At 69.1% G+C, this 114,121-nt stretch carries 104 protein-coding genes and 1 tRNA gene (1 of these 105 cut by a window edge); 52 read left to right on the top strand and 53 right to left on the bottom strand.

The window, feature by feature from the left end; translation table 11 throughout:
• From pks13 to glf, 14 genes are all read right to left on the bottom strand, one after another.
• Window positions 1-1,921, bottom strand: the start of a protein-coding gene (pks13, locus tag AB0I43_RS06060; protein WP_356971717.1) for a polyketide synthase Pks13. 3,269 nt of this gene lie to the left of the window's left edge; the window shows 1,921 of its 5,190 coding nt (coding positions 1-1,921); its start codon is at window positions 1,919-1,921; its stop codon lies beyond the left edge, outside the window.
• 217 nt (window positions 1,922-2,138) lie between these two features.
• A complete protein-coding gene (fadD32, locus tag AB0I43_RS06065; protein WP_356971718.1) occupies window positions 2,139-4,055 on the bottom strand; it encodes a long-chain-fatty-acid--AMP ligase FadD32 in 1,917 nt (638 codons plus the stop codon).
• Window positions 4,056-4,269: 214 nt separating this feature from the next.
• Entirely contained in the window at window positions 4,270-5,289 is a 1,020-nt protein-coding gene (locus AB0I43_RS06070; RefSeq protein WP_356971720.1) for an LLM class F420-dependent oxidoreductase, read from the bottom strand.
• Window positions 5,290-5,430: 141 nt separating this feature from the next.
• A complete protein-coding gene (locus AB0I43_RS06075) occupies window positions 5,431-6,411 on the bottom strand; it encodes a cutinase family protein (RefSeq protein WP_357431480.1) in 981 nt (326 codons plus the stop codon).
• Window positions 6,408-6,929 carry a DUF732 domain-containing protein gene (locus AB0I43_RS06080; protein WP_356971724.1) on the bottom strand — a complete coding sequence of 174 codons (522 nt, stop codon included), beginning with the start codon at window positions 6,927-6,929 and terminating at the stop codon, window positions 6,408-6,410. Before AB0I43_RS06080 ends, AB0I43_RS06075 begins: the two co-directional genes overlap by 4 nt.
• Window positions 6,930-7,039: 110 nt before the next feature.
• Complete coding sequence (locus AB0I43_RS06085) at window positions 7,040-8,791, bottom strand: alpha/beta hydrolase-fold protein (protein ID WP_356971726.1); 1,752 nt, start codon at window positions 8,789-8,791, stop codon at window positions 7,040-7,042.
• Between the two features lie 1,001 nt (window positions 8,792-9,792).
• The gene (locus AB0I43_RS06090; RefSeq protein WP_356971728.1) at window positions 9,793-10,827 is read right to left on the bottom strand and encodes an alpha/beta hydrolase family protein; all 1,035 of its coding nucleotides are present in this window, start codon (window positions 10,825-10,827) and stop codon (window positions 9,793-9,795) included.
• A 357-nt stretch (window positions 10,828-11,184) separates the two neighbouring features.
• The gene (locus tag AB0I43_RS06095) at window positions 11,185-12,252 is read right to left on the bottom strand and encodes an alpha/beta hydrolase family protein (protein WP_356971730.1); all 1,068 of its coding nucleotides are present in this window, start codon (window positions 12,250-12,252) and stop codon (window positions 11,185-11,187) included.
• 211 nt (window positions 12,253-12,463) lie between these two features.
• A complete protein-coding gene (locus AB0I43_RS06100) occupies window positions 12,464-13,516 on the bottom strand; it encodes an alpha/beta hydrolase family protein (RefSeq protein ID WP_356971732.1) in 1,053 nt (350 codons plus the stop codon).
• A gap of 280 nt (window positions 13,517-13,796) precedes the next feature.
• On the bottom strand, window positions 13,797-15,695 hold the full coding sequence (gene zomB, locus AB0I43_RS06105; protein ID WP_356972237.1) for a flagellar motor control protein ZomB: 1,899 nt from the start codon (window positions 15,693-15,695) through the stop codon (window positions 13,797-13,799).
• A 4-nt stretch (window positions 15,696-15,699) separates the two neighbouring features.
• Window positions 15,700-16,632, bottom strand: a complete 933-nt coding sequence (locus AB0I43_RS06110; protein ID WP_356971734.1) for a decaprenyl-phosphate phosphoribosyltransferase — start codon at window positions 16,630-16,632, stop codon at window positions 15,700-15,702.
• Between the two features lie 73 nt (window positions 16,633-16,705).
• On the bottom strand, window positions 16,706-17,269 hold the full coding sequence (locus AB0I43_RS06115) for a phosphatase PAP2 family protein (RefSeq protein WP_356972239.1): 564 nt from the start codon (window positions 17,267-17,269) through the stop codon (window positions 16,706-16,708).
• A gap of 50 nt (window positions 17,270-17,319) precedes the next feature.
• Window positions 17,320-19,251 carry a glycosyltransferase gene (locus AB0I43_RS06120; protein ID WP_356971736.1) on the bottom strand — a complete coding sequence of 644 codons (1,932 nt, stop codon included), beginning with the start codon at window positions 19,249-19,251 and terminating at the stop codon, window positions 17,320-17,322.
• Window positions 19,248-20,471, bottom strand: coding sequence for a UDP-galactopyranose mutase (gene glf, locus AB0I43_RS06125; RefSeq protein ID WP_356971738.1), 1,224 nt, complete (start codon window positions 20,469-20,471; stop codon window positions 19,248-19,250). The genes AB0I43_RS06120 and glf overlap by 4 nt, the downstream gene beginning before the upstream one ends.
• Window positions 20,472-20,678: 207 nt before the next feature.
• Between glf and AB0I43_RS06130 the strand changes: the two genes are divergently transcribed.
• Complete coding sequence (locus tag AB0I43_RS06130; RefSeq protein WP_356971740.1) at window positions 20,679-21,893, top strand: hypothetical protein; 1,215 nt, start codon at window positions 20,679-20,681, stop codon at window positions 21,891-21,893.
• On the opposite strand, the gene AB0I43_RS06135 is transcribed toward AB0I43_RS06130, so the two are convergent.
• Complete coding sequence (locus tag AB0I43_RS06135) at window positions 21,890-22,612, bottom strand: SDR family oxidoreductase (protein ID WP_356971742.1); 723 nt, start codon at window positions 22,610-22,612, stop codon at window positions 21,890-21,892. The genes AB0I43_RS06130 and AB0I43_RS06135 overlap by 4 nt on opposite strands.
• Before the next feature lie 105 nt (window positions 22,613-22,717).
• Between AB0I43_RS06135 and AB0I43_RS06140 the strand changes: the two genes are divergently transcribed.
• The gene (locus AB0I43_RS06140) at window positions 22,718-23,344 is read left to right on the top strand and encodes a helix-turn-helix domain-containing protein (RefSeq protein ID WP_356971744.1); all 627 of its coding nucleotides are present in this window, start codon (window positions 22,718-22,720) and stop codon (window positions 23,342-23,344) included.
• Between the two features lie 107 nt (window positions 23,345-23,451).
• Here AB0I43_RS06140 and AB0I43_RS06145 read toward each other — a convergent pair whose 3' ends face one another.
• From AB0I43_RS06145 to AB0I43_RS06160, 4 genes are all read right to left on the bottom strand, one after another.
• Window positions 23,452-24,183, bottom strand: coding sequence for a hypothetical protein (locus AB0I43_RS06145; protein ID WP_356971746.1), 732 nt, complete (start codon window positions 24,181-24,183; stop codon window positions 23,452-23,454).
• A gap of 34 nt (window positions 24,184-24,217) precedes the next feature.
• The gene (locus AB0I43_RS06150) at window positions 24,218-24,748 is read right to left on the bottom strand and encodes a hypothetical protein (RefSeq protein WP_356971747.1); all 531 of its coding nucleotides are present in this window, start codon (window positions 24,746-24,748) and stop codon (window positions 24,218-24,220) included.
• Between the two features lie 126 nt (window positions 24,749-24,874).
• A complete protein-coding gene (locus AB0I43_RS06155) occupies window positions 24,875-25,648 on the bottom strand; it encodes a TipAS antibiotic-recognition domain-containing protein (RefSeq protein WP_356971749.1) in 774 nt (257 codons plus the stop codon).
• Window positions 25,649-25,717: 69 nt separating this feature from the next.
• A complete protein-coding gene (locus AB0I43_RS06160; RefSeq protein WP_356971750.1) occupies window positions 25,718-26,659 on the bottom strand; it encodes an EamA family transporter in 942 nt (313 codons plus the stop codon).
• Window positions 26,660-26,767: 108 nt separating this feature from the next.
• Between AB0I43_RS06160 and AB0I43_RS06165 the strand changes: the two genes are divergently transcribed.
• Window positions 26,768-27,268 carry a MarR family transcriptional regulator gene (locus AB0I43_RS06165; RefSeq protein WP_356971752.1) on the top strand — a complete coding sequence of 167 codons (501 nt, stop codon included), beginning with the start codon at window positions 26,768-26,770 and terminating at the stop codon, window positions 27,266-27,268.
• A 1-nt stretch (window position 27,269) separates the two neighbouring features.
• Here AB0I43_RS06165 and AB0I43_RS06170 read toward each other — a convergent pair whose 3' ends face one another.
• Window positions 27,270-28,439, bottom strand: coding sequence for a SpoIID/LytB domain-containing protein (locus AB0I43_RS06170; RefSeq protein ID WP_356971754.1), 1,170 nt, complete (start codon window positions 28,437-28,439; stop codon window positions 27,270-27,272).
• A 307-nt stretch (window positions 28,440-28,746) separates the two neighbouring features.
• Between AB0I43_RS06170 and AB0I43_RS06175 the strand changes: the two genes are divergently transcribed.
• Window positions 28,747-31,569 carry an N-acetylmuramoyl-L-alanine amidase gene (locus AB0I43_RS06175; protein WP_357431482.1) on the top strand — a complete coding sequence of 941 codons (2,823 nt, stop codon included), beginning with the start codon at window positions 28,747-28,749 and terminating at the stop codon, window positions 31,567-31,569.
• A gap of 30 nt (window positions 31,570-31,599) precedes the next feature.
• On the opposite strand, the gene AB0I43_RS06180 is transcribed toward AB0I43_RS06175, so the two are convergent.
• Both AB0I43_RS06180 and AB0I43_RS06185 read right to left on the bottom strand, forming a co-directional pair.
• A complete protein-coding gene (locus AB0I43_RS06180) occupies window positions 31,600-32,421 on the bottom strand; it encodes an HAD family hydrolase (RefSeq protein WP_356972243.1) in 822 nt (273 codons plus the stop codon).
• A 50-nt stretch (window positions 32,422-32,471) separates the two neighbouring features.
• Window positions 32,472-33,335: a hypothetical protein gene (locus tag AB0I43_RS06185; protein ID WP_356971755.1), complete on the bottom strand. Its 864-nt coding sequence runs from the start codon at window positions 33,333-33,335 to the stop codon at window positions 32,472-32,474.
• Between the two features lie 202 nt (window positions 33,336-33,537).
• Here AB0I43_RS06185 and AB0I43_RS06190 point away from each other — a divergent pair, with 202 nt between their 5' ends.
• Genes AB0I43_RS06190 through AB0I43_RS06215 form a run of 6 tightly spaced genes read left to right on the top strand, consistent with a single transcriptional unit; the run spans window position 33,538 to window position 41,355 of the window.
• Entirely contained in the window at window positions 33,538-34,515 is a 978-nt protein-coding gene (locus AB0I43_RS06190) for an ABC transporter permease (RefSeq protein ID WP_356971756.1), read from the top strand.
• Window positions 34,512-35,435 (top strand): ABC transporter permease, encoded by a 924-nt coding sequence (locus AB0I43_RS06195; protein WP_357431484.1) that lies wholly within the window; start codon window positions 34,512-34,514, stop codon window positions 35,433-35,435. The genes AB0I43_RS06190 and AB0I43_RS06195 overlap by 4 nt, the downstream gene beginning before the upstream one ends.
• A complete protein-coding gene (locus tag AB0I43_RS06200) occupies window positions 35,432-37,291 on the top strand; it encodes an ABC transporter ATP-binding protein (RefSeq protein WP_356971759.1) in 1,860 nt (619 codons plus the stop codon). Before AB0I43_RS06195 ends, AB0I43_RS06200 begins: the two co-directional genes overlap by 4 nt.
• Window positions 37,292-37,316: 25 nt before the next feature.
• Window positions 37,317-38,993, top strand: a complete 1,677-nt coding sequence (locus tag AB0I43_RS06205; RefSeq protein ID WP_356971761.1) for an ABC transporter family substrate-binding protein — start codon at window positions 37,317-37,319, stop codon at window positions 38,991-38,993.
• Window positions 38,990-40,666 (top strand): ABC transporter family substrate-binding protein, encoded by a 1,677-nt coding sequence (locus AB0I43_RS06210; RefSeq protein WP_357431486.1) that lies wholly within the window; start codon window positions 38,990-38,992, stop codon window positions 40,664-40,666. The genes AB0I43_RS06205 and AB0I43_RS06210 overlap by 4 nt, the downstream gene beginning before the upstream one ends.
• Window positions 40,663-41,355, top strand: coding sequence for a hypothetical protein (locus AB0I43_RS06215; protein WP_356971764.1), 693 nt, complete (start codon window positions 40,663-40,665; stop codon window positions 41,353-41,355). Before AB0I43_RS06210 ends, AB0I43_RS06215 begins: the two co-directional genes overlap by 4 nt.
• On the opposite strand, the gene AB0I43_RS06220 is transcribed toward AB0I43_RS06215, so the two are convergent.
• A complete protein-coding gene (locus AB0I43_RS06220) occupies window positions 41,352-41,786 on the bottom strand; it encodes an NUDIX hydrolase (RefSeq protein WP_356971766.1) in 435 nt (144 codons plus the stop codon). The two genes, AB0I43_RS06215 and AB0I43_RS06220, sit on opposite strands and share 4 nt — an antisense overlap.
• 113 nt (window positions 41,787-41,899) lie before the next feature.
• Between AB0I43_RS06220 and AB0I43_RS06225 the strand changes: the two genes are divergently transcribed.
• From AB0I43_RS06225 to AB0I43_RS06245, 5 genes are all read left to right on the top strand, one after another.
• Complete coding sequence (locus AB0I43_RS06225; RefSeq protein WP_356971768.1) at window positions 41,900-42,613, top strand: GntR family transcriptional regulator; 714 nt, start codon at window positions 41,900-41,902, stop codon at window positions 42,611-42,613.
• A 23-nt stretch (window positions 42,614-42,636) separates the two neighbouring features.
• Window positions 42,637-43,335 (top strand): sterol desaturase family protein, encoded by a 699-nt coding sequence (locus AB0I43_RS06230; protein ID WP_356971769.1) that lies wholly within the window; start codon window positions 42,637-42,639, stop codon window positions 43,333-43,335.
• A gap of 144 nt (window positions 43,336-43,479) precedes the next feature.
• Window positions 43,480-43,698 (top strand): heavy metal-associated domain-containing protein, encoded by a 219-nt coding sequence (locus AB0I43_RS06235; protein WP_356971771.1) that lies wholly within the window; start codon window positions 43,480-43,482, stop codon window positions 43,696-43,698.
• A gap of 58 nt (window positions 43,699-43,756) precedes the next feature.
• Complete coding sequence (locus AB0I43_RS06240) at window positions 43,757-44,674, top strand: hypothetical protein (protein WP_356971773.1); 918 nt, start codon at window positions 43,757-43,759, stop codon at window positions 44,672-44,674.
• A gap of 36 nt (window positions 44,675-44,710) precedes the next feature.
• On the top strand, window positions 44,711-46,957 hold the full coding sequence (locus AB0I43_RS06245) for a heavy metal translocating P-type ATPase (RefSeq protein ID WP_356971775.1): 2,247 nt from the start codon (window positions 44,711-44,713) through the stop codon (window positions 46,955-46,957).
• Window positions 46,958-47,012: 55 nt separating this feature from the next.
• Here the strand turns inward: AB0I43_RS06245 and AB0I43_RS06250 are convergent, their stop codons facing one another.
• The 4 genes from AB0I43_RS06250 to AB0I43_RS06265 all read right to left on the bottom strand — a co-directional run bounded on the left by AB0I43_RS06250 (window position 47,013) and on the right by AB0I43_RS06265 (window position 49,749).
• The gene (locus AB0I43_RS06250) at window positions 47,013-47,969 is read right to left on the bottom strand and encodes a purine nucleoside permease (protein ID WP_356971776.1); all 957 of its coding nucleotides are present in this window, start codon (window positions 47,967-47,969) and stop codon (window positions 47,013-47,015) included.
• An 86-nt stretch (window positions 47,970-48,055) separates the two neighbouring features.
• Window positions 48,056-48,128, bottom strand: a tRNA-Gly gene (locus tag AB0I43_RS06255).
• A 91-nt stretch (window positions 48,129-48,219) separates the two neighbouring features.
• Window positions 48,220-48,867, bottom strand: a complete 648-nt coding sequence (locus AB0I43_RS06260) for an HAD family hydrolase (protein WP_356971778.1) — start codon at window positions 48,865-48,867, stop codon at window positions 48,220-48,222.
• 27 nt (window positions 48,868-48,894) lie between these two features.
• Window positions 48,895-49,749, bottom strand: coding sequence for an SDR family oxidoreductase (locus tag AB0I43_RS06265; protein WP_357431488.1), 855 nt, complete (start codon window positions 49,747-49,749; stop codon window positions 48,895-48,897).
• Between the two features lie 169 nt (window positions 49,750-49,918).
• On the opposite strand from AB0I43_RS06265, the gene AB0I43_RS06270 reads away from it, so the two are divergent.
• Complete coding sequence (locus AB0I43_RS06270) at window positions 49,919-50,746, top strand: helix-turn-helix domain-containing protein (RefSeq protein ID WP_356971781.1); 828 nt, start codon at window positions 49,919-49,921, stop codon at window positions 50,744-50,746.
• A gap of 6 nt (window positions 50,747-50,752) precedes the next feature.
• On the opposite strand, the gene AB0I43_RS06275 is transcribed toward AB0I43_RS06270, so the two are convergent.
• Entirely contained in the window at window positions 50,753-51,379 is a 627-nt protein-coding gene (locus AB0I43_RS06275; RefSeq protein ID WP_356971783.1) for a TetR/AcrR family transcriptional regulator, read from the bottom strand.
• Between the two features lie 96 nt (window positions 51,380-51,475).
• On the opposite strand from AB0I43_RS06275, the gene AB0I43_RS06280 reads away from it, so the two are divergent.
• The 3 genes from AB0I43_RS06280 to AB0I43_RS06290 all read left to right on the top strand — a co-directional run bounded on the left by AB0I43_RS06280 (window position 51,476) and on the right by AB0I43_RS06290 (window position 53,681).
• Complete coding sequence (locus AB0I43_RS06280) at window positions 51,476-51,826, top strand: DoxX family protein (protein ID WP_356971785.1); 351 nt, start codon at window positions 51,476-51,478, stop codon at window positions 51,824-51,826.
• A gap of 14 nt (window positions 51,827-51,840) precedes the next feature.
• The gene (locus tag AB0I43_RS06285) at window positions 51,841-53,016 is read left to right on the top strand and encodes an erythromycin esterase family protein (protein WP_356971787.1); all 1,176 of its coding nucleotides are present in this window, start codon (window positions 51,841-51,843) and stop codon (window positions 53,014-53,016) included.
• 242 nt (window positions 53,017-53,258) lie between these two features.
• A complete protein-coding gene (locus AB0I43_RS06290) occupies window positions 53,259-53,681 on the top strand; it encodes a PPOX class F420-dependent oxidoreductase (RefSeq protein ID WP_356971789.1) in 423 nt (140 codons plus the stop codon).
• On the opposite strand, the gene AB0I43_RS06295 is transcribed toward AB0I43_RS06290, so the two are convergent.
• Window positions 53,682-54,425: a lysophospholipid acyltransferase family protein gene (locus AB0I43_RS06295; RefSeq protein ID WP_356971791.1), complete on the bottom strand. Its 744-nt coding sequence runs from the start codon at window positions 54,423-54,425 to the stop codon at window positions 53,682-53,684. It lies immediately after the preceding gene.
• A gap of 133 nt (window positions 54,426-54,558) precedes the next feature.
• Here AB0I43_RS06295 and AB0I43_RS06300 point away from each other — a divergent pair, with 133 nt between their 5' ends.
• Together AB0I43_RS06300 and AB0I43_RS06305 are read left to right on the top strand one after the other, a co-directional pair.
• A complete protein-coding gene (locus tag AB0I43_RS06300) occupies window positions 54,559-55,437 on the top strand; it encodes a hypothetical protein (protein WP_356971793.1) in 879 nt (292 codons plus the stop codon).
• 81 nt (window positions 55,438-55,518) lie between these two features.
• Window positions 55,519-57,081, top strand: coding sequence for a Rieske 2Fe-2S domain-containing protein (locus tag AB0I43_RS06305; protein ID WP_356971794.1), 1,563 nt, complete (start codon window positions 55,519-55,521; stop codon window positions 57,079-57,081).
• A gap of 46 nt (window positions 57,082-57,127) precedes the next feature.
• Here AB0I43_RS06305 and AB0I43_RS06310 read toward each other — a convergent pair whose 3' ends face one another.
• The 5 genes from AB0I43_RS06310 to AB0I43_RS06330 all read right to left on the bottom strand — a co-directional run bounded on the left by AB0I43_RS06310 (window position 57,128) and on the right by AB0I43_RS06330 (window position 63,396).
• Complete coding sequence (locus tag AB0I43_RS06310) at window positions 57,128-57,466, bottom strand: calmodulin (protein ID WP_356971796.1); 339 nt, start codon at window positions 57,464-57,466, stop codon at window positions 57,128-57,130.
• A gap of 195 nt (window positions 57,467-57,661) precedes the next feature.
• Window positions 57,662-58,645, bottom strand: coding sequence for a MauE/DoxX family redox-associated membrane protein (locus AB0I43_RS06315; RefSeq protein WP_356971798.1), 984 nt, complete (start codon window positions 58,643-58,645; stop codon window positions 57,662-57,664).
• Window positions 58,646-58,711: 66 nt separating this feature from the next.
• Window positions 58,712-59,698, bottom strand: a complete 987-nt coding sequence (locus AB0I43_RS06320) for a DMT family transporter (RefSeq protein WP_356971800.1) — start codon at window positions 59,696-59,698, stop codon at window positions 58,712-58,714.
• A 713-nt stretch (window positions 59,699-60,411) separates the two neighbouring features.
• Entirely contained in the window at window positions 60,412-61,665 is a 1,254-nt protein-coding gene (locus tag AB0I43_RS06325; protein ID WP_356971802.1) for an oxygenase MpaB family protein, read from the bottom strand.
• Between the two features lie 108 nt (window positions 61,666-61,773).
• Window positions 61,774-63,396 (bottom strand): MFS transporter, encoded by a 1,623-nt coding sequence (locus AB0I43_RS06330; RefSeq protein WP_356971804.1) that lies wholly within the window; start codon window positions 63,394-63,396, stop codon window positions 61,774-61,776.
• Between the two features lie 164 nt (window positions 63,397-63,560).
• Here AB0I43_RS06330 and AB0I43_RS06335 point away from each other — a divergent pair, with 164 nt between their 5' ends.
• Window positions 63,561-63,863, top strand: a complete 303-nt coding sequence (locus AB0I43_RS06335; protein ID WP_356971805.1) for a hypothetical protein — start codon at window positions 63,561-63,563, stop codon at window positions 63,861-63,863.
• A 60-nt stretch (window positions 63,864-63,923) separates the two neighbouring features.
• Entirely contained in the window at window positions 63,924-64,334 is a 411-nt protein-coding gene (locus tag AB0I43_RS06340; RefSeq protein WP_356971806.1) for a hypothetical protein, read from the top strand.
• A gap of 26 nt (window positions 64,335-64,360) precedes the next feature.
• Here AB0I43_RS06340 and AB0I43_RS06345 read toward each other — a convergent pair whose 3' ends face one another.
• Window positions 64,361-66,121, bottom strand: a complete 1,761-nt coding sequence (locus tag AB0I43_RS06345; RefSeq protein ID WP_356971808.1) for an EAL domain-containing protein — start codon at window positions 66,119-66,121, stop codon at window positions 64,361-64,363.
• A gap of 150 nt (window positions 66,122-66,271) precedes the next feature.
• Window positions 66,272-67,546 (bottom strand): serine--tRNA ligase, encoded by a 1,275-nt coding sequence (gene serS / locus AB0I43_RS06350; protein ID WP_356971810.1) that lies wholly within the window; start codon window positions 67,544-67,546, stop codon window positions 66,272-66,274.
• A gap of 92 nt (window positions 67,547-67,638) precedes the next feature.
• Between serS and AB0I43_RS06355 the strand changes: the two genes are divergently transcribed.
• From AB0I43_RS06355 to AB0I43_RS06380, 6 genes are all read left to right on the top strand, one after another.
• Window positions 67,639-69,342 (top strand): aldehyde dehydrogenase family protein, encoded by a 1,704-nt coding sequence (locus AB0I43_RS06355; protein ID WP_356972244.1) that lies wholly within the window; start codon window positions 67,639-67,641, stop codon window positions 69,340-69,342.
• A 72-nt stretch (window positions 69,343-69,414) separates the two neighbouring features.
• Entirely contained in the window at window positions 69,415-70,554 is a 1,140-nt protein-coding gene (locus AB0I43_RS06360; protein WP_356971811.1) for a septum formation family protein, read from the top strand.
• 10 nt (window positions 70,555-70,564) lie between these two features.
• Complete coding sequence (locus AB0I43_RS06365; protein ID WP_356971812.1) at window positions 70,565-70,918, top strand: metallopeptidase family protein; 354 nt, start codon at window positions 70,565-70,567, stop codon at window positions 70,916-70,918.
• Between the two features lie 156 nt (window positions 70,919-71,074).
• A complete protein-coding gene (locus AB0I43_RS06370) occupies window positions 71,075-71,395 on the top strand; it encodes a PE family protein (RefSeq protein ID WP_356971814.1) in 321 nt (106 codons plus the stop codon).
• Between the two features lie 49 nt (window positions 71,396-71,444).
• On the top strand, window positions 71,445-72,530 hold the full coding sequence (locus AB0I43_RS06375) for a PPE family protein (RefSeq protein ID WP_356971816.1): 1,086 nt from the start codon (window positions 71,445-71,447) through the stop codon (window positions 72,528-72,530).
• 44 nt (window positions 72,531-72,574) lie between these two features.
• Window positions 72,575-73,357, top strand: a complete 783-nt coding sequence (locus tag AB0I43_RS06380; RefSeq protein ID WP_356971817.1) for an ESX secretion-associated protein EspG — start codon at window positions 72,575-72,577, stop codon at window positions 73,355-73,357.
• Window positions 73,358-73,414: 57 nt separating this feature from the next.
• Here the strand turns inward: AB0I43_RS06380 and AB0I43_RS06385 are convergent, their stop codons facing one another.
• From AB0I43_RS06385 to AB0I43_RS06395, 3 genes are read right to left on the bottom strand one after another with little or no spacing between them, the layout of a single operon-like run.
• Window positions 73,415-74,077: a histidine phosphatase family protein gene (locus AB0I43_RS06385; protein WP_356971819.1), complete on the bottom strand. Its 663-nt coding sequence runs from the start codon at window positions 74,075-74,077 to the stop codon at window positions 73,415-73,417.
• Window positions 74,074-74,988, bottom strand: a complete 915-nt coding sequence (gene pheA, locus AB0I43_RS06390; protein ID WP_356971821.1) for a prephenate dehydratase — start codon at window positions 74,986-74,988, stop codon at window positions 74,074-74,076. Before pheA ends, AB0I43_RS06385 begins: the two co-directional genes overlap by 4 nt.
• A 47-nt stretch (window positions 74,989-75,035) precedes the next feature.
• A complete protein-coding gene (locus AB0I43_RS06395) occupies window positions 75,036-75,440 on the bottom strand; it encodes a hypothetical protein (protein ID WP_356971823.1) in 405 nt (134 codons plus the stop codon).
• Between the two features lie 750 nt (window positions 75,441-76,190).
• Here AB0I43_RS06395 and AB0I43_RS06400 point away from each other — a divergent pair.
• The 5 genes from AB0I43_RS06400 (at window position 76,191) to AB0I43_RS06420 (ending at window position 80,384) form a co-directional block, all read left to right on the top strand.
• Window positions 76,191-76,952, top strand: coding sequence for a DUF2470 domain-containing protein (locus AB0I43_RS06400; protein ID WP_356971825.1), 762 nt, complete (start codon window positions 76,191-76,193; stop codon window positions 76,950-76,952).
• Between the two features lie 33 nt (window positions 76,953-76,985).
• Window positions 76,986-77,780 (top strand): CPBP family intramembrane glutamic endopeptidase, encoded by a 795-nt coding sequence (locus tag AB0I43_RS06405; RefSeq protein ID WP_356971826.1) that lies wholly within the window; start codon window positions 76,986-76,988, stop codon window positions 77,778-77,780.
• Window positions 77,781-77,937: 157 nt separating this feature from the next.
• Window positions 77,938-79,200, top strand: coding sequence for an LCP family protein (locus tag AB0I43_RS06410; RefSeq protein WP_356971828.1), 1,263 nt, complete (start codon window positions 77,938-77,940; stop codon window positions 79,198-79,200).
• Window positions 79,201-79,209: 9 nt separating this feature from the next.
• On the top strand, window positions 79,210-79,749 hold the full coding sequence (locus tag AB0I43_RS06415) for a ferritin-like domain-containing protein (protein WP_356971829.1): 540 nt from the start codon (window positions 79,210-79,212) through the stop codon (window positions 79,747-79,749).
• A gap of 86 nt (window positions 79,750-79,835) precedes the next feature.
• Window positions 79,836-80,384, top strand: a complete 549-nt coding sequence (locus AB0I43_RS06420) for a ferritin (RefSeq protein ID WP_356972246.1) — start codon at window positions 79,836-79,838, stop codon at window positions 80,382-80,384.
• A gap of 81 nt (window positions 80,385-80,465) precedes the next feature.
• Here the strand turns inward: AB0I43_RS06420 and AB0I43_RS06425 are convergent, their stop codons facing one another.
• The 4 genes from AB0I43_RS06425 to AB0I43_RS06440 form a co-directional block, all read right to left on the bottom strand.
• The gene (locus AB0I43_RS06425) at window positions 80,466-81,386 is read right to left on the bottom strand and encodes a DUF5926 family protein (RefSeq protein ID WP_356971831.1); all 921 of its coding nucleotides are present in this window, start codon (window positions 81,384-81,386) and stop codon (window positions 80,466-80,468) included.
• Between the two features lie 55 nt (window positions 81,387-81,441).
• Complete coding sequence (locus tag AB0I43_RS06430; RefSeq protein WP_356971833.1) at window positions 81,442-82,209, bottom strand: glycerophosphodiester phosphodiesterase; 768 nt, start codon at window positions 82,207-82,209, stop codon at window positions 81,442-81,444.
• Complete coding sequence (locus AB0I43_RS06435; RefSeq protein WP_356971835.1) at window positions 82,206-83,198, bottom strand: DUF4328 domain-containing protein; 993 nt, start codon at window positions 83,196-83,198, stop codon at window positions 82,206-82,208. The genes AB0I43_RS06430 and AB0I43_RS06435 overlap by 4 nt, the downstream gene beginning before the upstream one ends.
• A gap of 64 nt (window positions 83,199-83,262) precedes the next feature.
• Window positions 83,263-83,586 (bottom strand): rhodanese-like domain-containing protein, encoded by a 324-nt coding sequence (locus tag AB0I43_RS06440; RefSeq protein WP_356972248.1) that lies wholly within the window; start codon window positions 83,584-83,586, stop codon window positions 83,263-83,265.
• A 526-nt stretch (window positions 83,587-84,112) separates the two neighbouring features.
• Here AB0I43_RS06440 and AB0I43_RS06445 point away from each other — a divergent pair.
• The 4 genes from AB0I43_RS06445 to AB0I43_RS06460 all read left to right on the top strand — a co-directional run bounded on the left by AB0I43_RS06445 (window position 84,113) and on the right by AB0I43_RS06460 (window position 87,320).
• Entirely contained in the window at window positions 84,113-84,724 is a 612-nt protein-coding gene (locus tag AB0I43_RS06445; RefSeq protein ID WP_356971836.1) for a hypothetical protein, read from the top strand.
• A gap of 241 nt (window positions 84,725-84,965) precedes the next feature.
• The gene (locus AB0I43_RS06450; RefSeq protein ID WP_356971838.1) at window positions 84,966-85,589 is read left to right on the top strand and encodes a superoxide dismutase; all 624 of its coding nucleotides are present in this window, start codon (window positions 84,966-84,968) and stop codon (window positions 85,587-85,589) included.
• Between the two features lie 135 nt (window positions 85,590-85,724).
• Complete coding sequence (locus tag AB0I43_RS06455) at window positions 85,725-86,396, top strand: DUF1361 domain-containing protein (protein WP_356971839.1); 672 nt, start codon at window positions 85,725-85,727, stop codon at window positions 86,394-86,396.
• A gap of 105 nt (window positions 86,397-86,501) precedes the next feature.
• On the top strand, window positions 86,502-87,320 hold the full coding sequence (locus AB0I43_RS06460) for a methyltransferase domain-containing protein (RefSeq protein WP_356971841.1): 819 nt from the start codon (window positions 86,502-86,504) through the stop codon (window positions 87,318-87,320).
• Window positions 87,321-87,380: 60 nt separating this feature from the next.
• Here AB0I43_RS06460 and AB0I43_RS06465 read toward each other — a convergent pair whose 3' ends face one another.
• Both AB0I43_RS06465 and AB0I43_RS06470 read right to left on the bottom strand, forming a co-directional pair.
• Window positions 87,381-88,148: an SDR family NAD(P)-dependent oxidoreductase gene (locus AB0I43_RS06465; protein WP_356971843.1), complete on the bottom strand. Its 768-nt coding sequence runs from the start codon at window positions 88,146-88,148 to the stop codon at window positions 87,381-87,383.
• A 120-nt stretch (window positions 88,149-88,268) separates the two neighbouring features.
• The gene (locus AB0I43_RS06470; RefSeq protein WP_356971844.1) at window positions 88,269-88,967 is read right to left on the bottom strand and encodes a DUF4352 domain-containing protein; all 699 of its coding nucleotides are present in this window, start codon (window positions 88,965-88,967) and stop codon (window positions 88,269-88,271) included.
• A 154-nt stretch (window positions 88,968-89,121) separates the two neighbouring features.
• On the opposite strand from AB0I43_RS06470, the gene AB0I43_RS06475 reads away from it, so the two are divergent.
• The 3 genes from AB0I43_RS06475 (at window position 89,122) to AB0I43_RS06485 (ending at window position 91,058) form a co-directional block, all read left to right on the top strand.
• Entirely contained in the window at window positions 89,122-90,012 is an 891-nt protein-coding gene (locus AB0I43_RS06475) for an SDR family NAD(P)-dependent oxidoreductase (RefSeq protein ID WP_356971846.1), read from the top strand.
• A gap of 101 nt (window positions 90,013-90,113) precedes the next feature.
• A complete protein-coding gene (locus AB0I43_RS06480) occupies window positions 90,114-90,782 on the top strand; it encodes a TetR/AcrR family transcriptional regulator (RefSeq protein WP_356971848.1) in 669 nt (222 codons plus the stop codon).
• A 66-nt stretch (window positions 90,783-90,848) separates the two neighbouring features.
• Window positions 90,849-91,058 (top strand): hypothetical protein, encoded by a 210-nt coding sequence (locus AB0I43_RS06485; RefSeq protein ID WP_356971850.1) that lies wholly within the window; start codon window positions 90,849-90,851, stop codon window positions 91,056-91,058.
• A 3-nt stretch (window positions 91,059-91,061) separates the two neighbouring features.
• On the opposite strand, the gene AB0I43_RS06490 is transcribed toward AB0I43_RS06485, so the two are convergent.
• From AB0I43_RS06490 to AB0I43_RS06505, 4 genes are all read right to left on the bottom strand, one after another.
• Window positions 91,062-91,754 (bottom strand): TMEM165/GDT1 family protein, encoded by a 693-nt coding sequence (locus AB0I43_RS06490; RefSeq protein WP_356971852.1) that lies wholly within the window; start codon window positions 91,752-91,754, stop codon window positions 91,062-91,064.
• A gap of 319 nt (window positions 91,755-92,073) precedes the next feature.
• Complete coding sequence (locus tag AB0I43_RS06495; RefSeq protein ID WP_356971854.1) at window positions 92,074-92,601, bottom strand: peptidase; 528 nt, start codon at window positions 92,599-92,601, stop codon at window positions 92,074-92,076.
• 212 nt (window positions 92,602-92,813) lie between these two features.
• A complete protein-coding gene (gene htpG, locus AB0I43_RS06500) occupies window positions 92,814-94,772 on the bottom strand; it encodes a molecular chaperone HtpG (RefSeq protein ID WP_356971856.1) in 1,959 nt (652 codons plus the stop codon).
• A 24-nt stretch (window positions 94,773-94,796) separates the two neighbouring features.
• Window positions 94,797-96,557 carry a TM0106 family RecB-like putative nuclease gene (locus AB0I43_RS06505; RefSeq protein WP_356971857.1) on the bottom strand — a complete coding sequence of 587 codons (1,761 nt, stop codon included), beginning with the start codon at window positions 96,555-96,557 and terminating at the stop codon, window positions 94,797-94,799.
• Between the two features lie 138 nt (window positions 96,558-96,695).
• Between AB0I43_RS06505 and AB0I43_RS06510 the strand changes: the two genes are divergently transcribed.
• The 7 genes from AB0I43_RS06510 (at window position 96,696) to rraA (ending at window position 101,208) form a co-directional block, all read left to right on the top strand.
• A complete protein-coding gene (locus AB0I43_RS06510; protein WP_356971859.1) occupies window positions 96,696-97,316 on the top strand; it encodes a DUF6474 family protein in 621 nt (206 codons plus the stop codon).
• Window positions 97,317-97,323: 7 nt separating this feature from the next.
• Complete coding sequence (locus AB0I43_RS06515) at window positions 97,324-97,929, top strand: hypothetical protein (protein ID WP_356971860.1); 606 nt, start codon at window positions 97,324-97,326, stop codon at window positions 97,927-97,929.
• Between the two features lie 60 nt (window positions 97,930-97,989).
• A complete protein-coding gene (locus tag AB0I43_RS06520) occupies window positions 97,990-98,646 on the top strand; it encodes a YcnI family protein (RefSeq protein ID WP_356971861.1) in 657 nt (218 codons plus the stop codon).
• Complete coding sequence (locus AB0I43_RS06525) at window positions 98,643-99,200, top strand: copper resistance CopC family protein (protein ID WP_357431490.1); 558 nt, start codon at window positions 98,643-98,645, stop codon at window positions 99,198-99,200. Before AB0I43_RS06520 ends, AB0I43_RS06525 begins: the two co-directional genes overlap by 4 nt.
• Window positions 99,197-100,126, top strand: a complete 930-nt coding sequence (locus tag AB0I43_RS06530) for a CopD family protein (RefSeq protein WP_356971863.1) — start codon at window positions 99,197-99,199, stop codon at window positions 100,124-100,126. Before AB0I43_RS06525 ends, AB0I43_RS06530 begins: the two co-directional genes overlap by 4 nt.
• Before the next feature lie 37 nt (window positions 100,127-100,163).
• Window positions 100,164-100,625 carry an SRPBCC family protein gene (locus AB0I43_RS06535; RefSeq protein WP_356971864.1) on the top strand — a complete coding sequence of 154 codons (462 nt, stop codon included), beginning with the start codon at window positions 100,164-100,166 and terminating at the stop codon, window positions 100,623-100,625.
• 97 nt (window positions 100,626-100,722) lie between these two features.
• A complete protein-coding gene (rraA, locus tag AB0I43_RS06540; RefSeq protein ID WP_356971865.1) occupies window positions 100,723-101,208 on the top strand; it encodes a ribonuclease E activity regulator RraA in 486 nt (161 codons plus the stop codon).
• Here the strand turns inward: rraA and AB0I43_RS06545 are convergent.
• Window positions 101,205-101,423 (bottom strand): RNA-binding S4 domain-containing protein, encoded by a 219-nt coding sequence (locus AB0I43_RS06545; protein WP_356971866.1) that lies wholly within the window; start codon window positions 101,421-101,423, stop codon window positions 101,205-101,207. The two genes, rraA and AB0I43_RS06545, sit on opposite strands and share 4 nt — an antisense overlap.
• Window positions 101,424-101,611: 188 nt before the next feature.
• Here AB0I43_RS06545 and lysX point away from each other — a divergent pair, with 188 nt between their 5' ends.
• From lysX to AB0I43_RS06565, 4 genes are all read left to right on the top strand, one after another.
• Window positions 101,612-104,905 (top strand): bifunctional lysylphosphatidylglycerol synthetase/lysine--tRNA ligase LysX, encoded by a 3,294-nt coding sequence (gene lysX, locus AB0I43_RS06550; RefSeq protein ID WP_356972249.1) that lies wholly within the window; start codon window positions 101,612-101,614, stop codon window positions 104,903-104,905.
• A gap of 122 nt (window positions 104,906-105,027) precedes the next feature.
• Window positions 105,028-105,267, top strand: a complete 240-nt coding sequence (locus AB0I43_RS06555) for a hypothetical protein (protein WP_356971867.1) — start codon at window positions 105,028-105,030, stop codon at window positions 105,265-105,267.
• An 85-nt stretch (window positions 105,268-105,352) separates the two neighbouring features.
• Window positions 105,353-105,961: a histidine phosphatase family protein gene (locus AB0I43_RS06560; RefSeq protein WP_356971868.1), complete on the top strand. Its 609-nt coding sequence runs from the start codon at window positions 105,353-105,355 to the stop codon at window positions 105,959-105,961.
• 111 nt (window positions 105,962-106,072) lie between these two features.
• Complete coding sequence (locus tag AB0I43_RS06565; RefSeq protein ID WP_356971869.1) at window positions 106,073-106,459, top strand: hypothetical protein; 387 nt, start codon at window positions 106,073-106,075, stop codon at window positions 106,457-106,459.
• A gap of 62 nt (window positions 106,460-106,521) precedes the next feature.
• Here AB0I43_RS06565 and AB0I43_RS06570 read toward each other — a convergent pair whose 3' ends face one another.
• The 3 genes from AB0I43_RS06570 to gltB all read right to left on the bottom strand — a co-directional run bounded on the left by AB0I43_RS06570 (window position 106,522) and on the right by gltB (window position 113,859).
• Window positions 106,522-107,421 (bottom strand): cutinase family protein, encoded by a 900-nt coding sequence (locus tag AB0I43_RS06570; RefSeq protein ID WP_356971870.1) that lies wholly within the window; start codon window positions 107,419-107,421, stop codon window positions 106,522-106,524.
• Between the two features lie 323 nt (window positions 107,422-107,744).
• Window positions 107,745-109,214, bottom strand: a complete 1,470-nt coding sequence (locus tag AB0I43_RS06575) for a glutamate synthase subunit beta (protein ID WP_356971871.1) — start codon at window positions 109,212-109,214, stop codon at window positions 107,745-107,747.
• Window positions 109,207-113,859, bottom strand: coding sequence for a glutamate synthase large subunit (gltB, locus tag AB0I43_RS06580; RefSeq protein WP_357431492.1), 4,653 nt, complete (start codon window positions 113,857-113,859; stop codon window positions 109,207-109,209). Before gltB ends, AB0I43_RS06575 begins: the two co-directional genes overlap by 8 nt.
• Between the last annotated feature and the right edge of the window lie 262 nt (window positions 113,860-114,121).

Here is a 114,121-nt window from a genome sequence, read left to right on the forward strand (position 1 = left end):
GCCAATCGGCGAGTTCCCCGGCGGCGCGGCGGCGGCGCGAGGGCAGATAGCCCGACACCGCCAGGATGACCGGCAGCGGCTCCGCGCGCTCGGACCACTCCGGCTCCGGCACCGCGTCGGCGGCGATCGCGGTGGCCTCGGCCACCACGTCGGTGCCGGCGACCTCGGTCTCGATATCTTCGTCTCGCGCGGCGGGCTCGGCGGCCGGGGCCGGCTTGTACTCCTGCAGCACCAGATGCGCGTTGGTGCCGCCGAATCCGAAGCCGGAGATGCCGACCGTGGCGGTGCCGCTGTAGCGCGGGTACTCCGTCGGCTGGTCGACGACCTTCAGGTGCGCCTGCTCGAACGGGATGAACGGGCTGGGGCCCGCGTAGCCCAGGTTCGGCGGAATGACGTTGTGCTGGAACGACATCACGACCTTGGCCAGGCTGGCCGCGCCGGCGCCGGATTCCAGGTGGCCGAAGTTCGTCTTGGCCGAACCCAGCAGCGCGGGCTTGTCGGCGTCGCGGCCGCGGCCGATCACCCGGCCCAGCGCCTCGGCCTCGATCGGATCGCCGATCGGGGTGCCGGTGCCGTGCGCCTCGATGTAATCCACGGTGGATGGCTTGATGCCCGCGTCCCGGTAGGCACGGCGCAGCACGTCGGCCTGCGCCTCCGGGTTCGGCGCGAACAGGCCGTTGGAGCGGCCGTCGCTGTTGACCGCCGAACCCTTGATCACGGCGAGGATGTCGTCGCCGTCGCGCTCGGCGTCGGCCAGGCGCTTGAGCACCACCAGGCCCGCGCCCTCCGAGCGCACCATGCCGTCGGCGTCGGAGGAGAACGCCTTGATGTGCCCGTCCTTGGCGACCGCGCCGTTCTTCTCGAAGCCGAGCGTCGCGACCGGGGCCAGGATCATGTTCACGCCGCCGGCCAGGGCCAGGTCGGCGTCGCCGTCGCGCAGCGCGCGCACGGCCTGGTGCACCGCGACGATGGTCGAGGAGCAGGCGGTGTCGACGGTGACCGACGGGCCGCGGAAGTCGAAGAAGTAGGAGACCCGGTTGGCGATGATGCCGGTGGAGGCGCCCAGCAGGGCGTAGGCCTCGGCCGAGATCGGCATGTTCGGGTCGATGTCGCCGAGCCCGAGGGCGGCGATCAACTGGAAGTCGCTGGTGGACGAGCCGACGAAGACGCCGACGGATTCGCCGCGCAGATCGCTGGCCGGAATCCGGGCGTGCTCCAGGGCCTCCCAGGTCAGCTCCATCATCAGGCGCTGCTGCGGATCGACCCGCTCGACCTCGACCGGCGACATCGCGAAGAACTCCGCGTCGAAGCCCTTGACGACGTCCTGGTCGAGGTAGCCGCCGAGGGTGTTGGACTCCTCGACGATCTGCTTGACCGACGGATCCGCGGTGAACTCTTCCCAGCGGCCCTCCGGCAGTTCCCGGATCCCGTCGCCGCGGTTGATGAGGAACTCCCAGGTCGACTCCGGGGTGTCGCCCGCGCCGGGCAGCCGGGTGGACAGGCCGACGATGGCGATGTCGTGCGCCTCGCCGGGGGTGTAGCCCGCGTAGAACGCGTCGTCGGCCGACTCCTCGGGCAGCTCGGGCACGCCGTTGACGATCACCTCGGCCAGCGAGCCGATGGTCGGATGCTGGTAGACGACGGTCGCGTTGAGCACGACGCCGGTCAGCTCCTCGATGTCGCCGCCGAGGGCGAGCGCGTCGCGCGAGGCCAGCCCGAACTCCTCCATCGGCCGGTCCACCGTGATGTTCTCCAACGGTTGACCGGTCGCGTCGGATACCCAGCGCCGCAACCACTCTCGCAGTTCCGCCACCGAGATGTCGGGATTGGCCGCATCCTTGACGGGTGCGGGCGACTCGGGCGTCGCCGAGCTGTCGGCGGCCTCGGTCGTCTGGGTGGGTGTGCCCTCGTTGTCAGCCATCAATTCCTCAAGCTACCTGTCTGCGTACCGGGCGCGCCGCGAATTGACGCTCGGTGGTTGATACCCCGCGCGCAGTCGCCCGGGCGTGGTTACGAGCGACTTGCAAAAGCACATTACTTACCCACCCCGCCGACTGCCGACCCCCGGAGCACCCGCGGGTGCGGCCGGCGCCGAACGGCGCCGGAACCGCACCACCGCGGGCGGTTGCGTCGGTTTCCTACTCGGCATCCGGAGCATCGGGGAACGCCTGCTGGGTGTACCCGCCCCGCAGCGTGCCGCCGACGTATTCGGCCTTGCAGGCCCGCCGGGCGATCTTGCCGCTGGAGGTGCGCGGGATCGAACCCGCCGGCACCAGCAGCACGTCGCGCACGGTGACACCGTGGCGCAGCGACACCGCCGCCCGGACCGCGTCGGCGATCGGCAGCGGATCGGCCTTGCCCGCGCCCGGCCCGCGCTCGGCCACGATCACCAGCTGCTCGGAGGCGTCGTCGGCGTCGAACTTCAGGCCCGAGTGGCTGCCCTGCGCGAAGACCTCGGCGGGTAACTGGTTGGCGGGCACGGAGAATGCGGCCACGAAGCCCGGCCGCAGCGCGGTGGAGGCCTCCTGCGCCGAGAACTCGAGATCCTGCGGGTAGTGGTTGCGGCCGTCGACGATCACCAGGTCCTTCACGCGGCCGGTGATGTAGAGCTCGCCTTCGAAGTACACGCCGTAGTCGCCGGTGCGCATCCAGTTGGCGTCGTCCGCGGTGCCCTCGGCGTGGCTGTCCTCGGGGTTTCTCTTGCTGATCTTGTTCTGGAAGGTGGCGGCGGTCTCTTCCTTGCGCGCCCAGTACCCGATGCCCATGTTGTTGCCGTGCAACCAGATCTCGCCGACCTGGCCGTCGGGCAGCTCGTGGCCGCCGTCGCCGTCCACCGTGGCCGGATCGACGATCGCGGCCCACTGGGATAGCGCCACATAGCCGCAGGAAACCTGCGCGATCGCGTTCTCGGTGCCCTGCTCGACCTTCACCATGCGGCCGGCGTTGAGCTCGTTGCGATCGACGTAGACGACCTTGGCCTCGTCCTCGGCCTTGGTGGCCGACACGAACAGCGTCGCCTCGGCCATGCCGTAGCAGGGCTTGATCGCGGTCTTGGGTAGCCCGTAGGGGGCGAACGCCTCGTTGAACTTCTTCATCGACGAGGTGGTCACCGGCTCGGAGCCGTTGATCAGGCCGAGCACGTTGGATAGATCCAGCGATTCGCCCGGCTTGGGCAGGCCGCGCGCCGCGGCGTGCTCGAAGGCGAAGTTCGGTGCGGCGGCGAAGGTTCCGGCACCGTCGGAGACGGCGGCCAGTTCCTTGATCCAGCGGTAGGGGCGGCGCACGAACGCGCTCGGCGACATGATGGTGATGTACTTGCCGCCCACGGCGGGCAGGATCACCGTCAGCAGGCCCATGTCGTGGAACAGCGGCAGCCAGGTGACGCCGCGCGAGCTCCAGTCCAGGTTCAGCGCCTTGACCATCTGCAGCAGGTTGGTGCCCACGGCCCGGTGCGTGATCTCCACACCGGCCGGCACCCGGGTGGAACCCGAGGTGTACTGCAGGTAGGCGATGTCGTCGACCTTGCTGTCCGGGCGCACCCAGCTCTCGCCGACGCTGTCCGGGATCGCGTCCACGGCGATGATGCGCGGGCGCTGCGCGGCGGGCAGCGCGCGGAAGAACTGGCGCACCCCGGCCGCGGAGGAGCTGGCGGTCAGGATGGCCGACGGGGTGCAGTCACCGAGGACGGCGTGCAGGCGATCGGTGTGACCCGGCTCGTCCGGATCGAACAGCGGCACCGAGATGCAGCCCGCGTAGATCGCGGCGAAGAAGGAGATCACGTAATCCAGGCCCTGCGGCGCCAGGATGGCGACCCGGTCCCCGGGCTTGGTGACCTGCTGCAGACGAGCGGCCACCGCGCGCAGCCGTACACCGAACTCCTGCCACGTCAGCTCTTGCACCTCGCCGTCGCGTTCCCGCGAGTAGTCGATGTAGCGGTACGCAAGCGTGTTCGCGTCGTTGCGGGTGTGCTTCTCGACGTGTTCGACCAGGGTGCGACCCTCGGGAATATGGATGTTCCCGGTTTCGTCCAGGTAGTCGTCGAAAGTCTCTTCCATTCCTTCTTCTCCTCCGAGGCACACGCAGCAAAACGGCTGAACTTCGCCGCTGCTTACCTGTGAGGCCCCGACTCGCTATCGCCCCGCGGGTCGCTCAGCACGCTACGCGTGCGGCTCGTGCATGAGCCAGCCTGCAGATTCTGGTGCGGTCGCGCGGTGACCGCATATCGGCTAGATGTACTCAAACCGCTGTTATGTTACAGAGGAGAGCTGTTCACTCGTCCCTCAGCAGGGGGATCACCGGTGCGAAGGCGTCCATCTGGGTGGGAAATACCCCGACGTACGACATCGACGTGAGTTGCCGCACACGTTTGATCTGCTCGGCGATTTCCTCGAACGTTCCGATCGCCACATAGGGCGAGTTCAAGATCTCTTCTACCGAGAGTTTCACGTCCACCTCGAGATCCGGGTGCAGGCCCCGCTCGATGGCGGTCAGCGCCATCTCCGCGGTCTTCTCCCGGTCGTCGGTGATGACGATGGCGGTGATCGCCCAGTTCAATTCGATCTCGTTGAACCGGTCTCCGGCAGCCTCCTTGATCAGCTCGACCTTCTCGATGGTCTTGGCCATCGTGATGCCCGAGAGCAGGCCCTTGCCCTGCTTGGTCGTGACCGGCACGACCGAGACGATGTCGGCGTGCTTGGCGGCCAGGCGCAGCATCTTCGGTCCGCCGCCGCCGGTGCAGATCGGCGGACGCGGGCCCTGGCGCGGACGCGGGGTGCCCTTGATGCCGTCCACCTGGTAGTACTTGCCGTCGAAGCTGCACTCCTGGCCGCGCAGCAGCACGTCCAGGATGGTCAGCGCCTCATCCAGTTTCGCCAGGCGGACACCCGGGGTGTCGTACGGCAGCCCGGCGGCCAGGAATTCGTCCTGCTTCCAGCCCGCGCCCAAGCCCACCTCGAGGCGGCCCTTGGACAGCACGTCGATGGTCGCCAGATCCTTGGCCAGCACCACCGGATGGCGGAACCCGTTGGCCAGCACCGAGGTTCCCAGCCGGATCCGGCTGGTGGCCTGGCTCAGCGCGCCCAGCGCGGCGATCGGGCCGATCTGGTCACCCAGGTGGTCCGGGACGACGAAGGTGTCGTACCCGTACTCCTCGGCCTGCTGTGCCGTCTGGATGAACTTGCGTGCCCCGCCCTCCTGCTTGTTCCCCTCGCCCGCAGCCGCGAAGCGGAAGGGACGCAGCGGCGTACCCAGCGCGGTCAGCTCACCGGCGGGTGCGGCAGCTTGTGTCATGAACTCATGCTCCTGGCGGATAGACGGCGTGAACTTCAGCGCACTTTACAACGTGCCGACCGATCGCATTGCCAATGTCACAGCGGCACAGAGCCGGACACGACCGTCCACCGGCCTGGACTGTGGAAATTCACGATTGCCTCAGGAATGCGGCGGGTGCGGAGCGTTGTTCACCAAGCCCGCGGCCCAGCCGACCGTCCACTGCGTCGCGGTGGCTCCGGTGGCCGGATCGACCACGTAGCCGTTGTACAGGCTGTGCACCGGATTGCCCGCCGCGCGGACCAGGGTCAGCACGCTGGGGATGAAGTTCGCCGGGTTCAGCGCCTGTTTGGGCGAATCGCAGATCATGTCGCCGGGTGCGCAGATGGTGAAGGTGCGGTCGGCGAGCTTGCCGAAGCCGGGACGCGCGCCGGTCATGGTGATACCGGGGACCTTCAGGCCGCGCAGCGCGACCTCCGCGCCGACGCCCGGCGGGGCGGTACCGATCAAGGTCGCTTGACCGTCACCGGGTTCGCGGCGGCCGTCGGCCAGCAACGTGACACCGAGCACACGATCGGCAGAGACCGGGCCGTCGCCCGCGCCGATCCTGGCCGCGACGTCACCGGCGATCACCGCACCCTGCGAGAACCCCGCGAGCACGTAGTTGGTCAGCGGGCATTCCTTCTGCCGCCCGATCATGAAATCGAGGGTGCGCTGTTCGCCCTCGGCGCGGCTGAGGTTGTAGGAGGTCTGCCCGTCCGGCGGGATGGCCACCGGATTGGAGAACTGCGCCACGTACGGGACGGTGTAGACGTCGAGCCGGCTGCCCGGGAACTGCTCCTGCAGCGGCTTGGAGATGTTGAGCATCAACGAGACCGGGTTCGCCGTCGGGTTGTACGGGTCGTCGTCGGCGTTGGACTCCCAGGTGCCGGGAATCGAGATGAACTGCACATCCGGGCAGCTCTCCGGTTGGGTTTTCGGCGTCTCCTCCGGCGGCTTGGTGGGCCCCGGTGGTTTCCACCAGCCGGCGGCGATCGACCAGATCAGCAGGACGATCGCCACCAGCAGTGCGACGACTGCGAGGAAGATCAGGCACCCCACCGGTCGGGACCGGCGGGGGCTGGAGCCTCGGCGCGCGTTCACTGGCAGTACGTCGACTTAGCCGTGCTGATGTACTTCTTGCCCGCGTCCTCGACCGACATCTTGCTCGCGTCGAACGACGGATCCGAGCCGGCCATCGCGTTGACGAAGGTGGTCAGGTCGGCCTCGCTCGCGCCGGCGGTGACGCCCTGGCAGACGTAGGTGCCGATGCTCAGCGCGATATCCGGGCTGGACGGCGCGATGCCCTCGGCCTTGAGCGCGTCCAGGAACTTCTTGTCCTTGTCGGTCAGCTTCGAGGTGTCGGCGGGGGCGGACTCGGTGGGCACCGGCTGCGGGCGCTCCAGCTCGGAGCTGGGGGCCGCGGGCGCCGAGCTGCTGGTCTCGGTGCTGGAGGGCGACTCCGCCGGCGCGGCCGAGGACGGCGCCGCGGCGGCCGTCGTGGTGTGGCTCAGCGTCGGCGTGCTCGATGCGGTCGAGTCGTTGCCGCCACAGGCGGCGAGCAGGCCGGAGGCGGCGATGGCCACGGCGACGCCGAGAACCTTTCCACGGGTCCGATGCATGAATTCGTATCCTCGATCTGTCACGGGGGCTGCGGGTCGCCAACCAGGCTAGCGGGCGATCCCAGGGACCGCCGGAGTCCTCCGGCGGTCCCTGCACGTTTTACCCCACCTCACAGACCTTGAATCTCAACCTTGCCGTTCTTGATCACGATTCGCCCGAGCTGGAAGTTCTGCTGCACACCGCCCGGAATCTCGGTCTCGTCGCCGGTCGGGTAACCGAGGCGGCCGTTCTCGAAGCCGGCTGTGCGCCACGCCTCGAAAATCGGCCCGGAGCGCACCGCCCACGCACCCGACAGCGGACTCCAGTAGATGGCCCCGCCCTCGAACCGGCTGTAGCGGCCGAAGTCCTTGAGCGGCTGCTCCTCGCTTGCCGGGAAGCCCAGCCAGCCGTTCTCGTAACCCATCTGCTTGTACTTGTCGAGAATCTGGCCCTGCACCCGGAACACGCCGGTCTTGGGGCTGTAGTAGATCGGGCCGCCCTCGAACGCCTGCACCGCGCCGTCCCGGGTCGGCGTCTTCTCCTCCGGCGCCAGCGGATAACCGGCCGGTCCGTGCTCGTAACCCTGCTTGGCCCACTCCTGCAGGATCGCGCCGCGCACCATCTGCGCGCCGGTCTGCGGCGTCCAGTACAGCGAGCCGCGCTCGAAATCCTGGACCCGGCCGCGGCCGTCGGGCAGCCCGCGCTCACCGCTGATCGGCAGGCCCAGCGGACCCGCCGGACCGTTCGCCGCCTGGTAGCCACCGCCGATCATGCCGCCCACCGCGTGCGTGCCCGCCGCCGAATTGAACACCCGGCCGCCCAGGAAATCCTGGGCGGTGCCGCCGGGCACCTGGTACTCGGCGGTGGTGCAGTTGCCCAGCCACGCCGCCTGCTGGACCAGACCCTCCATCGAACCGGCCGGCTTGCAGTCGATCGCGTTCGCGTCCACGCCGAGCGCGGACGCGGCCTGCGTCCAGGACTGGCGCAGCTCGAAATCCCAGTACGGCCACGAATGTGTGCCGGAGGGACGGTAATTCACCTGCGCCGGGATCTGCAGCTTGCCCAGCTTGGTGACGAAGTTCTGCGAGGTGAGCCGGGACAGGATCTCCAGGCCCATGCCCGCGTAATTGGTGCTCACGCCCGGGATCCCGCCCGCCTGGTCGAACGGGCCGGTGCTGCCCGAACCGCTGGAGATGTAGAGGCTGACGCCCTTGAGCTTGTCGGCCAGGTTGTAGGGATCGTGGTTGTCCCACTCGTCGCTGGTCGGCGGACCCCACATGGCGTTGGCGTCGAAACCGCCCGCGTCGCGCAGCGCGTACATGATCGCCTGCGGCATACCGAGGGTGGTCGTGGTGAGGAAGCCCGAGTAGGAGGCCGCGTACTTGGCGAAGCCGGGGTTGCGGCCGGCCAGGAACATCGCGGCGGTGCCGCCCATGGACAGACCGGCCAGGCCGCGCGCGTCCGTCGCCCGCCAGTGCTGCTCGAGCAGCGGCGGCAACTCCTTGGTCAGGAACGTCTCCCACTTGTAGTTCTTGCCGTTGTTCGGGGCGACCCAGTCCGAGTAGAAGCTGGACTGGCCGCCGATCGGCAGCACCACGGTGACGTTCTTGTCGGCGAAGAAATCCTCGGCGCCCGCGTCCTTGGTCCAGCCGCTCTCGTCGTCGGTGGCGCGCAGGCCGTCGAGCAGATACAGCGTCGGGAACTTGGCGTCCTTGCGCGTGTTCCAGTCGCGCGGCAACAACAGCTGCACCTGGATCGGCGTCGCCATGGCCGCGGACTCCACCCACACCGCGACCCGACGATCGTTGAGCCACACCACCTTCTGCACCCGCGGATCGCCCGCGACCGGGGCCGCGGCGGGCGTCGGCTCCGGCGCGTGCACGGCGGGCGCCGCCGCCTCCGGCGCAGGTCCTTGCTCCGGCGCACGGGCCGCATTCGGTTCAGGCGCCGGTTCGGAAGCGCGGGGCGCGTTCGGCTCCGCAGGCGCCGTGGCCGATTCGGGTGCGCGGGCCGCGTTCGGCTCCGGAGCCGCGGCCGATTCGGGGGCACGGGCCGTGTTCGGCTCGGCAGGCGCCGTGGCCGATTCGGGTGCGCGGGCCGCGTTCGGCTCCGGAGCCGGAGCCGGTTCCGGCGCACGAGCCACCGTCGGCTCGGCCGCGGGCGCAGGCGCGGGTTCCGGGGCGCGGACCGGGGTCGGCTCGAGCGCGGTCCGAGGTTCAAGGGCCGGGGCTGCGTTCGATTCGGGAGCAGTTTCCGGCGCACGCGCCGCGTTCGGTTCGGGAGCAGTTTCCGGCGCACGCGCCGCGTTCGATTCGGGAGCGGCAGCGGCTTCCGGCACACGGGCTGCGTTGGATTCGGACGCCGGGGTCGATTCCGGTGCCCGTTCGGCGGGCTGCTCGGGGGCGGCGGGTACGACAGGCCCGTAGACGGGGGCTTGAACCGGAGTGAGTTCCGGGGCCGGAGCGGCGGGCTCGGACGGCGCGGGAACGGGTTGCGCGGCGGGGGGAACGGGGTCCGCCGCGGGGGCCGGTGCCGGATTCGGCGGGGCGGGATCGGCGGAGAGTGCGGGCGCCGGTCTGGGCGCGGGCTCGAAGACCACGGGATCGGCCACCGCGGCCGGGGCGATCCCGGCGGCCAGCGGCAGGACCAGCGCGGCCGCGATCAATATCCGGCGGCGCGCCCGATCAGCGCGTCGAACGTATCTCCCCCGTCTGCCGCTCTCAGCCCCTGTCATAGGTGTTTTTGTACCCCGGCCCAGGTCGAGAACCCGGGAGGACGCGCTGATAGCGAACAGGTATATCCAGTTGATAGCTGCCGCAAAGACAACGACGCCGCCGCTTCGGAAGAAGCGGCGGCGTCGCTCAGCTCAGGGCTGCGCCGGGATCACCAGGCGCCGGTGGCGTCCAGGATTCCCTTGCGGGAGTTGAACAGCTGGCCTTCCCAGTACTTCCAGGAGTGCGTGCCGCTGGCCGGGAAGTCGAAGAACGCCGGGATGTCCAGCGTCTTCAACCGGGCCTGGAACGCACGGGTGTTCACCAGCGAGAGCGCTTCCAGCGCCATCGCGTTACCGGTGTTGAACAGGCCGACCGGGGAGTTCGGCTTGTCGAACTGACCCGGCAGACCGCTCGCCGCCGAGATGTACATCGGCAGACCCTTCAGCTGCGGCGCGAACACGAACGGGTCCATGCGCAGCCAGGCCGGGCTCCACGGCGCGGCCATCGAGTCGACGTTGTACTTGCCGGCGTCCAGCATCGCGATGCGGATCGCCTCACGCATGCCGGGCGCGGAGATGTTCAGGTAGCCGGAGTAGGACGCGGCGTACTTGAACTGATCGCGGTGGTAGGCGGCCAGCGCCAGGGCGGCCGAGCCACCCATGGACAGACCCGCGACCGCGTTGTTGGTCTTGGAGACGCCGTAGTTCGCCAGGAAGTTCGGCAGTTCCCGGGATAGGAACGTCTCCCACTTGTAGGTGGTCTTCTGGCCGTTGGTGTTCGACGGCGAGACCCAGTCCGTGTAGAAGCTGGACTGACCGCCGACCGGCATCACCAGGGTGATGTTGTCGTTCTTGAACTGCTCGATCGCGTTGGTCTCGAAAGACCAGGCGTTGCGGTCGTCGCGTGCGCGCAGACCGTCGAGCAGGTACAGCGCGGCGCTACCGCCCCGCGATGCCCACTGGACCTGGACCTTGATCGGGCCCATGGCCGAGGGCACCATCAGCTCCTCGTAACCGCCCGCGGGCGCGCGCAACACCGGAGCGGTGATGGGCGCGGCAACAGCGGTCGGAGCGGCCACACCAGCGGCAATCGGCAGCGCCAGGGTGGCGGCGCCGACAGCCAGAATTCGATTACGCCAACCGCGAGGTTCGCTTCGCCGGCCCGGCTGAGTACTCTTCGGCGCGGCGGCCCTGCCGAAACGCATGAATTCTGCTCTCTTTCTGCTGTTGTGGCATCACTCGAGACGCACGCCACATTCGATGCCGGGCCCGACCTCCCGGCTCAACGGCGGCGCTACAACGATCTGGTCACACACTTGCGCTCGCAGGAGGATATTCGACCCCGGATTCCTTAGCAAGAGCGAGTCGCTCAGCGCGAGTCATCGGAGTCCGAAATCCCCTGGAGCACAATCTGTGATCGTGCGGTGACACTACCGCGTCGGCCGCGTGATGTCGTCCCCAAGGCCGGATTTTGTTAAAGCGAGCCGGATTTCACAAAGAAAGCGAACCGCCCGGCGAGTGGCGCCGGGCGGTGCTATCCGATCTTGCTATGAACCGGGGAATCAGCCGATATTCGCCGACAGGTCCGGCGCCATCCGGGCAGCCTCCTCGATCCAGTTGTGCCAGTTGTGGATCCCACCCGGCGGGAACGAATACACGGCGTTCCCGCCGCCTAGGGTGTCCATTCGCACCTGGAAAGCCCTGGTATTGGCCAGGGCCAGCGCCTCCAGCGGCATGCCCTGGATGACGTCCATCGGCCCGCGGATGTCGCCGTCCAGCGGCGCGCCGCTGCCCGCCGCGATCCACAGCCGGGTGCCGTTCTGAACCAGATTGGGCGCGAACACGAACGGATCCATCCGCAGCCAGCTCGGGCCCCACGGCGGGGCCATGGAATCCACGTTGTAGCCGCCCGCGTCGACCATCCCGATCCGCAGCGCCTCGCGCATACCGGGCGCGGAGATATTCAGGAAGCCCGACATCGAACCGGCGAAGCTGAATTGATCCGGGTGATAGGCGGCCAGCGTCAGGGCCGCGCTGCCGCCCATGGACAGGCCGAACACGCCATTGCGATAGGGGTTGAATCCGAGCCGGTCGCTGAGCGCGTTGCGCAGGTCCCTGGTGAGGAAGGTTTCCCACTCGTAGCGATAGCTCTTGCCCGGGCCCGTGGAAATCACGTTCAGCCCACCGGATCCGGAGTTACTCGAGCCCGCGTCGGGGGCCAGGCCGAAGAACGAGCTCGGCGCGTTCCAGTCGGCATAGAAGCTGGACATGCCGCCGACCGGCATCACCACGTTGATATTCCAATCCGCCAGCATGGCGGGGACGCCGGTTTCGATTTCCCAGCCGCTCAGAGTTTCCGGCGCTCTCATCCCGTCGAGGGCGTAGACCACTCTGCTGGTGTTGCCGTCCCGGGCGCGCAGCACCCGGGTTTTGATCGGACCCATGACCGGTGAGTCCACCCAGAAGTCGAATGCGGCGGGATCGAATCCCGCGTGCGCCGGCGTCGGACCGCCGAACGCGATTCCCAGTGGCGCCAGTACCGCGATGGCTAAGCCGGCCGCCCAGGGGCGGAGTCGGAATCCCGAGGTTGCTGAGCTCCCTGGTCTTCCATTCCAGCGGGCAATTCGCATTCGACTCGACCTCTCATTTCGGACGATCAGCCAGCAAATCTGAGTAGCTCACCCAAAGAATGACTACATGTTGCTGGAAGTTGACCCACGCCACAAGCACCGTGCGTATATGGCCCTTGCGATTCGTTGCGGGGCGAGTCGTGGATGTGCCCGGAAACAGCAAACCGCCCGGTGCGCGAACGCACCGGGCGGCGGTGAAAGCGGCGGCGGGTCAGCCGATGTGCGCCGACAGGTCGGGGATCATGCGGTTGGCCTCGGCCTCCCAGTTCGCCCAGTTGTGGATGCCGGCGGCCGGGAAGCTGTAGGTCACGTTCTGGTAGCCCAGCGTGGCCATGCGGACCTGGAAGGCGCGCGTGTTGACCAGCGCCAGCGCCTCCAGCGGCATGCCCTGGATGACGTCCATCGGGTTGTTGATGTCACCGGCCTGCGGCAGCGCGCTGCCCGCGGCCACCCAGAGGCGGGTGTTGTCGGCCTTGAGCTTCGGCGCGAACACGAACGGATCCATCCGCAGCCACTGCGGGCCCCACGGCGGCGCCATCGCGTCGATGTTGTAGCCGCCGGCCGAGACCATGGCCACGCGCAGCGCCTCGCGCATGCCCGGCGCGGAGATGTTCAGGTAGCCGGAGTAGGAGCCGGCGTAGTTGAACTGGTCCGGGTGGTAGGCGGCCAGCGTCAGCGCGGCCGAGCCGCCCATGGACAGACCGAACACGCCGTTGCGCACCGGGCTGAAGCCCAGGCGATCCCGCAGCGCGTTCTTCAGGTTCTGGGTGAGGAAGGTTTCCCACTTGTAGGTGTTCGCCTTGCCGAGCGTCTCCTGCCAGCCCGAGGAGCCCGTCATCGAGGAGCCCGAGGAGGAGCCGGAGGGGCCGGAGCCGGTGGCGATGCCGAGGAAGGTGCTCGGGCCGTTCCAGTCGGCGTAGAAGCTGGACGGGCCGCCGACCGGCATGACCACGTTGATGTTGGCGTTGGCCAGGGCGGCGGGAACGTTGGTCTCGATTTCCCAGCCGCTCATGTCGCCGCGGGCGCGCATGCCGTCGAGCACGTAGACGACGCGGTTGGTGTTGCCGTCGGCGGCGCGGATGACGCGGGACTTGATCGGCCCCATGCTGGAATCGACCCAGAAGTCGAAGGCCGCCGGGTTGAACGCGGCCTGCGCGGGGACGGCCGCGCCGACCGAGGCCCCGAGTGGCAGCACCACGGCCAAGGAGACCAGCACCGACTTCTTCAGCCAATTACCGGCTCTCCGGACTCTGAGAGGTCGCATATCTATTCGGGGCCTTTCCCTCATCGCGACCGAGCCGGCCGCCTTCGACGATCAGCCCCGCCGGAATCTGCCCACGCAGAGTGGACGCCCCCGACGGGCGCACTTTCACCGAGCGTATCGCGCCATCGATGCCTCGGCGTTATCAAACCGAAATGATTGAGGCGCACGCCACGTTTGTCTCTAAATGTGATCTCGCCCGGAAACGGGCGAATACCTCGAACAACGCGAAGGGCCCACGATGCGCGCGCATCGTGAGCCCGTGCCGATCAGCAGCCTACGGCTATCGCGGCGGATCCGGGTAGGGGTTCACCAGCCCGCAGCGCTCGATCTCGTACTTGGGCACCCGATCGATCCGGTACTTGGCGAAGGTCAGCGAGTGCAGCAGGTTGTGCTTGAACCGTTCGAAGGTGAACGGATCCCGGTAGGAGATCATCAGCGCCTCGGTCGCCGGGCAGGACATCGCCGTGCGCGCCTGCGCGACCCACTTCTCGTCCAGGTACCAGGGCATCCACGGCTTCACGTCGACCATGCCCGCCTCCACGATGACCCAGTCCGGGTACAGGCTCTTGTCGTGCCCGATGCGCCCGTCGACCAGCCGGTCGGTGTGCGCGGCCAGCGGATAGGCCAGGCCCATCGGATCGATGACGCGCACGTCCAGCGGGACGTTCATGCTCGTCATGCCGAGGTTCAGGAAGAACACCGCGTGCCCGGCGCCGCCCTCGGGGATCGGCAGCGGCGGCGGCGCGACGTACCAGAACATGAACGACGGCGAATTCAGCAGCACGCCGCCGTTGGGGCTGGCCGTGATGTCGTCGACCATGGCCCGGATGCGCGGGTAGTCGAGGTAGTCCTCGGCGCGGATCGGATGGTCGTGGCCGGTGTTGAGCACGTAGTAGATGCGCTCGTCGACGATGCCGGAGGAGCGAATCGTGGTGCCGGACTTGATCGCGGTGGTGCTCGCCGCAAACAGCGACCAGCCCACGGTGCCGATCCAGGCGAGCACGAGCACGGCCAGCGCCCAGTTCGCCGGGCGGCCACGCTCCGGCAGCCGGAACGGGACGACGGCGACCGGCAGCAGCAGCAGGAACAACTGCGGCAGCAGCATGCGCCCGTGCATGAAGTCACCGCCGACGCGCAACGCGTACACGGTGAGCAGCAGCCCGGCGCCCAGCACCAGGGTGACCACCGCGCCCGGCGAGCGCAGCCACTCGCGGAACCGCCGCACCGTCCAGCGCTGCCGCTCCCCGCCCGTGCGGCGCGCCCAGCCGGCGACCACGCCGACGACCAGCAGCACCAGCAGCGGGATGTAGAGGTGGTAGGGCCCGACGAAATCCCACAGGTAGGTGAAGCCCTGGCTCCACTTCGCGCCGCCCGCGTCCTTGGCGACGGCGGTGTTCGGATAGGGCAGGCCGTAGTAGCCCATCCGCCAGATCTGGTAGCCCAGCGGCACCAGGCCGGCGATCGCGATGATGCAGCCGCGCACCAGGAATGGGCGCAGCCGCGACTCCGGCATCGGCGCGAGGAAGATCATCAGCAGCGCCAGCGCGCCGACCAGCGTCATCTCCGGGCGGATCAGCGGCGCCAGGCCGGCCACGAACACCAGGCCGAACAGTCCGGGCAGGCGCACCCGCCCGGCCTGCGCCCAGCGCATCAGCAGCCACCACAGCAGGCCGATCCAGCAGATGACCAAGCCGCTCTCCAGACCGGAGGTGGCGTAGTCACGCGCGGGCGGCAGCGCGATGTAGACCAGCACGCCCGCCGGCAGCAGCAGGGCCGAGGCGGTGCCGCCCCACAGCCGCGCCGAGCCGAGCATGGCGAACACGATCGCCAGGACCGACATGGTCAGCGCGATGCCGAGCACCACGTACTCCAGCCGCGCCTGGGTCAGCCAGCTGAAGAACCAGACCAGGTAGGTCCACGCGGTGCTGGTGTTGGCCTCGACGCGTTCGCCCGCGTTGAACACCGGTCCGTTGCCCGCGAGCAGGTTGCGGATGGTGCGCAGCACGATCAGGCCGTCGTCGGCGATCCAGCGCCGGTTCCAGCCGCCGATCGCGAAAAGCACAGCGGTGAGCGCGATCCCACCGACGAAGGTGGCACGGGATAGCACAGCGAACCGCGAGGCGGAGCGCTCTGCACGCTCCGCCTCGTCTCCGATCCGATCTACTTCCTCGACCAGCATCTCGTCAGGTGAGATAGACAGCGACACCTACCGCTCCGATCAAAGCGATTGCGAGAAGCTGGAGGACACGGTCCCCCAGCGCGATCTCTTCGGGTTCACCGGCCGCGCCGCCGTCGACGTCGACCGCATAACGCAGGACTGCGATCGTGAACGGCACCATCGAAATCGCGTACCAGATGGTGTCGTTCTTCTCGCCCTGCTGGAATGCCCACAGACCATAGAAGATCACCAGGGCGGTCGCCGCGAGGGTCCAGACGAAGCGCAGGTAGGTGGGGGTGTAGTACTCCAGCGACTTGCGGATCTTGGCGCCGGTGCCGAGCGCGATCTGCAACTCGGCGTAGCGCTTGCCGGCCGCCATGAACAGCGAGCCGAACGCCATGACCAGCAGGAACCACTGCGACAGGTCGATGCCCGCCGCCGCGCCGCCGGCCACCGCGCGCAGCAGGAAGCCCGAGGACACGATGCAGATGTCCAGCACCGCCTGGTGCTTGAGCCCGAAGCAGTACGCCAGCTGGATGCCGATGTAGACGCTCATCACGACGGCCAGATGCCAGGACGCCGCGAACGAGACCAGGATCGAGCCGATCAGCAGCACCAGCGCCAGCGCGTAGGCCAGGTTCACCGGCACCACGCCGGCGGCGATCGGGCGGTACCGCTTGGTCGGGTGCGCCCGGTCGGCCTCGACGTCCATCGAGTCGTTGACCAGATAGATGCCCGAGGCCGCCATGCAGAACACCACGAAGGCGATCGCGACGCTGCCGAGGACGCCGGCGTCGCCGACCACGTCCGGGCCCGCGGCCAGCGGTGCGGCCAGCACCAGGACGTTCTTCACCCACTGGCGCGGGCGCACGGCCTTGAACAGGCCGCCCGCCAAGGTCTTCGGGGGACCCTTGACGACCGCTTCGGCTAGATCGGTGCCGGTCGGCTCTTCACTCATGACTTCACCTCGCTGGCGCTCTGCTCCGTCATGTGCGAAGCACGCTGTTTCATGGCTCGTTCGCTTCGCTCTCTCACGGTGAGTCTTTTCCTGTGCGGTGGTCACGACTATCGAGTCTCTTTTCGGCGGCGAGCACTACGGCGGCGGACGCTGCGCCGAGCGCGGATCCGGCGAGCACGTCGGAGGGATAGTGCACTCCGAGCACCACTCGGGAGAGCAACATCGGCGGAACGATCACCGCTGGCAAGGGTAGCCCGGTCAGTCTGCCGAGCAACACCGCAGCCGCGGTCGTCGAGGTCGCGTGCGAGGACGGGAAGCTCAACTTGCTCGGCGTACCCACATTGACCTGCACCGACGGGTCGTTCGGGCGCGGGCGGCGGACCACCCGCTTGATCACGATCGAGGCCGCGTGCGCCCCGACCGCGCCGACCGCGACCCCGGCCCACTGCCGGCGGCGCGGCTTGTCGACCAGCCAGCCGGCCGCCGCGATGCCGATCCAGCCGAGCGCGTGCTCACCGAAGTGCGACATGCCCCGGGCCGCGGCGACCACGGACGGGTTGGCGCCGATGGTGGATTGCACCGCGTTCAGGATCGCGACCTCGGGCGGGCGTTTGGTCTCGGCCGCACGGTCTTCCAGCCGGAACTCCTCGGGCAGGTCCTGCGCCGAGAAGCTCTGGTTCACCGCGTTCACTGCTGATCGCTCCCCTTCTCGATACCGAATGCCTTTTCCCAGGCCGCCGTGCTCGTGAGTTCCGGATGCGCGGCACGATAGCGCTTCTGCATTTCCGGGAACCGGGCGGCCAGTTCTTTCCGCAGTCGCAGCGCCTCTTTGAACAGGCCGAGCGCCTGGCGCGGATCGCGCTTGCGGTACACGACGCCGCGGCCGTCTGCCGTGGTGACGGTGACGCCGTCGACCTGCGACAGCAGGAACCAGCGCGCGTCCAGCGTGGGCACGTTCAACTGCGGCACCTGGTGATGCTCGGTGTGCGCGGGCTTGACGTTGTGCACCACGCCCTTGGCCAGGCGGATCACCTTGGCGATCGGGTTCGCCGGCTCGCCGACCGCGCCGACGCCGAGGTGGCTGGCCAGCGGCAGCTCGGTGGAGGACGGCAGGATCACCGCGTCCGGGTACTGCTTGCGCAGCGCGTGCACCGCGCCCAGCGCGCTCGGCAGCAGCTGGAACAGCCGCTCCGGGCCCGCGAGGAAGTCCTTGATCGCCAGGTTCTGGATCGCGACCGTCGAGTACTCCAGGCAGAGCAGGTGTTTCAGCGTCGCCTTGACGGTGTTGACCACCATGCCGCGGCCGTTGCCCGGCAGTTGCAGCGAGGCCACCACCAGGCGGTTGCGCAGATGGAAGTAGGCCTGCCAGTCGATGGCGTCGTCCTTGTCGCTCCACGCCATGTGCCACACCGCCGCGCCGGGCAGGGTGACCGTCGGGTAGCCGTGATCGCGCGCGCGCAGACCGTATTCGACGTCGTCCCACTTCAGGAACAGCGGCAGTGGCTGTCCGATCTCCTCGGCCACCTGGCGCGGGATCACGCAGGTCCACCAGCCGTTGAAGTCGACGTCGATGCGCCGGTGCAGCAGCTTGGAGTTGTCGCGGTCCTTGAGCGGGTACTTCGAGAAGTCGTGGTCGTATTCGACATTGGGCGCCGAGGACCACATGAAGACGCCGCGGTCGACGACCTCGCCCATGGAGTGCAGGTGCGAGCGCTCCTGCAGGTTCAGCATCTGCCCGCCCACCAGCAGCGGGGACTTGGCGAAGCGGGAGAAGGCCAGCGCGCGCAGGATCGAGTCGGGTTCGATCTCGATGTCGTCGTCCATGTAGACGATGAATTCGGCGTCGGAGTGCCGCAGCGCCTCGTACATGACGCGGCTGTAGCCGCCGGAGCCGCCGAGATTGGGCTGGTCGCGGATGACCAGCCGGTCGCCCAGGGTCGCCGCGGCCTCGGTGAAGCCGGGCTCGTCGACCACCTTGCGGTTGCCCTGATCGGCGACGATGACCGCGCTGACATGCTCGAGCACCAGCGGGTCCGAGCCGAGCGCGGCCAGGGTCTTCACCAGATCGGTGGGGCGGTTGAAGGTCGGCATGCCGCAGGCGATGGTGCCCGCGCCCGGGGCCTGGACCGGCGCGTACCAGCCGCCGGAGAGCAGCGTGACCGCCGTGTCGGTGGTGATGTCGAACCAGAGCCAGCCGCCGTCCTCGAACGGGCCCAGGTCCGCCTCGAACTCCACCGTGGTGGAGTCGGCGCCGGGCGCGACCGCGAATTCGTCACCCTGCACGTGGATTCGCGAGCCGTCGGCCTTGGAGCGGTACAGGTCGACGCGGCCGTGGCCGGCCAGCTCCAGGCGCAGCACCACCGACTTCAGGACGCTCCAGCGCCGCCAGTAGCTGGCGGGCAGCGCGTTGAAGTAGGTGCAGAACGAGACCTCGGATTCCGCGCCGATGGACAGCTCGGTACGGGTGGAGGCGTGCGCGCGGCGCGCGTTGGTGTCCGACTCCTCCAGGTAGAGGGTGCGCACGTCCAGCGGCTCGCCCGGCCGCGGCAGGATGATGCGCTGCAGCAGCGAAATCGCGCGGGTCTCGGTCACTTCGTCCACCATTGCCGGGGAACTCACACGCTCTCCTGATCCACCAGCGCCGCACCGGATTCCAGGTGCGGGCGCAGGACGTTGTCGAACATGTTGAGCGCGCTGCCGATCGCCATGTGCATGTCCAGGTACTGGTAGGTGCCCAGGCGGCCGCCGAAAAGCACCTTCTGCGAGGCGGTTTCGGCCTTGGCGCGCTCGCGGTAGGCGAGCAGCTTGGCGCGGTCCTCCGGGGTGTTGATCGGGTAGTACGGCTCGTCGCCGGTCTGGGCGAAGCGCGAGTACTCGCGCATGATCACCGTCTTGTCCTGCGGGTAGTCGCGTTCCGGGTGGAAGTGCCGCGGCTCGATGATGCGGGTGTAGGGCACGTCCGCGTCGTTGTAGTTCATCACCGAGGTGCCCTGGTAATCACCGGTTTCCAGCACTTCGGTCTCGAAATCGATGGTGCGCCAGCCCAGTTCGCCTTCGGCGTAGTCGAAGTAGCGGTCCAGCGGGCCGGTGTAGACGACGGGCGCGTCCGGGTTCTGGGCGCGCAGTTCGTCGCGCACGTCGAACCAGTCGGTGTTCACCCGCACCTCGATGAGGTCCGAGGTCGCCATGTTCTCCAGCCACTTGGTGTAGCCGTGCTTGGGCAGACCCTCGTAGGTGTCGTTGAAGTAGCGGTTGTCGAAGGTGTAGCGCACCGGCAGGCGGGTGATGTTGCCCGCGGGCAGTTCCTTCGGATCGGTCTGCCACTGCTTGGCGGTGTAGTCGCGGATGAATGCCTCGTAGAGCGGGCGGCCGATCAGGGAGACGGCTTTTTCCTCGAGGTTCTGCGCGTCCTTGGTCTCGATCTCCGCGGACTGCTCGGCGATCAGCTTCTTGGCTTCCTCGGGGGTGAAGTAGCGGCCGAAGAACTGGGAGATCAGGCCCAGGCCCATCGGGAACTGGTAGGCCTGCCCCTTGTGCATCGCGAACACGCGGTGGTTGTAGTTGGTGAACTCGGTGAACTGGGTGACGTAATCCCAGACCCGCTTGTTCGAGGTGTGGAACAGGTGCGCGCCGTAGACGTGAACCTCGATCCCGGTCTGCGGTTCCGGCTCCGAATAGGCATTGCCACCCAGGTGGTGGCGGCGGTCGAGGACCAGTACGCGCTTGCCCAATTGGCTCGCGGCGCGTTCGGCGACGGTCAGGCCGAAGAAGCCCGAACCGACGACGATCAGGTCGAAAGAGGAGTTTGCGGAGTTACCGGGGGACGATGCGACGGTCACGGGAGCCCAGAGTATCGGAAGTGCGCAAGCCGTCCGGGTGCAGTATTGGCGGGCGCTGGTCTGCGGCCGATTTCGCGCCGCGGCAATCGGAATTTCAATCGGAGTTAGCCGAAACGCCGATGTGGCGGAAACACGGCCGCTATTACATGGGCACCGAACTGAACGACCGTCCAGTTCTCGTGTAGCCAGATCATCGGAGCTCGCCCCATGCGGATACCCCGCCTCCTCACCCCGCTGCTCGGGGCCCTCGCGCTGACCGGGGTACTCGGCACCGCGATCCTCGTCCCCACCGCCCCGGCGCACGCCGACGCCACCGGCACCCTCGCCGCGACCCCGATCAGCGACGGCTGCGCGGCAGGCGCGCCCTCCTTCGACGACGTGGTCACCGCGGCCGCCACCGCCCTGCGAACCCAGGTGCCCGCCGCCCAGCTCGCCGGCTTCGACCAGCAGGTCGACGATTTCCGGCGCGGCATCGCCGCGGTGCGCGTGCATCGCGACGGACTGCCGGTCGCCCCCGCATTCGTCGGCGCGCGACCCGATTACCTCGACGACCCGATCGTCACCTACCTGGTCAACGGCTTGGACGCGGTGCGCACGGGCCGCGTGCACCAGACCCTGTCGGTGTCCCGGCTGACCGTGAACGACGCCATCGAGGTCTTCATCCTGGCCACCCGGATCGTCAAGATCCCGGCCCAGCTCACCGCCAGCCTGGTGCCCTCGGTCGGCATCCTGCTGAAGCCGATCGTCGGAGCGATCTTCAACGGCGTGAAAGCGCTGAGCCGAAAGCTGCAGGAGCACATCGCCGCCCAGTGCGCGGCGCCCAGCGCCTACGCCCCGCTCGACCTCGGCGATCCGGTCGTGGAACGCGTGGATCTGCCCGCGCCCCTGGTGGATCTGGCGAACTCACTGGTGAACGCGAACGAATCCTGCACGCCGGTGGCCGAACTCACCACCCGCGAGCTCATCGAACGCACCCGCGGCTACCTGAACACCGCCGACCTGCCGCTGGACCGCGCCGTCATGAACGCCGGAGCCGACAGCCTGCAGGCGTTCCTGGCCGGAAACCGGGTCACCGAACTCCTGCTGCTGCGCCGCACCGAGGAGCTCGGGCCGCTGGTCGCCGCCGCCGACTACGGCCCGATCACCCTGCTCGCCAACCTGGGCTTCAGCGTCTACGAGGGCAAGGCCCTGAATACGGTGCCGCTCGCGGAGATTCAGGTGGAGAACGCGTTCGACCTGGCGATGCTGTCGCTGGACGTGACCAGTCTGCTGCTGTCCCTGGGCAATCTGGCGCTGGGCTTCACCGGCGTGGCGTCCACGGTGACCACACCGCTGTCGGTGGTGCAGACGCTGGCGTTCGCGCCGACCACCTACGGTGCGCCGATCGTGCGCGGCGTCATGCAGTCGATGTGCGCCGCCTAGGCCGGGAAGCCGACGTCCAGCTCCACGGTGTCGCGCTCGGTGACCATGCGCCAATAGTGCTCGCCCAGTTCGTCGTTGCCCATGCGGGCGATCTCGAGGCCCGGCGGGATCAGGTCCGGGTCGGCGTCGATCAGGCGTTCGGCCTCGCTGTTGCCGATCAGCGCGCCGATATTGAGCAGGCCGGCGTAGACGCCGGTGCCCGCCAGCTCCAGCGCCAGCTGCTGCACGTAGCCGCGCTGGGCGGCCAGCGCGACGCCGAAGTTGGCCAGGTAGGGCAGCGGGAGGCGGGCCGAGGAGCCGGAGGAGTAGAGCAGGGCGCCGTCGCCGCGCTCGAGCATCGCGGGCGCGAGGGCGCGGGTCATCCAGACCGGTGAATAGAGCTTGAGCGTCAACGCGGTGCGCAGCGCGGCGGTATCCGTCCCGAGGGTGGCGGGCGCGCGATCGGACATGTTCGCCGCCGCGTTGTGCAGGGCGACGTCGATGCGGCCGAAACGGGCCGTGACCTCCCCCGTCACTCGGTCGACCTCCGATTCCACGCTGACGTCGGCCGGGAAGGCGGTGGCCTCGATGCCGGCCGCGGCCAGTTCCGCGACATGGCCGTCGGCCTTGTCCGGGTTGCGGCCGATCACCGCCACCCGGTAGCCCTCGCGGCCGAAGCGCCGGGCGGTGCCCAGGCCGAGGCCCGGCCCGAAGCCGAAGATCGCCAGTGTCTTGGACATTCGCTACCTCATTAAGTTGAGTCACGGTTCAAGTTCGATTCGACGGTAGCTTAAGTTGAACCTATGCTCAAGATATTGCCGGACCCGGATTTGTAGGATCGGCGGATGCCCGAGGACAAGCCGCTCCGCAGCGATGCCCAACGCAACCGGAACGCGCTGGTCACCGCGGCCCGGGCCGTCTTCCTCGAACGCGGTCTCGACGCACCGCTCAAGGAGGTCGCCGCCCGCGCGGGCGTGGCCATCGGGACGCTCTACAACAGATTCCCCACCCGCGACGACCTGATCGCCGCGGCGGTCGAAGACCGGATCGAAGCGGGCGGCCGGATCGCCGAACAGGCGCTGGCCATGACCGACCCCTGGGAATCGTTCGTCTACCTGGTCGAAAACGTCTGTGAATTACAGGCCGGCGACCGCCTGCTCAGCGATCTGGCCCTGCGCGCCGCCCCCAGCCCCGCCGTCGCCCGCGCCCAGGAACACGGCCACCGCCTGATGCGCCAGATCATCACCCGCGCCCAGGACGCCGGCGCTCTGCGCGCCGACTGGGTACTCGAGGACATCGCCTTCATCACCTGGTCGCACACCCGCATCGTCGAGGCCCTCGCCCACCTCGCCCCCCAAGCCTGGCGCCGCCACCTCGCCCTGGTCCTGGACGGCCTGCGCGCCACCGCCGCCCACCCCCTCCCCGTCCCCCCGATCACCGAAGACCAGCTGATGCAGGCCCTCCGCAAGTAGTTGTCAGCCCGACCCGATCCAACGCGCGAGCGGCGGCGGCACACCGGAGACCACAGCCGATAGGCGGCCGCCACTCTCCCCCGCTGTCAGCACTGCTGGGGACTTAATCAGTAGCGTGGCGGATACTGCTGCTGGCCATAGGGATTGGGTGGGGGCGGGACGGGTTGACCGTAGGGCGGCTGACCGTAGGGCGCGGGGCCGTAGGCGGGTTGGCCGTACGGGGGCCGGGCGTTGGCGGGCATACCGAAGCGCGGGGCGGTGATCAGCCATTCGCTGGTCGACTTGAGCAGGCACAGGATGGCGATGACGGCGGCGATCAGGAGGGACAGGCCGTTGAGGGCGACCAGGTCACCGACATCGGCGCCCCGGTACTTGTTGGAGATCTCCGCGGCTTGCACCAGACCGTAGATGCTGAATCCGGCGGCGACGAGGGACAGGATCAGGACGATCACGCGGCCCGCGGGCTTGCGGCCGAACAGCAGCAGCGCGCCGATGCCCCAGGCGACCATGAGACCGAAATTGACGGTGGCGAGGAATTCCCATTGGCCGGTATCGATTTTGGGCACCTTGATGCCGCTGCCGTTGAGCGACTGCAAGGACTTGCTCGCGTCTTTCATCTTGTCGATCGCCGACAGCAGCCGGGCGCCGGAGATCGCGTGCAGGACGGCGATCACCAAGCCCATCGCCGCCGCGGTCTTGGCGGTGCCGCCGGTGGGATACCCGGGCACGCGCCCCGGCATCGGTGGATACCCCGGCGGGCGGTATCCACCCTGCGGCGCATACGGATTCGGCTGATATCCCCCGCCCGGCACCCCTTGCGGCCCATACGGATAGCTCATCAGGTCCTCCCCCTCAGAAGTGTTTCCGGGAACCCTACCGGCCCGAGCCGGCCGACCGCACAACGAAATCCGGGCCGGCGGCGATCCACCGCCCCGTCGAATTCCAGCAGCCGAGCAGCAGAACAACCAGCCACGGCGTGGTTGCCAGCGCGGTGAACGCGACGAGATCGCCGGCGGGAACCGCACCGAACAGCGTCATGAAGGTCACCAGCGGAAAGGTCGCGAGCAGCGCGCTGCCGAGCGCGCCGGTGACGACCATGGCCCGGCCGATCCGGGAGCGCGCGGCCAGCAGCAGTCCGCCGAGCAGCAACAGCCCGGTGCTCAGCGCCTCGGCGCCGAGGAAGACGAGAATGGTGGTGTCGGCCCAGGGCGGTGTCGCCCCGTCCCGGATCAGCGCGAGTGCCAGGTTGTCCCGGGTCAGCAGTTCGTACAGTCCCAACACGTTCCAGCCGCCGCCCAGCAGCGCCAGTACCGCGGCGAGACAGGCGGTTACGCCGCTCGGGCGCTGATAGCCCGCAGGCGAGCGCAGTGGCTGTCCGGGATAGGCGGGCAGGAATGTCGTCATGTGGATCGTCCCCTCTCACGGTGTGCGCGAAACGTAACGAGGCCCGCCTACGGGTACGCATAACGAATCCTTGGCACAGCGAAGGCGCCCGCACCGGCCGTGCGGGCGCCTCGGGGATTACGTCGATCAGTCCGTGTGCTGTTCGGCGTAGGCCTTCATGGCGTCACGGACGAACTCCGCGGTGCCGTCGCCGTGGACGTCGTAGTTGACGCGGAACCGGTCGTCGGAGACATACATCTCGCCGATGCAGGCGAAGGTCTCCAGCGGGACCTGCTTTCCGCCCCAGCCGTCGCCCATCCAGGCGCGGTGGCGCGCGGAGATGGCCAGCACCTCGGGGCTGTCCGGCGCCTGCCCGGCCGCGTGCGCCGCGCCGTAGGCGGCGGAGATGTCGCCCGCCTCCTGCATGAACGCCTGCTTGCCGGCGTCGTCGAGCGAGCGCCACCATTTGTCGCTGTCGGCGTAGGCCTGCTTGCCCCACCGCTGTTCGACCTCGTCCTTGTACTGGGTGTGATCGAACCCGTCGAATACTTCTGCGGCCACGAGCTTTTCACCTCTTTCCGTCTTGTCCAGCGTGACCAATACCGACTCGATCCGGCGCCGGATCCGATCCTGTTCCTGCCGAAGCAAATCCAGGTGCGTGCGCAATGCGGCGGCGGTATCCTGCTCTCCGGCAAGGACTTCGGCGATGGCCGGGAGGCCGAGGCCGAGCTGCCGGAGCAGCAGGATGCGCTGCAGCCGCACGAGGGAGTGCTGGTCGTAGTAGCGGTATCCGTTGGCGCCGACTCGGCTGGGCGGCAACAGCCCCAGCTCGCCGTAGTGGCGCAGCGTGCGGCTGGTGGTACCGGCCGCCTTCGCCAGATCCTGGATGGACCATTCGCCGGTGCGGACAGTCGCGGTCATGACCAGTTCTCCTTCCCGTTTCTCGTCGGTGAAATCAGTCTGCAAGTTGACGTAACGTCAAGGTCAAGCCTATTTGGCCGCTCCCACCAGAATGCCCTGCACCGGCGCCGGGGCCACCGGCTGAACGACGCGGGCCCGCGTGGCGGTCTGCCCGAGCACGGTGCCGCCGAGCGCCACGGCCATGCCCAGGACCTGCAGCGGAGTGAGCACCTGCCCGAGCGCGACCCAGCCGATCACCGCCGCCGAGACCGGCGAGAGCAGGCCGAGGAAGGCGACCGAGGTGGCGGGCACCCGGGAGATGCCGCGCACCCAGATCCAGTAGGCGACGGCGGTGCCGATGATGCCGAGGTAGAGGTAGCCGCCGATCGCGCGACCGTCCAGCGCGGGCGGCGCGCCCTCGACGAGCAGGGCGAGCGGGGCGATGATCAGGCCGCCGGCGGTGAGCTGCCAGCCGGTCATCGCGAGCGGGCCGACGCCCTCGGGGCGGCCCCAGCGCTTGGTCAGAATGGTGCCGAGCGCCATGGACGCGGCGCCCGCGAGTCCGGCCAGCACGCCGACGGCGTCGAGCTGCGCGGTGGCCTTCAGCACCACCAGCGCTACGCCGCCGACGCCGACGAGTGCCGCGATCAGCTTGCGTGGGGTGAGCTTCTCACCCAGGATCGCGGCGGCGAAACCGAGCGCGAACATCGGCGCCACCGCGCCGAGCACGCCGGCCACACCACCCGGCAGCCGATAGGCGGCCAGGAACAGCAGCGGGAAGAACGCGCCGATATTGAGCAGTCCGAGCACGGCCGCGCGTCCGAGCCAGGCGGCGCCGTGCGGCAGCGTGCGAGTGAGGGCGAGCAGGATCAGCCCGGCCGGCAGCGCCCGCATGAGCGCGGTGAACAGCGGCCGGTCCGGCGGCAGGAACTCGGTGGTGACGGCGTAGGTGGATCCCCAGACGACGGGGGTGAGAGCGGTGAGCGCGAGGGTGGCGGCGGGTGAGCCGATACGCGCCGGGGTGCTGATCATGTCGTTCGCTCCTCATTGATAATCTCAACGTTGAAATATTTACTCCCCCGGGTGTCTCATCGTCAAGTAGATGAACGTTGAGATATTTCAGATCGAGAGGAATCCGCGATGAGCGACGCGATCGACCTCATCACCGAGCACTGGAACCGCGAGCGCCCCGACGTGGACGTCGCGCCGATGGCGGTGATCGGCCGCATCTCCCGGCTGGCGCAGATCCTGGAGGGTGAGCTCAAGAAGTTCTTCAACGGCCACGGCCTGGAGTTCTGGGAGTTCGACGTGCTGGCCACGCTGCGCCGCTCCGGCGGCGAAAAGGGCCTCACCGCAGGAGCTTTGAACGCCGCGGCCATGCGAACCTCGGGCGCGATCACCAATCGCGTCGACCGCCTGACCACGAAGGGGCTGGTGCGCCGCGCCGCCGATCCCAGCGACCGGCGCTGCATCCGGGTCCAGCTCACCCCGGCGGGCCGCGCCCTCGTCGACGAGCTGCTCCCGCTGCACATGGCCAACGAGGCACGGCTGCTCGCCGAACTCGGCGCCGACGATCGTGACCAGCTGGTGCGCCTGCTGCGCGGGCTCGCCGAGACCCTGGGCGACACCAGCCTCGGCTGAGCTACCCGGTGGGCCCGTCCTCCCGGGCGATCGCGCCGGGCGCCAGGTCCGCGAGCGCGGCGAAGTCCACCACCCGCGCGCCCAGCTCCGGGGTCGCGATGATGACGCCGTTGCTGAACACCCGGTAGGTGCCGATGCTGCGCGGCAGCCGCAGCTCCGGGCCCAGCGGTGCGCCGAGCGAGCCGTAATCACCGCCGAGCCTGCGGTATTCGGCGTCGATCGGCGAGAGCTCGGCCGCGGAGTCGATCATCGGTTCCGGGACGTCACCGCCGCCGAGCTCGGCGGGCGTCGGGCCGACCTCGAAGGTGAAGATGTCGGCCGGGCTGCCGCCGTCGGGGGCGGAGGAGTACTCCGAACGCAGAATCCGGCCGTCGCGCAGCAGCACGGTGCCCGCGGTGGCGGCGACGGCCTCGGCCGCGCGCGGATCCTCGATGACCGTGCCCGCGTATACCTGACAGTCGGTGGTGTCGCAGGTCTGGGCATACGGGTAGCGCGATTCGGCGAGCGCGTAGGAACGCGCCGCGATGGCCTGGGCGCGCAGCGCTTCCCGCGCACCCTGATCGACCCAGTTCGCCTGCATCTCCGCGGGGACCACACCGAGCAGGTAGTCCTCGACGTCCACCCGGTTCACGGTGCGCGCCACGCCGTCCTCCAGGGCCAGGCCCAGCGCGCCGCGATATCCGGTGCCGTTGCACAGCATCAGGTGCTCCGCGCCGGGGCGACCCGGGCCCGGATCGACCGGGTACACCCACGGATCCTGAGTGTCGCTCTGCCACAGCACTTCTCCGTCGCATCCGACCGTCACGACGACGTGCGCGCCGCCGTCGGGCAATGCGGTCAGATGCGCCACTTCGCCGGGCGCCAGCACCTGTCCGGCAACTATCGCGCCGGCGGCGGCGTAGGTGTCCAGGGTCGAGTCGTCCTGCGCACTGAGCCGGACCGCGACGGTGGTCGGCGGCACCGTGCCCAAACTCGCGCCGGGATAGTAGTGCTCGAGAATGCGCTCGGCGACCCAGCCCTGCACCGCATTGTCGAAAGCGCCGTGCTGACTCATGCCGCGGCCGTGCCCGGGACCGGCCAGCTGCCGATATGCCGTGGGCAGATAAGCGCAGGTGAGAACGATTCCGATGAATGCGGCCGCACATCCGGTGACCAGCAGGGGCCGCCACATTCCGGTAAATGTCGATGGTTTGATCCGACGTCTATTCCGGTTTATTCCGAATCCGCCGGATCGGCGGATTCCAGCCCGCTGGGGGCGCTGTCTGGCTCGCATTCGTCTACTCCCGCCGGTTATTCGCCGACCGCATCGGTTCGATCGCCGTCGGCATGTCGCTGGGTCCGAGGAGATTTCGGAAGCTACATTCGAGCAATCCTCAACTAAAGATTTAGGGCTTGTGACATTTGTTGCTTAGTGTGATCTGTGATGCATCGAGAAGCAAGCACATGTGATCGCTGATTCGACCTGAATGGAGATGCTCGTGCCGTACCGCAGACCGAAACGCTCCTACCTGCTCCCGGTGGTCGCCACGCTCGCGGTTTCGGCCCCGTTCGCGACACTGCACCTGGCCGAGGACTTCCGCGTGGCGAACGACAGCGAATTCGCGGCGGTACCCACGCAACTGGCCGAGGTCGTGCTGAACTCGGTCCCCGACATCACCCTGCCGCTGCGCGAGCTCACCGGCCTGGAGCTACCCGACCTGCACCTCTCCGACCTGCGCAGATTGCCGCTGCCCGCCTCGATCGAGGTGCCCGAGGGCCTGCCGCTGCCGCCCGGGATCGAGCTACCGAGACAGATCCCGCTCCCCAGATTGGGCTCCGGCACCGACGACCCGGGCCAGTACTCCCAGCCCGGACAGACCACCACCGCGACACCCACCTCCGCGCAGAATCCCCCGCGCACCGGTCAGACGCCCGGCCCCACGGCCTCGGCTCCCGGTCAGACGCCTCCCGCGGGCGCCGTGAATCCCGGCCCCGCCCAGACTCCCGGCCCGGCGGCCGTGCCCACTCCCGGCCCCGCACCCGCAGCACCGGCCCAGGCACAAAATCCGGCTACCCCCGGCTCAGCACAAAATCCCGCCGCCCCCGGCCCGGCACAAAATCCCGCCGCCCCCGGCCCGGCACAAAACCCCGCTGCCCCCGGCGCGGCACAGACTCCCGCCGCGCCGGACCCGGCACAGACTCCCGCCGCACCGGCCCCGGCGCCGAACCCAGTGCCGGTCGCGCCCATCTCCGCGTCCCAGATTTCCCTGGCGAACGGCAGTCCCATTGCCGCACCCAATGCGCAGGGCGCGAGCATCGGTCACTCTCTCGGTGTTTCCGATCCACGAGCGCCCGGCGGCATCCGACTGGTCGCTGATCCGGTGGACGTCGAAACACCTACCGCCGTCGATGATCTCGCAGCACCCGGTCCGGTCCCCCCGGCCGATCCGGCGCAGCCGATCCCTGAAAACCTCTCCGGCCCAGCGCAGCACACCGCCGACCCCATCCCGGCGAAAGCGGACGGACCGCTCTTCGGCCCCGAAACTCGCCCGGACACACCGGCTCTCGAACCCGGTGCCGTCCCGGACGACCTGATCCAGCAGGTCGGCGCTCAGGTCAAGGAGCTGTCCCGCGAGACACCGTTCAGCGTGGTCGCGCTGACCGCCAAGGATCTCGGCGGCACCAAGGCGATGATCCGCGCCAAGCAGGCCGACGGCAGCTGGGGCCCCTGGTACGAGACCGAACCCGTCGACACCCATCGCAACGATCGGGGCGCGCCCAGCCGCACCTCGGGCACCGAGCCGATCTACGTCGGCAGCACCAACGCCGTGCAGATCCTGGTGACCCGCAAGGACGCCGCCCAGGGCAAGCCCGCCGTGGCGCCCGAGCTGTCCCCGCCGCCCGCGGACGCGGCCGAGCCGATCGCCACCGCGCACCCCGAGGGTGAGCTCCAATTCCCCAGCAACGAAGAGGTTTTCGGTAAGCAGGTGCTCTCGCAGCTGACCGCGGTGCTGATCGATCCGGGCCGCGGCGCCGTCGACGCCGCGGTGTCCCCGGTGGCCGCCGCACTGCCGGGCGGCGGTCCGAGCGTGATCAGCCGCGCCGGCTGGGGCGCGGACGAGTCGATCCGCTGCGAGGACCCCACCTACGACGATTTCCTCGGCGGCGTCACCGTGCACCACACCGCGGGCCGCAACGACTACGACAAATCCGAGTCCGCGGGCATCGTCCGCGCCATCTACGCCTATCACGCGAAAACGCTGGGCTGGTGCGACATCGGCTACAACGCCCTGGTCGACAAGTACGGCCAGATCTTCGAGGGCCGCGCCGGCGGCCTGGACCGCCCGGTGCAGGGCGCGCACGCCGGCGGGTTCAACGAGAACACCTCGGGTGTGGCGCTGATGGGCAACTACGTGTCCGAGTCGCCGAGCGAGGAGTCGATCGAGGCGATCGGGAGCTTCGTCGGCTGGCGGGCCAAGCTGGCCGGGCTGGACCCCCAGGGCGACACGGTGATGGAGTCCGAAGGCACGGAGTTCACGTCGATCCCGCAGGGCCAAACCATCGACCTGCCCATCGTTTTCGCGCATCGCGATGTCGGCAACACGACCTGCCCGGGTGACGCCGCCTACGCGCTGATGGATCGCATCCGCGAGATCGCCGCCGACGTGCCCGCGCCCAAGGTGCGGGTCTCCCAGCAGCAGCGCAAGGCGAACGCGACACCGAACCCGGTGGGCCCGCCGAAGCCGGCCACGCCCGGCCCGCGCGTCGAATCGGAACCCGCCGACGACGTGGAGCAGCTGGCCGCGCTGACGAAACGGCTGCTCGGCATGCTCGACCACAATGCCATCGCCAAGTACTGGGCGGCCAAGGGCGGCGCCGAGGGCGCGCTGGGCGCTCCCCGCACGGAGCCGATGCCCGCCGCGGGCGGCGGGCAGTACGCGAAGTTCGTCAACGGCTACGTCTACAACCCGCCGTCCGGCCAGGTGTTCGAGGTGGCCGGCCACGTGCTGGACCGGTTCCTCGAGCTCGGCGGCGACACCGGCCTGCTCGGCGTCCCGGTCAGCAACGCCTACCCCGTGCTGAACGGGCTGCGCTCGGACTTCCAGAACGGGTCTCTGATCGTCAACGAGGTGACCGGGATCGTGACCACCGCCTGGAAAGAGATCAACGCCGATCCGCGCACCGCGCCGGACGGCCCTGCCCCGGTGGAGGTTTCGGCTCCGGCCGACGGCCTCGCACCGGCTCCGGCCGACATCCCTCCGCCAGGGGATGTCGTGCCGCCCGCCGCGGACAGCGTCCCGCCCGGCGACGGGCAGGGGTGACCCGAACTCCCCGGCACGCGAGCAGCGGGATCAGGACCACCAGCGTTCGAGCACCTGGGCGACGCCGTCGGTGGCATTGGTGCCGGTGACCTCGTCGGCCGCGGCGATGGCCTCGGGGTGCGCGTTGGCCATCGCGACGCCGTGCCCGGCCATCGACAGCATGGGCACGTCGTTGGGCATGTCGCCGAAGGCGATGATGGTCGAGTGCTCGACGCCGAGGCGCTGGGCGACCAGCGCCAGGCCGGAGGCCTTGGTGACGCCCGGGGCGGACAGTTCGATCAGCCCGTGATCGGTGGAGTAGGTGATGTCGGCGCGGTCGCCGATCAGCGGCGCCAGCTTGGCCCGCATCGCGCCGCTGGACATACCGCGCAGCCGGATCAGCATCTTGATCGCGGGCGAATCGATCACCTCGTGCCGGGCGACCATCGTGTCGTCGGGGTTCAGCCAGGCGTGCTCGTACTGCGGTGAGCTGACGAACTGCGGGGTGACGGCGTCGTGGGCGCTGGCGCCGACGCGCTCGGCCGCCAGGCCGCAGCCGGGCAGCGCGGTCTCGGCGAGATCGGCGATCCAGGACAGGGTGTCCACGTCGAGGGTGCGGCTGGCGAGCACGCTGTCGGTGGCGCTGTCGTAGATCACCGCGCCGTTGCCGCAGACGCAGAGCGGGGCATAGCCCAGGCCGTCGACCACCGGATCGATCCAGCGCGGCGGCCGGCCGGTGGCCAGGACGAAGGGCACGCCGTCGGTGATGAGAGCGTCGACGGCCGCCTTGGTGCGGGCGGTCACGCGCTCGTCGTGATCGATCAGCGTGCCGTCCACATCGGAGGCCACCATCTTGGGCTTGGGTAGGTGCAGGCGGGTCACCTATTCCATCCTGCCGGAAAACCGTCTCGGCGCGGTCGCAGTCAGGAGTTCGGGCGCTGCCACTGGTCGTCGGCGGGCTTGCCGAAGGGGCCGGGCTGGGCGCCCGGCACCACCTGGGTCGCGGCGTCGGCGGCCTGGGTCGGGGCGATCTGGGTCGGGACGTGCGCGAAGGGGTCGGCTCGAGGCGGCGCGGGAGCGAAAGGGTCGGCTTGGGCCGGCGCGGGCGCGAAGGGGTTGACCGGCGGCAGACCGGATTGCGGAGCGCCGGGGTAACCCGGCTGCGGCGCGAAGCCCGCGCCCGGGTAGCCCGGCTGCGCCGGGTAGCCACCGGAAGGGTTGTAGCCGTAGGGGTTCGGCTGCTGGTATCCCATCGGCTGACCCGCCGCGGCAGGCTGGTACGCCGCCCAGCGCGCCGTCGACGGCAGCAGGGCCAGCACCATCGTGATGACCGGGAAGATCAGGCTGATCAGGGCGGACACCCCGGCGATCGCCATGATCGAGCCGTCGTCATCGATGTCGGCGAACATCGTCGCGAGCAGCACGTTGCTCAGGATCTGCATCACGATCACCAACCCGCATCCGGCCGCGATCAGGATCCGCCCGACCGGGCGACGCGTGAACAGCATGACCGCCCCGACGCCCAGCAGCAGCGCCGACAAGATCGCGACCGCCCCCGTGATCATGGTCAACGTCGTGAACCCGGACTCGAGATCGCCGCCCGTATCGAGACTGCTGATCTGCGAGCTCGTGAAGAAGTTGGCGAACCCGCCGATGAGCTGGAACACCGCGCCGATACAGGCCAGCACTCCGGCCGTGATCGCGGTGCCGCCGCTCGGGGCCGCCGCGGGCATGGCGTACCCGCCCGCATACGGCTCGTACTGCCCCGGATACTGCGGATACGCCATGAGATTCCCCCATCCGGAATCCCATCCCGGATCCCTCGAACACGCTGAACACCTCACAGTAATGCGCGATCACGGCTCCCGCCGAACCCGCGCACGCCGCCGCGAGCCGACATGCCTGGCATCGGCTCGCCTGCGCGAACCACGATTCCGTCCTTATGATCAGTGCCTACCGACCACCCCAGGTGAAAGACCGTGAGGACTGATGACCGGCTTCTTGCTGCGGCGCGCTCTCAATTACGTCGTGCTGTTGCTGCTGGCGTCGTTTCTCACCTTCGCCTTGACATCGTTGACATTTCGGCCACTGGACAGCCTGGAGCAGCGCAGTCCCCGCCCGCCGCAGTACGTGATCGATCAGAAGGCGAAGGAGCTGCGGCTCGACGAGCCGATTCCGGTGCGCTACGTGAGCTGGCTGAAGGGCATCCCGGAGGGCGACTTCGGCAAGACCCTGGCCGGGCAGCCGGTCAGCCAGGAGTTGGGCCGCCGGATCGGGGTCAGCCTGCGGTTGCTGATCATCGGGTCGATCGTGGGTACGGTGCTGGGCGTGCTGATCGGCGCCGCCAGTGCCATTCGGCAATACAAATTCTTCGACTATTTCGCCACGGTGTTGTCGCTGCTGTTGTTGAGCACACCGATCTTCCTGCTCGCGACTCTGCTCAAATACGGTGCGCTGGAGGTCAACGCGCTGACCGGCGAGCAGATCTTCCTCTATACCGGCGAGACGTCGGCGACCCAGATCAACGGATTCTGGCCGCAGATGCTGGACCGGCTCCAGCATCTGGTGCTCCCGACGGCCGCGCTCGCCTTGGGCGCGATGGCCGGATACAGCCGCTACCAGCGCAACGCGATGCTGGACGTGCTGCAGAGTGATTTCATCCGGACCGCGCGGGCGAAGGGGCTGTCCCGCAGTAAGGCCCTGTACAAGCACGGACTGCGCACGGCGCTCATTCCGATGGCCACGCTGTTCGCCTACAGCCTGGGCGGCCTGATCACCGGAGCGACGTTCGTGGAGAAGATCTTCGGCTGGCACGGGGTCGGCGAATGGCTGGTCGACTCCATCAACGCCCAGGATGTGTACGTGGTGGTCACGCTCACCGCGTTCGCCGGATTGGTGGTGCTGGTGTCGGGCCTGCTGTCGGATGTGGTGCTGGCCCTGCTGGACCCGCGGGTGCGTGTGTCATGACCGAAACGGCCATCCTCGTCGAGGGCGCGCCCGAAGTCGCGGCCGCCGGACGGCGCAAACTGGTGTGGCGGCGCTTCCTGCGCAACCGGCCCGCCGTCGCGGGCGCGGTGATCCTGCTGCTGATGCTGGTGCTCGCCTTCGCGCTGCCGCCCTTCCTGCAGTGGGACTACCAGCAGATGGACCCGACGGCGTTCCGCAAGCCGCCGAGCGCACGACATCCGTTCGGCACCACGCAGATCGGGCAGGACGTCCTCGCGCAGACTCTGCGCGGGCTGCAGAAATCGCTGATCATCGGTGTCTGCGTCGCCCTGATCTCGACACTGATCGCCGCGACGGCCGGCGCGGTGGCGGGCCTGCTCGGCGGCTGGACCGACAAGGCCATCATGTGGCTGGTCGACCTGCTGCTGGTGATCCCCAGCTTCATCATCATTGCGATCTTCGCACCGCGCACCAAGGGCAGCGGATCGATTCTGGTGCTCATCGTCCTGCTGTCCCTGTTCAGCTGGATGATCAGCGCGCGGATCGTCCGGGGGCTGAGTCTGAGTCTGCGCGATCGCGAATTCGTCCGCGCGGCCCGCTATATGGGCGCACCGACGCGCACCGTGATCGTCAGCCACATCCTGCCGAACATCGCCTCGATCCTGATCATCGACACCACGCTGTCCGTCGGCGCGGCGATCATGGCCGAAACCGGTTTGAGTTTCCTCGGATTCGGCGTGCAGCCGCCGGACGTCTCGCTCGGCTCGCTGATCGCGGCGGGCACCCAGAGCGCGCTGGTCTTCCCGTGGCTCTACATGTTCGCCGGTGGCTTCCTGATCCTGACCGTGCTGTGCGCGAACCTGGTCGGCGACGGCCTGCGCGACGCCTTCGATCCGAGCGCGCACCGCGCCCGCGCACGCAAGAAGCGGGTGAAGTCGTGACGAACCTGGAGAAGGGGGATCCGGCCGCGCCGCTGCTGGAGGTGTCCGAGCTGCGGGTGTCCTTCCCGAGCGAGGAGGGCCGCGTAGACGCTGTCCGGGGCGTCGATTTCAGCGTCGCCGACGGCGAAGTGCTTGCCATCGTCGGCGAATCCGGTTCGGGCAAGTCGGTGTCGTCGATGGCCGTCATGGGTTTGCTGCCCGATCAGGCCCGCGTGCGCGGTTCGGTGCGTTTGCGCGGGCGGGAGCTGATCGGCCTGGGCGACCGGGACATGTCCCGGCTGCGCGGCAGTGCCATCAGCATGGTGTTCCAGGACCCGCTCTCGGCACTGACCCCGGTGTACCGGGTCGGGGATCAGATCGCCGAAGCGCTGCTGGCCCACGGCACGCTGAGCAAGAAGCAGGCCGCGGCGCGCGCGGTCGAACTGCTCGATCTGGTCGGCATCGCCGACGCTCCCGTACGCGCCAGGGCATTTCCGCACGAGTTCTCCGGCGGCATGCGCCAGCGGGTGGTGATCGCGATGGCCATCGCCAACGACCCCCAGCTGATCATCTGTGACGAACCGACCACGGCGCTCGACGTCACGGTGCAGAAGCAGATCCTCGGACTGCTGCGCAAGGCGCGCGACATCACCGGCGCGGGCGTCGTCATGATCACCCACGACATGGGTATCGCGGCCACCGTCGCCGACCGCGTCGCGGTCATGTACGCCGGCAAGATCGTCGAAACCGCGCCCGCCGCCGATCTTTTCGCCGAGCCGCGGATGCCGTACACGGTCGGGCTGCTCGGCTCGATCCCGCGGATGGACGGCCCGGCGCGGACCCCGCTGATCCCCATCGTTGGGGCGCCGCCCGCCATGCACGCGCTGGCACCGGGCTGCACGTTCGCACCGCGCTGCCCGATCGTCGCCGAGGAGTGCCGCAACGCCGAACCGCCGCTGGCCGAGGTCGCAGCGGCGCACACCGCCGCGTGCTTCCGCACCGGCGAATTCGATTCCACCGCACTGTTCGACGCCTACCGAGCCGACATCGCCGAACCCGAGACCGTGACGCCGACCGCGCCCGAGGTGGTGCTGCGGGTCACCGACCTGGTGAAAACCTTTCCACTCACCCGGGGCGTGGTGTTCCGCCGCCGGACCGGAGAGGTGCGGGCGGTCGACGGCATCAGCTTCGAGGTGCACGCCGGTCGCACCCTGGCCCTGGTGGGCGAATCCGGCTCGGGCAAATCCACCACACTGAGCCAGATCCTGGATCTGGTGCGGCCCGAGTCGGGCACCATCGAGATCCTCGGCCGCGACGTCGGCAGCCTGTCCAAGCCGGAGAAACGCGCGATCCGCAGGCAGATGCAGATCGTCTTCCAGGACCCGACGGCCTCGTTGGATCCGCGCCTGCCGATCTTCGACGTGGTGGCCGAGCCGTTGCGCGTAGACGGCCGTTCCCGCACCGAGATCGCCACGCGGGTACCGCAATTGCTGGAGCAGGTCGGCCTGCAACCGGAGCACGCCGATCGCTATCCCGCCGATTTCTCCGGCGGGCAGAAGCAGCGGATCAGCATCGCCCGCGCCTTGGCGCTGGAACCCTCCATGCTGGTGCTCGACGAGCCGGTGTCGTCGCTGGACGTCTCGATCCAGGCGGGTGTGCTGAACCTGCTGCGAGACCTGCAGGCCGAACGCGGATTGTCGTACCTGTTCGTCTCCCACGACCTTTCGGTGGTTCGCAATCTCGCGCACGAGATCGCCGTCATGCATCGCGGCAAGATCGTCGAGTACGGACCCGCCGAGCAGATCTTCGCCGATCCCCGGGACCCGTACACCCGGGCGCTGATCGACGCCGTGCCGCTACCGGTCGCCGGCCGGTAAGTCCCTCAAAAGTCAGGAGTTCGCGATGCGAGTCGGAGCCAGGCGGCGGCGGTGGGCGGTGTCGCTGGTCGCGATCGGACTGATCGCCGCGGGGTGCGGCAACGCGGATGACGCGGGCCAGGGCCTGACCGATGCCCTCGGCACCAGCAACGACATCAATCCGAAGGCGCGGGACGAAGTGCGAGACGGCGGCAATCTGCGCCTGGCCACCTCCGCGCTTCCGGACAACTGGAACACCCTGTCCAACGACGGCAACAACGGCGAGATCGCCGATCTGCAGCGGCCGATGATGCCGCGCGCGTTCACCGTCGACGCCGCGGGCAACCTGGCGGTCAACCGCGACTACTTCACCGACGTGGCATTGACCGGCACCACTCCGCAGCAGGTCACCTACACCATCAATCCCGCGGCCGTCTGGTCCGACGGAAAGCCGATCACCTGGGAGGACATCGCGGCGCAAGCCAACGCCCTGAGCACCCGGGACAAACGTTTCCTGATCGCGATCTCCAGCGGATTCGAGTTCGTGTCGAAGGTGGAGCGCGGCGTCGACGACCGCCAAGCGGTGCTGACCTTCTCCCAGCCGTACGGCGAGTGGCGCGGCCAGTTCGCCGGGAACTCGGCGCTGTACCCGAAATCGGTGACCGAGACGCCGGAGGCGTTCAACACCGGCCTGGTCGACGCGATGGGACCGACGGCGGGCCCGTTCCAGGTCCGTTCGGTGGACAAGACGCAGAAACGCATAGTGCTGGAGCGCAATCCGAAGTGGTGGGGCGAGCAGCCCAAGCTCGACACCATGACCTATGTGGTGCTCGATCAGTCGGCCTGGTCCGGCGCGCTGCAGAACAACGAGATCGACATCACGCGGCTGAGCTCGATCGAGGACGTCACGACCATCCGCAACACCCAGGGCCTGCAGATCCGCCGCACGCCGGGTAACCGCTGGCGGCACATCACCTTCAACGGCGCGCCCGGCTCGATCCTGGCCGATCAGGGTGTGCGGGTGGCGATTTCGAAGGCGATCGACCGTCAGGGCATCGCCGCGGTGAGCCAGATGGGTCTGGTCGAGAATCCCCAGCCGTTGAACAACCACATCTTCCTGCAGGGTCAGGAGGGATACCGCGACAACAGCCTGGGTTACGACCCCGACGCCGCGGCCCGGGAACTCGACGCGCTCGGCTGGAAACTGGCCGGCGAGGTCCGCGAGAAAGACGGACGGCAACTGATCGTTCGCGACGTCATGTACAACGACCCGCTGTGGGTGCAGATCGCGCAGATCATCCAGCAGAATCTCGCGCGCATCGGCGTGAAACTGGTGATCGACACGAAACCGGCCGCCGGCTTCTTCCCCGACGTCATCCAGACCGGTGATTTCGACGCGGCGCAGTTCGTGTTCCAGGGAGACGCGTTCCCGTTCAGCAGTATTCCGCAGATCTACTACTACGACCCCGACAATCTGCAGGGCAACTACGGGCGCATCGGCTCACCCGAAATGAACGCGCTGATCGATCGGACCATCGCGGAACTCGACCAGAAGCGAGCGATCGAATTGGCCAACGAGGTGGACCGGAAGGTATTCGAGGAGGGCCACTCCCTGCCGCTCACCCAGGATCCGGGCAACTTCGGGGCGCGGGCGGAAGTGGCGAATATGGGTTCGCCGGGGTTGGCGTCGTACGACTACACGAAGATCGGATTTGTGAAGTGACAATTCAGTATTCACGCAGGCTGCGTGGTATCGCAGCGCCGGTGCTCGCGATCTCGCTGCTCGTGGCCGGGTGCGGGGGCGGCGACGACGACGTGCGATCCGGGTCCAGCGACGTCGGTCAGCCCAGCGAGATCAACCCCCGCGATCCCGCCGATCTGCGGGAAGGCGGGAATCTGCGCCTCGCACTCACCAGTTTCCCGGCGACATTCAACCCGTTGCACGTCGATTCCGACGGTGATGTCTCCACCGTCGTGGGCTGGACTTTGCCCAGCACGGTGACCGCCGACGAGGCAGGTGTCGTCAGCACCGACCCGGATTTCTATTCCGATATCCGGCTCGTCAACACCAATCCCCAGCAGATCGAATACACCATCAATCCGAAAGCCGTGTGGTCCGACGGCAGCCCGATTACCTGGGAAGACCTGCGGTCGCAGGCCAATGCGCTGAGCGGGCGCGACACCGGGTTCCTGGTTTCGCACACCCAGGGCTACAGCCGGATCGAGAAGGTCGAGCGGGGTGCCGACGACCGCCAGGCGATCGTCACGTTCGGACAGCATTACGCGGAATGGCGCGGACTGTTCAGTCCACTGATGCCCAAGGAGTCGACCGCGACGCCGCAGGCGCTGAACGATGTCGATCGCTCCCGGCCCGCGAAATCGGCGGGGCCGTTCATGGTCACCGCGATCGATCAGGGGCAGAAGCGAATCACGCTGCAGCGCAATCCGAAATGGTGGGGCAATGCCCCCAAGCTCGACACCGTGACCTTCAGCGTTCTCGACTCCTCCGCCCGGCTGACCGCGCTCCAGAACAACGAGATCGACGCGGTCGACATCTACGGCGCCGAGGAGGCGAAATCCGCCGGAAGTTCCCCCGGCATCGTGGTGCGCCGCGCGCCCGACGCCACGAATTCGCATTTCACGTTCAACGGCGCTCCCGGCTCCATCCTCGAGGATCCGCGCCTGCGGGTGGCCATTTCGAAGGCGATCGATCGGAAGACCATTACGACCGCGCTGCAGAACGGGGTCGTGATCGATCCGAAGCCGGTCAACAATCACATCTACCTGGAGGGGCAGAAGGGATACCAGGACAATTCCGCCGTGGTGTCCTACGATCCGGCGGCGGCAGCGCGCATGCTGGACGACCTGGGCTGGCGGCTCAACGGTGAAGTGCGCGAGAAGGATGGGCGGCAGCTGGTTATCCGGGACGTGATGGTCCAGCAGGATCGCCAGGTCCAGATGGCGCAGATCGCCCAGCAGAACCTGGCCCAGATCGGGGTCAAGCTGGTGATCGAAACGCACTCGGGCACCGACTTGTTCACCAAGGTCATCGATCCCGGCAATTTCGATATCGCACAGTTCTCCTGGGGCCGGAGTCTTTTCCCGCTGGGCGCCCTGGAGCAGATCTACGCCTACAATCCCGCCAACAATCTGAGCAACAAGGGCCGGGTCGGCTCACCCGAGTTGAATGCCCTCATCGATCAGGTTCTCTCCGAGCTCGATCCGGAGAAGGCGATCGAGATGGCCAACCAGGCCGACCGGATGATCTTCGAGCTCGGCCACTCGCTGCCGGTGTTCCAGGGTGCCGGCAATGTCGCCGTCCGCGACAACGTCGCCAACTACGGCGCCTTCGGCCTCTCCTCCGCCGACTACACGAAGGTCGGTTTCGTGAAGTGAACCCCGCGCACCCGCTGACCTACCCGGTCGGCGTGACGATCGGCGCCCTCGCGGTCTGTGCCGTGTGGGCGCCGTTCGCCACTTCCAGCCAGTTGGCCGCGTTGGCGGCGCTGGTCGCGGTGATGCTGGGGTACACGGCTTTTCAGGTGGGGCTGGCTCGGGGGGTGGTGGGTGCGGGGGTGCCCGGGCCGGGGACGGCGGCGGTGCGGCGGGTGCGGCAGGAGCATCGGCTGCTCAGTCGTTCGTGGCTGGAGCTTTCCGGTTTCGCGGCGGGGCCGGATTGTGCACAGTCGTCCACAGGGGCTGGGGACAGCTGGTGGGTGCCGGTGTTTTTCGATCCGGCGCTGCTGCGGCTGACCGAGGCGCGGGCCGAGCTGGGTGAGCGGGAGATCCGTATCGGCGGCGCGCGGCTGGCTCCGTCGGGGCGGGCGCGCGGGAGTGAGCCGCCGGGCCGCCTGATCGACAATCCGTCGCGACCGGATCCCGAATTCGCCACTCTCGCTGCCACTTCCGCGCGGGTGTCGCGGCGGCTGCTGCTGGACGCGCAGCCGGCGGTGGCCGCGCCGTTCGTCGCGCTGCTCTGGGTGTACCTCGACGGCGGCGGGTTGCCCGCGTTCCTCGGGGCCTGCTGCGTGGCTTTCGCCGCGGCGGTGTGGCTCTCCGCCGTGCGCGGCTCCGACCCCAGCTAGGACAGCAGGCCGAGGGCGTCGGCGTGGTCGAGGGTTTTGCGCACGTGCCACACCAGGGGGACGTGCGTGGCTTCCGCGTAGGTCATCCATTCGAATTCGTCGTGCTCGTCGTCGGGCAGGCGCACGGCGCGGCCGAGTTCGTTCTCGAAGCAGCCGAAGGTGATCGTGTGGAAATCGATGTCGCGCCCCTCGGCGTCCGGATTGACGAAGTGCGTGAGCTCGTCGGTGACGAGCACGTCCAGGCCGGTTTCCTCGGCGACCTCCCGGCGGGCGGCTTCGGCCGGGCTCTCGCCGGGCACCACGGTGCCGCCCGGAATATCCCACATGCCGCCCAGCGGCAGTGTCGGATTGCGGTGCAGCAGTAGTACTTTGCCGGTGCGGATCGGCAGGGCGTGCGCTGTCCACCGCTGCTCCCCGTTGCGTTCTGTCATCTCCGCTCCCTCCTCCCGCTGACGAGTCTGCCACGCTCGGCGGCGGGGTGACCGATCGAGGCAAATTGGTCTGACCACTTGACCAACTGACCATCAGGGCGCACAGTGGGGGCATGGCGTTGCAACCTGTGGTCAAGCGGTCGGTGTCGGCGGATGTGTTCGAGCAGATCGCCGCGGAGGTGCTCAGCGGCGAACTCGCCCCGGGCGCGACGCTGCCGAGCGAACGGCAGCTGGCCGAGGCACTCGGGGTGTCGCGGCCCGCAGTGCGCGAGGCGCTGCAGCGGCTCGCGGCGGCCGGGCTGGTCGCGGTCCGCCAGGGCGACGCGACCACGGTGCTGGACTACCGGCGCGGCGCCGGGCTGGAGGTGCTGCCGCGACTGCTGGTGCAGTCCGGCGTGCTCGAACCGGCGGTGGCGCGCAGCATCCTGGAGGCCCGGCTGCACAACGGTCCCAAGATCGCCGAGCTGGCCGCGGCGCGCCGCTCCGATCCCGAGCGGGTGCGCGCCGCGTTCGACCGGATCCTCGCGGCCCTCGCGGCCGAGGCGGATCCGATCGCCAAGCAGCGCCACGCCCTGGCGTTCTGGGACGAGGTGGTCGACACCGCCGATTCCATCGTGTTCGGCCTGATGTTCAACATGCTGCGCGCCGCCTACGAACCCGCGCTCGCGGCGCTGGCCCCGATCATGTCCGCCGAGGTGGACAACGTCGCGGGCTACCGCGATCTGGCCGCCGCCATCGTGGCGGGCCGCCCCAAGCAGGCCGCCAAACACGCTCGGGCCCTGCTCGAGCCGGCGACCGAAGCCCTGATCGACGCCCTCGGCGCCTGATCACGCGTCACCTAGGAAGTTCCATGAGCAAATCCGTTCCCGCCCGGCCCGATTCGACCCGGGGCAAGCCCGCGCTGCGGCGCGGGCTGAGCCTCGGCGCCGCGTTCCGCGAGTTCACCCGGCATCCCTCGCCGTGGATGATCGGCACGGCGCTGGTGGCGGCGCTGACCCTGCGCGTGCTGGTGGGCGATTGGCAACTCACCGACGCGCTGCTGCCGCTGGCGATGCTCGCCCTGTTCCCCGCGTTCGAGTGGGTCGTCCACGTGCTGGTGCTGCACTGGCGGCCCAAGCGCCTGGGCCGGTTCCAGCTGGACAGCGAGCTGGCCCGCAAACACCGTGCGCACCACGTGGATCCGCGCGATATCCCGCTGATCTTCATTCCGACGCGCTCGCTGGTGGTGGTGATCGTGGTGCTGCTGGCGCTGGCGGCCTTCGCCTTCCCGCGCCCCGGCCTGGGCCTGACGTTCCTGCTCACCGTCACCGTGCTCGGGCTGGGCTACGAGTGGACGCACTACCTGATCCACACCGACTACAAGCCGAAGCGCGCGCCCTATCGCGCGGTGTGGAAGAACCACCGGCATCACCACTACAAGAACGAGCACTACTGGTTCACCGTCACCAGCTCCGGTACCGCCGACCGGGTCTTGGGCACCTATCCGGATCCGGGCGCGACGCCCGCCTCCCCGACCGCGCGCAACCTGCACGCGCGTCCGGCCGGCTAGCGACTCCGCGCACCCGAGGCACCCCCGCACGTCGGGGGTGCCTTTTTCGTGTGCGGCCGACCTGGTTGACAAAATACCCTAGGGGGGTATGGTAACTCTCGTAACGACGGCACGGGATCGTCGACAGACCCCAGGGAGAGCACCATGAGCACCGCAGTCAGCACCGCCACCGTCACCGTCTCCGGGATGACCTGCGGCGGCTGCGCCAACTCGGTCCGCACCGAGGTCGGCCGGATCGACGGCGTCACCTCCGTGGACATCGACCTGGCCAGCGGCCGGGTCACCGTCGACAGCACCGCCCCGGTCGCCCCCGGCGTCCTCGCCGCGGCCGTGACCAAGGCCGGCTACCGGCTCGCCGAATGACCGCGCGGGATCGCGGGCCCGGCCCGCGATCCCGCCCTCGACCCGACGGAGCGATCCGATGAACACCACCACGAAATTCGCCGGCTTCACCGTCGGCCTGGCCGCGGTCTTCGGGATCGCGCTCGGCGCGGGCGCCCTGCTGGGCCCCGCACCGGCCGCGCCCGAGACGCACGACGCCGGCGCGCACGCCGCGCCCGCACCGGCCGCCGACCAGCTGCCCGGCGGCCTGCTGTCCACCGAATCCGGTTACACCCTCAGCCTGGACAACACGCGACAGCCGGCCGACGCCACGGTGCGCTTCCGCATCCTGGACGACCAGGGCCGCCCGGTCACCCGCTACATCCGCGCCCACGACAAAGACCTGCACCTGATCGTGGTCCGCCGCGACATGGCCGCCTTCCAGCACGTGCACCCGGTGCTCGACGCCGCCGGCACCTGGAGCGTCCCGCTGAACCTCACCCGCGCCGGTGAGTACCGGGTCTTCGCCGACTTCACCCCCGAGGGCGGCCAGAACCTGACCCTGGGCGCGGACCTGCGCGTCGCCGGGAACTACGACGCCCAGCCGCTGCCGCCGCCCGCGGCCACCGCCACCGTCGGGGCCTACACCGTCCGCCTGACCGGCGCCGTCACCCCCGGGGCCGCCTCGAAGGTCACCCTCGCCGTCGAGCGCGACGGGAAGCCGGTCACCGATCTGCAGCCCTACCTCGGCGCGTATGGTCACCTGGTCGCGCTGCGCAGCGCCGACCTGGCCTACCTGCACGTCCATCCGGACGGTCACCCCGGTGACGGCGTCACGCCCGCGGGGCCGGGCATCACCTTCTTCGTGACCGCGCCGAGCGCGGGCGACTACCGCCTGTTCCTCGACTTCCAGCACGAGGGCGTGGTCCGCACCGCCGAATTCACGGTCGCCGTCGGCGGCTCCGGCGGCGCCCCGCAGCCCGCCCCCGAACCCGAACAGCCCGGCCACGGGCACTGACCCGCCGCACCCCCGCTCCCGGAAAGGAACCCTACGATGACCACCGTGACAGAACCGTCCGCGCAGGTCGAATTGGTGATCGGCGGGATGACCTGCGCGTCGTGCGCCAATCGGATCGAGAAGAAGCTCAACCGGCTCGACGGCGTCACCGCGACCGTGAACTACGCGACCGAGAAGGCCCGCGTCGATTACACCGGCGAGGTCACCCCCGCCGATCTGATCGCCACGGTCGAGGCCACCGGCTACACCGCCAGCCTGCCCGAACCCCCGGCCGCCGAGCCGGAAACCGCCGCCGCCGAGCCCGATCCGACCGCCGCGCTGCGGACCCGCCTGCTGGTCTCGCTGGTGCTGACCGTGCCGGTGATCGCCATGGCGATGATCCCGGCGCTGCAATTCGACAACTGGCAGTGGCTCTCGCTGACGCTGGCCGCGCCGGTGGTGGTGTGGGGCGCGCTGCCGTTCCACCGCGCCGCCTGGACGAACCTGCGCCACGGCGCCGCCACCATGGACACCCTGGTGTCGATGGGCACGCTGGCCGCGTTCGCCTGGTCGCTGTACGCGCTGTTCTGGGGCACCGCCGGCACGCCCGGTATGAAGCACCCGTTCGAATTCACCATCTCCCGCATGGACGGGACCGGCAACATCTATCTGGAAGCCGCGGCGGGCGTCACCACGTTCATCCTGGCCGGGCGCTATTTCGAGGCCCGGTCCAAGCGCCGGGCCGGCGCGGCCCTGCGGGCGCTGCTGGAGCTGGGCGCCAAAGAGGTGTCCGTCCTGCGCGACGGCGCCGAACAGCGGATTCCGGTGGAACAGCTGAGCGTCGGCGACCAGTTCGTGGTGCGGCCCGGCGAGAAGATCGCCACCGACGGCGTGGTGGTCGAGGGCTCCTCGGCGGTCGACGCGTCCATGCTGACCGGCGAATCGGTGCCGGTCGAAGTCGGTCCCGAGGACACGGTGGTCGGCGCCACCGTCAATGTCGGCGGCCGGATCATGGTGCGCGCCACCAGAATCGGCTCCGACACCCAGCTGGCCCAGATGGCCCGGATGGTGGAGGACGCGCAGAACGGCAAGGCCCAGGCGCAGCGGCTGGCCGACACGATCTCGGGCATCTTCGTGCCGATCGTGATCGCGCTGGCGGTGGCGACCCTCGGATTCTGGCTCGGCACCGGCGGTTCCGTCGCCGCGGCCTTCACCGCCGCGGTCGCCGTCCTGATCATCGCCTGCCCGTGCGCCCTTGGCCTGGCCACCCCGACCGCGCTGATGGTCGGCACCGGGCGCGGCGCGCAGCTCGGCATCCTGATCAAGGGCCCGGAGGTGCTGGAATCCACCCGCCGCGTGGACACCATCGTGCTGGACAAGACCGGCACCGTCACCACCGGCAAGATGACCCTGCTCGACGTCGTCGCCGCGACCGGCGAGGACACCGACCGGGTGCTGGAACTGGCCGGGGCACTGGAGGATTCCTCCGAGCACCCGATCGCCCAGGCGATCGCCAAGGGCGCGCGGGAGCGTTCCGGCACGCTGCCGCCGGTCCAGGATTTCGCGAATATCGAGGGCCTCGGCGTGCAGGGCATGGTGGACGGCCACGCGGTCCTGGTGGGCCGGGTCCGGCTGCTGGCCGACTGGTCCCAGCACCTGGATGCCGAACTGGCCGCGGCGGTGCGCGAGGCGGAAGCCGCGGGCCGGACGGCCGTGGCCATCGGCTGGGACGGGAAGGCGCGCGGCGTGCTGGTGGTCGCCGACGCGGTGAAAACCACCTCGGCCGAGGCGATCACGCAGCTGAAGGCGCTCGGGCTCACCCCGATCATGCTGACCGGCGACAACGCGGCCGCCGCCCGCGCCATCGCGGACGAGGTCGGCATCGACGAGGTCATCGCGGAGGTCATGCCGCAGGACAAGGTCGACACCGTCCGGCGGCTGCAGGCCGAGGGCAAGGTCGTGGCCATGGTGGGCGACGGCGTCAACGACGCGGCCGCGCTGGCCCAGGCCGATCTGGGCCTGGCCATGGGCACCGGCACCGATGTCGCGATCGAGGCGAGCGACCTCACGCTGGTCCGCGGTGACCTGCGGGCGGCGGTCGACGCGATCCGCCTGTCCCGCAAGACACTCGGCACCATCAAGGGCAATCTGTTCTGGGCCTTCGCCTACAACATCGCCATGATTCCGCTGGCGATGGCGGGGCTACTGAATCCGATGCTCGCGGGCGCCGCGATGGCGTTCAGCTCGGTGTTCGTGGTCACCAACAGCCTGCGGCTGCGGAGCTTCCGCTCCACCGCGCGATAGGACGACGACTGCGGGCGGGACGGTGGAAACCGTCCCGCCCGCAGTCGTTTCCGGGTCAGCGCCCGCCCGGCCGGTTCTGCAGCAGGTGGCCGGCGACCTGGCGGCCGAGTGTGTAGAGGTTTTCCAGTGCCAGCCGGAACCCGTCGCCCTCGGCCTCGAGATGTTCGACCACCGTCTGCCCGGGATGCGGCTGATCGAAATTGCTGACCGTGCGCAGCGAGAGGTAGCGGTTCAGATAGCCGTGCCGGGCCAGGGCGGTGGCGGTGGCGTTGTCCTCCATCTGGGTGGTGCAGTAGGTGCCCTGGTCCTCGGTGCGCACACCCATGATGTAGCGGGCGGTGTCGGAGGGCGTCTTGCCGGAGAAGTAGTCGTCGCCGGTGACGGTGTCGCACTTCATGACCGCGGGCACGCGCCCGGCCTGGCCGGGGTAGCGGTCGCGTTCGGCGGCGGCGGCCTCGCTGTCGGCCAGCTGGGTCCGTTCGGTGAGCCGGAAGGCGGTGTCCACCAGCGCGTCGTCCAGGTGATAGGCGGCGGTGGGGTACTTCTCGACCGGACGGAACCCGAACGGCACCTCGGGCGCCTCGGCCGGATCGAGGTGGTTGCCGAGGTCGAAGTCGACCACCCAGCGCGCCCACGCCGCCGAGCCGAGCGTGCCCTGATCGGGCGGGGTCCCGGCGATGCCGGTGGTGAGGAAGTAGGCGCGGGAGAAGTCGAACTTCGGGCTGTCCAGCACGGCCATCATGGTGGCGGCGGCGTTGGATTTGCCCTGGCCGGTCTCGACGACGCACAGCCCGTCGGCATTGCACTGGACCGTCTTGTCCACGGTCGGCACCTTGACGGTGACCGGCAGCGATTCCCTGGTCAGCCACGCCTGATGCTCGGGCTCGAACATGGTGACGATCAGCACCCCGACGTCGATCGGAGCCGCGTCCCGGTCGTCCCCGGCGCAACCCGCGATCACCGTCGCGGCCACGCCCAGCACTGCGGCAACCTTCCAGCAACGTAGCGTCATCGCGCGATCGTAAGCACAGGCCCGGGAAATCCGCGGTACCCCGCGACACGAAAAAGGCCCACGCACCAGGTGCGTGGGCCTCTCCGAGCGGATGACGAGATTCGAACTCGCGACCCTCACCTTGGCAAGGTGATGCGCTACCAGCTGCGCTACATCCGCACGCCCGGCGCTGCCGAAACCGGCACCGTCGTGCGAACGAGAACTTTAGCCGGTTTCCGGTCAATACAGAAATCCGCTGGTCACGGTGCCGCTACCCGGCGAGCAGCGCGGGCAGGGCGTCGAGATCGTCGACAACCGTGCCGTAGCGGGTGGCCTGCGGCAATTCCGCGTGCAGATAGCCCCAGGGCCCGCGCCGGATCAGGACCGGTTTCATGCCCGCGGCGTGCGCGGGCAGCACGTCGTTGTCGACGCGGTCGCCGACGTAGCAGATCTGTGCGGGGCGGACCCCGACCACCTCGGCGACCTTCAGGAAGAACTTCGGATCCGGCTTCTCCAGGCCCCATTCGGCGGAGGTGTAGACGCCGTCGACCGGAAGTTCCATCTCCTCCAGCGCCGCCTTCGCCTGCGGCGGCTGGTTTCCGGCGACGATCACCCGCAACCCCTGCGCGCGCAGGGCACTAAGCGCGCGCCGCACATCCGGATACAGATCCTCGGCATCGAAATTCACCCGCAGGCCGTCGGGTTCCTCGGCGGCCCAGGCGATCTGCTCGGCCTCGACGTCGATTCCGGGCGCCACCAGTGCGAAGGCGTCGGTGAGCGGCCGGCCCGTCGCCGCCATCCCGCCGATCACGCCGAGCAGCGCGAACCGCGGCACGCCCAGCCGGTCCGCCCACCGGCTCCAGATCCGCGTCTCGTCGATCAGCGTCTCGCCGACGTCGAACACCACCACCTTGATCATCCGGTCAGCGTATCGGTGCGGGCTCGTTCACCGTGCCGCGAACGCGGCGACGTTGGCGGCGGCCCACGCCGCGTAGGTGTGCGGCGGACGGCCGAGCACGGTGGCGACGTCCGCGGTGAGTACCGCGTTGCCGCCCGCCCGGATGTAGGCCTGACCCGCGAGGGCGCCCTCCACGAACCGCGCCGACATGCCCGCGGCCCGCATGTGTTCGGCGGCGTCGGCATGCGGGATGTCGGCGACCTCGAGGCGGCGGCCGAGGGCGGCGCCGAGGATCGCGGCCTGATCGGGTCCGCTCAGCAGTTCCGGACCGGTCAGCGTGTACAGGCGGCCCGCGTGCTCCGAGGTGCGCAGGGCGTGGACCGCGACGGCGGCGACGTCGCGCGGATCGATCACGCCCTGGATGCCGGTGCCGGTCAGATTGGGGACCGGTTGCCCGGCCCGAATCGGGTCGGCCCAGCTCAGGGTGTTGGACGCAAACGAACTGGGGCGCAGGATCGTCCACTCCAGCCCGCTGTCGCGCACCGCGTTCTCCCCCGGCAGGTGCCAGGTGCTGAAATCGCCCAGACCCGGTTCGCCGGTGCCGATCGCCGACAGTTTCACCACACGCCGCACGCCCGCGTCCCGGGCGGTGGCGACGAGCGCGCGATCGGCGTCCAGATCGTCGGGTCCCAGTACGCTCACCAGGAAGACCGCTTCGGCCCCCGTCATCGCGGCCGCCATCGACGCGGCGTCGGTGTAGTCGCCGCGCACCACCTCCACGCCCGCCGGGACCCTGGCCCGCGCCGGATCGCGGGTGACCGCACGTACTTTCCCGCCGTCCGCCGCGAGCTGCCGGACGATCTCACTGCCGATGGTGCCCGTGGCACCGGTAACCAGAATCATGGATCCGAGCCTGCCGCCGCGAACCCCCGCGGCTATAGGAGATTTCGGCACCACGCGATCCGTGCACATCCGCTAACAGCGCGCTGTGGCCGCCTGGGGATAACTTTCGCCCCGTGCATAGGAGAATTCGGCACACTCACCGCGCCCCGATCTCTTTTACAGTGGTGCTGTGAGCACGACGCGGCTGTCCGCACCCCCGAGCCGTTCGGTGCTGACCACCGACCTGGCCGAATCGGTCGTGCCGGCGCCGGAGTCGTTGCGGCCGTGGCTCACCGAGCTCGGGCACATCCCGACCGGCACCGATGTCTCCGCGCCGTTCACCCACGTTCCGCAGACCACGACCACCATCGTGCTGCGCGCCGAGCGCAGCGGGCGGCGGGACGCGCTGGTACTCGGCCCGCAAACCCGCGCCGTCTACTCCGTCACCGACGAACCGGCCGGCTGCACCCGCCTGCGGCTCGCCCCCGGCGCCACCGCCCGGCTGCTCGGCGTACCCGCCGTCGATCTGGCCGATCGCGTCCTCCGCCTGACCGACCTGCCGGGCCCCGCCGCCGACCTCGCCCCCGACCTCACCGAACTCGACCCGCGCGAGATCTTCCCGTTCCTGGAAAGCGCCCTCCCCCACCTGCTGTCCGAGCACCCGGCCGAGCGCGCCCACCGCCGCCTGCTGCACACCGCGACCGCCGCCCTCGCCACCGCCCCGGTACACGCCGTCGCCGCCCACCTCGCGGTCAGCGAACGCCAGCTCCGCAACCTCTTCACCGCCGGAATCGGCGTCTCCCCCAAGCACTTCGCTCGCATCGACCGGGTCCGCTCGGTCCTCGCCCACGCCGGGGACACGCCCTGGGCCCAGGTGGCCGCGGCCAGTGGCTACTACGACCAGTCCCACATGACGGCGGATTTCCGGTCCCTCATGGGCACGACTCCGGCCGGTTACCGCAGCGGGAAGCTGCCCGCGCCGACAGCCTGCCGGGCCCTCGGCCGCAGTTCCTCGTAGCCGCCGTCAGCCGCGGGGCAGGTGACCGTACAGGAAGGTGTGTACGCCGGTTTCGGCGTCACCGGTCGAGTCCTGACTCCAGCTGTTGGTGACGAGCACCGCGTAATGCTGTGCCGCGACAACGGGATCGGCCACCTGCAGTAACCCGCGCGCGCCGAGTGCGGCCAGGTGCTCGGCCAGCGCGCGCTGCACCCGCCGGGGCCCGGATTCCCGCCAGGTCTCCACCAGTTCGGCGGGGAAGTCCTCACCCTCGGCGTGCATCCGTCGCACGATCGCGAAGTGCTCGGCGGCTTCCGCGTCCGGCCGCCGCCACTCCGTCGCCAGCGCCACGAGCGCCGATTCGAGGGTCGCGGCGGTGACGCCGTCGTGGAGGTGCCGCGCGATCATCGCCTCGTGCCGGGCGGCGACCTGCTCGGAACTCTCGGTCAGGGCGACGGCGAAGAGCTGTTCCTTGTTGGCGAAGTGGTTGTAGATGGTGCGCGTGGACACCTGGGCCTCGGTGGCGATCATGTCGATGCTCGCCCCCAGGTATCCGACCTGCCCGAAGACCTTGCGGGCCGCCCCGAGAACGGCCTCCCGCTTGTCGGCCGCGCCCTTGCGCGGCCGGCCCGTCCGCTGTGCCGTGCTGTTCACCGACTGCTCCTCTCGATAAGTACAACGATCACTTTACAACATGCAATGCACGTTGTACTTTACTTTCCGTACCGACGTTCTTCCTGGAGGAATCACATGTTCATCGCTTACACCGTCATCGCTGTCCTGCTGGCCGTCGTCCTGGTCGTCTCCGGTCGCGCGAAGCTCGTGCGGGACGAGGAGGTGACCTCGACGATGGTGCGGCTCGGCGTGCCGCTGCGGCTGTTCCCGGTCCTCGCGGCGCTGGAATTCGCGGGCGCCGCGGGCCTGCTCGCCGGAATCGTCTATCGACCGCTCGGCATCGCGGCCGCCATCGGGGTGGTGCTGTACTTCCTCGGCGCGGTGGCCGCACACCTGCGCGCCAAGGATGTCGCCGGCAGCCCCGCCGCCGCGGCGCTGACCTTGGCCGCGGCCGCACCGGTCGTCCTCGGCGTCCTCACCGCCTGAGCCGGGTGCTGGTCATGACGATCGAACCCGAAGTGCTGCGGTGGATCCGGGACAACGCGCGTCCCGTGTCCGACGGTGCGGCCCTGGCCGATGCGGTCGGCGCCGCGGCGGTCGTCGGACTCGGCGAATCGACGCGGTTCTCCCGAGAGACCTTCGGCATCCGCCGACGCGTGTTCCAGGAACTGGTGCACCGCTATGGTTTCCGCGCGCTGGCCGTGCAGGACACGGTCGCGGCCGGGGAGCGACTCGACCATCACGTGCGCACCGGAGCGGGTGACGCCCGCGCGGTACTGTCGGGCGCTTGGCGGCCGTGGCGGACCGAGGAAATGGCCGAAACCCTCGACTGGATCGCCGAATACAACCGCGGCCATCCCGGCGATCCGATCCGGATCTTCGGCATCGAGCCGACCCTGGCCGCGCCCTCGGACTACGACGCGGTGCTCGCCGGAGTCCGGCCCCTCTCGACGACGGCCGCGACCGAGATCGAAACGCACTACGCGGTGATCCGCACCGCCCACACGATCGACGAGCATGTGCAGCGCGCGCAGGGCACCCACCCCGGCCGGCCATTCGCCGAGCAGGCCCGCGACGCATATGAACTGGTGAAAACGCTGCCGGTCCCCGCCGAAACGGTCGAGCACGCCGGGCGCATCCTCGAATTCCACGAGCAGAGCATCGCGGGCACGGGCGGCTTCGCCTACGACGAACGCCGCTCGGCGGCGCGAATTCTCGACTGGCGCCACCGCACCGGCGCGAAAATCGCCTACTGGGACGGCACAGCGCACGTCGCCGCGTCGTCACCGCGGGTGGGCCTGTCCCCCGACGGCGAGTTCCGCAGCGCCGGAAGCTATCTCGCCGCCGCCCTGGGCGACGACTACGTCAGCGTGGCGATCGGTTTCCACCACGGCGATCTGGGCGTCGCCGTGGTGCCGGAGCCGGCGCCCGAGTGGCTGGACGCCTCGCTCGGCACGGCAGGTCTCACCGACCACTGGCTCGAACTGCGTGGCGACGCACCGGAATTGGTGCACCGATGGCGACGCCGCGCCACGACCACCCGCACGATCAGCGGCGTGTACTCCCCCGATCGCGACGCCGACGAACACCTCACCGTCGACGCGCTCGCCGATGCCTTCCACCTGCTCGTGCATATCCGGGAGGTCACACCGGTGCGCTGGCTTCCGGCTGATTGACCTGGGCATCGAGCCTCGGCTGCGACGTTCTCCGGCTGCGACGGGTTGATCCGGCTCCCGGCCGCAGCCCTGCCGGGTTACCCCCGGGGCGCGTTGATCCGCCTCTCGCCGCCGCCATGCCGGGTTACCCCTGCGGCGAGTTCATCGGCCTCCCGACTTCGGCGGTCCCGGTTACCCCCTGCGCCCATTGACGAGTTATCGCGCGCTGGAATGAATTCCAGGGGCGGGCGTTGGTAGTACGCATGCGATTGGATGACTCTGCACGGGAACTGATCGGGGCGGGCGCGGACGCGACGCTGGTGACGCTGAACGCCGACGGGAGCCCGCAGGTTTCGGTGGTGTGGGTGGCGCTGCGGGAGACGCCGGAGGGCGACGAGCTGGTGACGGCGCACCTCGGGGAGTACCTGAAGGTGCGCAATGTGCGCCGGGACGGGCGGGTCGCGGTGACGATCTTGGCCCAGGAGCCGGGCGAACTTATGCGGCCCTACCTGTCGATCAAGGGGACGGCGCGCGTGGTCGAGGGCGGCGCGCCGGAACTGCTGACCGAGCTGGCGCAGACGCTCGCGAGCCCGGACGTGGACTTCCCGCCCGCCGACGCGCCGCCGGGCCTGCTGACCCGGATCCGGATCGAGAAGGTCGGCGGCATCGGCCCCTGGGCGTCCTAGCTACTCGGACTTCCGGCGGGCGGCGCGCTCGGCCACCTCGGCGGCGTCCATCGCGTCGGCCTCCTCCAGGGTGGGCGCGCTGCCGCCGAGGCGAGCGGGCACCCAGTAGGCGCCGGGCTCGTGGACGTAGTCCTTTTGCAGGTCCCGCAGCATCTCCTGCATGGTGGCGCGCAGTTCGGCGGTGAGCTCCGCGGCCGGCTCGTAAGGCTGGATCGGCTTGCCGACGGCGATGAAGATCGGAGTGTTGGTGCGGCCCAGGCGCTTCGGGAAGCCCTTGGTCCACACCCGCTGCGCGCCCCAGATGACGATCGGGATCACCGGCACCCCGGACTCGATGGCCATGCGCGCCGCGCCGGACTTGAATTCCTTGATCTCGAAGCTGCGGCTGATGGTCGCCTCGGGATACACCCCGACCAATTCGCCGCGCTTCAGGTAATCGACGGCCGCCTTATAGGAATCCGCGCCCGCGCCCCGATCCACCGGGATGTGCTTGAGCGCCCGCATGATCGGGCCGGAGATGGCGTTGTCGAAGACTTCTTTCTTGGCCATGAACCGGATGTAGCGCTTGGGGGTGCGCACCGGCAGACCGGCATAGGTGAAGTCCATGTAGCCGGTGTGGTTGACCGCGAGCACGGCCCCACCCGAGGCGGGGATGTTCTCCGCGCCCTTGACGGTGAACTTCAGACCTTCGACGAAGAAGACGGTTCGGGCCAGCCCGATGATCGTCCGGTAGACGGGTTCCACAATTTCGATAGCGTAGTCACACCACTCCGGATCCGGCAGAGGCGAGCCCCGGGCCGGGGGCGGTAGCGCGGCGGCACCCCGGTACGGCAGAGTGAGCACCGCAATTCGATCGGAAAGAAAGAGGATCGTCGAAGTGGAATCCACTCGGCCGAAATCGCGTGTCCGCGAACGGAAAACACTACGCGGGCGGGCCGTGCTGGGTGGGCTCGCGGTGTTGCTGCTCGCGGGGTGCGATTCCGTCTCCGGCATTCCGGGCGACGAGCCGAGCCCGGCTGCCGCGCCGGCCCGCACCACCCCGCCGGCCGCGATTCCCACGCCGGTCACCTCGACCTCGGCCCCGCCGCCCGCCGACGCGCCCCCGGTCGGGGCCGTGCCGGGCGTGCCGGAGGCCGCGCCCGCCCTGCAGCGCTGGGCCGCCGATCTGACTTCGATCGAGCTCGCCGAGCTGCAGGATCGGTGCTGGATCATCCCGCCGAAGAGCGTGGAGTCGATGTACGCCGACCAGACCGGCATCCTGGCGGCGCTGGCCACGCCGGGCACCGCGACGAAGGACGTGGTGACCTGGAAGGATTCCGAGACGACCGTCACCGTCGAACGCGACGCGCTCGCCTCGGGTTACGCCTGCCCGCGGGTGTATCCGGCGGGTACGCAGGCCGGGTACGACGACGCCGACGCCCGGCACACCGTCCGCCGCTACCTGTCCCGCTTCGTCGGCACACCGCTCGACCCGGCCGACAAAGAGGCCGAATATCCGCTGGTCTGCAAGGCGAGCCCGGCCGCCTGGGATCCCACCGGCAGCGGCAAGCCGGTGCCCGCGCCCCTGTTCGGCAATCCGGGCCGGCTCACCGGCAGCACCCGGTTCGCCGATCAGCAGATCAGTTCCGAGCGGCTGCGCGGCGACTACATCGCGGTGACGGTGCCGGTCACCAATTCCTCGGGCGTCGCGCAAACGCGCACCTTCACCCTGGTAGAACAGCCCGAGGGGTACTGCATCGGAGACGTTTCGCCCTAGCGGCGGGCACGCGGGGCACCGCGCACGCCGATTCGACACCGCCGTACCCTGGATCACTGGTAACGGTAGGAGGAGCAGCTCGTGCAGATCACCAGCGTCGGACACGCCGGATTCCACATCCGCACCGCGGCCGGGACGATCCTTTGCGATCCCTGGGTCAATCCCGCGTACTTCGGTTCGTGGTTCCCGTTTCCCGACAACACCCAGCTGGACTGGGACGAGCTGGGCAATTGCGATTTCCTCTACGTCTCGCACCTGCACCGCGATCACTTCGACGCGAAGCTGCTGGCCCGGCACGTCAACAAGGACGCGACGGTGCTGCTGCCGGACTACCCGGTGCCGGACCTGCGCCGCGAGCTGGTGAATCTGGGCTTCCACCGCTTCTTCGAGACCAACGACTCGGTCAAGCACTCCCTGATCGGCCTGCCCTGGCGGGCGGGCGTCCCCGCCGACGCTCAGCTCGACATCATGATCGTGGCCTTGCGCGCACCCGCCGACGGCCCGATCGGCGACTCCGGCCTGATCGTCTCCGACGGTGAGACCACCTGTTTCAACATGAACGACGCCCGCCCGGTGGACATGGACGTGGTGCACGACGCGTTCGGTCACATCGACGTGCATCTGCTCCAGTACTCCGGCGCCATCTGGTATCCGATGGTGTACGACATCCCGGCCCGCACCAAGGCCAACTTCGGCAAGCAGAAGCGCCAGCGCGGAATGGACCGGGCGCGCAGCTACATCGAGCAGGTCGGCGCGACCTGGGTGGTGCCCTCCGCCGGCCCGCCGGTGTTCCTCGACGACGAGCTGCGCTACCTCAACGACGACCGCGGTGACGAAGGCAACATCTTCCCGGATCAGATGACGTTCCTGGAGCAGATGCGGATCCACGGCAACGAAGGCGGGATCCTGATGATCCCGGGTTCGGTCGCCGACGTGCAGGGCAAAGACCTCGCGGACCTGTCCCATCCGGTCGATCCGGCGCGGATCTACGACGACAAGGCCGCCTACATCGAGCAGATGGCGCAGCGGCTCGCACCGGTGCTGGCGGCGGAGAAGGCTTCCTGGGCAACGGGTTCCGAGCCGTTCCTGGAGCCGCTGCAGGCGCTGTTCGAACCGATCATGGCGCAGTCGGATCTGATCTGCGACGGCATCGGCTACCCCGTCGGCCTGGTCATCGGCGAGGAAACCGTGGTGCTGGACTTCCCGAAGCGGGTGGTGCGCGCGCCGATCGAGGGCGAGGGCCGCTACCGCTACGGTTTCCGGATCGCGCCGGAACTGGTGCGCACCGTGCTGCGCGACAACGAACCCGACTGGGTGAACACCATCTTCCTGTCCACCCGCTTCCAGGCGTGGCGGATCGGCGGGTACAACGAATTCCTCTACACCTTCTTCAAATGCCTCACCGATGAGCGCATCGCCTACGCCGACGGCTGGTTCTCCGAGGCGCACGACGACACCGCGTCCACCGAGCTGGCCGGCTGGGAGGTGCAGCGGCGCTGCCCGCACCTGAAGGCGGATCTGTCGAAGTTCGGTGTGGTGGAGGGCAATACGCTGACCTGCAACCTGCACGGCTGGCAGTGGGATCTGGAGACGGGGCGCTGCAAGACGTCCAAGGGTCACGAACTGCGCACGCGCAAACTCTGAGCCGAGGTAGGGCCGGTGCTGCGCCGAACCGGCCCCGGTAGCGATATCAGGCGGTCAGCTCCCTGGTCAGCCTGGACGACCAGGGGCACCAGAAGCAGCCGGGCAGGAACGCGCCACACGCCTCGTCCAAGTGGTCGTCCACGTAGGTGATGCTGGCATCACACACCTCGATCGCCACCGTGAAGAAGGTGATCGTGTCGGAGTCGAGATGGAAACTCCAGCCCGGGTTGTACTCCGCGGGTTGTTTCCGGATTCGGCCCATCACATGGACCGACATCGTCTCCTCGCCGGAGAGGATGCGGCGTGCCTCCTGGATTCGCTGCTCGTTGGTCAGCCGGATAACGAATTCTTTGCCGGAGTAGTCGGTAAAAGCGAAATCCGCCATGATCTTTCACCTCGTTGCTGGTCGGCGGGTAGATCCTTGCACCAACAATGGTATCGACGGGGCCGGTCGGTTATTTGCCGAAATCGATTGTGCGGCAGAAGAATTGAAGGACCGACCCGTTTTGTCCGGAAATACCGGGCGGCCTCGAAATCGCCACTCGGGAGTTTCGGACCAAATGTCTGATTCTTCCGTCCGTCATTGCCGGACAACCGTTTTCGCCTGCATGATCAATTCGCGGACGGCCATCGCGCCGCGCGCCACCGGTGCCGCCACCCGCTCCCCGGCGATCAGCACCGCCGACGGCGTACCGCGCACCCGATACCGCAACGCCGCCTCGTTGGCCTGCTGCACCAGCACCGGGATCGCGCCAATCCCCAGCTCACGACCCCACCGCGCGTGCTCCTCCGGGTCGCCGTTGCCCACCAGGACGATACGCAGCGTGCGGGCGGTGCGCTCCTGCCAGCGTGGCAGTTCCCGGGCCAGGGCGGCGCACATCTCGCAGCCGGGATGCACGAAGACCAGCAGCACCTGGGGCGTGCGCGCCAGCAATCCGGCCAGGTCGACCCGGTCGCCGTCGGCGGCGGCGAGCTCGAACTCCGGCGCGACCGCGCCCACCGGCAGGCCCTCCGCGCCGAGCGAGGACAGCGCCTGCTCGTCCAGGCGTCTGCGGACCTGCCGGACCTCGGTAAGCAGCCACAGCAGTACGGCGCAGCAGGCGGCCGCCGCCACGAGGCCGACCGCGTGATCGGCAGGCAGAGCCTGCGGAACCCGCTGGTAGCGGGCCGAACTCACGCCCGCGAGTACGGCGAGCAGGAGCAGCAGCGCGTTGCGGATCAGCGTGTGCCGGCCGATCGGCGTGTTGCTCGCCGCGCCGAAGCACGAGCACGCCGGCCGCCTGCCGAGCACGAGCAATCGGATTATCGCGCCGGTGAATACGCCCAGCACCAGGACGGCGGCGGCCGCGGCGACCACTGCCGTCCACGGAATCAGCAGCGCCACCGCCAATCCGGCTTCCACCGCCGGCAGGGCCCAGGCCACAGCGGGAGCCCAGCGGACCGGCACTCCGAAATCGACCACCGCCTGCCTGGCTCCGACCCGGTCCGCCAGCTTCGCCCAAGCCGCCAGCCCGAACACCACGGCCAGCCCCAACCGCACGATCCACACCCCGTACTCGGCCATGACCGCACGATCCCATATCGCGGTTGACCGTGAATTACGAATGGGCGGAACGCTTTTCGGAGAAGTTTACGGCTGACCGTACGGTTTGCGTAGGTCGGCCCGGGAACGCCGGGTGGCGATCACCACCGCCGCCAGGGTGAGCAGGCAGCCGAGCACCGACAGCGGCGACAACCCCGGGCCCGCCGGGAGCAGCAGATCCAGCAGCAGCGCCGTGGTGAGCTGGCCCGCGACCGAGGTGAGCCCCAGCAGCAGCACGCTGATCCACCGCACGGTCACCGCCGCCAGCGCGATGAACGCGACACCGAGGAAGCCGCCGAGATACAGCCATGGCGTGCGGGGGAATTCGGCGGGACCGCCCACGGTCACCAGCACCAGCGCTTCGAGCGCGACCAGAACCACCAGCCCCACCGCGAAATTCACCAGCGCCGCGGCGAACGGACCACCGACCGCGCCGACCCGCCCGTTCACCGCCTGCTGCCAGGCCAGCCCGATCCCGGCCAGTGCGGGCAGCACGATCAACAGCGCGGGCGACAAGTCCCGCACCGAATCCGGCAGCGCGAGCGCACCCTCGGACCCACCGCGCCGCCCCAGCCCCGCGAGCAGCACCGCACCCACCGCCAGCACCGCACCGCCGATCCGCACCCCGGTCACCGCCGCGCGGCCGCTCGGCGCCACCCCGAGCCGATCCACCACCAGACTGCTCACCAACTGCCCTGCCACCGCCGCCACGGTGAACGCGGTCACCCCGATCGCCCCGACCGTCAACCCCTGGCACCCCACGAAAACCGCCCCGAACAACCCACCCAGCAACTGCCAGTTCCGCAACTCCCCGCCCCGCACCGCCGACCACACCCGCCCCGCCCCGGCCCGCAACCGCCCGCTGACCCCGAACACGACAGCCAGCACCAGCAGCCCGGTCCCGAAACTGACCACCGCCGCGGCGATCCCGTCGTGCAACCGCACCCCCAGCGCCCCATTGATCCGGCTCTGCACCGCCACCCCGGCCCCGATACAGAACCCGAACACCACTCCCCACCGCGTCCGCCGATCCATCCCCGCACCGTACCGTCGCCCGATTCCGGGCCAGGGTGTGCGGAGATTCGTCCACAGGCATCCACAAGCGATCCGCCATGAACCGATCGCCTGCGCGCTGGCCACGCGTAGGTGATCGTCGCCGCCGCATCGGCATACCACCGATCTCCACCGGGCCGGTCCGAGCCTCCACAGCGCGGCCCGCGCGCAACCGCAGGCTCGGCGTCGACCAACCAGCTGAACCGCGTAGTTCCTTTGCGGTGCCCTCAGGCGTGTCGACCGCAATTCCACTACGAGGTCGCGCTGTAGCGGCATGGCGATCGGATTCGACCTTCTCGCCTCGGGGTCCGGCCGGTTGGTCCGCGTCCGGAGCGGGCGCGGGCGGCGGCGACTCAACAGGCTGCATGCCAGGCCGCAGATAGATACGGCCGGCGCGCCGATCGCTCAGCCCGTGCGGACCGGCCCGCCGGAAGCTTGCGGATTCCGGCCGACGGCAGCTCGCTCGGCCCACGTGTTCAGGCGCAGGCGTAGACAGCAACGCGTCGATCAACTCGGCGGCCGGCCGCCGAAAGCGGCAGTCGCAGAGCGCAGTTGACGGCGGCCGCCGCAATCCGCGCGCAGGGTGGTGCCGCGGCCCGGTCGCGGCAGCGGCTCGATCCGCCCGAACCCAGGGCCCCACGGGCGGGGCTGCCGTTCGATCACCCCGCGCAGGGCGGATGCGTGCAGGTCGGCGGTCAGCCCGCGCGGAGGGCGGGACGGGCGTAGGTGTCGTGGCGGGCGTAGGTGCGGTCGCCGCCGTTGCGGGCGATGGAGCCGCGGACCAGGCGGGTGCGGACGTGGGCGCCGATGCGTTCGTGCAGGCGGGTGGCGCCGGGGATGAGTTGGCGCGGGGTTTCCAGGATGCCGTTGACGGCGGCGGTGGCCAAGACGGCGGACTTGAAGAGCCGCCGGTCGGGGAGGCCGAGGAAGTCGGAGTTGGTCGGGCCGAGAACGATTCGGCTGTAGGCGACCATGTACTCGGTGAGCAGGCGGCGCACCACGCGGCGGGGCGCGGTCTCGTCGCCGACGAACAGCCCACCGGCGGCGGGGATCAAGGCCTGGGCCAGGCGCTGGGAATCGGCGTCGGGGATGAACTCGGTGTCGGCGAGGATCCAGAAGGCGCGCCAGGTATCGGATTCGCAGGTGGGCAGGATTTCCTGGTCGATGCCGAGCAGGAAGCCGATGTAGCGCCAGAGCTGGAACACGGCGTCCTTCTCGGTGGCGGAGAAACGCAGGCCGAGCGCCTGCGCGCCCACCAGATTCGCCATCGAGAACAGGCCGAGGGTGCCGACGGTGAGCACCTGGTTGATCGGGTGGTCCCAGGCTTCGTAATCCCAATCCGGGCGGCGGTTCATGCCGGCGCGGACCAGCGCGTGCATGAGACGCACCCGCAGCACGCTCTGATACCCGGTCGAATTACGCCGCAGCGCACCGGGAGTGGTGACGTCGAGCCACCACTGGGTGGTCTCGGCCAGCCGGCGCGGCGCCATCGAATCCAGATCACCGGTGCCGACCAGGGCCTTGTCGGCGCGGGACGCGAGATAGCCGCCCATCAGCGCGAACATGCCCATCGCGATGCCGCCCCACACGCTGGTGCGGCCCACCACCCGCGCCCCACGGTCGATCTTCGCGCGATCCAGCCAATACGGCTCGGCCTCGACCTGCGCGAAGAAGGCGCGCAGTTCCTCGGGTGCGTCCGGCACGGCCTCGATGCCGCGCGCCAGCGCGACCTCGAACATCCGCCGCCCCTCGCCGACCGGCAACTGCCGGAACATGGCGACCACCGCGTCCGCCAGCGGATCGCCCTGCTGGGCGAATCGGCGGAAGGAATCCCGCTGCGCCGTCGTGCAGCGCAGATCGCCCGGCGCGAACACCGGCACCGCGTATTTGAACGGGAACTCCGTGAACAACCGCGGAGTCGGCAGGAAGGCCTGGTTGTCATGCGCCATTGCATCGCACCCATCGGATCGAGCGCCCGGCCTGATCGTCGAGCGCGTCTGATACCGACGGTCTCACACCTTCGGCAATCTGGCAATGCTCCATGCCAGATATGCGACTCATCGGTGACGCGGCAGCCAGGACGGGGTGACCAGGGCGATGGCCAGGATCAGGCCGCCGAGCAACGCCAGCGTGCTCGCCATCGACAGCCACACCGTGGCCAGGGCGACGAACCCGAAGATCGCCAGCGCGACCACCTCCGCCAGCAGGCCCGAAACGGAGGTGACCGTGGCCCGCGCCGGACCCTCGATCGAATCCTGCAGCCGCGCCTCGGCCACCACGCTGCTGTTGTAGACGATGCCGTAGGACGCGCCGATCGCCGTGAAGCCGAACCCGGTCAGCAGGTAGACCGAGGCCGAGTGCGCGGTGGCCAGGCCCGCCACCACCACACCGGTGATGAACAGCGCCGCCGCGAGCACCAGCGCCAGCGCCATCGTCCGCGCCGCGATTCCCTCGGTCCGCCCGGCCAGCAGCGCACCGGCCATCGACCCCAGCACCGTCACCCCGACCAGCACCGCCACCACCGCCGTCGCCGCACCCGCCGACTGCGCCAGCAACGCGAAATACTCGTCGAAGGCGGTGATGCCGTACAGCAGCGAGCCGAGCAGCACGCCGTACCGCACCCGCGGCACCCGCACCGCCTCCCCGATCCCGGTGCGCAGCATCAGCAGATATCGCGCGAAGACATCCGGTTCCCGGGACTCCCCGGCCGCCTGCCCGTTCCGCGACGGTGCCTGCCCATTGGCCCCGGCCGAATCCGGCTGCGGTGCTGCCGGATTCGTCAGCACGCTGCCACGCCCCGGCGACGAGCCGACGAGTTCCAGCCTGCCGCCCGCCTCCGGTGCGGGAGTTCGGGGCGCCTGTTCGCTCGCTGAATCCGCCCGGACGGCGGGTCGATTCCCGTGCCCCGACGAGCCGGTCTGCTCCGCTCTGCCGTTCGACAGAACTACGCTCTCCGTCGGCCCCGCGTCGTCCTCGGCCGAATCCGCCTCGGCGACCTGCTCTTCCAGCTCTTCGACCGCTCCGGCCGACACCGCCATCGGCGCGCGCGGCATGGACAGCGCGATGACGGCGTGCACCGCGGCGACGGCCACGCTGGACCAGCCGACGAGTGCGTAACCGCCCCAGGCGTAGAGGAGTGCGGCGGCCATGATCGCGACGACGACGGTGGTTTCCTCCGCGGCGCGGGTGTAACCCATGATGCGGGGGTAGGCGGCGCGTTCACCGCGCGCGACCAGGTCGTCGTAGACCAGAGCTTCGAAGGTGCCCGATTCGAGCGCGCCCGCGGTGCCCCACAGCACGAAGCCGATCGCGAAACCCAGGTAGGACGGCGCGACGGTCCAGGCCGTGAAGCCGCAGACCATGAGGACGGCGCTGAGGATCAGCAGTGCGCGGCGCGAGACGGTGTCGGCCCACGCGCCCGAGGGCACCTCGAGCACGAACGCCGTCAACGACCAGATCGCGAGCAGCGAGGAGATCTGCGCGGTGCTGAGCCCGTGCTCGGCGAACAACAGGGCGTACAGCGCATAGAGCGGGATGAGATCGCCGGAGCCCTTGAACAGGACGGCCCGCAGCGTCAGGCCGCGAACGCCGTAATCAGGCGGCGGCCGGTGACCGGCCGGGGAGCCACGACCCGGGACCAGCCTTCGGACCGCGACCAGACGCCCGAGCAGGGCCGCCATGGAGCTGAAAGATCAACAGCCATAAATGAGCATGCGCATGCCTCAACTTCACCGCACGCCGCCCAACCCGTCAACCCAATTTCCCCGGGTGCCGAAGTCGGGGGGCCGGATTTCGGGCGAGCTACTGTCAAGGGCAGTTGATCGATTCCGTGGAGGTTGTGAAGATGGCTCGGATTCCTACGTCGTTGCTCGCCGCCGGTGGCTTGACCGGTGGCTTCGCGCTCGCCCAGGCGACCAAGCAGCGGCAGCTCGGCGGCGCGGTGTTCGCGGCGGGCACGCTGGCTGCCGTCCCGCAGTGGTACCGGACGGCCGGCGCGGGCGGCGCCGCGGCGCTCACCGGAGTCGCGGTGGGAGCCATGGGCGCGTCGCATCCGCTGGCGAAGAAGATCGGCGCGTGGCCGTCGGTGGCCGTGGTTTCCGGCGTTGTGGCGTTGGCCGCATGGGCAACAGTGGATCGACGTTCCTGAGACAGGGCGTATATGGTGCTTCTTAAGCTTAGGCTTACCTACGCATAAGGAGATGTACCCATGATCCGCAAGTTCGCCGCGGCGTCGATGACCGCTGCCGCCCTGCTGATTCCGGTGGGCGCCGCCGTCGTCGTCACCGCTCCCGCCGCCATCGCGGCCCCCGCCGCCCCGTCGACGGGCGCGCTGCAGGGCAAGCTGCAGGCCGCGCTCAACGGCTCCGCCGCGGAGCTGGAATCGGGCGACCCGAGCAAGCTCGCGGTCGTCGGCGCGGTCATCAACCGGATCCCCGGGTACAACTGGTCGGTCATCGGCCCGGTCTCGGTGAACGGCGACGTGCTCAGCGCGAACCTCAACAGCTGCCTGGGCGAGAACTGCTACCCGATCCCGGTGACCTGGAAGAACGTCGACAACACCTGGAAGTTCTCGCGGGAGTCCGAGGAACTGCTGGCGAGCTACGCGAACATGGCGTAATAACAAGCGCTTCGGCCGGGGGCCGCTCACCCGAGCGGCAACCAGCCGTTCGTCGAGGCCATGGGGTCGTCGTCGGTCATCGGACCGACCCGGCCCTGGCCCTCGTTCAGATCGCTGATCAGCTCGGCCACCGGATGCGAATCGCTGTAGTGATACCCCTGCGCGAGCGCGAAACCCAGCTCGGTGAGCACCGCCGCCTGGTACTCGGTCTCCACGCCCTCGGCGATCACCTGCAGATCCAGCGCGGAACTCAGCGCCGCGATCACGCCCAGCAGCGGCGGCGCGGGCGAATCGGAACGGATTGCGGCGACGAAGGATTGGTCGACCTTGAGGATGTCGCTGGGCAGGGTCGCCAGGCGGCTCAGCGAGGAATAGCCGGTGCCGAAATCGTCGATCGCGATCCGCACGCCCCGGTCGCGCAGGGTGTGCAGATTGGCGATGGCGGTCTGGGATTCCGCGGCCAGCTCGCTCTCGGTGACCTCCAGCACGAGCTGATCGGCGGGCCATCCGGTGCTGGCGAGGATCCCGGAAACCCGGTCGGCGTAACCGCTTTCGGCCAGCTCCAGCCCGCTGACGTTCACGTTCAGTGTCAGGTCCAGCTGGGTGAAGGTCTCCTGCAGCCGTGCGGCGTCCGCGCAGGCGCGGCGCAGCACCAGCTCGTCCAGATCGGCGATCAGGTCGTATTCCTCGGCGACCCGGATCAGCCCCTCGGTCGTCACGTCCGGCTGGGCATTGGAGGACCAGCGCAGCAGCGCCTCCACGCCGACCGCTTTCCCGCCGCCCTCGCTCAGGCTGACGATCGGCTGGTAGTGCACGTCCAGCGCGCCGCGATCGATGGCCTCGCGCAACTCCACCGCCAGCGGCAACTGCCGGGACGACTCCAGCACGGTCCGATTGCGCCCGGCCTGCTTGGCCCGGTACAGCCCGACATCGGCGCGCGAGACCAGCAGCGAACCGGATTCGCCCGGCTGCCAGGACGTCACGCCCGCGGAACAGCCGGTGGTGACCGCCGCCCGCAACTGCTCGGTGAGCAGGATCGCGGCCTGCTCGGTGGTGTTCGGCAACAACAGCGCGAACGCGTCGCCGCCGTAGCGGGCCAGCACCTGCTCCGGCTGCAGCAGCGCCGACCAGGTGTCGGCGACCCGCTGCAGCACCGCGTCACCGGCGCGGTGCCCGAGGTGGTCGTTGATCTTCTGGAAGCGGTCCAGGTCCACCAGGACCAGCGAGAGCCCCTGGCCGGTACGGGTGGCCAGCTCGATCGCCGAGTTCAGCGCGCGATCGAAACCGCGCCGGTTGTGCAGCCCGGTGAGCACGTCGATATCGGCCTCCGACGCCATCCTGGTCAGGATGCCGACGACCACGCCGACGCCGAAGGTGACGCCCGCCGGAATCAGGCCCGACCACCACGGCAGATCCCGGGTCGGCAGCACCCACAGGCACATCAACACCGCGAAGGCGATGTGCGCGGCGGCCTGACTCCACCGGAAGAACAGCGCCGCGTCACAGGCCACGAAGACATAGAAGGCCGCGAGACTGATCGCGCCGACGGTGTTCGGGAACGAATGCACCGCGATCGTCACCAGCACCGTCGCTATCGCGACATAGGCGTGATGGATCCCGTGGGGTAATCGCGGACCCCACGCCAGCAACGTCAGGCCCAGCGCCAGCGCGATCGCTGCCGCCGTGCCGACCAGCGGTCGATTACCTTCCGAACCCGGGGCGATGGCGGTGATCACCAAGCCCAGCACACCACCCATGACGTAGAACGCCCCGGTGGTCCGAGCCATAACCATTGCTGTCGCCAGCGCCGATGCCGCCCGCACCCGGGTTCGGGTATCGCCGCGCGCCCCGATTCCTCGCACGGGGAACAGCGTAGAGGCAATGATTCTCGGCAGTTGCCACAACAGGGGAATCAGCTCCGGCGAACCACCGGCTATTTACCGGCTGGAAACTTTCGGCGGGGTGAGCACCGCGGTGCCGACGAAGGGCACCAGCGCCTCGGGGACGCGCACCGAGCCGTCGGCCTGCTGGTGGTTCTCCAGGATCGCCACGATCCACCGGGTGGTCGCCAGTGTGCCGTTCAAAGTGGCCGCGATCTGCGGTTTTCCATTTTCGTCGCGATAGCGCACGGCCAGGCGACGGGCCTGGAAGGTGGTGCAGTTCGAGGTCGAGGACAGTTCGCGGTAGGCCGCCTGGGTGGGAACCCAGGCCTCGCAGTCGAATTTGCGCGCCGCCGAGCTGCCCAGATCGCCCGCCGCGGTGTCGATGATGCGATAAGGCACCTCGACAGCCGCGAGCATCTCGCGCTCCCACGCCAGCAGCCGCTGATGCTCCTCGTCGGCCTGCTCGGGGGTGGTGTAGACGAACATCTCCACCTTGTCGAACTGGTGCACGCGGATGATGCCGCGGGTGTCCTTGCCGTAGCTGCCGGCCTCGCTGCGGAAGCACGACGACCAGCCCGCGTACCGCTTCGGGCCCTCGGACAGATCCAGGATCTCGTCCGAGTGGTAGCCGGCCAGCGGCACCTCCGAGGTGCCGACCAGGTACAGATCCTGATCCGGCAGGTGATAGACCTCGTCGGCGTGCTGGCCGAGGAAGCCGGTGCCCGCCATGATCTCCGGGCGCACCAGCACCGGCGGGATCATCATGGTGAAGCCGTTGGCCACCGCCTTCTGGGCCGCCAGTTGCAGCATGCCCAGCTGCAGCAGCGCGCCGTAGCCGGTGAGGAAGTAGAAGCGCGAGCCCGACACCTTCGCGCCGCGCTCCATGTCGATCAGGCCCAGCGACTCGCCGAGTTCCAGGTGGTCCTTGGGCTCGAAGTCGAATTCGGTCGGCGCGCCGACCGTTTCCAGCACGACGTAATCGTCCTCGCCGCCGGCGGGCGCGCCGTCCTGCACCACGTTGGACAGGGCGCGGTGCGCGGTGTCGAGTTCGGCCTCGGCGGCGGCCTGGGCGGCCTCGGCCTCCTTGACCTTGGCCGACATCTCGGTCGCCTGCGCGAGCAGGGCGGGCCGCTCCTCCTTGGACGCCTTGCCGATCACCTTGCCCATCGCCTTGTGCTCGGCGCGCAGGGTGTCGGCGGTGGCGATGGCGGAACGGCGGGCCACGTCGGCTGCCAGCAGTGCGTCGACGAGGGCCGGGTCTTCACCGCGGGCGCGCTGCGAGGCGCGGACCGCTTCGGGGTCTTCCCGCAGGAGTCGGAGGTCGATCATGGGCAATCAGCCTAGTCGCCGGGATATCGCGGGTTCACCTGGATATCCGGCGGCCGGTTCGGACCGATATGTCCAGTTCCGGCCAGTTGATCATGCGGTACGCGCATAGTTGGCCTGTGGGTACGACTTTCGACGAAACGACCATCGACAACGCGCTGTCCGACCTGGCCGCGGGCGAGAAGGTCTGGGCCCAGACCTCGCTGCGCCGGCGCCGCGAACTGCTCGACACCATCCATCAGCGCACCGGCCGCTTCGCCGAGGACTGGGTGCGCGCGGCCCGCGAGATCAAAGACCTGGACGCGGCCTCGCCGCTGGTCGGCGAGGAGTGGATCTCGGGTCCGCTGGCCCTGCTGCAGGCCACCGCGGCGCTGTCGGCGACCATGACCGCACTGGAGGCCGGGCGCAGCCCGCTCGACGGCGTGCGGCTGGGGACCGCCCCGGGCGACCGGGTCGCGGTGCCGATTCTGCCGCACGACCGCTACGACCGCCTGCTGCTCAGCGGTTTTCGCGGCGAGGTCTGGTTGCGGCCCGGCGTGGACGCCGACACCGCCCGCCGGCACGCGGGCCTGGCCCAGCTCGACCCCACCGCCACCGGCGGCATCGGCGCGGTGCTCGGCGCGGGCAACATCACCTCGATCCCCGCGCTCGACACCCTCTACGAGCTGTACGCGCACAACCGGGTCGTGGCGTTGAAGCTGAACCCGATCACCGACCCGCTGTTCACGGTGTTCGAGATGATCTTCGCGCCGCTGCTGGAGCTCGGGGTGCTGCGCGTTCTGGTGGGCGGGGCCGAGGCGGGCGACTATCTGGTGCGGCACGGCGAGGTCGCGCACGTACACATGACCGGGAGCGCGAACACCCACGACGCGATCGTCTGGGGCACCGGCACACGCGGGAAGAAGCTGCTCGACAAGCCGATCACCAGCGAACTCGGCGGCGTCTCGCCGACGATCGTGGTGCCCGGCGACTGGTCCGACGCCGACCTGCAGTTCCAGGCCGAGCACATCGCCACCCAGCGGCTGCACAACGGCGGCTACAACTGCGTCGCGACCCAGGTCGTCGTGCTCGCCGCCGACTGGCCGCTCAAACACAAGTTCCTGAACGAGCTGCGTGCCGCGCTCGAGCTGGCGCCGCAGCGCACGCCCTACTACCCCGGCAGCGCGGCCCGCGTCGCGAGCGCGCTCGACTCCTACGCCGACGCCGAACGGCTCGGCCAGGGCCGGGTACTGATCGACCGGCTGCCGGCCACCGAGACACCGCTGCTGCGCACCGAGTACTTCGCTCCGGTCCTGGGCGTGGTCGAGTTGCCGGGCTCCGGCGGCGAATTCCTCGCACGCGCCGTCGATTTCGCGAACGACGAACTGGCCGGGACGCTGGGCGCGAACGTGCTGGCGCAGCCGGGCGCCATCCACCGCCTCGGCATCGCCTTCGACCGCGCCCTGGAACGCCTGCGCTACGGCACGATCGCCGTGAACGCCTGGACCGGTCTGGCCTTCCTGACGCCGCGCGCCTCCTGGGGCGCGTTCCCGGGCCACACGCTCGAGGACGTGCAGAGCGGAATCGGCGTGGTGCACAACGCGTTCCTGCTGGCCGATGTGGAACGCACCGTGGTGCACGGCCCGTTCCGCCCGGCGCCGCGGGCGCTGCTGCACGGCGAACTCTCGCTGACTCCCAAGCCGCCGTGGTTCGTCGGCAACACCACCGCGGCCGCGACCGGACGCAAACTCACCGAGTTCTACGCCGGGGCCAATCCGGCCCGGCTGCCCGGTATCTTCCTGTCCGCCCTGCGCGGCTGAGCTCGCGAAACCGGCCGCGCGGCGCGACCGGGTCGTGGCACAGGCGCGCCGACACTGCCATGATGGACCGCGATGTCCGAAGACGATGCGCACACCGACTACCCCGACTCCGAGCGCCCCTCGGGGGCGTCGTCGCGCGCCGAGGCGCTGCGGGATCAGCTGATCATCGACCGAAAGGTGCTCTCCGGCGGCAAGGTGGCGCTGCCCGCGCCGACGCTGCGCTGGGTGCTGCTCGCGACGGCAGCGGGCGCCGTCGTCGCCTCGCTGATCGGCCTGTTCATCACCGGCTTCGACAACGAGAACGGCCTCGAGGCGCACAATCCCGGCGCCCCGGCGGAGACGGTGCTGGACAAGGAGTTCGGCACGGCGTCCGCCGGCGATTGCCTGAGCTGGACCAAGCCCGACCGGTCCGACCTGGTCAAGGTCGCCTGCGACAGCAAGCACCTGTTCGAGGTCGCCTCGGATATCGACATGAGCAAGTACCCCGGCGTGGAATTCGGTTCCGGCTCCCGTTTCCCGGATTCGCTGCGGCTGACCGAGCTGAAGGAAGAGCACTGCGTGCCCGCGGTGCAGCAGTACATGCAGGGGAAGTTCGATCCGCGCGGCCGCTACGTGGTCGGCCTGATGTATCCGAGCCCCGACGGCTGGAAGCACGGCGATCGCACGCTGCGCTGTGGTCTGCAGTTCTCCGGCAGCACCGGCACCCCGCTCGCCTCCACCGGCACCGCGGTCGAGCACGACCAGTCCAAGGTCTTCGAGGCCGGCACCTGCCTGGGCATCAACCAGAACCTGCCGACCGATCCGGTGGATTGCGCGCAGGCGCACGCGGTCGAGATCGTGTCCACCGTCGATCTGGCCGCGCGGTTCCAGGGCCCGCCGCCCGCCAAGGAGGAGCAGGACAAGTTCGTCGAGGAGGAATGCGCCCGCACCTCCACCGAATATCTCGGCGCCCCCGACGCGATCCGCAACAAGACGCTGACGCTGTTCTTCGACTACATCGACGCGCGCAGCTGGCTGGCCGGCAGCCGCAAACTGGATTGCATGATCGGCAAGGGCACCGACCGCGAGGGCTTCGCGCCGATCCAGGGTTCGGCCCGGGGGGAGATCCTGATCAACGGCCAGGCGCCGGTGCCGCCGCCGAATTCGGGCCGCTCGACCCCGGCGCCACTGCCCGGCGCCGCCCCGCTGCCGCCGCAGCCGCAGCCCCGGTAAGGCGCGTTCGATGGCGGTTTTCATGTCCGAGCGGCGTTTCGAGGAATTGGTCGGCGACGCGCTCGATCAGATCCCCCCGGAGCTGGCCCGCGGCATCGACAACGTGGTCGTGCTGATCGAGGCTCGCAATCCGGAAGATCCGGATCTGCTGGGTCTCTATCAGGGGATTGCGCTCACCGACCGGATGGACAGCCAGTACGGCGGCGCGCTGCCCGACACGGTGACGATCTACCGGGACGCGATTCTCGGCATCTGCGCCGATGAGGAGCAGGTCGTGCACGAGGTGGCGGTCACCGTGATCCATGAGATCGCGCACTATTTCGGGATTGACGAAGACCGGCTGCATGAGCTGGGATGGGGATAATCTTGTCCGAGCTTGCGGGTTCATTAAGAGCTGGGCAAGATCGCTGAAAGAAGTAGGGGATTCGATGGAACCGATCGCAGCGCTATCGCGTCCTATCACTCGAAGGGGGAATTCTCGTGGTTCCGCCCATTTGCCGCCACTAGAAGGAGTCGAGTCATGGTTGGCCTGGTAAACATCACACCCGAAGCCGTTCTCGCCGCCGCCGCCGAGCTGGATCTGCTCGCCGATCGGCTCGCCGCCGCCGGGGCGCTCACCGCACCGGCCACACATGTCATCCCCTCCGGCGCCGAAGAGGTTTCGCTGCTGGCCGCCAATCACTTCAACCAGGGTGCGAGCTCGCACGACCGCGTGGTCGCCCAGGGTGTTCTCGAGCTGCACCACGCCGCCAACGTGCTGCGCGCCCAGCTCGCCGGCCACATCTCCGAAGATACGGCCAAGGCGGGCCTGATGAGCGCCGTCATGAACACCATCGTCTGAACCACGGGTTCACCAGCTTCGCAGTACTGAATACAGGGGAGAAATAGTCATGGTTGCAGGTATCACCGGGGTGTTCTGGCTGCCCCGTATGGCCGAGGCCAATTCCATCGCGCTCAACGCGGGCGCCCACGCCGTCCCGATCTCGGCGGCGTCCACCGCCTGGGGCGCGCTCACCGCCGTCTGGACCGAGGCCACGGCGACCACCACCCGCGTGATGGCCGAGCTCGGCTTCGGCATGCAGGGCGTCAACGGTCTCAGCGCGATCAGCAAGCTCACCGGGTTCACCGGCTGGGCCGAGCAGCAGGCCGTGCAGGCCGCGGCGATGAGCGCCAAGACCGCCGCCAACGCGACCGCCTACACGGTGGCCTCGCTGGCGATGCCGAGTCTGCCGGAAATCGTCGCCACCAACGCCGCGGTCGTGGCCTCGGCCAACCCGCCGGGTGCGGTCTCGGGCGCCTTCGAGGCCGCCGAGCTCGCCAAGCACGCCATGGACGTGCGCGCCGCCCTGGTGATGGAGACCTACGAGGCCGCCACCACCGCCCAGGTCGCGAGCCCCAGCGAGTTCAGCGATCCGCCGCACATCGCCGAGGGCGCGGGTTCGGCCGATCCGGTCGGCATGGTGCTCAGCGCCGTCTCCACCGCACTGCAGAACGCGGGCGGCGCGGCCAGCCAGATCGCGAATGTCGCCGGCTCCGTGGCCAGTACGGCCGTCGGCACCGGCACCAACCTGGCCGGCGCCGCCATCTCCGCGGCCACCGCGCCGGCTACCGCCGCGGTCGCACCGGCCGCCGCTGCCGTGGCGCCCGCCGCGGTCGCCGCGCCCGCCGCCGCCATCACCACCGCGGCCACCGTCGGCGCCACCACGGTGCAGCTGCCCTCCGGCTGGGGCACCCCGGCCACCGTCGGCGGCGGCTTCGGTATGCCCACCGGCACCGGCGGCCTGCGCGCGGAGACGGCCACCACCCGTCCGGCCTCCACGCTGAACAGCCCGCTGACGCCGACGCGTACGGCGGACAGCGAGGACGAGGAGCAGGAGCGCAAGTCGGCCATCGATCTGCAGGAAGATCAGTTCACCGACGGTCGCTTCATCGCCGACGGCGTCATCGGCGGCAGCACCGGGGCGTCGAATAAGTGACGATTCTGGGGGCGGGCCGCGGTCCGTCAACGCTCGGGAGCGTCGTGCTGTCGCTCGACGAGATGCAGTTCCTGATGGAGGATCTGCAGCTCGACGAGATGCCCGTGGTGCTGCAAGCCATGGGTCGATACGACGACGAGGCAGCTCACGACGCGGCGATGGCCGTGGCCGCCCAGTCGCTCGGCGACCGGCAGTTGCTGGTCGACCGGGCGGTGCACGGCGAACTCGAAGACAGGCTGCGCACGCTGTATCGGCCGCACTGGGTGCTGTCGCTGCGGCTGGTGGTCGCCGGCGCGATCAGCCGGCTGTGTCTCGCCAAGGGCGATGACCTGGTGGTTCTCGCCCTGCGCGGCGCGGATTCCTACGTCCTCAGCACAGTCGACGACGACCTGCCCGGTCCGATCATCGCGGCCCTCGGCGTCGCCGAGCCGCTCGAACTGACCGGCATGAACGCCCAAACCGAGCTGCTCGCACCAATTTTCGGTGACACGGGCGACGCGGCGGCGACAGCCAACCGGCTGGCGAAGGTCTGCACCCCCAACCGGGATGCGCAGGTCCTCGCCTCGGCGCTGGTCGAAATCCATTCGCACGCACAGATTTCGGCCGTGGTCTACGGTGACGGCACCCGCGATATCGCCGACAGCCACATCGCCGTCTTCAACACGCGCAACGGCCGTTTTCTCATCACCGCCTCGCTCGCCGAGGACGGCACCAAGTGGTCCTCGATCAGCGGCGGCGGCAACGCCCGGCTGCGCCAGGCCCTGCTCGATCTGATGAACTCGCTGCCGGAGCGGGCGGATTTCCCGCCGAACGCCAAAGTTCAGTAGCACCATCGACATTCACCCCGTCGCAGCCCGCTGCGGCGGGGTGAAGTGCGTCCGGGCCTAGCCCATGGGGTCGTCCTGGGTGGGTGCGGCCTTGAAGCCGAACGGCGGGGTGAAGCGGCCCCAGCGGGTGCACTCCCAGCCACCGTCGGCGCGCGGGACCAATTCGATGGTCTCGGTGTTGTCCAGATGGTTGTTGGTGCTGAACGGCGGCACGACACCGGCCAGCGTGCGGCCGATCAAACGCATGGCGGCACCGTGGTTCACGAGCAGCACATCACCGGACGACTCGCCGGACAGGAACCGCGTGCGCAACTCCCCCAGGATCGGGACGAACCGTTCCAGAACCTCGTGACCGGATTCGCCGCCCGGAACGCGCAGACTCAGCTCCCCCTCGTGCCAGGCGTGGTAGACGTCGAGAAACCGTTCGTGCGAAGGGCTGTCGTGCCGCCCCTCCAACTCCCCGACCTGGACCTCGTGCACGCCCTCGAGCACCTGCGCGGCGCTGCCGGTGGCCGCCGCGATGTAGCTCGCGGTCTGTCTGGCGCGCAGGGCGGCCGAGCTGAACAGCGCCAGCGGTGGCGCCGCTAGGTGCGCGCCGAACGTCTTCGCCTGTGCCACACCGCGTTCGGTCAGTGGCAGACCCGGGACGCGAGTATCCAGGATCTTGGCGACATTGCCTTCGGTTTCGCCGTGCCGAACCAGAATCAGCTTTCCGCTCACCGGTCCGCCACCCCCTTTCGCAACTGCGTCAGCCATTCCGCCGCCGGTTCGTCCGCGGGCGGCGGGGTCCCGGTGGCCGAGGTCGCCGGCCAGGAACCGAGGAAGCGGATCCGCGCGGTGCGGTGCAGCGCCTTGAGCGCTTCGGCGACCGCGGCGTCGTCGAGGTGGCCCACGCAGTCCAGGTAGAACCGGTAGGTGCCGAAACTGGTTCGGGTGGGCCGGGATTCGATGCGGGTCAGATCGATGCCGCGGATGGAGAACTCGCCGAACGCGCGCATCAGCGCGCCGGGCTCGTTGGCCAGCTCCAGCACGATCGAGGTGCGATCGGCGCCCGTCGCGGGCGGCGCCACGCAGGGCGGGGTGACCAGCACGAAACGGGTGATGGCCTGCTCGTGATCGGCGACGCCCGCGGCGAGCACCTCGAGCCCGAGCCGCTCGCCCGCCAGCGCCGTGGACACGGCGGCGTCGGCGTGGCCGGCCGCCACGTCTTCGGCGGCCGCCGCGTTCGAGGCCGAGGTATACAGCTCGGCGCCGGGCAGTTCCCGGGCGACCCATTCGCGCACCTGGGCCGCGGCCACCGGGTAGGCGGCGAGCGTGCGCACGTCGCTCAGCCTGGTGCCGGAACGGCTCAGGATCGTGAAGGTGACCTCGAGTTCGGTTTCGGCGACGATCTGTAGCCGCGGGCCGATCGCCAAGGAATCGAGTGTCGCCGAGATCGACCCCTCGACCGAGCTCTCGATCGGCACCACCGCGCCGTCCACCTGCCCCGCGCGGATCAATTCCAGCGCGGCCCCCTGACTGGGCGCGGCGACGCGCTCCACCGCCTCGTCGAAGGCGCCGGAGGATTCGAGCTTGGCCAGAGCCATCTCGGTGAACGTCCCGGAGGGACCGAAGTAGGCGATGCGCGGCACGCTTACGAGATTACTTGCGTCCGGAGAGCAGGCTCCGGGATCGCGGGCTAATTCGGGGCAAGAATGGTGAGCGCGCGCCGGACCTCGTCGACGGAATCCGTTTCCACAGCCAGCAACACGCCTCGCGCGGCCTCCACGGCAGGCGGTTTCAGCGCGGTCAGAAACGCGATGTCCGGCCGCTCCAGCGCCGCGCGAATGTCCTCCCCGCACAGCGCCGCCACCGTAGCCGCGACCACGGCGACAGCGCGCTCACCGTGCGCCGTCCGCGCCACGAACCCGCCCTGGGCGTGCGCCGCCCCGGCCAGGAAATCGGCCAGCTCGGCGTCGGGCACATCGACATCGATCACCGCGGCGCCGCCCCCCACCCCGATGGCCCGCACCAAGCCCTCGACCAGACTCCTTCGCGCGGGCGCGGTCAACGCCACCAGCACCGGCTCGTTCGCATCACCCACCCGGCCACCGTAACTCCGGCAAACCCCCGGCCGCCCGCCGGGTGCAACCGCCCCCGCAGCACCCGCCGGACCGCCACACCCAGTTCAACCTGGCCCGACCATCCTCCGCGGTACCCGCCGGCCCGCCGCACCCAGATCGACCTGGGCCCGACCACGCGGACCCCGAATGCGGTCACCCACGCCGGTGCCGCCAGGACAGGGCGCGGGCGAACTGTCGAATGCGGAGACGCCGACCCAGTCGCCAGGACACGTCGCGGGTGAACTGTCCGGTGGAGGCCGCGGGCCGGACTGCCAGGGCGCGGCGCGGCGGGCTGTCGACGGCGAAGGCCGCCGACCGAGACCGCTGGGCGCGGCGCGGCGAATTGTCTGGGGCGAAGACCGCGGGCCGCGTGGTGGATCATCCCGGGACGAAGCCGCCGGACCCAGACTGCGGGCGGCGCGGTGGATCATCCGTGGGCGGAGTCTGCGGCGAACGGCACCACCGCGCCGACGGTGACCAGCCCGACCGTGACCCCGCCCAGCACCGCCCGGGCCGGACTGCCAGGGCGCGGGGGCGCGGCGGGGCGGGCGAGGCGGGTGGATTGTGCGGGTACAGGCCGCCGGAACGGGCGTGGGGCGCTGAAACCCGTGTGGGCCAAGCGTTCCCCGGTCGCGTCCCAGAAAAGAGTTACCGGCTAGAGGTTGCGGAAGTGATCTCCGTGACTTAGCTTAGGTTTACCTAATTCCGCCGCCTGCTCCCTGGAGGTACGCATGCCGACATCGACCATCGCGCCGACGACCGCTGAGCGGGTCCGCAGCGCGTGTGCCCATGCCGAGCAGGCCGTGCTCGCCCTACCCGGCGTCGATCCCACCCCGACGGCGGTCCACTACCTGCGCGAATGCGGTGATGTGGTGCTCGCCGTGCCCTCGGCCTCGGTCGCCGCGGTGCTGGTCGGCAATGCCCGCGCCGGAGCCTCGGCGGCGGTCCTGGAGTTGACCGATCACGCCCCGTTGCCGCTGCGCGAGCCGGTGCGTTCGCTGGTCTGGCTGCGCGGATCGGTGCGGTCGGTGCCGCTGCAGGCCCAGCGCGCGCTGGCGACCGAGGTCGCCAAGGAGCACCCGCATCCGGATCTGCTCGATGTCGGCCACACCGCGACCCTGCTGCGCCTGGTGCTCGAATCGGCGGTCATGGCCGACGCCACCGGCGCGGAATCGGTATGTGTGGAACAGCTGCGCCTGGCGCGACCGGATCCGTTCTGCGGTATGGAATCCGCGTGGCTGCAGCACCTCGAGGAGGACCACGCCGACATCATCGCCCAGCTCGCCCGGCACCTGCCGCCGCGCCTGCGCACCGGCGCCGTGCACCCGCTCGCCATCGACCGCTACGGCCTGACCCTGCGCATCGAAGGCCACGACGGCGACCACGATTTCCGCCTGCCGTTCAACGCCCCGGCCGACGACATCGAGTCGCTCAGCCGCGCGGTGCGCACCCTGGCGGGCTGCCCGTTCCTGAACGGCATCCGCCGCATCTGACCAACGCGGGCGCGGGGGCAATAGATTCGAGGCATGCGCGCTGAGTCGGGAGCCGACGGTTCCGAGATCGAGTTGACCGAGCGGGACCGCCGCGGGATACGCCTCGAGATCGTGGTGGTGCTGCTCGTCACCTTCGGGCTCAGCGGGATGAGCGCGGCGCTGTCGCTGGTGGAGAGCGCGCTCTCGCCCGGCGGGGTCGGCGGGCAGACGATGAAGCTGAACCCGTCGCGCTCCGCGCAATCGATGCTGGACCTGCTGTTTCAGCTGCTCGGGGTGCTGCGGCTGCTGGCCTGGGCGGCGCTCGGGCTGTATCTGCTGTGGCGCAGCGGGATCGGGCCGCGCGCGATCGGGCTGGCGCGCCGGATCCGCTGGCGCCAGGACGTGCTGCCCGGGCTCGGGCTGGCCGCGTTGATCGGAATCCCCGGGCTGGGACTGTATTTGACCGCGCACGCGCTCGGCATGAGCGTGACGATCGTGCCCGCCTCGCTCGGCGAGCACTGGTGGCGGTTGCCGGTGCTCGTGCTGGCGGCGTGCGCGAACGCGGTGGCCGAGGAAGTCCTGGTGGTCGGCTACCTGCTGACCAGGTTGCGGCAACTCGGCTGGACCGCGAACCGATCCCTGCTCGCCTCCGCTCTGCTACGCGGTAGCTATCACCTGTATCAGGGCCTCGGTGGCGGAGTCGGCAATCTGGTGATGGGTGTGATCTTCGCCCGGTTCTGGCAGCGCACAGATCGGCTCTGGCCCTTGGTCCTCGCGCACGCCACGATCGACACGGTGGCCTATATCGGGTACACATTCCTGCACGGCCACGTGAGCTGGCTGCCGTAACGCGGGCCCGTCCCGCGTGGATCGATAAGGGAAGGCCGTGTAGTGCTTGCTGCCCGCAGCGACCGCAAGGGGCCTGAACAGATTCCACCCCGGCCGACTCTTCTTCCCCGCTTCCGGGCCGCCCGTACGCGACCCGCCGATCAGTAAAGTCAGTGTGATGAACGGCGACGACCACCAGCGCAATGCCCGACCTCGCCGGATGCCGCCGCCCAATTACGTTCCCGGATCGGCCGGTTCGCAGCATCTGAAACCGACCGAGGTGCTGCGGCGCGACGGGCAGGCCTACGAGCCGCCGCAGGCGTATTCGCAGATGCGGCGGCAACAGCCGCCGCCCCCGCCGCGGCGCACTCACGCACCCACCCAGCAACCCCAGCCCTATCACGAGCCCGAGCCGCGCCAGCGCCGCCGGCCGCCCCCGCCGCCGCCCGCCGCGCCGCCCACCCGCCGGGAACGCGATCCGCGCCCGCCGCGCGCCCGCCGCAAGCGCCGCCCGTTCCGGTGGCTGCTCGTCTTCCTGCTGGTCCTGGTGGTCGGCTCGGTCGCCGGCGTGATCTACCTGGACGGCAAACTGCAGCGCATCGACGCGCTCGCCGGTTACGAAGGGCGCGTGGGCGATACCCCCGGCACCAACTGGCTGCTCGTGGGTTCCGACTCCCGCACCGGCCTCACGGCCGCGCAGGAGAGCGAGCTGGCGACCGGCGGCGATGTCGGCAGCGAACGCACCGACACGATCATGCTGATCCATGTCCCGAAGTCGGGCAGCACCACCATGGTCAGCCTGCCGCGCGATTCCTACGTCTCCATTCCGGGCTACGGTCGCGACAAACTCAACGCCGCCTTCACCTTCGGCGGCGCGCAACTGCTGGTGCAGACGGTCGAGATCGCGACGGGCCTGCACATCGACCACTACGCACAGATCGGCTTCTCCGGTTTCGCGGGCATCGTCGACGCGCTCGGCGGCATCGACGTCTGCGTCCCGAACGCGATCGACGACCCGCTCGCCGGCATCAACCTGGAAGCCGGTTGCCAAGAGCTCAGCGGCCCCGAGGCTTTGGGGTTCGTGCGCTCGCGCGCGACCGCGCTCGCCGACATCGATCGGATGAACAATCAGCGGCTGTTCATGTCGGCGCTGCTGAAGAAGGCGACCAGCTGGTCGACGCTGGTGAACCCGTTCCGGCTCTGGCCGATGGCCAGTGACACCGCGAAATCTCTGAAGGTGGACGACGGCGATCACCTCTGGCATCTGGCCCGGCTGGGCTGGGCGATGCGCGCCGACACGGTGGCGACCTCGGTGCCGATCGGCGGCTTCGACAACACCGACAGCGGCAACGTGCTGCTCTGGGACAAGGCGAAGGCCGGTCAGTTCTTCGAAGCGCTCGCATCCGACCAACCCGTGCCGGAGGCGCTGCTCACGCGGTAACGTCGGAGTATGGCCGGTACCGAGTCCTTCCCCGTCCTGCTTCGCGATCAGATCCGGCACGGCTTCACCGCCGCGCAGCAGTGCCTGGCCGGAGCGGTGTATTTCGATTCGCATCGGCTGCCGCAGCTGGCCAGACACTGCTATCACCGCTCCGAGCTGCACCGCGCGCACGCGCTGCGGATGATCCAATATCTGCTCGACCGCGATCTCGAGGTGCGGGTCGGCAATCTGGACGAGGTGCGCGCCGATTTCGATTCCCCGCAGGCCGCGCTGCGCTTTTTGCAGCAGGGTGAGGAAACCCACACCGAGCAGATCACCGAACTCGCCGGCGCGGCGCGCGCGGCGAACGACTTCCTGGGCGAGCGCTTCGTGCAGTGGTTCCTCAAGGAGCAGGTCGACAATCTGGCGCGGATCAACACGCTGGTAGCCGTGCTGGATCGCGGCATCGGCGATCTTTTCGACGTCGAAGAGTTCATCGCGCGCGAGGTGCCGACGCCGCAGCACCCGGACCGCAATGCCCCGAAAATGGCCGGTGCGGCGCGCAATTAATTAGGAATGGCTGACCTCAATAAGGGCGTGCTCAATAAGGCTGCACTTGGATGACACGCGCTCTGACCAGCGTTAATGTGTCACTCATGTCCAGCCACCCAGAGACCCCGCGCAGCAAATTCCACAAATTGCTTCACGATCAGATTCGGCATGAATTCAATGCCGAGCACCAGTACATTGCGATCGCGGTGTGGTTCGATAATGCCGACCTGCCGCAGCTGGCGAAGCGCTTCTACGCCCAGGCGGTCGAAGAGCGCAACCACGCCATGATGATCGTGCAGTACTTCCTCGATCGTGACCTGAGCGTCGAACTCTCCGGAGTCGACTCCGCCAAGTCCGCGTTCAAGAATGTGGTCGACCCGATCCAGCTTGCGCTCAAGCAGGAGAAGACGGTCACCGACCAGATCATCCAGCTCGCCAGCACCGCCCGCGAAGAGGGCGATTACCTGGGCGAACAGTTCATGCAGTGGTTCCTGAAGGAGCAGGTCGAGGAGGTCGCCTCCATGACCACCCTGCTGAACATCGCCGAGCGGGCGGAAGGCAACCTGTTCGATCTGGAGAACTTCATGGCCCGCGAGTTGAGCGGCGTCTCGGATGCTTCCGGCGCGCCGTCGGCCGCGGGTGGCTCCCTGTAGCACCGGCTGTTGGACGAATTCGGGCCCAGCTCGTCGTGACGAGCTGGGCCCGAGTCACGTCCGGCTCCGGGTGGAACCGGCTCAGCGCAGGGTGACCTGGCGCGAGCGCAGCCCGTCCCGGGAACGCCGCTCGTCCGCGGTCATCGGCGCGTCGTCGGCCAGCGCCGCCGCCAGCCGGACCCCGAATTCCTTTGCGGGCGCTTCCCACTCGGTCGGGTGCCGCTCCGGATCCAGATCGAACACCGGCACCAGCAGACCGTGCGTGCGGAACGAGCCCGCGAACCGCGAACCCTCGCCCAGGTTCAGTTCGCCCCGGGCGTGCAGCCGGGCCAGCGCCAGCATCAGGTCGTCCTCGTTCTCGGGACGCACCCAGCGCAGATGCGCCTTCTCGCCCGCGTCGACCCACCAGCCCGCGCCGATCGCGTCCGGGCCGAGATCCAGCCGCGCCGACGGCATGATCGCCTGCTTGGCCTGCTCGATGGTCGCGGCGACCTGCGGATCGGGGGTGACGCCCTCGGGCACCCACCAGTCGAAGTCCTGGTGCACCGTGAGCTCCAGATCCGCACCGGGATCGATGACGTCGGCCAGGCGCGGACCGCCCTCGACGCCCTCGGCCGCGGTCAGCGACTCGCCGCCTTCGGCGGACTGGGTCCACAGGATCGCGGCCGCCATGTCGGCGCTCGGGTCCGCGCTCTGGACTTGCACCTGGGTGCCGACGAAACCGGTCTCCTGCTCACCGGCGCGCACCAGCGCGGCCACCGCGCCCGGCAGCACCGTGGCCAGCACCACCGGCCGCTCGGCCGCCGCACCCGGCGCCAGCTTCAACGTCGCGGTCGCCGACGGCACGAACTCCCGCAGCGCCACCAGATCACATTCGGCGGCCAGCCCCTCGAACGGGCGCGTCACGGCCTGCGCCGCCTGCTCCAGCGCCGCCTTCCGCTCGGCGAGACGCTGGGCCCGGTTCCCTCCGGGCTTAGGACTATTGCGCTTGCTTTTACCCACAGCGTTAGTTTTGCAGCGCCTCCGGCACTGCCTGTTCGCGCCCCCCGATGTCGCGCTACTCGGCGTTGAGGAGGGCCTTGGTGCGGCCGGGGTGGTTGGTGGCGACCCAGCTGACGCCGAGGTCGGCGCAGAGTTGGACGTCGTCGGCGTCGTCGACGGTCCAGCAGTAGGTGGCGCGGCCGGCGGCGGCGGCCTTGTCGACCAGTTCGGGGTGCTCGCGCAGGGTTTTCACGGACGGGCCGACGGCGGTGGCGCCGACCGTGGTGGCCGCGCCGCCACCGAGGTAGCGCGAGGATTCGCCGAGCAGCACGGTGGGCAGCAGCGGCGCGGCACGGCGGATGCGCCAGACCGCGGTGGCCGCGAAAGACATGACGACGGCACGGGAATGGTCGGCCGAGGCCGGGGTCGCGATGCCGAAGCGCTGCAACTCGGCGAGCAGCTTGTTCTCCACCAGCGCGCCGTAGCGGACCGGGTGCTTGGTCTCGATGAACAGCTTGGTGGGACGGCTGCGCCAATCCAGCACCAGCTCGATCAACTCCGCCAGGGTGAGCACGGCGGCGGGCGCGTCCTTGCCGCCGAAGTCGAGTTCCCGGAGCTCGTCCAAGGTCATCTCGCTGACCAGGCCGGTGCCGTCGGAGGTGCGATCGACGGTGCGGTCGTGCACGCAGACCAGCTGACCGTCGCGGGTGAGCCGGACATCGCACTCGACGCCGTCGGCGCCCTCCTGGAGCGCGAGTTCGTAAGCGGCGAGCGTGTGCTCGGGCCGCGCCGCCGAGGCCCCCCGGTGCGCCACGACGAACGGTGCGCGATTGCCCTGGCTCACTTGGCCATAACCTCCTGGTCCGCTTTCTGCGTCTGCTCGGTGGCCGGGTGCACCGGCTCGATGACGGGCACGGCCGCGTCCGCGGCGACCACCCAGCGCCGGGCAAGCCTGGTGCGGCCGAGCAGATCCCGCCCGGCCAGCAGGCGGACGACCCAGAGCGTGAGCACCGCGACGGCGGCGGCGACCAGGTCGGTCCAGAACATGAACAGCACGCCGTCGGCCTTGGCCTGCAACGAATCCGCGGTGCGCCAGAGCAGGGCGGCGACCGCCATCGCACCGCCGAGAACCCAGGCACACCACCAGATCCGGACGGCGCGCAGGGCGCGCGGGTTGCCGCGCTGCTCGGCGAGCTCGGTGAGGAAGACGCCGGGCCACAGCAGATTCACGCCGGGCACGACGCAGCCCAGGGTGAGCGTGCGCGCCGAGCGCGGATCGCGGCGGCCGGACCGCGCGAACGCCGCGGTGCGGGCTTCGATCAGCCAGCCGACCAGCGCGACGGCGGCCAGTAACGCGAAACCCAGGGCCAGCACGGCGGATCCGATGACGAGCGCGTCGGAGGCGCGCAGCAGCAGCGGTTCGATCAGGCGGGTCCGGTTGCGCAGCAGGATGCCGTAGCGCCCCAGCTCGGCGAGCGCGGCGAGCGCGAACAATCCGGCGGTGACCACGAGCAGCGGTTCCACCCGCTGCGTCCAGCGCTGCCAGCGGTCCAGCACCGGAGCGGCCGCCTCCGGCCGCGGATCGAGCAACCCCCAGCGTGGGATCTCGGTGTACTTCGGTGTGGCGGGGCGGGTTCCGGGCCGGGCGCCGCCGGGACGGCGGGTGCGCTGATCCGGGCGCCGGGCGATCCAGCGGTAGTTGCGGCGTTCCGGGGGCGCGCCGATGGGCGCGGGCGAGAGGAGAACGCCGCGGCAGCGCGGGCACCAGTGCATCGGGGTCGTCTGCACGGCCCAGCGCGCGCCGCAGCGGGCGCACGGTTGCACCACGCTCATGGCTCACTCCTCTCGGGGACGGCAGACGGCGCAGCCGGTGGGGTGGGTGGATACAGCAGCATTGTCAGTAGATCTTCGCGGGGTGGTCGCCTGCGCCCGTCAGCGGGCGGCCGTGTTTCTGCCAGGCCACCATGCCACCGCTCACCTGGATGGCGTCGAACCCGACATGGGCGAGATATCTGGCCACCTCGATGGAGCGACCGCCCTGGCGGCACACGACGTAGAGATCGACGTCGAATTCCAGCTCGTCGAGGCGGGCCGGGACATCGACCATCGGAATGTGGATCGCACCGGGGGCGTGCCCTAGTTCCCATTCGTCGTCCTCGCGCACGTCGAGCAGGATGGGACCCGCCCCCTCGCGCACGGGGTTGTCGAATTCGGCGGGCACGGCCTGCGCCGGCACCGACGGAACTTCGGGGCTCGTCACCTTTCCGATCCTGCCATGTCGGCCGGGCTGTCGCCCCGGCGAAGCGAGGGTCGTAGCGAAACCGGCGATTTTCAACCTTAGGTATGTTCTTTCCCCGCCGACCCTATCGGGCGACCCGCCCCGGCGGACCTGTGCATATCTCCCACAGAGTTATCCACATAATCCACAACCTCATCCACAGGTTCAGACTTCGCGATCCGCAGGCGCGATGCCGACAAGATCGGCTCAGCAAACTTGTAGTTGATAGTTCATCCTGCGCAGATTCGGCATAACCGGGTTTCAGACGATCAACAGCAAACGACGCGGCGCGAACGACCGATCCGGAACTCCCCTCCTGAAATCCCGGAGCGGTCATCCGCCGCTGCCGCGGGAACCCCCTGCGGGACCCGGCAACTACTTGGACGGAACAACCGGACAATCGGTTCCGCCGGAAAGACGAAAATGTGAAATACGGGGTTCCACAAGGTCGTATCGGTAGCCTTGATGCATGAACGTGAGCAGGGGGCTACTCGACGGATTGGACACCACCGGACTCGATACCGCTCTGTCCGAGGCCACATGCCTCGGCCTGGATGTCGACACCAAGGCGCGTGAGCTGCGCCTGCAACTCGAGGTGCTGACACTTCCTGCCAAGGGGCAGGCCAGCGACGATTTTCCCGTGCAACTGACCTTCTCCGGAGTCAGCCGAGTCGCGGCGTCCCTGCGCATCCAGCGCTGGGACGACGTGGAGCCGCAGGTCTTACCCCTGCAGCTCGACGGCCTCGACGCGGCGATCCACAGCTTCGGCGGCGGCCGCCTGCACGGCTGGGAGTTCATCGATCTCGACGACAGCGGCTGGGCACTCTGGCGGGAGCTGCTCAGCTTCGACACCACCTTCGACGATCACATCTCCGCGCACGTTCTCGAGTTCTCCCAGGAAGAGGGCATCGATCCTCGCGAACTCGACATCCGCGTGTGGTTCGACACCATGAAGATCCACGATTCGACCGGCAGACAAATTCCGCTCGAGGAGTTCATCACGGGCGGTCAGAACTGGTGGAAGGCCCACGACGCGGGCGATCCACGCACCATCCGGCCCGGCATCGTGCCGCAGCTGTAACCCGGCCGGAGCACACACTTCCGCGACCGCGCACCCGGCAGGGGTGCGCGGTCGCTTCGTTCGCGGCGAAAAAGACGGGTTTTCTGGCGCGCAGCGGGTACCCGGCAGCCGGAGCCGCGCGGTAGCTTCGCTGGGGGAATGAGGGGGGACCGAGCCAGGTTGCTACCTAGCGGGTGTACGAATGGTGGTTGGGTGTTGCTCGAAAGCGGGCACACACGGCCCGACATTAGGAAGGGACATCGTGGCTGTTTACACGCTGCCAGAACTCGATTACGACTACAGCGCCCTGGAGCCGTTCATCTCCGGGGAGATCAACGAACTCCACCACTCCAAGCACCACGCCGCCTACGTCGCCGGCGCGAACACCGCGCTGGAAAAGCTGGAGGCCGCCCGTGAGTCGGGCGACCACGGTTCGATCTTCCTGCTGGAGAAGAACCTGGCCTTCCATCTCGGCGGCCACGTGAACCACTCCATCTGGTGGAAGAGCCTGTCCAAGGACGGCGGCGACAAGCCGGTCGGTGACCTGGAAGCCGCCATCGTGGACCAGTTCGGGTCCTTCGACAAGTTCCGCGACCAGTTCTCCGCGGCCGCCAACGGCCTGCAGGGCTCGGGCTGGGCCTGGCTGGGCTACGACACCCTGGCCGGCAAGCTGCTCACCTTCCAGCTGACCGATCAGCAGGGCAACGTGCCGCTGGGCATCATCCCGCTGCTCGGCCTGGACATGTGGGAGCACGCCTTCTACCTGCAGTACAAGAACGTCAAGGCCGACTACGTGAAGGCGTTCTGGAACGTCGTCAACTGGGCCGAGGTGCAGGATCGCTTCGCGCGCGCCGTCACCCAGGGCAAGGGCCTCATCTTCGGCTGAGCCACCCCGCGTCGCAGCCCGCGAACCCGCTCGGGTTCGCGGGCTGTCTGCGTTCCTGTGGAGAACCGGTGAAGATGTGGTGTTCTTTGGCCGGTGGCATGGCGGACGCCAAGATCTCTCGCCCATCCTGAGGGCATGGATGTGCTCGAACGGGTGGGGCCGAACCTGATGGACGTGGTTCGGCGAGATTTCCTCTGGATGACCTGGAACACGATTCTGGCGTGGATCCCGGTGGGTGTCGCGATGTTGATCTTCCGGGTGAAACCGGCTGAGAACCGGGCGTTTCCGCGATCACCGCTGTGGTGGGCGGGCCTGGTGGGCTTCGTGCTGTTCCTGCCGAACGCGCCGTACGTCGTGACGGATCTGGTGCACCTGCGCTACGACATCGAGTTCGTGGGCGAGGGGCCGGTGGTGACCACGGTGCTCCCGGTCTACCTGGTGTTCATCGGATCCGGGTTCCTCGCCTACTACCTGGCGCTGGATCAACTGGGGCGCTACCTCGACCGCGCCGGACTGGGGAACTGGCGGGTTCCGGTCAACCTGACACTGCATTTCCTGTGCGCGGTGGGCGTTTTCCTCGGTCGCTGGACGCGGCTGAACAGCTGGGAGCCGGTGGTGCAGCCCGCCGACACCTTCGAGCGGGTGCTCCTGGCGCTGACCTGGTCCTGGGCGCCGATCCTGATCGCCGCGGTCTTCGTGGCCACCGCGACCGGGCATTTCGTCACCAAGGCGGTGGTGGAGGCCACGCTCGCCAGCACCTGGCGCGGTGCGCGATGGTTGCGGGCCGCCGTGGCCCGGTCCGCCTAGCCGCCCGGACCCGTTAGGGCGCAGCGATATTGGGCCCGCGGCGGTGGTTACCGGGCGGGGTAGCCGCGTAACCTGAGAAGGTTGGGTAGATCGTGGAGGAAAGACATGTCCGGAAACCCCTTGGCCGCCGCCGAACCGTGGGATCTCGTCGCCGACGGTTACGCCGAGGAAGCGCTGGCGATCATGGCGCCGTTCTCCGCGCGCGCCCTGGAACTGGCCGGGCTGTCCCGGGATTCGCGGGTGCTGGACGTGGCCGCCGGCCCCGGCACCCTGAGCCTGCTCGCCGCCGGTCAGTCCGCCCGGGTCACCGCCCTCGATTTCGCCGCGCACATGCTGGAGGTGCTGAAGCAGGCCGCCGACGCGGCGGGGCACGACAATGTCGACACCCACGTCGGGGACGGCCAAGCGCTGCCGTTCGCGGACAACACCTTCGACGCCGGCTTCTCCATGTTCGGCCTGATGTTCTTCCCCGACCGGGCCAAGGGCTTCGCCGAACTGCTGCGGGTGCTGGTGCCGGGCGGGGTGGCGGTGGTGTCGAGCTGGGCGCCGGTGGTCGAATCGCCGCTGATGCGGATGATGTTCGGCGCCATGAGCGCCGCCGACCCGGGCATCCAGGAGCCGCAACCGAACTATCTGAGCCTGGAGAACCCGGAGGTCTTCGCCAGCGAGATGCGTGCGGCCGGTTTCGCGGGCGTCACGATCCAGCGGCACACCACCGAGGTGGCCTGGGACAGCGGCGAACAGCTGTGGGATGGCATGGCGCGCAGCAGCGCTCCGCTGGCGCTGCTGCGGCGGCGGCTCGGGGAAGCGGTATGGGCCGAGCGCGCCCCGATCATGCGCGACCATCTCGCCCGCCACTATCGGCCGAAGACGCCGCTGGCGACCACCGCGTTCCTCGGCATCGGGCACAAGCCGGGGGCCTGAAACGACGACTGCGCGTGACCTTTTCGGTCACGCGCAGTCGGTATGTTCTGCCGCGAAAAATCAGCGCGGCGCCATGCGCAGCGCGCCGTCCATACGGAAGGTCTCGCCGTTCAGGTAGTCGTGCTCGGTGATGTACTGCGCCAGCTGCGCGTACTCGTCCGGGCGGCCCAGGCGCGAGGGGAACGGCACGCCGGCCTCGAGGCCCTTGCGGTACTCCTCGGTGACGCCGGCCAGCATCGGGGTGTCGATGATGCCGGGGGCGATGGTGTTCACGCGGATGCCGAACTGCGCCAGGTCACGCGCGGCCGGAACGGTCATGCCGTGCACGCCGCCCTTGGAGGCGGAGTAGGCGATCTGGCCGATCTGGCCCTCGAAGGCCGCGACCGAGGCGGTGTTGATGATGACGCCGCGCTGGCCGTACTCGTCGACCGCGTCGGTCTTGGCGATCGCGTCGGCGGCCAGGCGCATCACGTTGAAGGTGCCCAGCAGGTTCACGGTGATGACCGTGCGGAACAGTTCCAGATCGTGCGGGCCGTTCTTGGACAGGATGCGCCCGGCCCAGCCGACACCGGCGCAGTTGACCACCACGCGCAGCGGCACACCGGACTCGACGACCTTCGCGACGGCCGCGGAGACCTCGTCGTGGCTGGTCACATCGGCCGGAATCAGGGTGACGCCCGCGGGCACGTTGTCGCCCGCGCGCTCGATGGACTGCGGCACGTCAAGGCCGAAAACGGTCGCGCCGAGGTCGGCGAAACGCTTGGCGGTGGCGGCGCCGAGGCCGGATGCGCCTCCGGTGACAATGGCGGCGGAACCCGAAATCTCCACGATGGTCCTCTCGTTCGTGACAGCCAGTTGGCCTTTCGTCAATTGCACCCTAGCGCCTGCCCCGTGAGAGACCTAGCACCCCTCCTTCTCACCCGAGAGGACCATCGCGTCGGCCCGGCACTACCGCACGGTGACCTTGGCTCCGCCGGAGAACATGGAGTCGTGCAGCACCAGATGACTCGGCGTGGCCTCGGCGGGAAGATCGAACACCACCTGGGCGGTGATCGAGTTGCCGGGGTTGACCGACGCATAGAGGCTGGTGTCCGCCTGCAAGTTGATCGCGGCGGCCACGTCGCTCTCGAACTTCCGGTTCTGGGTGTCGAACAGATATTGCGAGCTGGGGCTGAACCCCTGCGGCTTGCCGGAGGTGTTCTTGATCGTCATCGTGACGACCGTGTAGCTGCCCTGGGCCTTCCGTTGCAGGTAGGGGTTGTCGCCGATCTCGCCGAGACCGGTCTCGATCCGGGTGACGACGAACTCGAACTTGCCGTCCCGGACCGGGGTGTTCAGGCCCGGGAGCGCCGCCTCGGGTTCGGCCGGCGCGTCGGCTTCGGGCGCGGCGGCCGCGGTCGCGGAGCTTCCGGCTTGTTTCTCGTCTTCGGATCCACCGGAAACCGCCGCGATCAGCCCGCCGAATCCGCACAGGCCGATGATGCCGGCGATAACGATGAGAGCGATCTTGCCGCCGTTGGACTTTCGCGGCGGTAGCGCGTGGCCGGGGTGCCCGGGCTGTCCCGCGTACGGGACGCCGGGCCCTTGCGGCGGCTGGCCGCTCCAGTTCGGATTCTGCGGTGTGTGGTCTGCCGGCGGAGTCGTCATTTCTGTGCTTTCTGCGCGAAGTGATGGAACCGGTACGGCTCTAATCGAGGGCCGGAAAGCCCTGTTACAAGCGCTCGGCGTGCCGCTTTTCCCTCGCGTGGCGGAAGCGAAATTCCCACGAACAGGGCTGTTCATCGGTGGTATCGTCGCCGGCATGAGGCTGTTCACCGGCTCGGGGGTTCGTGGCCGGAAGGTTTTGATCACGGGTGCCGCGCGTGGGATCGGGGCGGCGCTGGCGCGGCAGTTGCATGCGCGGGGTGCGGCGGTGGCGCTGCTGGGGTTGGAGCCGGATCTGCTGGCGGAGCTCGCGCGGGAGTGCGGGGAGGCGCCGTGGCGGTACTGCGATATCGGGGATCCGGCGCAGGTGGAGCGGGTGGTGCAGACGCTGGTCGCGGAGCTGGGCGGGCTGGATGTGGTGATCGCGAACGCCGGTGTGGCCAAGCAGCTTCCGTTGCTCGGCGGGGATCCGCGGGTGATGGAGGAGACGCTCGCGGTGAACACGCTGGGCGTGTATTACACACTGCGCGCGGCCGGGCCGCACGTGCTGCACCCGAGCGGATACGTGCTGATCGTGTCCTCGCTCGCCGCGGCCGTGAACCTGCCGCTGGCCGGGGCCTACAGCGCGTCCAAGGCGGGCGTGGAGGCGCTCGGCAACACCCTGCGCAACGAGATCCGGCACACCGGCGCCAAGGTCGGCATCGCCTATTTCGCCGAACTCGATACCGACATGACCACCCGCGGCTTCGGCACCGCCGCGGCGCGCGCCATCCTCGGCCGGTCCACGGTCTCGGGCACGGCGCCCCTGGGCCCCGCGATCGACGGCATCGAACACGCCATCGCGCGGCGCAAGCGCCAGGTGGTCTCGCCCTGGTGGGTGGCGGTGGCGCTGCCGATGCGCGCGATCGCCCAGCGGCTCATCGATTTCACGCTGCGCGGCGGCGTCGCGACGGCACTGGAGATCGCGCGCACCGAGGACGCGCCGTTCACCACGGATCAGCCCCGCCGGCCCCGCCGCGTGCGCTCCGAATCCGGCGGCGCTGCGTAATTCCGCCGCGCCCACCGGCGAACACCGCGCAGACGAGCCCGCGCCACCGAGCAGAATGGGAGCGCAGCCGCGCACCCACCCCCGACCCCCGGAGCCACCGCATGACCCGACCCGCCGCCCGCCAACTACCCCGCGGCCGTCACGGCCTGCCGCGGGAGCAGGTCATCGCCTCCCAGCGTGAGCGCATCCTGCAGGCGATGGCCGAGGCGATGGTGGAGAACGGCTACGTGGGCACCTCGGTCGCGGTGATCCTGAAACGGGCCGGCGTCTCCCGGGAAACCTTCTACGAACAGTTCCGCTCCAAGGAGGACTGCTTCGAAGCCGCCTACGAACGCGCCGTCGCCGGCCTGCTGAACCACATCGGACACGCCTCCGCCGACGCCGCTCCGGCCACCGGTGCCGCCGCGGACCTGGACCGCATGGGCCGCATCTTCGGGGCCTACCTCGACGGCCTGGCCGCCGAACCCGCCTACGCCCGGCTGTTCCTCGTCGAGGTCTACGCGGCCGGTTCGAAGGCGGTGGCGCGGCGGGCGGTGCTGCAGGAATCGTTCGTCGAGCTGATCGCCGAGACGCTCGGCGCGCACACCGAGCCGCAGCGCTTCGCCTGCCAGACCCTGGCCGCCGCGGTGAGCGCCATGGTCACCGCGCGGATCGCCGCCGACGACCTGGACGGCCTGCGCGCGCTGCGCGATCCGCTGCTGGATCTGGTCCGCCGCGGCGGCGAGCTCTACGGCGCCGCGCTGGCGCGCCCCGCCGCCGCGGGGCGCTGAAAACCGGTGCCGCACGCGGCAATAGCCGTTGCCCTTCCGGTCACAAGCTCCCTATTCTGAGCGACTGTGAGAACTTTCCAGCGCGCCACGATCGCCGTCCTGTCCGTGGCCGTCCTGTCCGCGGGCCTCTCCGGCTGCAGTAGCAACAAACGCTGGTGCGAACACGACGCCACCGACACCGTCGTCGACGACAGCTACTGCAAGAAGAACACGCCGGGCTACGAGTGGGAGTCCGGCAGCAACAGCACCTACAAGAAGAAAAAGAAGCGGCACTGACGGCTACCCGGCGGACCGGACCGGTTCCCGGTCGGTGCGGCGCCGGCGCGTCAGCAGCGCCGCGCCGGCGGCGGCGGGCGCGATGACCGCCAGGCCCGCGCCCGCGAGGAGGCCGAGGCCGGGGAACACGGTGCCGATCAGCGTGGCCGCGCCGAAGTAGAGGAACAGCAGCCCGGCCGCCAAGCCGATGGCGCGCTCGGGCAGGTGCTTGCCGATGAGGATGCCGGCGGCGATGGCCAAGGCGTCGGCGGCGACCATGCCGAGCGTGGAGCCGAGCCAGACGCCGAACCAGTTGTTGTCGGTGGCCAGCGCGGCGGTGGCGAACATGGTGCGGTCGCCGAGCTCGGCGAGCAGGAAGGCCGACAGCACCACGAAGTAGGGCGCCTTGCTGGAGCGCGGCGCCTTCGGCTCGTCGCCGGCGACGGCGGGCGCCCAGTTCTCGCGCAGCGTCCACAGGCCGACGCCGAGGAACATCAGCCCCGCGACCAGCGCGATGGCCTGGGTGGGCAGGGCCGCGCCGAGGAAATGGCCGACGGCGACGGAGATGACGTGCACCAGCGCGGTGGCGGTGGCGATGCCGCCGAGGACGACCCACCACCGATAGCGCAGGGCGAACGTCAGGGCCATCAGCTGGGATTTGTCACCCAGCTCGGCCAGGAAGACGATGCCGATACTCAGCAATATCGTGGCGATCATGATTGGTGGCTGCTCCCAGGTCTCCGGCCTGCCGACCTGGAGACGGGTACTCCTCCGGCCGACAACGAATGGTTGTTCAGGCCGAAGGTCTCGCCCACCGGTGTGCGAACCGGTTCATGCAACCGGACCCGGGCTCACGGTGAGCGGTGGATCAGTATGTCGACTGCATGATTGGGGGCTACTCCCCTTCGCTGCCATCGACCCTACCCGGACGCTCCCCGATTGCCAAGCGCATGTAGTCGAAATCGCAATGCGCACAATAAGTTTGGGCCACGACATCGGAAGTTTCGGGTACCCTTACCGAGCCGCTCGGCCAGGCTCACGCCGCCAGCAGCATGGCCAGAACCGCGGTGTCGGGGTCACTGATCGGATCCAGTCCGACCCGGCTGACCAGGGATGTGATGGTGCCGTCCGACTCCGCCTCGACCCACGCCGCCCGGTGCTCCAGCCCCAGATGCGGCACGCCCGGCAGCAGCACGCACCCGGAAGCGGCGCCCGCGCACTCCGGCAGCGACGGCCGCGTCTCCGACGGTGGATGCAGCATCAACAGGGCCGGTGGCAGATGTTCGGCAAACCTGCCGGGCTCGACCGCCCGCTCCCCCAGCACCGGCCCCTCGGCCAGCACCAGCCCGACCATGTCGGGCGCGGGGTCGTCGGGCAGCTCCTCCCGGACACCGAAGACAGTCGACGTGTGCAGCAGGCCGGGCAGTGAGGCGACCCGCACGGCGAGCACCAGTACCTGCGCCCATTCCTTGGTGGTATCGGGCCAACGCCCGCTGATGACGAAACCCCGCAGCAATCCGCTCGCCTGAAACGGCGTGATGCCGATCGGTCCACTGGTCCGCATGATGCCTCCAATCTCCTGGCATCGGCTTTCCGCCAACTGTTGGAGTCGAAGAATGAACCAGACATCACCTGGCACACAAGTACCAATGAGTGCCAGCCGTGTGATTTCCCGTGCACTCGGCCAACTCCTGTACCAGGGATTACCCCGGTCGAAACCCCCGTAACGCCGAATGGCCACCCCTGTCCGGGGTGGCCATTCGTAACCAGAACTTCTCAGAGCGTCCGGGTGAGCCGGTCGGTCAGGATGTGGGCGAACCGCGCCGGATCCTTCAGCTCGCCGCCCTCGGCCAGGACCGCGGTGCCGTACAGCAATTCGGCGGTTTCGGTCAGCTCGGGCACCTTGGCCGCGTCGGCATCTTCCTTGCGCGCGAAATACGCCTCCTTGAGGCCGTTGACCAGCGGATGCGTCGGATTCAGCTCCAGAATCCGCTTGCTCTCCGGCACGGCCTGGCCCGAAGCCCGGTACATGCGCTCCAGCATCGGGGTGAAGTCGTAGACATCCCCGACCAGGCAGGCCGGCGAGGTGGTGAGCCGGTTGGTCAGGCGCACCTCCTTGACGTTCTCGTCCAGGGTCTTGCCGAGCCAGCTCAGCACGTCGGCGTAGTCCTTGTCCTGCTGCTCGCGCAGCGCCTCGGAGGCCTTCTTCTCCTCCTCGGACTCCAGATCCACCTCGCCCTTCGCGATGGACTGGAAGGACTTGCCGTCGAACTCCGTCACCGAGCCGACCCACATCTCGTCGACCGGGTCGGTGAGGATCAGCACCTCGCGGCCCTTGGCCTTGAACGCCTCGATGTGCGGCGAGGATTCGATCTGCTGCCGGCTCTCACCGGTCATGTAGTAGATCTGCTCCTGGCCCTCGGGCATGCGCTCGAGGTACTGCGCCAGCGTGGTGAGCTCGGTCTCGGAGTTCGTCGAGGCGAACGAGCTGACCTGCAGCAGGGTTTCGCGGTTGTCGAAGTCGGAGAGCAGGCCCTCCTTGAGGACGCGCCCGAACTCCTTCCAGAAGGTCTGGTACTTCTCCTGGTCTTCGGCGCCCTGCATGTCCTTGACCATGGACAGCACCTTCTTGACCAGGCGCTTGCGGATCATCTGGATCTGCCGGTCCTGCTGCAGGATCTCGCGGGAGACGTTGAGCGAGAGATCCTGCGCGTCCACCACGCCCTTGATGAAGCGCAGGTACTCCGGCATCAGCTCTTCGCAGTTGTCCATGATGAACACCCGCTTGACGTAGAGCTGCACGCCGCGCTTGTGCTCGCGGGTGAACAGGTCGAACGGCGCGTGCGAGGGAATGAACAGCAGCGCCTGGTATTCGAAGGTGCCCTCGGCCTTGAGCGGGATGATCTCGAGCGGATCGTCCCAGCCGTGGCTGACGTGGCGGTAGAACTCCTTGTACTCCTCGTCGCTGACCTCGCTCTTGGGGCGGGTCCACAGCGCCTTCATGGAGTTGAGGGTCTGCTCCTCGGTGACCGTCTTCTCGGTCTTCTCCTCACCCTCGCCTTCGGTGACGGTGCGCTCCACCGACATCCGGATCGGCCAGGCGATGAAATCGGAGTACTTCTTGACGATCTCGCGGAGCTTCCACTCCAGCGTGTAATCGAAGAGGTGGTCCTCTTCGTCGGCCGGCTTGAGGTGCAGCGCGACCGCGGTGCCCTGCGGGGCGTCCTCGACGGTCTCGATGGTGTAGGTGGAGCTGCCGGCCGCCGACTCCCAGCGGGTGCCCTCGGTCTCGCCCGCCTTGCGGGTGGTCAGGGTGACCTTGTCGGCGACCATGAAGGTGGAGTAGAAGCCGATGCCGAATTGGCCGATCAGCTCCTCGGCGGCGGCCTCGGACTTGGCTTCGTTGAGTTGGCGGCGCAGTTCCGCGGTGCCGGACTTGGCCAGGGTGCCGATCAGGTCGACGACCTCGGCCCGGGACATGCCGATGCCGTTGTCCCGGACGGTCAGGATCCGCGCGTCCTTGTCGACCTCCAGCTCGATGTGCAGGTCGGAGGTGTCGACGTGCAGGTCCTTGTCCTTGAAGGACTCCAGCCGCAGTTTGTCCAGGGCGTCGGAAGCGTTCGAGATCAGCTCCCGCAGGAACGAGTCTTTGTTGGAGTAGATCGAGTGGATCATCAGCTCCAGGAGCTGATGTGCCTCGGCCTGGAACTCGAGTTTTTCGACGTGCTCTGTCACGCCCGAAATATTAGCGGCACCCGCTCAAGGCCCGACCGGGACGGTGAAATCCCGCAATCCCGGAACCTCGACATCGGCGCTGTGCGCGGCGGGTTCGCGCGGGCACATCCATTCCCGCAGCACCATGGTGGCGCGGACATCGTCCTCGTTGTACTCGAGCAGGCGGGTGCGCTGCGACATGTCCGGCTCGTCGTCGTAGCCGACGGCCAGGCGGTACCAGCTCATCGAGGCCTCGCCGCCCGCTTCCGGATCACGCCAGGAGAACCCGGCGACCGGCGCGATCTTCTTCAGGCCCTTGCCGCTCGGGCAGATGAACTGATCGGAGACCGCCTGGAACATGTCCACCCACTCCGGCCCGTCCACGAAGGCGCGGATCTGATCGACGGTGGGCACGCCCGGCTGCCCCGCGAACCGGCGGGCCGACTCGTAGAGCCATTTGTCCTCGGCGGTGCGGGAATAGCAGTAGGCGGCAAAGGTTTTCCCGGCCAGCGCGGCTTCGGCGCGCACCTGCATCAGCCAGGTCCAGAACTCGGCGAAGGAACGGCCCTCGTCCTCGGTGGGCAGCGGATCCCAGGTGACGAACGGGCGATACACCCCCTCCAGCAGGGTGCCCCACAGGTAGGCGCCGTACTCCTGGTAGCTCTCCAGATCGACGTCGACCTCGACGTCGGCCCGCTTGACCCACACCCGGTCGACGCGGCGCACCAGCGGCGCGTTCGCCAGCCAGGCGCGCGCGGTGACCACGGCCTCGTCGAACGGGCCGTGCTGCCAGTCGTCGGGATCCTCGCCCGTCCAGCCGGCCAGATCGTCGATGGTCTGCACGCCGTGCCCGCGCAGCACGTCGGCCCGCGAACCGGGCGCGACCAGGCTGACATCACGATGCTCGGCCAGCCAGTCGGCACAGCTGCTGAGCCCGGGGGCCGCGCGGTTCCACCACGGGCACTGCCGGCACTCGGGCACCTTCGACGGGATGGTCGGCAGTTCGCCGCGCACCACCGCGATGCGGTCGGCGTAGCGCTGGTCGTAATCGGCCAGCAACGGGCCCAGATCGTGCACGAGGATGCGGTCCAGGTGGTAGCCGATGACGCCGCCGACCAGCGCGGGACTGGCCAGCCCGTGCCGCTGCAGCATCCGGTACAGATGCGCCAGGCGCTGCTGATCGCGCGGCTGCTGGCGCAGCTTGCGGGTGGGATCCGGTTGCGGATTCCACTGGAAGGGATCGGAGGTGGTGGGGTGGAAATCGGCCGGCTCGGGACGGCGCGGGTCGGTGACCTTGTGGTTGACGACGATGATCGGGATGTAGCCGCCGCGCTCGCGATCGCGCAGCAGGATCTCGGAGCCGCCGCGTCTGCCGGTGTCGGGCTCCTGCGGCAGCAGACCGCCCCAAATGTGCTGGGCCGCAGCCTCGCACGCGGCCATGGTGGCCGCAGCGCGGGCCCGCGCGGGCAGCGCCGGATCGATGACCACCCAGTTCTCCGGATCGGCGGCGATCAGCGCCTCGCGCACCCGGGTGCGGTGCGCGGCCGCGGCCTCGCGGCGCTGGCGCACGCCCGGATCCTCCACGACACCGGTGAGTTCCCGGGGAAAAGCGGCATCGAGGTGCAGCCGGTGGCGGCAGCCGATGAGCGAACGCGCATCGATGAACGCGGCCGGAGTGCCGCTGCCGGACGCATCGATTCCCGACGATCGCCGCACGGCCGAAGCGTCGTTTCTGCGACCGTCGTGGTCGTCGATGCCCGAATACACGTAGGCAAGTATGGTCCCTACCCCTGACATGTCCCGCATTGGCTGACATGCGTGGTTCACCCGATGGCAGCGGGGGGCGGTGAACCGATAGGGTACTGGCAAACCATGTGACATGGGCGGACGGGCGTTTACGCACGTCGATCCGCCGTGGCGAACCAGCATGACGGAGGGCCTTCGATGGGGTTGTTCACGAAGCGCAAGCGGCGGCCGAGCCGCCGGGCCGAGGCGAAAGCTCTCAAACACAAGGCCGCCTTGGAGGCCAAGTACGAGGCCAAGATCTCGCGCAAGGCCAAGCGCGGCGAAGCCCGCACCCAGCGTCAGGTCGCGAAGGCGCAGATCGCCGCCTTCCAGGCCGAGGAGAAGGCCGCCAACAAGCTGGCCGCCAAGGCCGAGCGGGATCCGTTCAGCGCCGCGCAGGTCCGCAAGTATCTCGGCGTGGCCCGCATCCTGGTGCCCGTGCTGGCGCCGCTGGCCTACCGCGCCGCCACGATGGTGCGCGCCCAGCTCGACGCCCGCCGGGCCCAGCAGCTCGGCATCGGCATCGATCAGCTCGGCGATTTCACCGGCCACGGCGGCAAGCTGCACGCCCGCATCGCCAATACCGAAGCCGCCCTGGCCAAGATCGGCGATCAGGGCGAGTTCACCCGCGCCACCCGCGATCGGCTGGACAGCCTCAGCGCCGCCGTGCGCACCGCCGAGCAGATGCCGCCGCAGCGCCGGCGCGCCGTGCACACCTCGATCGGCCACGAGCTCACCACCATCGAGACGGACGTGCTGTCCCGCCTCGGCGTGAGCTGATCCACCCGTGAACACGACGGCGTCCGCGCGCACCCCGGTGCGATCGCGGATCGCCGTCGGCCGCGCCTCGCGGCACCTCGGCCGCGCGGGTAATCCGGGCCGCGCGGGTAATCCGGTGCTCGGCGCTCTGATCGGTGCGGTGGTCGCCGTGCTCGCCATCGCCGCGCACGGTCTGGCCGGGGGCGCGCTACCGGGTTCCGCGGAGGGCGCGTTGGTGCTGCTGATCGCCGCGCTCACCGGCACCTGCGCCGCCACCCTGCCCGCGATGTCCGGCCGGGTCGGTGTGTTCGCCGCACTGGCGGCCGGTCAATCCGCCTGCCACAGCTTGCTTTCCGGCTTCGACAGCCACGACCACGGTCCGTCCGGGACGGCGCTCGCGAGCGGATGGATGCTGCTCGCCCACACCGTCGCGACCCTGGCCTGTGCGGCGCTGGTGCTGCTGGCGCTGCGGCTCTATCTCGTTGTCTCCGGCGCGATCCGGGCGGCGCTCAGCGGGCCGCGCAGCCCGCTCCCCCGCGTCCCCCGCCACGGCTGGGCCACGCTCGGCCCGGCACCGCACTCCCGTTCTCCGCATGGCGCGCTCGGCCCGCGCGCACCGCCCGCTGCCGCCTGATCCCGTTTCCGGGGTCCAGCTGTACGGGTCCAATACCATTCGGAGAGAAAGTCTTTCATCATGCGTAGTTCTGTTCTGCGTGCCTGCGGCGCGGTGCTGCCCGCCGTCGGCTTCATCCTGCTCGCCGGCGGCGTCGCCGGGGCGCACGTCACCGTGGACGCGCCCGGCGCCCAGCAGGGCAAGTACTCGGTGGCCACCTTCCGGGTGCCCACCGAGTCCGACACCGCCTCCACCACCGCGCTCACCGTCACCCTGCCGAACCTGAAAAGCGCCCGCACCGAGCCGATTCCGGGTTGGAGTTCCAAGGTCGAGAAGAACGACAAGAAGGAAGCCGTGTCCGTCACCTGGACAGCGGATCCGGGCAACCCCGGCGTCGCGCCCGGGCAGTTCCAGCGGTTCGTGCTCTCGGTCGGCCCGCTGCCGAAGGAAGCGACAGTGAGCTTCCCGGCCAAGCAGACCTACAGCGACGGCAAGGTCGTGGCCTGGGATCAGCCGGCCGGGGCCGACGGCGCCGAACCCGAACATCCCGCTCCCACACTGACGCTGGCGGCGAGCAAGGACGACCCCGAGGACGGCCACCAGGTCGGCGACAGCACCGCCGCGGCGCCGAAGTCCACCGACGACACTGCCCGCTGGCTCGGCGGCGCCGGGCTCGCGCTCGGCATCTTCGCCGTCGCGCTCGGCCTGGGCAACGTCCTGCGCGGGCGGCGCTCGTGAGGGCCGCCCGGGTGACCCGCCTGGTCGGCGCCCTCGGCGCGGGCCTGCTGCTGCTCGGTCTCGGTGTGACCGGCGCCGGTCCGGCGGCGGCGCATTCCGCGCCGGTGGCCAGCGTCCCGGCGGACAAGGCCAGCATCGAGGCCAGCCCCGGCAAGGTATCGATCACCTTCAACGAGGAACTGCAGCCCAGCTTTCCGTCGCTGACGGTGGTGGGCCCGCCGGACCGCAATCTGTGGTCCACGGGCAAACCGGTGGTCGAGGGCAACACCATCAGCATGGAGGTCGGCGAGCTCGGCCCGGCCGGCGAGTACACCATCGCCTACCGTGTCACCTCCGCCGACGGCCATCCGGTCAGCGGCACCATGACCTTCACGCTGACCAAGGCGGGCACCGGTACGCCGGGGCCGCGCGCGGACGGCAAGACCCAGGACGACGACGCCGGTGATTCCGGCGGAGTTCCGCTGTGGGTCTTCATCGCCGGCGCGGTCGTGCTGTTCGGCGGCGGTCTGGCCTTCGCGCTGTTCGGCGGCAAAGGCGGGAAAGCCGAACGGTGAGCACCGGCAGCGGCGGCCGGGACGCGGGGACCCTGCTCTTGCTCGTCCCGGCCGGGCTGCTCGGCGTCGCCGTGGCCTGGGCGCTGGCCGAGCGGAGTCCGGCGGCCGCGGAGGCGGCGATGCGCATGCTCGCCGACTGCCTCGGCGCCACCGTGCTCGGCCTGGCCGCGCTGCCGCGACTGCACGACCGGCTGGATCCGCCCTGGCGGGCGCTGGCCGTGCTGGCCGGAACCTGGTGTGCCGCCGAGGCGGCGGTGCTCGTCGTCGACGCGGCCGGCGTGGTCGGGGTGCCGGTGGGCCGGCTCAGCGCGCAGCGCTTCGGCACCTACCTGACCGACATCAGCGGCGGGCAGATCGGGATCGCGGTGCTCGTCGGCACCGCGGTGGTCGCGGGGTACGCCGCGCTGGCGTTCCGGCGCACGGAGGTCGCGGCGACGGATCTGGTGCTGGTGTTCGCCGCGGTGGCGCTGGCGCTGCGGCCGATCACCGGCCATATGTCGCAGCAGCCGTTCGGTTCGGTGCTCGCCGCCGCGCACGCGCTGGCCGCGGCCGCCTGGTTCGGCCTGCTGGTGGCGCTGGCACTGGTGCTGCGGTCCCGCGGCGAGTGGGCGGCCGTGCTGCCCCGGTACTCGGCGGTGGCGCTGCCGCTGGCGGGCGTCGTGACCGGCACGGGGGTGATCAACGGGCTGGTCCGGGTAGGTGGGCTGCCCGAGCTGGTGAGCACCGGCTACGGACGCATCCTGCTCGCGAAAGCCGCTGTGCTGGTGACGCTGCTGGCGCTGGGCTGGTGGTGGCGGCGCACCTGGGTGCGCCGCGCCGCCGATCATCGGATGAGCGCGCGGGATTCGCTGCGGCGCGCGGTGCTCGAGGTCGTGGTGCTGGCGTTCGTGTTCGGTTTGGCGGCGACGCTGGCCGTCACCGCCTGAAGAGCCAACCGCTATAGAAACCCGTTACAGTTGCCGGATGACCGAAGTCACGATCATCGAGACCTGTGCGGCATCGGCCGAATCCGCTTTCAGCTACATGAACGATTACCGCAACCTGACGAAGTTTCTCTACGGGATCCAGTCCTTCACCCCGGTCGGCACCCAGGTGGAGGGCATCGGCGCCGCGTTCGACGGTCACGTGAAACTCGGCCCGGCTTCGCTGAAATCCCGTGTCGAGGTGGACAAGTGGGAAGAGAACGCGGTCATCGGCATCACCACCGTCAAGGGTTTCGAGATCCATTCGACGTTCCGGTTCCGCCCGAAATCCGCCGACGAGTGCGTCATCGACGCTCTTGTCGACTACCGGGTGCCCGGCGGCCTGGCGGGCAAGGCCCTCGGCCGGACCATCGAGCCGTTCGTGAAGATCGCGGTCAAGCACACCACCGAGAACCTGATCAAGCAGATCACCGAATTCCACGCGGCCCGTAGCCAGCGCTGACAAGGTCACCCCGGCCGCCCGATCGACCATCGCGACGCAGGTCACACCCGGTGCGGGTCGGCCGGGCGCGGGCCCGGGCCGCCCCTAAGCTGAGCCCATGACCGAATCGAATGTTGTTGCCACCGCGGACCTCGCCGACGAGATCGGCCCGGAGATTCGCAGCTGCGATACCCAGTTCATTCAGTTCGGCGGACGCGAGGCGTTTTCCGGGCCGATCACCACCATCCGCTGCTTCCAGGACAACCTGCTGGTGAAGCAGACGCTGAGCGAGCCGGGCAACGGCGGGGTGCTGGTCGTCGACGGCGGCGCGAGCGTGCACACCGCGCTGGTCGGCGACATCATCGCCGGTCGCGGCGTGGACAACGGCTGGGCCGGCGTCATCGTCAACGGCGCCGTGCGCGACTCGGCGATCCTGCGCACCCTCGACATCGGCGTCAAGGCGCTGGGCACCAACCCGCGCAAGAGCACCCAGACCGGTAGCGGCGAGAAGGACGTGCCGGTCGAATTCGGCGGCGTCACCTTCGAACCCGGCCACATGCTCTACAGCGACCACGACGGCGTCGTGGTGCGCGACGAGCGTTAGACCGAGACGATGGCCTTGTGACCGGCGAGGGCGACGACATCGCCGACGTGCAATTGCCGTCCGCGCCGTAGTTCGACCTCGTCGTTCACCCGGACCAGCCCGTTGGCGATCACGGTCTTGGCCTCGGACCCGGAATCGATCAGGTTGGCCAGCTTCAGAAACTGGCCGAGCCGAATGACTTCGTCATCGATCGGAACCTCGACTGGATCTGACATGCCTACATGCTTACCTTGCCGGCGAACCGGCCGGAACGCCCACCCCTCCCGAGTCGACTGACACGCCAGAACGACGCGCCGAGGCAGCCCCGAGCCGCCACACCGTACACACTGGTTCGGTGACTTCCACGCAAGCCGGGCACCGCAACACCGAACACACGCCGGAAAGATCGAATCCATCCGTTCCACTGGGTTCACCCACCCCGTCGGCTTCGCCTCGTGCCGTCCCCCATGGCGGCCACGGACGCCTCAGCGACGTCCCGCACCTCGCGGCCACGATCTTGGGCGTCTTCGCGGTCACCTGTTTCCTGTGGAGCCTGTCGCCGGCTTTCCGCTACCTGACCCAGGTGCCGCGGCGCTACCTCGACAACTACTACATCGACGCCCCCGAGACGAACCTGATGTGGGCGTTGATCGTCGGGTTGCTGGCCGGCGCCGTGGCCAGCCGCAAACGCATCGCCTGGTGGCTGCTGATCGGCTACTCGGTGATCTGGTCGATCGCCAACGCGCTCGACTTCGCCCTCAACGGCAGCATCCACGCGCTGGTGGCGCTGGTCGTGCACATCCTGGTGCTCGGCCTGCTGCTGGCCGCCTGGCGCGAGTTCTACACCCGGGTCCGCTCCGGCGCGGGCTGGAAGGCGCTGGGCGTGCTGGCCGGTGGGCTGGCGGCGGGCTGCCTGCTCGGCTGGGGTCTGGTGGAGTTGTTCCCGGGCACGCTGCCCTCGGGCTGGCAGCGACCCGGCTGGGCGGTCTACCGGGTGACGGCCGCGGTGCTGGTCGACAACGAGCATTTCGACGGCCGCCCACCGCAAATCGTGAACTTCCTGCTCGGCCTGTTCGGCGCGGCCGCACTGCTGGCGGCGGTGATCGTGCTGCTGCGGTCCCAGCGCGCCGAGAACGCGATGACCGGCACCGACGAGTCCGCCATCCGCGGGCTGCTGGAGCGCTCCGACGTGGAGGATTCACTCGGCTACTTCGCCACGCGGCGCGACAAGGCGGTGGTGTTCGCGCCGAGCGGCAAGGCGGCCATCACCTATCGGGTCGAACTCGGCGTCTGCCTGGCCAGCGGCGATCCGATCGGCATCCGCGAGGCGTGGCCGCAGGCGATCGACGCGTGGCTGCGCCAGGCCGACCAGTTCGGCTGGGCGCCCGCGGTCATGGGCGCCAGCGAGCTGGGCGCGACGGCGTTCCGCCGGGCCGGGCTCTCCGCGCTGCGCCTGGGCGACGAGGCGATCCTCGACACCCGCGCCTTCTCCCTGGCCGGACCGGAACTCAAGCAGGTCCGGCAGGCCGCGAACCGCTTGCGCAAACACGGTGCGACCGTGCGTGTCCGGCGGCACCGCGACATCCCGGCCGCGGAGTTCGAGCAGATCATCGCCCGCGCCGACGCCTGGCGCGACACCGAGACCGAGCGCGGCTTCTCCATGGCGCTGGGCCGGCTCGGCGACCCGCTGGACGGCGACTGCCTGCTGGTGGAGGCGGTGAACAGCCACGAGGACGTGCTGGGCATGCTGTCGCTGGTGCCGTGGGGCCGCACCGGGGCGTCGCTGGAACTCATGCGCCGGGATCCGGGCGGGCCCAACGGCGTGATGGAGCTGATGATCTCGCAGCTGGCGCTGACCTCCGAACAGCACGGCATCACCAAGGTGTCGCTGAACTTCGCCGTCTTCCGGTCGGTGTTCGAGGAGGGCGCGCGCATCGGCGCCGGGCCGGTGCTGCGCATGTGGCGCGGTGTGCTGCTGTTCTTCTCGCGCTGGTGGCAGCTGGAGGCGCTGTACCGCTCCAACGTGAAATACCAGCCGCACTGGGTGCCCCGGTTCTTCCTGTTCGAAGAGCGCCGCCACCTGCCGCGCGTCGCCATCGCCAGCGCGCTGGCCGAGGGCTTCCTGCCGCGCCTCGGCCACGACCCGGAAACGGTCACGCACACCGGCCTGCACAGTGCCGCGCCCGCGACCATGACCGGTCTGCACGCCGACGGCAGCGCGCCGGAACCCCCGGAAAGCGAAGCCGAGGAACAGTTCTCGCGCCGCCCGGAGCAGGTGCGGGTGCGGATGGACAAGCTGGACCGGCTCACCGCCGCCGGGATCGACGCCTACCCGACCGCCTATCCGCCGACCCACACGGTGGCGGCGGCGCGCCGTTCGCCGCGCGGCACCACGGTCCGAATCTGCGGCCGGCTGCTGCGGATCCGGGATTACGGCGGCGTCATCTTCGCCGTGGTGCGGGACTGGTCCGACGACATCCAGCTGGTCATCGATCGGGACCGGGTCGGCCCGGAACGCAGTGCCGAGTTCACCGAATACTTCGATCTCGGTGACCTGATCGAGGTCAGCGGACAGATCGGCACCAGTCGCCGGGGCGAGCTGTCGCTGCTGGCCGCGGACTGGCGGATGAACGGCAAGTGCCTGCATCCGCTGCCGGACAAGTGGAAAGGTCTCGCCGATCCCGAAGCGCGGGTGCGCCAGCGCTACGTCGACATGGCGATCAATCCGGAGACCCGCGAGATCCTGGCCAAGCGCAGCGCGGTGGTGCGCTCGCTGCGCGACTCACTGACCGCGCTGGGCTATCTCGAGGTGGAGACCCCGATCCTGCAGCAGGTGCACGGCGGAGCCAACGCGACACCGTTCCGCACCCATATCAATGCCTACGACCTGGACCTGTATCTGCGTATCGCGCCCGAACTGTATTTGAAACGGCTGTGCGTCGGCGGCATGGAAAAGGTGTTCGAGCTGGGCCGCACATTTCGCAACGAAGGCGTGGATTTCAGCCACAATCCGGAATTCACGATCTTGGAAGCCTATGAGGCGCACAGCGATTACCAGCGCATGATGGATACCTGCCGCCAGCTGATCCAGCAGGCGGCCCTCGCGGCCAATGGAAAGATGGTCGCGTTGCGCTCCGGCCCGGACGGCCTGCTCACCGAGGTCGACATCTCCGGCAAGTGGACGGTCAAGACGGTGCACGGCGCGGTCTCCGAGGCGATCGGCACCGAGGTCACCCCGCAGACGCCGCTGGCCGACCTGCGCGAGCTGTGCGACAAGGCCGACGTGCCCTATCAGCACGGCTGGGACGCGGGCCAGGTGGTGCTGGAAATGTATGAGCACCTGGTGGAATCGCACACCGAGGAGCCGACGTTCTACATCGACTTCCCCACCTCGGTCTCCCCGCTGACGCGCGCGCACCGCAGCGTTCCGGGCGTCACCGAGCGGTGGGACCTGGTGGCCTGGGGCGTCGAACTGGGCACCGCCTACAGCGAACTCACCGATCCGGTGGAGCAGCGGCGCCGGCTCACCGAGCAGTCGATGCTGGCCGCCAACGGCGATCCCGAAGCCATGGAATTGGACGAGGATTTCCTGCAGGCGCTCGAGCACGCGATGCCGCCGACCGGCGGACTGGGCATGGGTGTGGACCGCGTGGTCATGCTCATCACCGGTCGCAGCATTCGCGAAACGCTGCCGTTCCCCTTGGTGAAACCACGGTGATCGTTAACGGATGCGCGTAAATTTCAGGGTGAGATTTCGCATCGAAAAACTGCGCACATCGGACGAAAGCACCCGTTAGTGTGGGAAACTCGGCCCCGGGAGGAGGCCGTTTCACCGTCGACATGGGGAGCATTATGTACCTCGACCTGCTGCACAACGTCTCGTTGATCGACCACTCGGTGTGGGCCAATCCGGACACCTACTTGGCGTCGGACACCTACACCCAGGCCATCGAGTACGCGGCCAAGAAAAAGAAGAGCAAGAGCGGCGGCGGCCTGATCTTCGGCCTGATCTGCCTCCTGGTCATCGTCGCGCTGGCGGTCGGCGGGTACCTGCTCTACAAGCGCAGCAAGCGGAACTGACCCCGCGAACAGCACCACCCGGCCCGGGATCGCCCAGTGCGACCCGGGCCGGGTCTGTTCGGGCCCCTAAGGCACAGTTGGGGGTGTGCAGTTGATTCTCGTCCGTCACGCCCAGCCGCTCCGCGTCGTCAACACCAGCGGCCCCGCCGATCCGGAGCTCTCGCCCACCGGGCAGGAGCAGGCCGAGCGCGTGCCCGCGGCGCTGAGCCCGCACCGGATCAGCCGCATCCTGAGCAGCCCGCAGCGCCGGGCCCGCGACACAGCCGCGCCGCTGGCCACCAAGCTCGGCCTGGCAGTGGAGGTCGTCGACGATCTGGCCGAGTACGACCGGGACCTGCCCGCCTACATCCCGATCGAGGACGCCAAAACCGAATTCCAGGCCACCTACGAGCGGATCAAGGCCGGCCACCTGCCCGAGCAGATCGACGGGCCCGCCTTCGTCCAGCGGGTCCGCGACGCCATCACCGAGATCGCCGCGAGCACCGATCCCGCCGACACGGTGGTCGCGTTCGCGCACGGCGGCGTGATCAACGTGCTGCTCCAGGAGGTACTGGGCCTGGCCCGGCCGCTCACCTTCCCGATCGACTACTGCTCGATCACCCGGATCCTGTTCTCCCGGACCGGCCGGCGCACCGCCGCCACCGTGAACGAGAACGGGCACGTCTGGGACCTGCTGCCACGCAACCTGAAGTAGCGCTCCCAGCCGATTGCCAGCTTCGTCGCACCGTCGTCCCAGTGAGCGGTCCTTTGATGGGTCCGGTGAGCCGCCGCGAGGCGGAACTCCGCCCCCGAGAAAGGAACCGACGTGCAATCGAAGAAGAACACTTTCCGTCGCCGCGCCGCCCGCTTCGTGGTGGCCGGTGCCCTGGTCACCGTTCCGCTCGGCGCCCTCGCCGTCACCGCCAACGCGCAGGCCCCGACCGACGAGCCGCTCGAGCTCGAGACCACCACCGTCGCCGGCGAGACCGTGCCCGAGGGTACCGAGATCCACGAGCGCTGGACCCCCGCCGTCCCCGCGCTGCCCGGCCCGCAGGGGCCCGGCCAGACCATCATCATCCCCGGCCCGGCCGACTCGGTGCCGGCCCGGCCGCACCCGGGCGGTCCCCGGGTGGAATACCGCGAGCGCCCCGAGCAGGGTCCGACCTTCCACCTCCAGCACCGGCCGCCGACCGGCTCCGCCGGCAGCAGCTAGTCCGCGAACGACGAAGGCCCGCCTCGGGAAGCGAGGCGGGCCTTCGGCTTTCGTTCAGCGGATCACGCCATGCCGGCGATCCAGTTGTGCATCCAGGAGATCGCGGTCTGCCCGCCCTCGACGCGGTAGCTGCCGTACAGGGTGTGCGCCTGGGACTTGTAGAAGTTCTCCAGGGTCTTGGCCCGCTCCTGATTCGCCGAATCCGTCAGCTGCCCCTGCAGCGTCGGGATGCCGCCGTGCGACATCAGGTCGTTGATGATGGCGCCGGCCTCGAGCTGGTAGCGCCAGATGTTGGCCGGGTTGGCCTCGGAGCTCTGAGCCAGGAAGCCCGCGAAGCGGGTGACGAAATCGTCGGTGGCCGTAGCGCAGTAGAGGTCGTCGACGGCGCAGATGGTGCGGGTGCGATCGGACAGGAAGCCGAACCCGCCGACGCGCGGGCCGCCCGCGCCCGCGCCGGCCGCGAACGGGCCGATCTGGATATCGGTGGGCGAGCGGCGCGGATCGGAGATCAGGCCGACACCGGCGACGCGGTCGGGCAGCACGACGCCGAGCCCGGTGCCGATCTCCGCGGCGAGATCGCCTGCGGCGTCGGCGCCCTGGCTGTAGCCGACCAGTGCGATCTTGGTGGCGGCGCAGCGGGCCGCCATCGCGCCGATCAGGCCGCGGGCGTTGCTCACGGCCTCCTTCTTGGAGTTGCCGTAGACCTCGCCCTCCCACGGGAAGGCGGTCGCGGCATAGGTCACGTAGTCGACCTCGGTGTTGCGCGGTAGACCGCGCGTGACACCGGCGAGCATGCCGGGACCCGGTTCCTTGTCATGGCCGGTCTCCCACGTGCCGGGGATCGCCACCACGTAGAGGCTCGGGCAGCCGGGAGCCGCTGTGGCGGACCCGGTTCCGAGCATCAGGCCGGACGCAACCGTCGCGGACACGCCGAGGGCCGCGACAACCTTCTTCAACCGCATACTGCTCCAGTTCAAACCTGCCCTCTTGCGGAGGGCACACCCCGACAAGTTGCCGCTAACCATAGTGAACTCGGCGGATGACTCACTAGTGCACGCCGAGTAACTGCATAGTTAACCCGGTGGTACAGCGCTGTGGAATCTCACATCCCGAAAGATCCGCAGCACGCCGTTGATCACACTAGAGCCCAACCGTCCTGCGCGCCACGCGAACCGGGCGAGCATGTCCGATTTCCGTCGGAGATCAGTTCAGCAGAGCCGCCGCCGGAATGCAAAAGCGCCTGCGGACTCGCGGTCCGCAGGCGCTCTCGACTATTCGTTCCGGATCAGCGCTGAGCCACCATGGTGGGGGTGATCGGCGACGGCAGCGCCGTCTCGCCCTCCAGGTAGTTGTCCACCGCGGCGGCCGCGGCGCGGCCCTCGGCGATGGCCCACACGATCAGCGACTGGCCGCGGCCCATATCGCCGGCGACGAAGACGCCGGGGATGTTGGTGGACCAGCCCTTGTCCCGCTGCACGTTGCCGCGCTGGTCGTAGCCGACGCCCAGATCCTCCAGCAGGCCCGGCTTTTCGGGACCGGTGAAGCCCATGGCCAGCAGCACCAGATCGGCCTCGAGGGTGAAGTCGGTGCCCTCGACCTTCTCGAAGCGGCCGTTGGCCATCTTCACCTCGTGCGCCTGCAGACCGGTGACCTTGCCGTCCGCACCCACGAAACGCTCGGTGTTGACGGAGAACACGCGCTCGCCGCCCTCCTCGTGCGCCGAGGACACCCGGTACATCAGCGGGTAGGTCGGCCACGGGGTGGAACCGGCGCGCTCCTCCGGCGGACGCGGCATGATCTCGAACTGGTGGATGCTCTCCGCGCCCTGACGGTGCGAGGTGCCCAGGCAGTCCGCGCCGGTGTCGCCACCGCCGATGATGACGACCTTCTTGCCGCGCGCGTGAATCGGCGGCAGGCCGTCGGCGTCGGTGACGTCGTCACCGAGCTGCACGCGGTTGGCCCACGGCAGGAACTCCATCGCCTGGTGGATGCCGTCCAGTTCCCGACCCGGGATCGGCAGATCGCGGGCCAGGGTGGCGCCGCCGGCCAGCACGACCGAGTCGAACTGCTCGCGCAGCTGCTCGGCGGTGATGTCGACGCCGACGTTCACGCCGGTCTTGAAGATGGTGCCCTCGGCCTCCATCTGCGCCATCCGGCGATCGATGAAGCGCTTCTCCATCTTGAATTCCGGGATGCCGTAGCGCAGCAGGCCGCCGATGCGGTCGGCGCGCTCGAACACGGTCACGGTGTGACCGGCGCGGGTCAACTGCTGCGCGGCGGCCAGGCCGGCCGGGCCGGAGCCCACGACGGCGACCTTCTTGCCGGTCAGGCGGGTCGGGTAGACCGGGGTCACCCAGCCCTCGTCGAAGGCGTTCTCGATCAGCTCGACCTCGACCTGCTTGATCGTCACCGGATCCTGGTTGATGCCCAGGACGCAGGACGCCTCACAGGGTGCGGGGCACAGCCGCCCGGTGAACTCCGGGAAGTTGTTGGTCGCGTGCAGCCGGTCGATGCCCTCGCGCCACTGACCCTTGTAGACCAGGTCGTTCCACTCGGGGATCAGGTTCCCGAGCGGACAGCCGTTGTGACAGAACGGGATACCGCAGTCCATGCAGCGGCTGGCCTGACGCTTGAGGGTGTCCTTCTCGAACCCCTCCTCGTAGACCTCTTTCCAGTCCATCAGGCGCAGCGGCACCGGACGGCGGGTGGGGAGCTCCCGCTTGGTGTGCTTCAGAAATCCCTGTGGGTCAGCCACGAGCCGCCTCCATGATCGCCTCGTTCACGTCCGCGCCGTTCTTCTCGGCCTCGGAGATCGCGAGCAAAACCTTCTTGTATTCCCGCGGCATGACCTTCACGAAGTGGGCCGTCTGCTGCGACCAGTCGTTCAGGATGCGTTCGGCCACCGCCGAGCCGGTCTGCGCCCGGTGCTCGGAGATGATGTCGTGCAGCCAGGTGCGGTCCTCGTCGTCCAGCATCTCCAGCGCCTCGGCCTGTTCCGGGTTGACCCGGTCCGGGAAGGTGCCGTTGGGGCTGTAGACGTAGGCGACGCCGCCGGACATACCGGCGCCGAAGTTGCGGCCGGTCTCGCCGAGGATGACCACCTTGCCGCCGGTCATGTACTCGAGCGCGTGGTCGCCCACGCCCTCGACGACCGCGGTGGCGCCGGAGTTGCGGACCGCGAAACGCTCGCCGACCACACCGGACAGGAACGCCTTGCCGCTGGTGGCGCCGAACAGGATCACGTTGCCCGCGATGATGTTCTGCTCCGCCTTGAAGTTGGCCGGGGCGTTCACCGCCGGGCGCACCACCAGGTGGCCGCCCGAAAGGCCCTTGCCCACATAGTCGTTCGCGTCGCCCTGCACCCGCAGCGTGATGCCGGCCGGCACGAAGGCGCCGAAGCTGTTGCCCGCGGAGCCGGAGAAGGTGATGTCGATGGTGTCGTCGGGCAGGCCGACGCCGCCGAAGTTCTTCGTCACCTCGTGGCCGAGCATGGTGCCGACGGTCCGGTTCACGTTCGTGATCTTGGTCTCGAACTTGACCGGCTTGCCGCGCTCCAGCGCGTCCCGCGCCTGGGTGATCAGCTGCTGATCCAGCGCCTTGTCCAGGCCGTGGTCCTGGGTCTTGGTGCAGCGGCGATCCTGGTACATGAACGCCGTCTCGACATCGTCGAGGATCGGCGACAGGTCCAGCTTGCTGGCCTTCCAGTGCTGCTTGGCCTTGGCGGTGTCGAGCATGTCGACCCGGCCGATGGCCTCGTCCAGCGTGCGGAAGCCCAGCGAGGCCAGCAGTTCCCGGACCTCTTCGGCGATGTACAGGAAGAAGTTCTCGACGAACTCCGGCTTGCCGGTGAAGCGCTCGCGCAGGGTCGGGTTCTGCGTCGCGACACCCACGGGGCAGGTGTCGAGATGGCAGACGCGCATCATGATGCAGCCCGAGACCACCAGCGGAGCAGTCGCGAAGCCGTACTCCTCCGCGCCGAGCAGCGCGGCGATCATGACGTCGCGGCCGGTCTTCATCTGACCGTCGACCTGCACCACGATCCGGTCGCGCAGACCGTTGAGCAGCAGCGTCTGCTGGGTCTCGGCCAGGCCGAGCTCCCAGGGACCGCCCGCGTGCTTGAGCGAGGTCAGCGGCGAGGCGCCGGTGCCGCCGTCGTGGCCCGAGATCAGCACCACGTCGGCGTGCGCCTTGGAGACGCCCGCGGCGACGGTGCCGACGCCCGGCTCCGCGACAAGTTTCACGTGAATCCGCGCCTGCGGGTTCGCGTTCTTCAGATCGTGGATCAGCTGCGCCAGATCCTCGATCGAGTAGATGTCGTGGTGCGGCGGCGGGGAGATCAGACCCACGCCCGGCGTCGAGTGCCGCACCTCGGCGACCCACGGGTACACCTTGTGCGCGGGCAGCTGGCCGCCCTCGCCCGGCTTGGCGCCCTGGGCCATCTTGATCTGGATGTCGGTGCAGTTGGACAGGTAGTGCGAGGTCACGCCGAAGCGGCCGGAGGCCACCTGCTTGATCGCACTGCGCCGCCAGTCGCCGTTCTCCTCGACCTCGAAGCGGGCCGGGTGCTCGCCGCCCTCACCGGAGTTCGAGCGGCCGCCGAGCCGGTTCATCGCGATCGCGAGGGTCTCGTGCGCCTCGGCCGAGATGGAGCCGTAGCTCATCGCGCCGGTGGAGAACCGCTTGACGATCTCCGAGGCGGGCTCGACCTCCTCGATCGGGATCGGCGAGCGCGACTTGGACTTGAACTTGAACAGGCCGCGCAGCGAAGCCAGGCGCTCGGACTGATCGTCGACCAGCTTGGTGTACTCCTTGAAGATCGAGTACTGGCCGGTGCGGGTCGCGTGCTGCAGCTTGAACACGGTGTCCGGGTTGAACAGGTGGTATTCACCCTCGCGCCGCCACTGGTACTCACCGCCCACCTCGAGCTCGCGGTGCGCGCGCTCGTTGCGGTTCTCCAGGAACGCCACCCGGTGCCGGGCCGCGACGTCGTCGGCGATCTCGTCCAGGCCGATGCCGTCCAGCGGGGACTTCAGGCCGGTGAAGTACTCGTCGACCAGGTCCTGCGAGAGACCGATGACCTGGAACAGCTTGGCGCCGTTGTAGGAGGCCACGGTGGAGATGCCCATCTTGGACATCACCTTCAGCACGCCCTTGCCGGCCGCCTTGTTGTAGTTGGCGACCGCCTTGCGGAAGTCGGCGGCCAGATCGCCGGTGCTGCCCGGCATCTCCAGCGCGCCGCGCTCGAGCAGGTCCTCGATGGTCTCGAAGGCCATGTACGGGTTGATCGCGGCCGCGCCGAAACCGACCAGCATGGCCATGTGGTGCACCTCGCGGGCGTCACCGGCCTCCACGACCAGACCGACCTTGGTGCGGGTGCGCTCGCGCACCAGGTGGTGGTGCACCGAGGCGGTGAGCAGCAGCGACGGGATCGGCGCCAGCTTCTCGTTGGACTCGCGGTCGGACAGCACGATGATCCGGGCGCCGCCGTCGATGGCCGCCGAGACCTGGGTGTTGATGGCCTCCAGCGCCTTGCGCAGGCCCTTGCCACCCTTCTTCACCGGGTACAGGCCGCGCACCACGACCGAGCGCAGCTCGGGCTTGGAGCCGTCGTCGTTGATGTGCACGAGCTTGGCCAGCTCGTCGTTGTCGAGGATCGGTCCCTCGAGCGCGATCTGCTGACAGGACTCCGGGCCCGGGTGCAACAGGTCGGCCTCCGGGCCGATGGCCCGCTTCAGGCTGGTGACGACCTCTTCGCGGATGGCGTCCAGCGGCGGGTTGGTGACCTGCGCGAACAACTGCGAGAAGTAGTCGAACAGCAGGCGCGGCCGCGCCGAGAGCACCGCGATCGGGGTGTCGGTGCCCATGGAGCCGAGTGCTTCCATGCCGCTCTTCGCCATCGGCGAGATCAGCAGGTTCAGCTCCTCGGTGGTGTATCCGAAGATCTGCTGACGGATCAGCACGCGGTCGTGCGACATGTGCACGTGCGGGCGGTCCGGCAGATCGCTGAGCTTGGTGACGCCCGCGTCCAGCCATTCCTGGTAGGGCTGCTCGGCGGCCAGCTGCGACTTGAATTCGTCGTCGCTGATGATGCGGCCCTGGGAGGTGTCGACCAGGAACATCTTGCCGGGCTGTAGTCGGAACTTCTGCACCACCTTGGACGGCTCGATGTCGAGCACGCCGACCTCGGAGGCCAGCACGACCAGGCCGTCCTCGGTCACCCAGATGCGGCCGGGGCGCAGGCCGTTGCGGTCCAGCACGGCGCCGACGACGGTGCCGTCGGAGAAGCAGACCGAGGCCGGGCCGTCCCACGGTTCCATCATGTAGGAGTGGTACTCGTAGAAGGCGCGCAGCTGCGGATCCATGGCCTCGCTGCGTTCCCACGCCTCGGGGATCATCATCAGCACGGCGTGCGCCAGGCTGCGGCCGCCCAGGTGCAGCAGTTCCAGCACCTCGTCGAAACGGGCGGTGTCGGAGGCGCCGGGGGTGCAGACCGGGAAGATCTTCTCCAGGCGGTTCTTGCCGGCCGAGTCGGTGCCGAACACGTCGGAGTTCAGCAGCGCCTCGCGGGCGCGCATCCAGTTCTCGTTGCCGGTGACGGTGTTGATCTCACCGTTGTGCGCGACGCGGCGGAACGGGTGCGCCAGCGGCCAGGACGGGAAGGTGTTGGTGGAGAACCGGGAGTGCACGATGCCCAGCGCCGACTCGACGCGGTCGTCCTGCAGGTCCAGGTAGAAGGCGCGCAGCTGCGGCGTGGTGAACATGCCCTTGTAGACGAAGGTCTCACCGGACAGGCTCGGGAAATACACCGACTCCTTGCCGGTCGAGCCCTCGCCCGCGCCGGACTTGCCGAGCTCGTGCTCGACCCGCTTGCGGATGACGTAGGCGCGGCGCTCCAGGGCGACGCCGGAGAGCTGTTCGGCGCTGTCCTTGGGCGAGGCGACGAAGATCTGGCGGAAGGTCGGCATGGCGTCGCGGGCCAGCGCGCCCAGCGAAGTCTCGTCGATCGGGACCTCACGCCAGCCGAGGACCTCGAGGCCCTCTTCCTTGACGATCTTCTCCACGCCGTAGGCGGCGCGCGCGGCTTCCCGGCGAGCCTGCGGCAGGAAGGCGATGCCGGTGGCGTAGGCACCTTCCGCGGGCAGCTCGAAGTCCACGATGGCGCGGAAGAACCGGTCCGGCACCTGCAGCAGGATGCCCGCACCGTCACCGGAGTTCGGTTCGGCGCCGGCCGCACCGCGGTGCTCCAGGTTCAACAGAGCCGTAATAGCCTTGTCGACGATGTCGCGGCTGCGGCGGCCGTGCATGTCGACGACGAACGCGACGCCGCAGGCGTCGTGCTCGTTCGCCGGGTCATAAAGCCCGATGGGTCCGGGGGACCTGTGGCCAGGAAGTTGCGTCATGCCTCTGCCTTCAAGAAAAGTCGGCCTTCGAAGAGAAAAATGGCCTTTCCGTCGAACGCCTACGTCAAGACTGCGCCCGTACGCTCCGAATCCAGCCGCGCTGATGGTTCGGTGTGCAGTCACGTCTCCAGTTGTCCACCCGCTGGGTTGTGGGGTGCTCGGAAGTAACGGAACTCTTACTAGTTCCTAACCTCCTGCGGGTGTTCGCCCGCTACGCTGGGGCACCGGCTGGGTGAACCGTGCGGGCGATAGTGCCGACCAG

Source organism: Nocardia sp. NPDC050435 (genome assembly GCF_040655395.1).
Lineage (GTDB): Bacteria > Actinomycetota > Actinomycetes > Mycobacteriales > Mycobacteriaceae > Nocardia.

What these genes read in the sequence shown, in the direction of transcription:
- AB0I43_RS06225 (WP_356971768.1), top strand. Translation starts at nt 41,900, where the DNA reads ATGGCGTTGCAACCTGTGGTCAAGCGGTCGGTGTCGGCGGATGTGTTC.
- AB0I43_RS06070 (WP_356971720.1), bottom strand. Translation starts at nt 5,289, where the DNA reads ATGACACAAGCTGCCGCACCCGCCGGTGAGCTGACCGCGCTGGGTACG.
- AB0I43_RS06365 (WP_356971812.1), top strand. Translation starts at nt 70,565, where the DNA reads ATGGCGGTTTTCATGTCCGAGCGGCGTTTCGAGGAATTGGTCGGCGAC.
- AB0I43_RS06290 (WP_356971789.1), top strand. Translation starts at nt 53,259, where the DNA reads ATGCGATTGGATGACTCTGCACGGGAACTGATCGGGGCGGGCGCGGAC.
- AB0I43_RS06155 (WP_356971749.1), bottom strand. Translation starts at nt 25,648, where the DNA reads ATGACCGCGACTGTCCGCACCGGCGAATGGTCCATCCAGGATCTGGCG.
- AB0I43_RS06220 (WP_356971766.1), bottom strand. Translation starts at nt 41,786, where the DNA reads ATGACAGAACGCAACGGGGAGCAGCGGTGGACAGCGCACGCCCTGCCG.
- AB0I43_RS06145 (WP_356971746.1), bottom strand. Translation starts at nt 24,183, where the DNA reads ATGAGCTATCCGTATGGGCCGCAAGGGGTGCCGGGCGGGGGATATCAG.
- AB0I43_RS06190 (WP_356971756.1), top strand. Translation starts at nt 33,538, where the DNA reads ATGACCGGCTTCTTGCTGCGGCGCGCTCTCAATTACGTCGTGCTGTTG.
- fadD32 (WP_356971718.1), bottom strand. Translation starts at nt 4,055, where the DNA reads ATGGAAGAGACTTTCGACGACTACCTGGACGAAACCGGGAACATCCAT.
- AB0I43_RS06420 (WP_356972246.1), top strand. Translation starts at nt 79,836, where the DNA reads ATGTCCAGCCACCCAGAGACCCCGCGCAGCAAATTCCACAAATTGCTT.
- AB0I43_RS06405 (WP_356971826.1), top strand. Translation starts at nt 76,986, where the DNA reads ATGCGCGCTGAGTCGGGAGCCGACGGTTCCGAGATCGAGTTGACCGAG.
- AB0I43_RS06230 (WP_356971769.1), top strand. Translation starts at nt 42,637, where the DNA reads ATGAGCAAATCCGTTCCCGCCCGGCCCGATTCGACCCGGGGCAAGCCC.
- AB0I43_RS06240 (WP_356971773.1), top strand. Translation starts at nt 43,757, where the DNA reads ATGAACACCACCACGAAATTCGCCGGCTTCACCGTCGGCCTGGCCGCG.
- AB0I43_RS06080 (WP_356971724.1), bottom strand. Translation starts at nt 6,929, where the DNA reads ATGCATCGGACCCGTGGAAAGGTTCTCGGCGTCGCCGTGGCCATCGCC.
- serS (WP_356971810.1), bottom strand. Translation starts at nt 67,546, where the DNA reads ATGATCGACCTCCGACTCCTGCGGGAAGACCCCGAAGCGGTCCGCGCC.
- AB0I43_RS06320 (WP_356971800.1), bottom strand. Translation starts at nt 59,698, where the DNA reads ATGGATCGGCGGACGCGGTGGGGAGTGGTGTTCGGGTTCTGTATCGGG.
- AB0I43_RS06325 (WP_356971802.1), bottom strand. Translation starts at nt 61,665, where the DNA reads ATGGCGCATGACAACCAGGCCTTCCTGCCGACTCCGCGGTTGTTCACG.
- AB0I43_RS06505 (WP_356971857.1), bottom strand. Translation starts at nt 96,557, where the DNA reads ATGCGGGACATGTCAGGGGTAGGGACCATACTTGCCTACGTGTATTCG.
- AB0I43_RS06470 (WP_356971844.1), bottom strand. Translation starts at nt 88,967, where the DNA reads ATGACGACTCCGCCGGCAGACCACACACCGCAGAATCCGAACTGGAGC.
- AB0I43_RS06140 (WP_356971744.1), top strand. Translation starts at nt 22,718, where the DNA reads ATGCCCGAGGACAAGCCGCTCCGCAGCGATGCCCAACGCAACCGGAAC.
- AB0I43_RS06400 (WP_356971825.1), top strand. Translation starts at nt 76,191, where the DNA reads ATGCCGACATCGACCATCGCGCCGACGACCGCTGAGCGGGTCCGCAGC.
- AB0I43_RS06415 (WP_356971829.1), top strand. Translation starts at nt 79,210, where the DNA reads ATGGCCGGTACCGAGTCCTTCCCCGTCCTGCTTCGCGATCAGATCCGG.
- AB0I43_RS06370 (WP_356971814.1), top strand. Translation starts at nt 71,075, where the DNA reads ATGGTTGGCCTGGTAAACATCACACCCGAAGCCGTTCTCGCCGCCGCC.
- AB0I43_RS06455 (WP_356971839.1), top strand. Translation starts at nt 85,725, where the DNA reads ATGGATGTGCTCGAACGGGTGGGGCCGAACCTGATGGACGTGGTTCGG.
- AB0I43_RS06435 (WP_356971835.1), bottom strand. Translation starts at nt 83,198, where the DNA reads ATGAGCGTGGTGCAACCGTGCGCCCGCTGCGGCGCGCGCTGGGCCGTG.
- AB0I43_RS06250 (WP_356971776.1), bottom strand. Translation starts at nt 47,969, where the DNA reads ATGACGCTACGTTGCTGGAAGGTTGCCGCAGTGCTGGGCGTGGCCGCG.
- AB0I43_RS06475 (WP_356971846.1), top strand. Translation starts at nt 89,122, where the DNA reads ATGAGGCTGTTCACCGGCTCGGGGGTTCGTGGCCGGAAGGTTTTGATC.
- AB0I43_RS06135 (WP_356971742.1), bottom strand. Translation starts at nt 22,612, where the DNA reads ATGTCCAAGACACTGGCGATCTTCGGCTTCGGGCCGGGCCTCGGCCTG.
- AB0I43_RS06205 (WP_356971761.1), top strand. Translation starts at nt 37,317, where the DNA reads ATGCGAGTCGGAGCCAGGCGGCGGCGGTGGGCGGTGTCGCTGGTCGCG.
- AB0I43_RS06375 (WP_356971816.1), top strand. Translation starts at nt 71,445, where the DNA reads ATGGTTGCAGGTATCACCGGGGTGTTCTGGCTGCCCCGTATGGCCGAG.
- AB0I43_RS06495 (WP_356971854.1), bottom strand. Translation starts at nt 92,601, where the DNA reads ATGCGGACCAGTGGACCGATCGGCATCACGCCGTTTCAGGCGAGCGGA.
- AB0I43_RS06335 (WP_356971805.1), top strand. Translation starts at nt 63,561, where the DNA reads ATGGCTCGGATTCCTACGTCGTTGCTCGCCGCCGGTGGCTTGACCGGT.
- AB0I43_RS06545 (WP_356971866.1), bottom strand. Translation starts at nt 101,423, where the DNA reads ATGTCAGATCCAGTCGAGGTTCCGATCGATGACGAAGTCATTCGGCTC.
- AB0I43_RS06195 (WP_357431484.1), top strand. Translation starts at nt 34,512, where the DNA reads ATGACCGAAACGGCCATCCTCGTCGAGGGCGCGCCCGAAGTCGCGGCC.
- AB0I43_RS06280 (WP_356971785.1), top strand. Translation starts at nt 51,476, where the DNA reads ATGTTCATCGCTTACACCGTCATCGCTGTCCTGCTGGCCGTCGTCCTG.
- AB0I43_RS06330 (WP_356971804.1), bottom strand. Translation starts at nt 63,396, where the DNA reads ATGGCGGCCCTGCTCGGGCGTCTGGTCGCGGTCCGAAGGCTGGTCCCG.
- AB0I43_RS06170 (WP_356971754.1), bottom strand. Translation starts at nt 28,439, where the DNA reads ATGTGGCGGCCCCTGCTGGTCACCGGATGTGCGGCCGCATTCATCGGA.
- AB0I43_RS06165 (WP_356971752.1), top strand. Translation starts at nt 26,768, where the DNA reads ATGAGCGACGCGATCGACCTCATCACCGAGCACTGGAACCGCGAGCGC.
- AB0I43_RS06110 (WP_356971734.1), bottom strand. Translation starts at nt 16,632, where the DNA reads ATGAGTGAAGAGCCGACCGGCACCGATCTAGCCGAAGCGGTCGTCAAG.
- AB0I43_RS06410 (WP_356971828.1), top strand. Translation starts at nt 77,938, where the DNA reads ATGAACGGCGACGACCACCAGCGCAATGCCCGACCTCGCCGGATGCCG.
- AB0I43_RS06355 (WP_356972244.1), top strand. Translation starts at nt 67,639, where the DNA reads ATGCGGTACGCGCATAGTTGGCCTGTGGGTACGACTTTCGACGAAACG.
- AB0I43_RS06510 (WP_356971859.1), top strand. Translation starts at nt 96,696, where the DNA reads ATGGGGTTGTTCACGAAGCGCAAGCGGCGGCCGAGCCGCCGGGCCGAG.
- AB0I43_RS06185 (WP_356971755.1), bottom strand. Translation starts at nt 33,335, where the DNA reads ATGGCGTATCCGCAGTATCCGGGGCAGTACGAGCCGTATGCGGGCGGG.
- AB0I43_RS06285 (WP_356971787.1), top strand. Translation starts at nt 51,841, where the DNA reads ATGACGATCGAACCCGAAGTGCTGCGGTGGATCCGGGACAACGCGCGT.
- AB0I43_RS06100 (WP_356971732.1), bottom strand. Translation starts at nt 13,516, where the DNA reads ATGCGACCTCTCAGAGTCCGGAGAGCCGGTAATTGGCTGAAGAAGTCG.
- rraA (WP_356971865.1), top strand. Translation starts at nt 100,723, where the DNA reads ATGACCGAATCGAATGTTGTTGCCACCGCGGACCTCGCCGACGAGATC.
- AB0I43_RS06090 (WP_356971728.1), bottom strand. Translation starts at nt 10,827, where the DNA reads ATGCGTTTCGGCAGGGCCGCCGCGCCGAAGAGTACTCAGCCGGGCCGG.
- AB0I43_RS06570 (WP_356971870.1), bottom strand. Translation starts at nt 107,421, where the DNA reads ATGCGGTTGAAGAAGGTTGTCGCGGCCCTCGGCGTGTCCGCGACGGTT.
- AB0I43_RS06310 (WP_356971796.1), bottom strand. Translation starts at nt 57,466, where the DNA reads ATGGCGGATTTCGCTTTTACCGACTACTCCGGCAAAGAATTCGTTATC.
- AB0I43_RS06340 (WP_356971806.1), top strand. Translation starts at nt 63,924, where the DNA reads ATGATCCGCAAGTTCGCCGCGGCGTCGATGACCGCTGCCGCCCTGCTG.
- AB0I43_RS06130 (WP_356971740.1), top strand. Translation starts at nt 20,679, where the DNA reads ATGCGGATACCCCGCCTCCTCACCCCGCTGCTCGGGGCCCTCGCGCTG.
- AB0I43_RS06490 (WP_356971852.1), bottom strand. Translation starts at nt 91,754, where the DNA reads ATGATCGCCACGATATTGCTGAGTATCGGCATCGTCTTCCTGGCCGAG.
- AB0I43_RS06480 (WP_356971848.1), top strand. Translation starts at nt 90,114, where the DNA reads ATGACCCGACCCGCCGCCCGCCAACTACCCCGCGGCCGTCACGGCCTG.
- AB0I43_RS06315 (WP_356971798.1), bottom strand. Translation starts at nt 58,645, where the DNA reads ATGGCCGAGTACGGGGTGTGGATCGTGCGGTTGGGGCTGGCCGTGGTG.
- AB0I43_RS06265 (WP_357431488.1), bottom strand. Translation starts at nt 49,749, where the DNA reads ATGATTCTGGTTACCGGTGCCACGGGCACCATCGGCAGTGAGATCGTC.
- AB0I43_RS06460 (WP_356971841.1), top strand. Translation starts at nt 86,502, where the DNA reads ATGTCCGGAAACCCCTTGGCCGCCGCCGAACCGTGGGATCTCGTCGCC.
- AB0I43_RS06445 (WP_356971836.1), top strand. Translation starts at nt 84,113, where the DNA reads ATGAACGTGAGCAGGGGGCTACTCGACGGATTGGACACCACCGGACTC.
- gltB (WP_357431492.1), bottom strand. Translation starts at nt 113,859, where the DNA reads ATGACGCAACTTCCTGGCCACAGGTCCCCCGGACCCATCGGGCTTTAT.
- AB0I43_RS06555 (WP_356971867.1), top strand. Translation starts at nt 105,028, where the DNA reads ATGGGGAGCATTATGTACCTCGACCTGCTGCACAACGTCTCGTTGATC.
- AB0I43_RS06360 (WP_356971811.1), top strand. Translation starts at nt 69,415, where the DNA reads ATGTCCGAAGACGATGCGCACACCGACTACCCCGACTCCGAGCGCCCC.
- AB0I43_RS06150 (WP_356971747.1), bottom strand. Translation starts at nt 24,748, where the DNA reads ATGACGACATTCCTGCCCGCCTATCCCGGACAGCCACTGCGCTCGCCT.
- AB0I43_RS06160 (WP_356971750.1), bottom strand. Translation starts at nt 26,659, where the DNA reads ATGATCAGCACCCCGGCGCGTATCGGCTCACCCGCCGCCACCCTCGCG.
- AB0I43_RS06260 (WP_356971778.1), bottom strand. Translation starts at nt 48,867, where the DNA reads ATGATCAAGGTGGTGGTGTTCGACGTCGGCGAGACGCTGATCGACGAG.
- AB0I43_RS06345 (WP_356971808.1), bottom strand. Translation starts at nt 66,121, where the DNA reads ATGGCTCGGACCACCGGGGCGTTCTACGTCATGGGTGGTGTGCTGGGC.
- zomB (WP_356972237.1), bottom strand. Translation starts at nt 15,695, where the DNA reads ATGCTGGTCGAGGAAGTAGATCGGATCGGAGACGAGGCGGAGCGTGCA.
- AB0I43_RS06095 (WP_356971730.1), bottom strand. Translation starts at nt 12,252, where the DNA reads ATGCGAATTGCCCGCTGGAATGGAAGACCAGGGAGCTCAGCAACCTCG.
- AB0I43_RS06245 (WP_356971775.1), top strand. Translation starts at nt 44,711, where the DNA reads ATGACCACCGTGACAGAACCGTCCGCGCAGGTCGAATTGGTGATCGGC.
- AB0I43_RS06235 (WP_356971771.1), top strand. Translation starts at nt 43,480, where the DNA reads ATGAGCACCGCAGTCAGCACCGCCACCGTCACCGTCTCCGGGATGACC.
- AB0I43_RS06535 (WP_356971864.1), top strand. Translation starts at nt 100,164, where the DNA reads ATGACCGAAGTCACGATCATCGAGACCTGTGCGGCATCGGCCGAATCC.
- AB0I43_RS06520 (WP_356971861.1), top strand. Translation starts at nt 97,990, where the DNA reads ATGCGTAGTTCTGTTCTGCGTGCCTGCGGCGCGGTGCTGCCCGCCGTC.